At 33.2% G+C, this 82,800-nt stretch carries 68 protein-coding genes (1 of these 68 cut by a window edge); 17 read left to right on the top strand and 51 right to left on the bottom strand.

Going from position 1 to position 82,800, the window contains the following annotated elements:
• Positions 1-30 precede the first annotated feature (30 nt).
• The 4 genes from M4L39_RS10060 to putP all read right to left on the bottom strand — a co-directional run bounded on the left by M4L39_RS10060 (position 31) and on the right by putP (position 5,465).
• Positions 31-1,947, bottom strand: coding sequence for an FUSC family protein (locus tag M4L39_RS10060; RefSeq protein ID WP_277581894.1), 1,917 nt, complete (start codon positions 1,945-1,947; stop codon positions 31-33).
• A 476-nt stretch (positions 1,948-2,423) separates the two neighbouring features.
• On the bottom strand, positions 2,424-3,122 hold the full coding sequence (budA, locus tag M4L39_RS10055; protein WP_277581893.1) for an acetolactate decarboxylase: 699 nt from the start codon (positions 3,120-3,122) through the stop codon (positions 2,424-2,426).
• Positions 3,123-3,323: 201 nt separating this feature from the next.
• Positions 3,324-3,608, bottom strand: a complete 285-nt coding sequence (locus M4L39_RS10050; RefSeq protein ID WP_277581892.1) for a putative quinol monooxygenase — start codon at positions 3,606-3,608, stop codon at positions 3,324-3,326.
• A gap of 306 nt (positions 3,609-3,914) precedes the next feature.
• Positions 3,915-5,465 (bottom strand): sodium/proline symporter PutP, encoded by a 1,551-nt coding sequence (gene putP / locus M4L39_RS10045; protein WP_277581891.1) that lies wholly within the window; start codon positions 5,463-5,465, stop codon positions 3,915-3,917.
• A 517-nt stretch (positions 5,466-5,982) separates the two neighbouring features.
• Between putP and M4L39_RS10040 the strand changes: the two genes are divergently transcribed.
• Positions 5,983-7,935 carry a fructose-1,6-bisphosphatase gene (locus M4L39_RS10040; protein WP_277581890.1) on the top strand — a complete coding sequence of 651 codons (1,953 nt, stop codon included), beginning with the start codon at positions 5,983-5,985 and terminating at the stop codon, positions 7,933-7,935.
• Positions 7,936-8,001: 66 nt separating this feature from the next.
• On the opposite strand, the gene M4L39_RS10035 is transcribed toward M4L39_RS10040, so the two are convergent.
• Positions 8,002-9,801, bottom strand: coding sequence for a cation:proton antiporter (locus M4L39_RS10035; RefSeq protein WP_277581889.1), 1,800 nt, complete (start codon positions 9,799-9,801; stop codon positions 8,002-8,004).
• 324 nt (positions 9,802-10,125) lie between these two features.
• Here M4L39_RS10035 and M4L39_RS10030 point away from each other — a divergent pair, with 324 nt between their 5' ends.
• Positions 10,126-11,184, top strand: a complete 1,059-nt coding sequence (locus M4L39_RS10030) for a YkvI family membrane protein (protein WP_277581888.1) — start codon at positions 10,126-10,128, stop codon at positions 11,182-11,184.
• A gap of 460 nt (positions 11,185-11,644) precedes the next feature.
• Here M4L39_RS10030 and mhqD read toward each other — a convergent pair whose 3' ends face one another.
• The 4 genes from mhqD to M4L39_RS10010 all read right to left on the bottom strand — a co-directional run bounded on the left by mhqD (position 11,645) and on the right by M4L39_RS10010 (position 14,724).
• Positions 11,645-12,238 (bottom strand): methylhydroquinone degradation carboxylesterase MhqD, encoded by a 594-nt coding sequence (gene mhqD / locus M4L39_RS10025; RefSeq protein WP_277581887.1) that lies wholly within the window; start codon positions 12,236-12,238, stop codon positions 11,645-11,647.
• Positions 12,239-12,315: 77 nt separating this feature from the next.
• Positions 12,316-13,215 carry a VOC family protein gene (locus M4L39_RS10020; protein ID WP_277581886.1) on the bottom strand — a complete coding sequence of 300 codons (900 nt, stop codon included), beginning with the start codon at positions 13,213-13,215 and terminating at the stop codon, positions 12,316-12,318.
• 50 nt (positions 13,216-13,265) lie between these two features.
• Positions 13,266-14,222, bottom strand: coding sequence for a ring-cleaving dioxygenase MhqE (gene mhqE, locus M4L39_RS10015; RefSeq protein ID WP_277581885.1), 957 nt, complete (start codon positions 14,220-14,222; stop codon positions 13,266-13,268).
• 67 nt (positions 14,223-14,289) lie between these two features.
• The gene (locus M4L39_RS10010; protein ID WP_277581898.1) at positions 14,290-14,724 is read right to left on the bottom strand and encodes a MarR family winged helix-turn-helix transcriptional regulator; all 435 of its coding nucleotides are present in this window, start codon (positions 14,722-14,724) and stop codon (positions 14,290-14,292) included.
• A 242-nt stretch (positions 14,725-14,966) separates the two neighbouring features.
• Here M4L39_RS10010 and aldA point away from each other — a divergent pair, with 242 nt between their 5' ends.
• Positions 14,967-16,391, top strand: a complete 1,425-nt coding sequence (aldA, locus tag M4L39_RS10005; RefSeq protein WP_277581884.1) for an aldehyde dehydrogenase — start codon at positions 14,967-14,969, stop codon at positions 16,389-16,391.
• Positions 16,392-16,479: 88 nt separating this feature from the next.
• Here the strand turns inward: aldA and M4L39_RS10000 are convergent, their stop codons facing one another.
• On the bottom strand, positions 16,480-17,532 hold the full coding sequence (locus M4L39_RS10000) for a metal ABC transporter solute-binding protein, Zn/Mn family (RefSeq protein WP_277581883.1): 1,053 nt from the start codon (positions 17,530-17,532) through the stop codon (positions 16,480-16,482).
• 199 nt (positions 17,533-17,731) lie between these two features.
• Between M4L39_RS10000 and M4L39_RS09995 the strand changes: the two genes are divergently transcribed.
• Complete coding sequence (locus M4L39_RS09995) at positions 17,732-18,010, top strand: GNAT family N-acetyltransferase (protein ID WP_069817142.1); 279 nt, start codon at positions 17,732-17,734, stop codon at positions 18,008-18,010.
• Between the two features lie 198 nt (positions 18,011-18,208).
• Here M4L39_RS09995 and M4L39_RS09990 read toward each other — a convergent pair whose 3' ends face one another.
• The 3 genes from M4L39_RS09990 to M4L39_RS09980 form a co-directional block, all read right to left on the bottom strand.
• Entirely contained in the window at positions 18,209-19,972 is a 1,764-nt protein-coding gene (locus tag M4L39_RS09990; RefSeq protein ID WP_277581882.1) for an ABC transporter ATP-binding protein, read from the bottom strand.
• The gene (locus M4L39_RS09985) at positions 19,965-21,746 is read right to left on the bottom strand and encodes an ABC transporter ATP-binding protein (RefSeq protein WP_277581881.1); all 1,782 of its coding nucleotides are present in this window, start codon (positions 21,744-21,746) and stop codon (positions 19,965-19,967) included. The genes M4L39_RS09990 and M4L39_RS09985 overlap by 8 nt, the downstream gene beginning before the upstream one ends.
• Before the next feature lie 156 nt (positions 21,747-21,902).
• Positions 21,903-22,448: a tubby C-terminal domain-like protein gene (locus M4L39_RS09980; protein ID WP_277581880.1), complete on the bottom strand. Its 546-nt coding sequence runs from the start codon at positions 22,446-22,448 to the stop codon at positions 21,903-21,905.
• A gap of 188 nt (positions 22,449-22,636) precedes the next feature.
• Between M4L39_RS09980 and M4L39_RS09975 the strand changes: the two genes are divergently transcribed.
• From M4L39_RS09975 to M4L39_RS09955, 5 genes are all read left to right on the top strand, one after another.
• Positions 22,637-23,449: a VOC family protein gene (locus M4L39_RS09975; RefSeq protein ID WP_277581879.1), complete on the top strand. Its 813-nt coding sequence runs from the start codon at positions 22,637-22,639 to the stop codon at positions 23,447-23,449.
• Positions 23,450-23,624: 175 nt separating this feature from the next.
• Positions 23,625-24,449, top strand: coding sequence for a BglG family transcription antiterminator LicT (gene licT, locus M4L39_RS09970; protein WP_277581878.1), 825 nt, complete (start codon positions 23,625-23,627; stop codon positions 24,447-24,449).
• Positions 24,450-24,773: 324 nt separating this feature from the next.
• Positions 24,774-26,732, top strand: coding sequence for a beta-glucoside-specific PTS transporter subunit IIABC (locus M4L39_RS09965; RefSeq protein ID WP_277581877.1), 1,959 nt, complete (start codon positions 24,774-24,776; stop codon positions 26,730-26,732).
• Between the two features lie 17 nt (positions 26,733-26,749).
• Positions 26,750-28,180 (top strand): 6-phospho-beta-glucosidase, encoded by a 1,431-nt coding sequence (locus M4L39_RS09960; RefSeq protein WP_277581876.1) that lies wholly within the window; start codon positions 26,750-26,752, stop codon positions 28,178-28,180.
• A gap of 22 nt (positions 28,181-28,202) precedes the next feature.
• Positions 28,203-29,654 (top strand): glycoside hydrolase family 1 protein, encoded by a 1,452-nt coding sequence (locus tag M4L39_RS09955; protein WP_431197635.1) that lies wholly within the window; start codon positions 28,203-28,205, stop codon positions 29,652-29,654.
• Positions 29,655-29,865: 211 nt separating this feature from the next.
• Here the strand turns inward: M4L39_RS09955 and M4L39_RS09950 are convergent, their stop codons facing one another.
• The 4 genes from M4L39_RS09950 to M4L39_RS09935 form a co-directional block, all read right to left on the bottom strand.
• Entirely contained in the window at positions 29,866-30,522 is a 657-nt protein-coding gene (locus tag M4L39_RS09950) for an NAD(P)H-dependent oxidoreductase (RefSeq protein WP_277581875.1), read from the bottom strand.
• Positions 30,523-30,632: 110 nt separating this feature from the next.
• A complete protein-coding gene (locus M4L39_RS09945; RefSeq protein WP_277581874.1) occupies positions 30,633-31,439 on the bottom strand; it encodes a Cof-type HAD-IIB family hydrolase in 807 nt (268 codons plus the stop codon).
• Positions 31,440-31,766: 327 nt separating this feature from the next.
• Complete coding sequence (locus M4L39_RS09940) at positions 31,767-33,305, bottom strand: sodium:solute symporter (protein WP_277581873.1); 1,539 nt, start codon at positions 33,303-33,305, stop codon at positions 31,767-31,769.
• A gap of 25 nt (positions 33,306-33,330) precedes the next feature.
• On the bottom strand, positions 33,331-34,212 hold the full coding sequence (locus tag M4L39_RS09935; protein ID WP_277581872.1) for an N-acetylneuraminate lyase: 882 nt from the start codon (positions 34,210-34,212) through the stop codon (positions 33,331-33,333).
• 263 nt (positions 34,213-34,475) lie between these two features.
• Here M4L39_RS09935 and M4L39_RS09930 point away from each other — a divergent pair, with 263 nt between their 5' ends.
• Positions 34,476-35,348, top strand: coding sequence for an ROK family protein (locus M4L39_RS09930; RefSeq protein ID WP_277581871.1), 873 nt, complete (start codon positions 34,476-34,478; stop codon positions 35,346-35,348).
• A 106-nt stretch (positions 35,349-35,454) separates the two neighbouring features.
• Here M4L39_RS09930 and M4L39_RS09925 read toward each other — a convergent pair whose 3' ends face one another.
• On the bottom strand, positions 35,455-36,252 hold the full coding sequence (locus M4L39_RS09925) for a MurR/RpiR family transcriptional regulator (RefSeq protein ID WP_277581870.1): 798 nt from the start codon (positions 36,250-36,252) through the stop codon (positions 35,455-35,457).
• Between the two features lie 165 nt (positions 36,253-36,417).
• On the opposite strand from M4L39_RS09925, the gene M4L39_RS09920 reads away from it, so the two are divergent.
• On the top strand, positions 36,418-37,086 hold the full coding sequence (locus tag M4L39_RS09920; RefSeq protein WP_277581869.1) for an N-acetylmannosamine-6-phosphate 2-epimerase: 669 nt from the start codon (positions 36,418-36,420) through the stop codon (positions 37,084-37,086).
• A 123-nt stretch (positions 37,087-37,209) separates the two neighbouring features.
• Here the strand turns inward: M4L39_RS09920 and srtA are convergent, their stop codons facing one another.
• A complete protein-coding gene (srtA, locus tag M4L39_RS09915) occupies positions 37,210-37,809 on the bottom strand; it encodes a class A sortase SrtA (RefSeq protein ID WP_277581868.1) in 600 nt (199 codons plus the stop codon).
• A gap of 222 nt (positions 37,810-38,031) precedes the next feature.
• On the opposite strand from srtA, the gene M4L39_RS09910 reads away from it, so the two are divergent.
• Positions 38,032-38,535: a GNAT family N-acetyltransferase gene (locus M4L39_RS09910; protein WP_277581867.1), complete on the top strand. Its 504-nt coding sequence runs from the start codon at positions 38,032-38,034 to the stop codon at positions 38,533-38,535.
• Between the two features lie 310 nt (positions 38,536-38,845).
• Here the strand turns inward: M4L39_RS09910 and M4L39_RS09905 are convergent, their stop codons facing one another.
• Positions 38,846-39,520 (bottom strand): haloacid dehalogenase type II, encoded by a 675-nt coding sequence (locus M4L39_RS09905; protein ID WP_277581866.1) that lies wholly within the window; start codon positions 39,518-39,520, stop codon positions 38,846-38,848.
• Between the two features lie 1,472 nt (positions 39,521-40,992).
• On the opposite strand from M4L39_RS09905, the gene M4L39_RS09900 reads away from it, so the two are divergent.
• Entirely contained in the window at positions 40,993-42,963 is a 1,971-nt protein-coding gene (locus M4L39_RS09900; protein ID WP_277581865.1) for a helix-turn-helix domain-containing protein, read from the top strand.
• Between the two features lie 108 nt (positions 42,964-43,071).
• Here M4L39_RS09900 and M4L39_RS09895 read toward each other — a convergent pair whose 3' ends face one another.
• The 9 genes from M4L39_RS09895 to pgsB form a co-directional block, all read right to left on the bottom strand.
• Positions 43,072-44,796 carry a glycosyltransferase family 2 protein gene (locus M4L39_RS09895; RefSeq protein WP_277581864.1) on the bottom strand — a complete coding sequence of 575 codons (1,725 nt, stop codon included), beginning with the start codon at positions 44,794-44,796 and terminating at the stop codon, positions 43,072-43,074.
• Positions 44,797-44,947: 151 nt separating this feature from the next.
• A complete protein-coding gene (gene tarL / locus M4L39_RS09890) occupies positions 44,948-46,636 on the bottom strand; it encodes a teichoic acid ribitol-phosphate polymerase TarL (RefSeq protein WP_277581863.1) in 1,689 nt (562 codons plus the stop codon).
• A 136-nt stretch (positions 46,637-46,772) separates the two neighbouring features.
• On the bottom strand, positions 46,773-47,801 hold the full coding sequence (locus M4L39_RS09885; protein WP_277581862.1) for a ribitol-5-phosphate dehydrogenase: 1,029 nt from the start codon (positions 47,799-47,801) through the stop codon (positions 46,773-46,775).
• Positions 47,794-48,510: a D-ribitol-5-phosphate cytidylyltransferase gene (locus tag M4L39_RS09880; RefSeq protein WP_277581861.1), complete on the bottom strand. Its 717-nt coding sequence runs from the start codon at positions 48,508-48,510 to the stop codon at positions 47,794-47,796. Before M4L39_RS09880 ends, M4L39_RS09885 begins: the two co-directional genes overlap by 8 nt.
• Before the next feature lie 405 nt (positions 48,511-48,915).
• On the bottom strand, positions 48,916-50,565 hold the full coding sequence (locus tag M4L39_RS09875; RefSeq protein ID WP_277581860.1) for a gamma-glutamyltransferase: 1,650 nt from the start codon (positions 50,563-50,565) through the stop codon (positions 48,916-48,918).
• A gap of 2 nt (positions 50,566-50,567) precedes the next feature.
• Entirely contained in the window at positions 50,568-50,726 is a 159-nt protein-coding gene (locus M4L39_RS09870; RefSeq protein ID WP_172793174.1) for a hypothetical protein, read from the bottom strand.
• Positions 50,716-51,786 carry a CapA family protein gene (locus M4L39_RS09865; RefSeq protein ID WP_277581859.1) on the bottom strand — a complete coding sequence of 357 codons (1,071 nt, stop codon included), beginning with the start codon at positions 51,784-51,786 and terminating at the stop codon, positions 50,716-50,718. Before M4L39_RS09865 ends, M4L39_RS09870 begins: the two co-directional genes overlap by 11 nt.
• A gap of 14 nt (positions 51,787-51,800) precedes the next feature.
• Positions 51,801-52,253: a poly-gamma-glutamate biosynthesis protein PgsC gene (pgsC, locus tag M4L39_RS09860; RefSeq protein ID WP_277581858.1), complete on the bottom strand. Its 453-nt coding sequence runs from the start codon at positions 52,251-52,253 to the stop codon at positions 51,801-51,803.
• A 1-nt stretch (position 52,254) separates the two neighbouring features.
• Entirely contained in the window at positions 52,255-53,412 is a 1,158-nt protein-coding gene (pgsB, locus tag M4L39_RS09855) for a poly-gamma-glutamate synthase PgsB (protein WP_277581857.1), read from the bottom strand.
• Between the two features lie 440 nt (positions 53,413-53,852).
• Here pgsB and M4L39_RS09850 point away from each other — a divergent pair, with 440 nt between their 5' ends.
• Both M4L39_RS09850 and M4L39_RS09845 read left to right on the top strand, forming a co-directional pair.
• The gene (locus M4L39_RS09850) at positions 53,853-54,179 is read left to right on the top strand and encodes a hypothetical protein (RefSeq protein WP_277581856.1); all 327 of its coding nucleotides are present in this window, start codon (positions 53,853-53,855) and stop codon (positions 54,177-54,179) included.
• 171 nt (positions 54,180-54,350) lie between these two features.
• On the top strand, positions 54,351-55,505 hold the full coding sequence (locus tag M4L39_RS09845) for an ArgE/DapE family deacylase (protein ID WP_277581855.1): 1,155 nt from the start codon (positions 54,351-54,353) through the stop codon (positions 55,503-55,505).
• Between the two features lie 272 nt (positions 55,506-55,777).
• Here M4L39_RS09845 and M4L39_RS09840 read toward each other — a convergent pair whose 3' ends face one another.
• The 16 genes from M4L39_RS09840 to M4L39_RS09765 form a co-directional block, all read right to left on the bottom strand.
• Complete coding sequence (locus tag M4L39_RS09840) at positions 55,778-56,752, bottom strand: alpha/beta hydrolase fold domain-containing protein (protein WP_277581854.1); 975 nt, start codon at positions 56,750-56,752, stop codon at positions 55,778-55,780.
• 149 nt (positions 56,753-56,901) lie between these two features.
• Positions 56,902-57,420: a GNAT family N-acetyltransferase gene (locus M4L39_RS09835; RefSeq protein WP_277581853.1), complete on the bottom strand. Its 519-nt coding sequence runs from the start codon at positions 57,418-57,420 to the stop codon at positions 56,902-56,904.
• A 374-nt stretch (positions 57,421-57,794) separates the two neighbouring features.
• Positions 57,795-58,121 (bottom strand): thioredoxin family protein, encoded by a 327-nt coding sequence (locus tag M4L39_RS09830; protein ID WP_277581852.1) that lies wholly within the window; start codon positions 58,119-58,121, stop codon positions 57,795-57,797.
• A 173-nt stretch (positions 58,122-58,294) separates the two neighbouring features.
• Positions 58,295-59,269, bottom strand: a complete 975-nt coding sequence (locus tag M4L39_RS09825; RefSeq protein ID WP_277581851.1) for a D-cysteine desulfhydrase family protein — start codon at positions 59,267-59,269, stop codon at positions 58,295-58,297.
• A gap of 30 nt (positions 59,270-59,299) precedes the next feature.
• On the bottom strand, positions 59,300-59,821 hold the full coding sequence (locus M4L39_RS09820; RefSeq protein WP_277581850.1) for a VOC family protein: 522 nt from the start codon (positions 59,819-59,821) through the stop codon (positions 59,300-59,302).
• 56 nt (positions 59,822-59,877) lie between these two features.
• The gene (locus tag M4L39_RS09815) at positions 59,878-60,426 is read right to left on the bottom strand and encodes a GNAT family N-acetyltransferase (protein ID WP_277581849.1); all 549 of its coding nucleotides are present in this window, start codon (positions 60,424-60,426) and stop codon (positions 59,878-59,880) included.
• Positions 60,427-60,605: 179 nt separating this feature from the next.
• A complete protein-coding gene (ptsG, locus tag M4L39_RS09810; RefSeq protein ID WP_277581848.1) occupies positions 60,606-62,639 on the bottom strand; it encodes a glucose-specific PTS transporter subunit IIBC in 2,034 nt (677 codons plus the stop codon).
• A gap of 228 nt (positions 62,640-62,867) precedes the next feature.
• The gene (locus M4L39_RS09805; RefSeq protein WP_277581847.1) at positions 62,868-64,262 is read right to left on the bottom strand and encodes a YfcC family protein; all 1,395 of its coding nucleotides are present in this window, start codon (positions 64,260-64,262) and stop codon (positions 62,868-62,870) included.
• Between the two features lie 277 nt (positions 64,263-64,539).
• On the bottom strand, positions 64,540-66,282 hold the full coding sequence (locus M4L39_RS09800; RefSeq protein ID WP_277581846.1) for a pyruvate oxidase: 1,743 nt from the start codon (positions 66,280-66,282) through the stop codon (positions 64,540-64,542).
• 92 nt (positions 66,283-66,374) lie between these two features.
• Entirely contained in the window at positions 66,375-67,061 is a 687-nt protein-coding gene (locus M4L39_RS09795; RefSeq protein WP_277581845.1) for an LrgB family protein, read from the bottom strand.
• A complete protein-coding gene (locus tag M4L39_RS09790; RefSeq protein WP_277581896.1) occupies positions 67,062-67,448 on the bottom strand; it encodes a CidA/LrgA family protein in 387 nt (128 codons plus the stop codon).
• A 346-nt stretch (positions 67,449-67,794) separates the two neighbouring features.
• Positions 67,795-68,670 (bottom strand): cidABC operon transcriptional activator CidR, encoded by an 876-nt coding sequence (gene cidR, locus M4L39_RS09785; RefSeq protein WP_277581844.1) that lies wholly within the window; start codon positions 68,668-68,670, stop codon positions 67,795-67,797.
• Between the two features lie 347 nt (positions 68,671-69,017).
• Positions 69,018-70,487: a Na+/H+ antiporter NhaC gene (nhaC, locus tag M4L39_RS09780; RefSeq protein WP_277581843.1), complete on the bottom strand. Its 1,470-nt coding sequence runs from the start codon at positions 70,485-70,487 to the stop codon at positions 69,018-69,020.
• Positions 70,488-70,780: 293 nt separating this feature from the next.
• Positions 70,781-71,755: an SMP-30/gluconolactonase/LRE family protein gene (locus M4L39_RS09775; protein ID WP_277581842.1), complete on the bottom strand. Its 975-nt coding sequence runs from the start codon at positions 71,753-71,755 to the stop codon at positions 70,781-70,783.
• Between the two features lie 377 nt (positions 71,756-72,132).
• A complete protein-coding gene (locus tag M4L39_RS09770; protein ID WP_277581841.1) occupies positions 72,133-73,413 on the bottom strand; it encodes a hydroxymethylglutaryl-CoA reductase, degradative in 1,281 nt (426 codons plus the stop codon).
• The gene (locus M4L39_RS09765; RefSeq protein ID WP_277581840.1) at positions 73,413-74,567 is read right to left on the bottom strand and encodes a thiolase family protein; all 1,155 of its coding nucleotides are present in this window, start codon (positions 74,565-74,567) and stop codon (positions 73,413-73,415) included. Before M4L39_RS09765 ends, M4L39_RS09770 begins: the two co-directional genes overlap by 1 nt.
• A 107-nt stretch (positions 74,568-74,674) precedes the next feature.
• On the opposite strand from M4L39_RS09765, the gene M4L39_RS09760 reads away from it, so the two are divergent.
• Positions 74,675-75,844: a hydroxymethylglutaryl-CoA synthase gene (locus M4L39_RS09760; protein WP_277581839.1), complete on the top strand. Its 1,170-nt coding sequence runs from the start codon at positions 74,675-74,677 to the stop codon at positions 75,842-75,844.
• Positions 75,845-76,087: 243 nt separating this feature from the next.
• On the opposite strand, the gene M4L39_RS09755 is transcribed toward M4L39_RS09760, so the two are convergent.
• Complete coding sequence (locus M4L39_RS09755) at positions 76,088-77,668, bottom strand: BCCT family transporter (RefSeq protein ID WP_431197634.1); 1,581 nt, start codon at positions 77,666-77,668, stop codon at positions 76,088-76,090.
• A gap of 140 nt (positions 77,669-77,808) precedes the next feature.
• A complete protein-coding gene (locus M4L39_RS09750) occupies positions 77,809-78,342 on the bottom strand; it encodes a methylated-DNA--[protein]-cysteine S-methyltransferase (RefSeq protein WP_277581837.1) in 534 nt (177 codons plus the stop codon).
• Positions 78,343-78,458: 116 nt separating this feature from the next.
• Here M4L39_RS09750 and M4L39_RS09745 point away from each other — a divergent pair, with 116 nt between their 5' ends.
• Complete coding sequence (locus M4L39_RS09745) at positions 78,459-78,758, top strand: YrhK family protein (RefSeq protein WP_277581836.1); 300 nt, start codon at positions 78,459-78,461, stop codon at positions 78,756-78,758.
• 70 nt (positions 78,759-78,828) lie between these two features.
• On the opposite strand, the gene M4L39_RS09740 is transcribed toward M4L39_RS09745, so the two are convergent.
• The 4 genes from M4L39_RS09740 to M4L39_RS09725 all read right to left on the bottom strand — a co-directional run.
• On the bottom strand, positions 78,829-80,214 hold the full coding sequence (locus M4L39_RS09740; protein ID WP_277581835.1) for an MFS transporter: 1,386 nt from the start codon (positions 80,212-80,214) through the stop codon (positions 78,829-78,831).
• A 234-nt stretch (positions 80,215-80,448) separates the two neighbouring features.
• Positions 80,449-81,141, bottom strand: coding sequence for an alpha/beta hydrolase (locus M4L39_RS09735; RefSeq protein WP_277581834.1), 693 nt, complete (start codon positions 81,139-81,141; stop codon positions 80,449-80,451).
• Between the two features lie 45 nt (positions 81,142-81,186).
• Positions 81,187-81,651 carry a hypothetical protein gene (locus tag M4L39_RS09730; protein ID WP_277581833.1) on the bottom strand — a complete coding sequence of 155 codons (465 nt, stop codon included), beginning with the start codon at positions 81,649-81,651 and terminating at the stop codon, positions 81,187-81,189.
• 158 nt (positions 81,652-81,809) lie between these two features.
• Positions 81,810-82,800 carry the 3' portion of a M20 family metallopeptidase gene (locus tag M4L39_RS09725; RefSeq protein WP_277581832.1) on the bottom strand. Its footprint extends 185 nt past the window's final position, so 991 of the gene's 1,176 nt are visible here — the last part of the coding sequence; its start codon lies beyond the right edge, outside the window; its stop codon occupies positions 81,810-81,812.

Genomic DNA, 82,800 nt, shown 5'->3' with positions numbered 1-82,800 from the left:
ATTTCATTCATCGTAAGGTTGGCTTGCTTTTTAAACCTGTGCTAGACTCACTTTTTGTCTTGCGTTCATACAATTATTTTGAATACTCATCAATGATGTTTTAATATGCATATACTGCGGTAGTTCTGGTATTTCTTGTACTTTAATATGCGAACCTCTTTCAAAATGTTTTGCTATATTTTCAAAAATAAGTAAGTATTCGCCCATTGTTTCATCATCTATATGATACCTTTCTTCATTACTCAAAGCCCTCGTAAGCATAAAGCTAATCTCTTCTAAGGCATAAATACTCGGATAATAATACTGGATGACCATCTTATTACTAAACAGTTCACCATTTGCACTGTTATATACTTGCTTCATATTATTGAGTTTCACGCTTAACTGAAGCATTTCTTGTTTGTCTTGTTCTCTTGATGAATATTTACTACTTGCAAACAAGTAATGGAATAATATTGCCTCGTCCCTGGCAACGTCTGCAAGTGTTGCTGGTAACATGGATGAAGCTGTCTTTCTACCTATTACGAGTAAACAAATAACAGCAATTGCAATACCAACAATTACATCAATCACACGTGGCAAGGCAATTAAAATTGTTAAGTGGTTTGCTGCTATACCATTCAACAAGATCACTTGAATCGTTATGAAAATAACAGCGAAGGAATAGTTAGCACCCACAAATACCTCTGTCACACCTGCTGCTGCTGCTAACAAGAGAATCGCAATTGGCAATGGTGGCGTCGATAATAAAATAAGAGATAATACAAGCACACCTATAATTGTACCGACGCCTCTAGACCCAGCACGCTCAAAACTATGTAGCGTTGTTGAACCTAATAGTACTGTGTGTGTACTTAAAGGAATCCAATATGCTTTTTCAAAACCAAACATAAGCGCTATAAAGATTGAAATAGCCATAATAACTGTATAGCGTAATGTATTTCTAAACACAAATGAATCCAGTGTTAAATTAGTTATCATACGGTGTCCATATATAGGAACACGAATATCAATTTCATGTTCAACACGTTTACTATCCGCATTCATGATTGCATCTACTTTGAATATATTATCAACTAAATTTTGATATTGGTCATCAATTTCTACTGCTTTTGTCCATTGTTTTTTGAAATTACCTTCTGAGTATACAAGTTTAATTACAAAATCTGCCATTTCTTTAATCTCTTTAGGTAATGGACGTGTGTTCTTTTCATTCAACTCTAATAATTCTGAATGAATACCTTGCGCCGTATTATGAAGTAGCAGCAAACGTTGAAATTCTGGTGACTCTTTAGATTTGGCAGTACTGGAAGTAATCAATTGAGTATCTGAGTTTCTAAAAGCAGTCACTGCGAATTGTGACGCTTTAGCGAATGCTTTCGGATCATCAAAATTATAAATAAGTTGTTTAATGATATTATAGTCATTTTTAATGGCTTTTGACTCTGCAGATTCTTTAGAGGTTAGTATAACGATAGTAACAATTAACATCGCTAATAAACCACCAACAAACATAGCTAGTCCTCTATATAAAGCTTCTTCTGGAGCTACAGGTAAATTGAAAGGTAAACTGAAGGCAACAATAAAGAATGTCGACGAAGGTCCTGGTATATTTAATGAACTAAATATATAATATGGGACCACCGTAACAATAAGTAGTAATACACCAAAGATAAGTGGTTGGCTTACCGTGAGCGTACCTAATATCATCGCTATGGATAACCCTATCGATGAGAAAAATACTATACGTAGTTTGGATTTGGATGACCCACCAAATACATATATATGTGCTAAAGTACCGGTAGATATTAATAATCCTGTAGCAAGATGACCCATTAAATAACCAATCATGAGTGGAATAAACATTAATATACCTTGCCTTAAGCCTTTAGCAACATCGATTTTCATAGAATTGAATCGAACAAGTGACTTTAAATATTTAATCAATGTTGGTGTTCATCTCCTTTAATATTTTATTTTTCATTAGTTTAATACGTGTGCGCCTTACAAATTGAAGTGTTCAGAAAGCACATATAAAAATGGGAGAGGGACAGAAATCAAAAATGTGAAATTTGATTTCGTATTCCCACCCCCACAAGGCTGACTAGATATCTAAAAAACTTGATATAAGCGCATTTAGATATCAGACAGCTACTGTGTAATCTCAAATTTACATTTACGACATAGTATGTTGTATTTATATCCCAGTCTCATTAAGTCGTAAACACATGTAGCCTATTTATCTCAGCTTATTAACAATTCAATATTTTTTATAATCATAAAAATTACACATGTCCAACTTAAAACATCACTTTACTATTTTAACACTTTTTCAAAAATATTTTGGCGTATTTGATTGGACAATATCATAATCATTTCATTGTTTGTATGATCTCTAAATACTTTTTATAGCATCCAGTTATTTATTCTGCTTCTTTGATATCTTCATGAACGCTTGAATAATCGATATCTGTTTCTAAAAATTCATCATTATTCACAGGAAAGTGTTGTTCTAGCGTTGCTATATTACTCAGTTCTACTGAACCACTATTCAGTTCAAAGTCTAAGACATGACCGCCAAATGTTTTATTCTCATCAACAAAATGTAAATGAAATCCTCCTGCAGCTACGCCATGAAATAATTGTGGCGAATAAAATCCTACAATCGTACCGTGCACTTGTTCTTGTGTATATTCAGGTTGTCTGTTAGCTGATTCTATTAATTTTGTATAAGGTCTTTCTTGTTTCGGCATCATTCTGACATGAATCATTTCAAATTTACCGGTAATTTTAACAGCTATAAATATATTGTTACTTGCAGCTTGATGTTGAACTTCATTCAACACTGCTTCAGAGTCAGTGATATGTCGAACATCAAATCGCTTATCTACTTTGAATGGGGTAACAGTAGAAAACGGTGTCATTTCGTGGCCCTCTAATTGTTTAAACTCACCATGTTCATTGGCGTGATATGCAATACCATCTAATATAATAACTTCACCATCAGAGCCAGTTAGCGTTCCTATACCTAAATCACCATGTTCTAAAATTTCGTTAATTGTAGCAGTGCCTTCTAACAATCCTGCCATCAACGTACCTAGGGTTCCGTGTTGATACAACATTATTTCTTCTCTCCTTATTAAAATGTATTACGCACTTTTTAAAAATAGGGGTATTTTTATTATAGTTGCTTCCAATATGAAATTATACACCATTATATTACGCTACAACAGCTTACTGTTTTAATTAATCATATAAAAAGGAATAAAGAGTCTAAACTCACGAGATTATGTAAGTTTAGACCCTTATTGTGAAATGGTATTTTATTTAGTTTGAGAAACTTTAATATCTGGTTTTGTAATCAAATATTGACTAACTTCTTTGAAAAAGTGTTGAAAGTGCTCTGTACCGTTGTGCACTTCTAAAGCTTCTTCACTTTCATATTGTTCGATAAAAGCAAATGTATTAGGCTCATCTGTGCGTTCAAAATGTGCATAATACAAAGCGCCTTCTTCTTTGTTAGCTGCTAACACAAGCGGTTCAACTAGTGCTAAATACTTATCACGCTTTGACGGATCAATTTTCATTATCGCATTTACAGTAACCATCTTTTCATCCCCCTTGCTAATCATTATCTTTATTTAATACCTCAAACTAAAGAAAGCAAACATTGAATAATTTATATATAAACTATTCAAAAAGTACTGTGTAGTAACCTAGCAAAATTCATCCTATTTTGAAACCAAATTAATCCATAAAAAAAGACTAACTCCCCCTTTGAAGTTAGTCTTTATAATCTATAATTTCTCCCGCTTTAAGCTAAATGAGTGACTTTATAATCAATATAAAAACTTCATTTAGCTTACTTGTTTAATTTTGAATTCATAATTTAAACCCCTTATTTAAATTATGTATTATTTTTGCTTTTTAGCATCGTTAACAGTTTGACGTACATCTGCTAAATCCCCTTCAACATCAATGTCAGGTTTTTTAGTAAATTTACTTACTACAACCGTTACAATTAAACTTGTTAAGAAGCCTGGTACGATTTCATATAAATTAAAGAAATCATTGATTTCACCTAGTGGTTTAACAAACGCAATCCATATAATTACTACAACTGCCCCTGCTAACATACCACTTACTGCACCAGTACGACTTAAACCTTTCCAGTATAATGACAATAGTACAAGTGGTCCAAACGCTGCACCAAACCCTGCCCATGCATTACCTACAAGACCTAAAATCGTGTCGTTTGGTGTCCAAGCAATCCAAAGTGATATAAGTGCTACAACGATTACTGATAAGCGTCCCACCATAACAAATTCTTTTTGATGTTCTTTGGCTGCTTTCTCACCACGGAATAATTTATAAAAATCTTCTGTTAATGAACTTGATGTCACTAACAATTGTGAAGAAATTGTACTCATAATTGCGGCTAAAATAGCAGCAAGTAAGAAGCCACCAACGAGTGGATGGAATAAAATTTGTCCCATTAAAATGAATAGCGTTTCAGGATCTTGTATATCAGTACCACTTTGATTGATAAATGTGATACCTGTAAGGCCGACGCCTACTGCACCTAATAAACTGATTGCCATCCAACCGATACCAAAACGTCTTGCTGTCGGTAATTGTTTGATCGATTTAATAGACATGAAACGTACAATAATATGAGGTTGACCAAAGTAACCTAATCCCCAAGCAAAGAATGAAATAATACCTATCACTGTTGTCCCTTTAAAGAAATCTAAGTTTGTAGGTTTTAATTCTGCTGCTTGTGATATTGTATCAAATCCACTTAATTGCATCATAGCAACAATCGGTACCATTACCATAGCAATAATCATAACGACCCCTTGGAAAAAGTCTGTTAATGATACGGCTAAATAACCACCGAAGAATGTATATGCTATAACAATAATTGCTACTATTAGCATACCTACATGATAGTTCATGCCAAATGCACTTTCGAATAACACCCCACCTGAAACCATTCCAGAATGAGTATAAAGCGTAAAGAATACGACAATAATTGCTCCGGCAATTATTTTAATAGAGTTAGATTTATCATCTAATCTATTTTTAAAGAAATCTGGTAGCGTAATCGCATCCCCAGCTTTCTCTGTATATACACGGAGACGCGGTGCTACAACAATATAGTTTATGTATGCCCCTATAGTTAGGCCAATCGCTAACCACGCTGCTGATAGCCCAGTAGTATAAACTTCCCCAGGTAGCCCCATAATCATCCAACCACTCATGTCGGATGCCCCTGCGGATAGCGCTGTTACATATGGACCAATGTTTCTGCCGCCCAACATATATTCACTTACATTGCCTGTTGATTGTTTAAAGCCATAATAACCTATGCCTAATAAAACAATGAAATAAGCAATTAGCATAATATACGTTTGCCAGTTCGGGTCTACTTGACTCTGTAATGATGCTCCCAATGTAAACATTGAACAAACTCCCTTTTATTTTATGATTTTGTCACATGCATTCATTATACAAAAATCAGAGAGATTTTAAACCACTTATCAGAAACTTTTTTCTTCCATTTTTTGTTAAAAGGGCTTTATGGCACTTTGGACACTGATACATAAGCGTTTTTAACACTTAAAATTAAAAGTGTAATAGTTCTCTTTTGGTGCTTTTAATCTCGTTTTACAATTCACGAAAATGTATGTTTCCCACAACTTTTATATAAATATCGTTTTTACTGTATTTGAGTAACATGTTATTTTACATTGTTTTTTGTAATAATCGTACTTTTTTATTTATAAGCTCATGTATACATTTGCTATCATTCATACATTATTAAGCCGTTTTTTAGAATTTATGAACAGTTAATAATATAATAAGAAATGGACATAATAATTCAAATTAATGCTACAATAAAAACTATATAATGAAAGCGTTTTACATAGCTGTAATACAAAGCATTACGAAAATTATACAACTGGAGTGACATAAATCATGTGTAAAACAACGGATAAGAGCGTAAAAGACAGATATTTAGATTTACTTTCAGAACAATTCAACTCAAAAGAAGAATTGGCCACAGAAATCATTAATTTGGAATCTATTTTAGAACTTCCAAAAGGTACAGAACACTTTGTCAGTGATTTGCACGGTGAGTTCCACGCTTTCCAACACGTGCTACGCAATGGTTCAGGAAATGTCCTATCAAAGATTAATGATATTTTCCAAGATACTTTGACACGTAAAGAAATCAATGAATTTTCCTCTCTCGTATACTACCCAGAAGAAAAATTAAAATTAGTAAAAAATAATTTTTCTTCTAAAACTGAATTAGATGAGTGGTATGTAACGACAATTAATCGTTTAATTAAACTGATTACATATGCATCATCAAAGTATACACGTACAAAATTACGTAAATCACTACCTAAAAACTATGTCTTCATTATTGAAGAATTACTGTATAAAAGTAATAAATATAATAATAAACATTCATATTACGAAACATTAATCAATCAAATCATTGAGCTTGAACAATCTGATGATTTGATCATCGGCCTGTCATTTACTATCCAACATTTAGTAGTTAATCATTTACATGTTGTGGGCGATATTTATGATCGTGGGCCAGAACCTGATAAAATTTTAGAAACACTTATTGATTATCCTTCAGTAGATATTCAATGGGGAAATCATGATGTTTTATGGATTGGAGCATACGCTGGTTCTAAGGTTTGTTTAGCTAATTTACTACGCATTTGTGCACGTTACAATAACTTAGATATCATTGAAGATGCCTATGGTATTAATTTACGCCCTTTATTAACACTTGCTGAAAAGTACTATGATGGTAATAATACAGCGTTTCAACCTAAAAACCCTCAGGATTTAATGCAAGCAGAATTAGAACAAATAACGAGAATACATCAAGCTATCGCAATCATACAGTTTAAATTAGAAGCACCTATTATTAAACGTCGTCCAGCATTCGAAATGGAAGAGCGTTTAGTGTTAGAAAGTATCGACTATGCAAAAAATGAATCAACATTGTATGGCAAGACTTACACGTTAGAAAACACTTGTTTCCAAACAATCGATCCTGAAGACCCTAATAAATTGCTTGAAGAAGAAGAAGAAGTGATGAACAATTTATTATTATCTGTGCAACAATCAGAAAAATTAAAACGTCACATGACTTTCTTAATGCAAAAAGGAAAGCTTTATTTGCCATATAACGGTAATTTACTTATCCATGGTTGCATTCCTGTAGATGAAAATGGTGAAATGGAATCTATGACAATAGACGGTGAGAAACGTTACGGCCGTAATTTACTAGACTACTTTGAAACTCACGTCAGAAAAGCATTCGATAACAAGGAAATTGAAGATGACTTAGCAACTGACCTCGTTTGGTATTTATGGACTGGGAAATATTCTTCATTATTTGGTAAACGTGCAATGACTACTTTCGAACGTTATTTTATTAGTGATAAATCAGCACATAAAGAAGCTAAAAACCCATATTATTATTTGCGTGAAGATGTAGATATGTGTAAAAAAATGCTAAAAGACTTTGGATTAGATCCTGAACAAGGCCATATTATCAACGGACATACCCCTGTAAAAGAAATTGATGGTGAGAATCCGATTAAAGCAGAAGGTAAAATGATTGTAATCGACGGTGGCTTCTCAAAAGCTTATCAATCAACAACTGGCATCGCAGGTTATACCTTACTTTATAATTCATTCGGTATGCAGCTTGTGGCTCATAAACATTTTAATTCAAAAGAGCATGTTCTGCTTAACGGTGCTGATGAACTTTCGATCCGCCGTGTTGTAGATAAAGAACTACAACGTAAAAAAATACGCGACACGAATACAGGCCAAACAATTCAAGAAAAAATTGATATTTTGAAAGAGTTAATGCACGACCGCTTCGTAAATTAAAACAACTAAATAAACGCATAAAAAATCCATTTGCTAACAATAAATCATTGCGCAAATGGATTTTTTCTATATATTTTGATGTAAATAAGCATCTTTCAAATAACCAATCATCCCTTTTTCTGATTCTACAGGATTATTATTACCACGTTTAAATGTTACGACTTTATCATCACTAATATGATAAAGTATCATGTCATTTTCAGTTAACTCGTTTTTACAAGATACTGGCACTTCTATAATATTATGATCTTTAATAAAACGATTAAACCAACGTGATGTGAAATTCCAATCAAACAAAATATGATTTTTGATTGGCCCATCCACATTACTTCGTGCATGTTCATCACTAAACGACACGGGCATCATATCTACATTTTTCAAACCAAATTCTGGGACTAATTCATTAAATGCTAGACTGTTAAATACAAATGATTGCGTCATAAGTAAACATTTGTTGTAACGTGTCATATCTGCATAAATACGATCATTACTAGACAATAAATTGCCTTCAAAAATCTCAAAATCTAAATCATGTGACCGTTGGGACGTATTTTTAAATAAATTAAATGCCATAACTGGGATATTATGTTCTCTTAATTTTGCACCGAGATGAAAAGAAAATTCACTTTCCCCTACAATGATTACACCAGGTGGTTCTGTGCTTGAAAGGTTCATAACTTTACTCAGTGGTAAGAAACTAAAACCATAAATCACTACGGTAATAAACACCAATCCAAAAGTAACCGGCGTGATAAATTCAGCCATTGGTGTACCTTTCTCAACAAATAGGCCACCAAAAAACTGAGCAACCGTGAGAACTACAATACCACGTGGCGCCATCATAGATACCATTGCACGTTCAAGTTTTGAAATTTCTGTACTCATAGTAGCGAGTATTATTGAAATCGGTCTAATTAAAATAATCATAATTGCACAGAAAACAAATAATTTCCACGACATGACACTCTTTAATACTTCTAATGTTAAAGAGGACGTAATTAAAATAAAGACGGTTGAAATCATGATTGATGACGTATTTTCAATAAAATGATCAGATTCTTTGAATATTAAATCGTGACGTTTCATACGTGCCATCATTAAACCGAATATTGTAACTGCAAGTAAGCCAGATTCTGGTAAAATTTCGTCACAAATAGCAAATATTAATAAAATAAATACTAATTGAATCGGTGGCATGAGATTTTGAGGGATTAAATCACGTTTAATCAACCACATAAATAAGTATGATGCGCCAAAACCGATGACTACAGCTACTAAGAAGCGTAAGACGAAACTCAATATAATTTGCAATTCAAAGCCCTGTTCAAATATTTGAAACACATAAAATGCGCCGAGTGCTAACATAGGTCCAATAGGATCAAGTATGATACTTTCCCATCTTAATATTGAATCTACACTTTTTCGGACTTTAGCTTGTTTTAACAACGGCTGGATTACAGTAGGACCCGTTATTAAAAACAGACCGCCTAAGACGAGTGAAATTGCCCATGAGAAACCTAATACATAATGTAAGGCAATTGAACCTAAGACCCAAGCAATCGCAGCGCCTACAGTAATGATACGCATCACTGCCTTGGAAATACCTTTTAATTCACGAAAGTCTAAATTACTACTACCTTCGAATAAGATAATTGCTACAGCTAATGATACTAACGGACTAAATACTTCTTGTCCTAAACTTTCTTGAGGATTAATCAGACCAAATATCGGTCCTACAAGCAACCCAACGATTGCCATAACTACAATTGATGGCCATTTAATTCTAGTAGCAAACCATTGGCTAAAGATGCCAAGCGCTAAAAATATAACAATGAGCAACGTTAACGGTAAGTTTAGTAAAGTCACATAACTCCCTCTCTCTATATTTAATATCAACAACTTTTGTATTCATTCTTTCAAAAATTTATTAACAAAAAAACATACTATCAAAATTTTTAGTTTAACGCACTAAAATGACCTTCATTGTATACCCACACATATTTCACTTTAATCGTATCTCTATTCCAACCCCCCCTTGTCAAGTACATTCCTGATATACAAATGTCTACACCCAATAAACTTTCATGTTTATTTCTCTTCTTTTTTAAGGTAGAATTAATTATTGTGATGTTTTTTAACTAACATAACCTAATTCAGAAAATGAATTGTCATGAAAGGATTCAAAACAATATGAATAAATTAAAAGAAATTATTATTGTTGCTTTTGCCTTTGTTGGCGTCGTAGTAGGTGCTGGCTTTGCTACAGGGCAAGAAATTTTCCAATTTTTTACAAGTAACGGTAATTTTAGTGTTTACGGTGTTTTTATTACTGGCTTGATTATTACTGTTGGCGGTGTGTTTGTACTGAACACAGGTTATCGTCTCCGTTCACATAATCATACAGAACCAATTAAATTTTACTTACCTCGTACAATTGCTACGATATTTGATATCATATTAACATTATTTTTATTTGCATTAGCAATGATTATGACTGCAGGTGGCGTATCTACAATTAACGAAAGTTTTGATATTCCATATGGTCTTAGCTCATTTTTATTAGTTTTAGTTATTTTATTAACCTTATTTTTAAAATTTGATCGCTTAATTACTGTATTAGGTATGGTTACCCCATTCTTAGTCTTAATTGTAACGATTATTGCAATATATTATTTTTCAACTGGCCAATTTAATTTTGAGGCTGCTGACGATTATGCAAACAGTGAAGGACGTACAGACAAATGGTGGTGGTTCGACGCAATCAATTACGGAAGTTTACAAATTGCTGCTGCTTTTAGTTTTCTTTCAGTAATGGGCGGACGTTTAAAATTTGAGAAATCAACTATTTGGGGCGGTATTTTTGGTGGTATTATCATCACCTTCTTATTACTAATGCTCAATCTCGGAATGGTTACAGAGTTTGCTCAAATTACAGGTGTTGCACTCCCATCATTATTACTAGCAAATCATATTTCTCCTTTTGTTGGTGTGTTTATGGCTATCGTTATGATTTTAGTTATTTATAACACAGTCGTAGGATTAATGTATGCATTTGCCTCACGCTTTACTGAGCCTTATAGTAAATCGTATTACATTTTAATTATCATAATGGCAATCATTACTTTTGCTACAACTTTTATTGGCTTTATCGAATTGATAGGCAAAGTATTCCCTATCATGGGTATTTTCGGTTTCATTCTATTAATTCCGATATTTATTAAAGGGATACTAAAAAATAAACCTGAATAACAGAAAATCGAAGTCTATATTTCGAAAAAAATTACTTTATTTCAAAACGTAAACAAAGGGAGCGGGACAGAAATCTAATTTATCTAAAAAATTTCGTCGTCCCACCCCGGCAAAGCTGACTAAAAAATGGAATATAAGAGCCGAAGTTCTTTAAAAGCTTGATATAAGCGCATTTTCAATTCAGTCAGGCACTGCCAATATAATAAATGAGGCTAAGACATGTATTTATGTCCTAGCCTCATTGCTTTTTATATTTAAATAATGGCAGTGCTTTGTGCTGACTCCAGTGAGAATAGCACGAGTCGAAGACTATCGACACTCTATTTTTGAGAGTGAATTTCTTATATCTATAGATAAAAAGAAGTCATAAACTATCACATGCACCATATTACACACATGAAGTTTATGCCTTCTAATTCTTGCTGTCATTTTAATTTTGAATATCTTTTACTATTTTATATTATTGATTTAATACTGTTTGACCTGCTTGGATACCTGCTTGAGTCAATTCGTGACTGTTGACCCAAACTTGTGTTACATTTGCTCCACGACTTTCAAAAATATCAATTACATTTTTACTATCTTCTACAGTAACGATTGGATCGTTTTCTCCCATAGAAAGCAATACATCTACATCACTCAAATCTTTATTGTTCACTAAATCTACTGGATAAAGTGGTGCATATAACAATGCTTTTTTAAATGTAATATCATCATGTAACATCATGCTAATTGCAATATTTGAGCCATTTGAAAATCCTACTGGTACTGCCTCAGCTAAATCAAAGTTGTATTTATCAGCCGCTTCTTTTAAAAATGTAATTAAACGATCTGTTCTATATTCTAAATCTTCGATATCATATTTTCCTTCTCCAAGACGTTTAAAATAGCGATTCATCCCATTTTCAGAAACTTCTCCTCTAATACTTAGTACATTATAATTAGAATTCAAGACTTCCCCTAATGGTAACAAGTCTTTTTCATCCCCACCTGTACCATGTAATAAAATAAATGTAGGTGCGTTTGCTTCGCCTTCTTTAAAAATGTGTTCCATATATCGACATCTCCTTTAATTGTTGTATTATGTTCATTCAACCTGCAACTGTGTATAATTACTGTTATCATAAATCACTATATTCTAATTGGAGGTAAATGGCGTAAAAGTTCTTCTCTTTTATCTTCATACTGAGGTGGTAACATCAAATGTGTACCAAGTTCCTCAAATCGTTCATCAACGGTAAATCCTGGACCCTCTGTCGCAAATTCAAAAATGATACCACCGTGTTCTTTCATGTAAATTGCATTAAAATAATTACGGTCTTTAACATCTGTTACGTGGTAACCTTTTCCTGTCATTTTCACTTGCCAGCCACGATGATCTTTATCTGTAGGTACAGACCAAGCAATGTGATGTACAACGCTAACACCCCAACGTACATTTTCTTCCGGTGCGACTTTTTTAACCATGACGTGATGTTGCCAATCTCCAGCTGTTTCAATATGGATATAATCATCGTTTTCACTTACTTGTGACAATTCCATATCATTTGTTAAGGTACGTGCAGTCGCTGTTGGATCCATCGACAACATCGTCACACCATGAAAACCAATAATGTCTTTGTCATTATCTGTATTTGTTTCGCCTTCAACAAGTGCCAATGGCAGACCATGTATATCATCAAACTCTAACGTTTCCTTATCAAATAACTGTGTTCTTTCTACATTTATATCATTTTCTTGCAAATGTTGTTCCCAAGCTGCAATAGCATCTTTTGGAATTCTAAATGCAATTCTCTCTACTTGTCCTGCACCAATACGACCTTTGTGTGCATTTGGCCAATTGAAAAACGTTAATATCGTTCCATTATCGACGTTACCATTAGAAAAATATAAATGATACGTAGACGGGTCATCAAAATTCACTGTCTTTTTAATTAATTTTAAATTTAATATATCTCTATAAAACTCAATATTTTCTTCTGGATTACCTACAATAGCTGAAATATGGTGAATGTGTTGAATTGCTTCCATAATTTTTCCCCCTTCTTATTTACCTATACAATTTTTAAAATGCCAGTGCTTTAGCGTTTTGTGTTAAATGGTTTGACTTCTGATTCAATATATTCACGTTGTTCTTCTAAAAATGGTGGTAGTGCTAGACTTTCTCCAAGTGTTTCATATGGTTCGTCACCCATAAAACCTGGGCCATCTGTAGATACTTCAATTAATATATGACCAATACGTGCATATAAAGCTTCAAAATAAAATCTATCCACTAAGCCAGAATTACCTATGCCCATTTCTTTATATTTTTCCATCCATTGCTCAATTGCTTCATGATCTTTTAATCTAAATGACACGTGGTGCACTTCACCATAGCCTTGAAGTGATGCTGGCCCTTCTGCATCTTTTCTTAAGATTACTTGTCCACCATTGCCACCTTCTCCAACTTCTAGTATTGCAACGTTATCTTCTTCATGTTTAACTTTCATACCAAAGACTTGTTCTAATATTTTGATGAAATCTTCAAAGTAACTTACTGTAATTTCAATTGGTCCCAATCCATAAATAGCTTTGTCTATTGGGACTGGACCATTCTTCCATGGTGTACCCGGTGCCACACCAGTATTATGCTCATCTGAAACAAGTTGGTATCTTTGGCCATCCACTTCTTCAAACGGTAATACTTTTGTACCAAATAGCGTTTGTATACCATCATGTTTTATTTCAAAGTCATTAAATCGTTGTTCATAATATTCAAGCGCTGCATCATTTGGAACTCTGAATGATGAACGTGAAATTGAGTTTGTTCCACCTGTACCTTTAGGCACATTAGGAAAATCGAAAAATGTCATATCTGTTCCTGGTGAACCTACATCATCTGCAAAAAATGTGTGATACGTATAGATATCATCTTGATTTACTGTTTTCTTAACAAGTCTCATACCTAAAACTTCAGTGAAAAATTTATAATTTCTTTCTGCATCGTCTGTGATTGCAGTTACGTGGTGTATACCTAATAATTGATTGTTTGTCATAATAAAACTCCTTATTTATATATTATCTCGATTTCGTAGTATTTTAAAATAAAATTTAAAAGTGCTACTACACTACTGTGGATTGAGCACTTATTTTTTTCAAAGCTTGTTGTAACGTTGTCAATTCTTCATCGGTAAGTACCGAAAACGTTGATGTTAACGTTGCTGCATGTTTTGGAAATATATCGTCCATCAATGCATGTCCTTGATCGGTAAGCGAAGCATTGGTAACACGTTTATCTTGTTCATTACGTATTCTGATTACAAAACCTTTTTCTTCCAATTTATCTACAACATACGTGATGCTACTACTAGCAATTAACACTTTCTGTCCAATACGTTGTATCGGTTGATCACCTTTGTTATACAATAATTCCATTACTGCAAACTCTGTAACATTTAATCCGTAACGTTGAACGTCTGTTCTTACAATTTGTTCCAAACAGTCTACTGTTCTGTTTAAGCCAACGAATGCGTTTAATGATTCTTTTGTACGGTTCATTACATCACCAACTTCCAATTTGTTTCGAATTCGAGATAAATATAACACCTCTCAGTAACATAGTCAACAGATAAGTATAAAAAATATACCAAAATAAATAAAACATCTATTTTATGGCCTTATTTGAGACTAAAAGTAAATTAAAATATCTCATTAATTATTATACAAAATATTATTATTTCTCTCATTCTCGTTTTCAAAAAACATTCAGTGGTAGAAGGAAGTATATGGAGGTGTCATAATTGAACAAATTATTTATTAATAATGAATTTATCGAAAGTAAATCAACTGACACAGCAGACGTAATTAACCCTGCTACGGAAGAAATAATAGATACCATTTCATTTGCAACAGCATCAGAAGTTAATGATGCAGTAAAAAAATCGAAACACGCTCAGTTAGAATGGGAAAAAGTACCGGAACCCACGCGTGCTGACCACGTAAAATTATTAATTCCATTACTAGAACAGAATAAGGACACATTGGCAGAATTATATGTTAAAGAACAAGGTAAAACACTTGCATCAGCTAAGGGTGAAATTGATAAAGCGATTCAGTTCATCGATTATATGACTAGCTTAAGTATGAGTAACAAAGGTGAGGTTTTACAAAATAGTCGTGAAAACGAAACTATTTTACTTACGAAAAAACCCGTTGGTGTTACTGCTGGCATCGTTCCTTGGAACGCGCCAATCATGGTATTAATGAGAAAAGTCATACCTGCCATCGTTACTGGATGTTCCGTAGTGATTAAGCCTAGTGAAGCAACTTCTTTAATTACACTTAAACTTGCAGAACTTATTCGCGAATCTACAATACCTGCTGGCCTTGTACAAATCCTACCAGGTAAAGGCGAAACGGTTGGCACTCAATTGGCACAACATCCTGACATTCAATTAATCTCTCTCACTGGTAGTATGCGTGCGGGTAAATCTGTTTATGCTGAAAGTGCTAATACAGTTAAAAAGGTTAATTTAGAGCTTGGTGGTAATGCGCCTGCACTCGTCACTGCAAACGCTAATTTAGATAAAGCTGTTGACTATATCGTTACTGCAAGAGTCAACAATGCTGGTCAAGTGTGTACCTGTCCAGAACGTATTTTTGTACACGAAGCAATTCACGATACATTTATCAATAAATTAAAAGTTAAGATGGAACAACTTAAAGTTGGCGATCCATTCAAAGAGGACTCGGACTATGGTGCTATTATTAATCAGCAACAGCTTGACAGCATCGATGACAAAGTACAAGATGCTGTAAGAAATGGTGCTAACTTAATTACTGGTGGGCATAAAATTGATGGGGCTGGCTATTTTTATGAACCAACTATTTTAGATAAAGTTGATCCAGATGACAGTGCGTTTAAAGAAGAAATTTTCGGTCCTGTTATACCCATTGTGACATATAGTGAATTTGAAGACGCTATCGAACAAGCAAACGATACTAATGCTGGATTATCGTCATTTATCTTTTCTGAAGATTTAAAAGAAATTATGACAGCTACAGAGCGACTTAAATTTGGCGAAGTTTATGCTAACTGTGAAGCGGAAGAAGTCGTGAATGGTTTCCATGCAGGTTGGAGAGAATCTGGTATAGGTGGCGCTGATGGCATTCATGGCCTTGATGAATATTATAATACCACTGTATCTTATATAAGATATGACTAAATATATCATTCAACAATGTTAATATAAAAAAGCCACGAAGTAATGCGGTAAAACAGCATTATTTCGTGGCTTTTGAACTTTACTTATTTTAATCGTTTAAAGCTTTATCTAATGATTTTATGTTTTCTTTCATCAATGATTGATATGAAATATTTTCTTTATCCGCTTCAGATTTAGACAGCGTTGCCATATTATGGAAACCTAATGGTGTCGTATCAGATTCCTTCTGAATGACATCCGTTACTTTAGAAGAAATATTTTGTTCATATAAAACGTAGGGCTGTCCCGTAGCATTAATATTTTTAACAATATCCATCAAATCTCTTTGACTTGGTTCTTCATTATTCATACCACTGACGCCTACTTGTTCAAAACCATATCTGTTAGCTAAATAACCGATAGAATCATGTGAAATAACTACTTTATCGCGTTTCGTATCTTTAGTAATTGATTTCATTTTCTCATCAATATCTTCAATATCTTTAACCAATTTTCGATAATTTTTGTCATAATAGTCTTGGTGTTTAGGATCTTTTTTTGATAGATCATCTCTAATTTCTTTGGCAAACGTTTTGTCCATCTCTGGGTCAAGCCACACATGGGGGTCATTAGTACCATGGTCATGACCTTCGTGTTCGTCTGCTTTCTCTTCATGTTCATGGCCATGCCCTGCTTCTTCGTGTTCATGCGCTTTTTCTTCATGTTCATGGCCATGCCCTGCTTCCTCGTGTTCATGCGCTTTCTCTTCATGTTCATGATTAGCGTTAAAGTCATCTTCGCTCAAATTTTTTGCTAGGGGCAATTTTAAATTATCATTATTGATAGAACCCGTAATTGTTTTTGCGACTGGATCCATAGCTTCACTTGAATAAATAAACAAATCACCTTTAGCAATATTAATCATTTCTTTTTGTGTAGGTTCAAATGAGTGCATATCAGCACCGGGTGGATAAATAGATTCTGCTTCTACATACTTGCCACCAATTTGTTCGGTAAAACTTTTGAATGCAAATGCAGTCGTATATATTTTTAATTTATTTTTAGAACTGACGTCTTTTTTTTCTTCTTTATTAATATCCCCGCACGCACTGAGTAACACAGCGCATACACATGTCAGTATCAACAGTATACTTTTTTTCAAAAAAACGCTCCTCCAAATCGAAATTGTTCCGTTAAAACTATAAACTTATTTTACATATATTTCAATGGTTTTCGCTTAATCATTATATATTTCTATACTTAACTTTATCACTTCTATATTAATTCATTCTGTAAATTGTTTAACATTTGCCAAAACGTGATATTTAGTAAGTAATACATTTATAATAGGAGTGATAAAAATGGCTGATATTAAACAAGGTACCAATAAATTTTACATCGGTGATGACGAAAATAATCCACAAGCGCAAATTACTTTTAAACAACAAGGTGACAACCAAATTGATATCGATCACACTGGTGTGCCAGAAGAATTTGGCGGACAAGGCATTGGTTCAAAATTAGTTAAAGCAGTGGTAGATTATGCACGCGATAATAATTTAAAAGTGACTGCATCTTGTCCATTTGCTGAAGCAGTAATTGAAAAAAATTCAGATTATCAAGATGTTTATGTAGGTTAAGCATTTCAGATATAAATCAGATATTTCACAGTAGCTGTCTGGTATTTAAATATACTTGTTTCAAGCTTTTCAAGAACTACTTCTTCGTTTATGAAGGCTAGTAGTTCTTATACAAGCGCTTCAGTTCTTGTATTCTTGATTATCCTCATAGGGCGGTAATATAAAATCAAATTTTGATTTCATATTACCGCCCTTTTCTCATCCATTTTGTAGTAAATACATATTATGATATATACCATGTTGCGCAATCAATTGATCATGTGTACCACTTTCTACTATTTCTCCACGGTTTAATACAAGAATTTGGTCCGCATCTTGTATTGTAGATAATCTATGTGCAATAGCTAAAGTTGTTCGACCTTTACGCATTTCATTTAATGATTCTTGTATTTGTTCTTCTGTTTCTGAATCTATATTTGCAGTTGCTTCATCTAAAATTAATATTTTAGGGTTCGTAGCAATGGTTCTAGCGAATGCAATTAATTGTCTTTCACCACTAGAAAAGGCACTCCCTTTTTCTATCACTTTATGATTATATTGATCAGGCAGTTTTTCAATAAAATGATTAGCATGTACAAATTCTGCTGCAGCTTTTACTTGTTCAAATGTCATCTTAGGATGGTACAACTTAATATTAGATGTAATCGTACCGTAAAATATAAATGCATCTTGTAAGACTAAACCTATCTTCGCTTTTAATTCAGACTTAGGTATGCTCTTAAGTGAATTGCCGTCCACTTCTATGTCACCACGATTAAATTCATAAAAACGCATAAATAAATTAATGATAGAACTCTTTCCAGAGCCGGTATGGCCAACCAATGCTATCATCTCACCTGGATTGGCAGTGAAAGTAATATCTTTCAACACATCTGTTTCACCATCATAACTAAAGCTGACATGTTTAAATGCAATTTTCCCTTCTTCAATTTTGTGTGTATTGAGCTCATATTGTTGTGGTTCATATGTGTCATCATCAATAAGTGCAAATACTCTGCTAGCTGATACGAGTGCTTGTTGTAAGATATTTAAATTCTGGCTCACTTGATTAATAGGTTCAAAGAAGCGTTCCATATATTGTACAAACGCAAATACAACACCAGCAGTGGTACCAGTAGTAAAACTAATAACACCAAAATACCCAAGAATCATAACTACTGCAAAAACCGATATAGAACTGATCGCAGGACGTAATAATAAACTATCAAGTTTTACTGTTTTCAACATATAGTCATAATGTTCATCATTAATCTTGTTAAACTCTTTGTTTAATCGTTGCTCTTGATTAAATGCTTGAATAATTCTCATACCCTCAATAGTTTCTGCTAATTTAGAATTCAAATCAGATAACCTTTGTCTTGTTTTTGTAAAAAGGAAGGCAGAATATTTTCTATACGTCGCTAATATTATAAAAATAATAGGTAAAAACACAAGTGCAATTAATGCTAATTTTACGTCCAAAATAAACATCATAATGTAACTTGCAATCATCATAAAAAATGCCATGATAAAAGTTGAAAACACACCAATGATCATATCCACAATTGTTTCTGTATCATTCGTCAATCTTGATACAATACTGCCTCCAGGGACTTTATCGAAATACTTCATCCCTAATTTACCTAATTTGTTAAAAGCATCAATACGCAATTGTTGGATTACCTTAAAAGCTAAATATTGGAACATATACTGACTGAAATAAAGTGTGATAGCACCTATGATTTGTATACCTAGAAATATAACAACCAACCAAATCATAGTATCTTTTGGAAAATGGCGTGGCGTTAAATAATCATCGATAAATATCTTAACCATATATGGCGTCATCATACTTGCAACAGTAGATAATATAAGCATGATAAAGGCTAACGCAATCGTACTCTTATAGGGAAGCGTATATTTAAACAACCGAATTAATGCACTCCCTTGGTCCTTTGCAGTTAAGTTAGTACGTTCAGTCATTTTCATCGCCCCCTTTCGTAAGATCATCTAAATTACGTGATAACTTATCTTGTAAAGCTTGGGCTTGATACGTTTCATTATACCAACCCTTTTGCTCAATTAGTGAAGTGTGGGTGCCACTTTCAACGATTGTCCCTTCATCCAACACAATAATGAAGTCTGCATGTTTTACAGCGCTCATGCGATGTGCAGTAATGATATTTGTTTGACCGTTTCTAACGCTTTCTAAATTAGCCAAAATAGCTTCTTCTGTCTGCGCATCCACAGCTGATAATGAATCATCTAAGATAAGGATTTCTGGGTCTACTAATAACGCCCGTGCAATTGACACACGTTGCTTTTGACCGCCAGATAAAGAAACACCACGTTCACCAACTACAGTATGATAGCTATTGGGGAAATCCATAATATCGTCATGAATATAACTTAAGCGGCTTGCTTCATAAATGCTGTCATCATCAATTTCTTCATTACTAAATGCGATGTTGTTACGGATTGTAGTAGAGAATAAGAAGTGTTCTTGTGGCACATAGCCAAATTGAGCTCTTAAATGCTTCACATTATAGTCTCGTATTGGGTAGCCCCCATAACTGATATCTTGCGGTCTTTTAGTATCAAATTCTCTCAATAGTAACCGTATTAATGTACTTTTTCCAGAACCCGTACGTCCTACAATGCCGAGCGTCGATCCCTGTTTAACTACAAAATGAATATCATAAAGCCCTTGTTCATCATTACCTGGGAAATTAAACTGTTCTATATTAAATTCGATATCTCCAGTTGGAGGTCCATCAATTTTATAGGTGGCATCTATATCATTCGGAAGTTTTTCAATTTCATCAATACGTTCATATGAAGCTTTAGCTCTCTGCACAATATTAAAAAACAACCCTAGTGCTAATAACGGCCATACGAGCATACCTAAATAAGTAGTAAAGGTGATAAGTTGCCCTACCGTAATCTCATTTTGAAATACCATTTGTGCACCAAATGCAATTGCTAAAAAATAGCTTGTACCAATTACCAATGTTATCGTAGGATCAAATAAGGCGTCTATTTTCGATACTTTTAAATTTTTCGCTACAACATCATCACTGAGTGCTTGGAAATCTGCTTGGTCGCTTGTTTCATAACCAAATGTTTTAGTCACTTTAATACCTGCAACACTTTCCTGCGTTTTATCATTCAATTTACTAAATGCCGCTTGCGCTTTTTTAAACCCTTTACTCAAAAGTGACCCATAGTAACTTGTTAATAACACCATAAAAGGTAATGGAATGAGCGCAATTAAAGTCAATTTCCAACTTACTGTCGTAGCCATAGTAATCACAACAGTACCACCACTAATTAGTGAATCAGCAATCATTAGAATACCCGCACCTGCGGCATTTTGCACTGCTCTAATATCGTTAGTTGCATGTGCCATTAAATCACCCGTACGTCTATTCTGGAAAAATATCGCACTCATAGCTGTGTATTTCTCATACAAATAGGTTCTCAAGGTCTGTCCTAATTTTTGACTCGTTCCAAAAATAGATAATCTCCATACATATCTTAAAACATACGTTAATATCGCTACTGTAGTCAGGATAACCAGATATATTATTAGTAATTTAGGGGTTAACTTATTCGTTGTCATTTGATCTATTGTTTTACCTATGATTTGAGGCGGTACAATTTCAATTAATGCGATTAATAACAACGTAAATAAACCAACAATATAACTCGCTTTTTGTTGCTTAAAAAACCATCCTAATTTCCAAAATACTTTCAAATACTCACCCCCAAAATCACGTTAATTACACTATCTCTATAGTTTACCATAAGTTGATATATGTAAATATATAGATATTTTTACATTATTAAATACTCAAAAGACATATAAAAATACCGGCAATGAAAATCACTGTCGGTATAAATATAATAAGCTCTAATTCGAGTTTTTTCGCTGTTGTTCTTGAAATTCATAAAAGACTTGGAACAACATAATTAACATTGCTGGGTGATACGTTTCACCCTCAATATATACATCATGACGTGATGCTAATTTAAAGCGTTCAGATTTTGTTTGCATTAATTCATCATGTCCATCTGTCACTTTTACACTTCTAGAAAAAAGCCCTGATTGAAATTTTAATGTGTCGCCTTTATTCCCTTCAAAAAGCAATGTTGGTTTAAAGCCTATTTTCGAACGAAAGACACCTATTGTATTGTCGTTTTTTTCTACTTGCCATACTGTTTTAAATGGCGTTTTAAACGCCCCGCTTATGGTTTTTTCCTGAAGAATACGATACGTATCTTTGCCATCTGTAATCTCAAAGTTTTGCTTGTTATTGCCAAACATTGCAAAAGCCTCTTGGGTCGATGAAGTATAAAATAACTGTAACTTAAATACCGCTTCATCCTTATCATTAAACACATCAATTGTTGATTTTGAAGCACTGAAAAAATTTTCTTTAAAATAATAATGTGCCATTTTCAAAACTCCTATCCGTTAACTTTTTTCATTTAACCTTAATATAACCGAATACTGAAACTCAAACAATAAATCACTTTAAAATCCCCTTTATACATTCAAGCAAATTTTGTTGACTTATAAAGTAAGATACTCTAAACTCATACTTGTAACAATAATAAATACAAGTAATGTTAAGGAGCTTTTTTATGACTTTTCACGATAATACATCAATCCAAGTAACGAATATCACTTTAAATGTTGAAAATATATCGACAATGATTAAATTTTATAAACAAATTTTAGGCTTAACCGTTAACACTGAGACACAAGGCAACGTTATATTTAATATAGGCGACCAAGGCCACACTTTAACTTTACACGAAATCACTGATGGCCGTCGCCCTTCTATGAGGGAAGCCGGACTCTTCCATATTGCCCTTCTATTGCCATCTAGAATAGATTTAGCTAATTTCTTATATCACACATCAAGCTTAGGCATTCAAGTTGGCGGAGGCGACCACCTTGTCAGCGAGGCTTTATATCTTTCAGATCCTGAAGGCAACGGGATTGAAATCTACGATGACCGCTCAAAAGATGGATGGGTGTGGGATGGCAATAAAGTAAAAATGGATACGCTACAAGTTGATGTCAATGACCTTGTAGCACAACGCACTGAAACAGGTTGGCAAGGTATGCCTGATGATGCAAAAATAGGACATTTACATTTAAAAACTGCAGACTTAGAACAAGCGCGTCATTATTATATTGATCAATTAGGGTTAGAGCATATTTCCGATTACCCGCAAGCGCTATTCATGTCTACCAACCAATACCACCACCATATCGCAGCAAACGTATGGCAATCCAATACAATACGTCAAGATAACGACACAAGTTTCGGTTTATCACATGTAGATATATACAAACCTAATGCAACTTCTGAACAATTTATCGGACCAGAAGGTTTTGAAATTGCGATACACAGCGATGCTTTACTTGTAGCTGATAAAAATGAATAATCATATAATTTACAGACTTGAATTGCCTTCAAGTCCGTTTTAATCATTTAGTTTAAATACTATAATGTTATTTTAAATTTCATCTTTCTTTTGACTTATGATTACTACCTCCTCTATATTTAATATATAAATTTATTTTTATTAATTAGTTAATAAACAAGGGATGTTATTTACTATGAAAATCACTAAAATACTTAACAATAATGTTGTTATTTCTAATATCAATCATGTAGAACGTATTGTAATGGGCAAAGGCATTGCTTTTGGGAAACAAAATGGGCAAAACCTAGATAAAGATAAAATAGACAAAGTTTTTATACTTACGAGTAACGAACAAGAACGTATGCTTACATTGCTCAATGAAATTGATCAGGATGTATTAATGACTACTCAAGATATCATCGTAGAAGCTAATAATTTATATGAGAAACCCATTTCAGAATCAATATACCTTTCTCTTACGGATCATATTGATTATGCTATTAAACGTACACATGAGGGTCACAACATTAAAAACCCTTTACTATACGAAATTAATCGATTATATCCTCAAGAATTTAATTTAGGACTAAAAGCGATTGAAGATATCAACCAACGTTTTAATGTATGTCTTCCTAAAGATGAAGCTGGTTTTATAGCAATGCATATTGTAAATGCTAGTATGGATGAAAACATAGCTAATATTTATGAAATTACAAAAATCACTAAAAGTATTCTTGATATTGTACGCTATCATTTCAATTTGCATATGACCGAAGATGAACTTAATTATTCTAGATTTATGACACACCTTAAATTCTTTAGTCAAAGATTAATCAACCATGAAGCATTAAATGAAGTTACTGATGAATCGTTATTACATGTATTACAACAAAAGCATAGCAAATCAGATGCCTGTGTCGATAAAATTTCTGATTTTCTTCAAAAACATTACAACCACAAATTATCTAATGATGAGCGTGTATACCTTATATTGCATATAGCCAGATTATTAAAATAAAATGAAAGCGTTGACATTTAAATATGTAAGCGCTATACTATATCCAATCTTATATATTGTTACTTTAGACGTCATTATCGACGTTTGGGGTTGTAACTTTAAGTAGGCAAAACCCAGAGTAATACATTTCGAAACCTTAGGGTGACGTATGTGTATTATTCTGGGTTTTTTGTTTTTCTATTATTGTTAAGCGTTTTTAAAGTAATGTTACTAGATGCAACCATTTCTTTTGTGGCCACAAGAAATACAAAACATCTTTCACACACTTTTATGCTGCTCATTCTTAACTTAATAGATGATTATAAAAATTGAGGTGAATTTGTTATGAAATATGAAGGATTAGCTAAAGATATCGTTGATAAAGTTGGTGGCGTTGAAAATATCAATTCTTTAACACATTGTATTACCCGTCTTCGTTTTAAATTAAAAGATGAAGAACAAGCAGATACTGAATACTTAAAAAATAACGAAGAAATCGTGACAGTTATGCAATCTGGAGGACAGTATCAAGTAGTAATTGGAAATCATGTGTCAGATGTTTATGATGCAGTCAATAAAGTAGCAAATTTAAATGATGACGATACTGCTACATCGCATGAGAAAAGCACAGGTAGTTTATTAAATCGCTTTATTGATTTAATTTCTGGTATTTTCCAACCTATATTAGGAGTATTAGCTGCAGCTGGTATGATTAAAGGATTTGCTGCACTATTCTTAGCATTAGGATGGATTTCCGAACAGTCAGGTACTTATCAAATACTATTCGCTATCGGTGACGCGTTATTTTACTTCTTCCCATTATTCTTAGGCTTAACAGCAGCCAAAAAATTTGGCTCCAACCATTTTATAGGTATGGCTATCGGTGCTTCACTCGTCTATCCTACGCTTGTAGGCGCTATGGCAATGGGTGCTAAAGGGGCGACCACCCTTTTCGCTGGCACGATTTTTGAAGTTCAATCAAATTTAACATTCATAGGCGTCCCAGTCATTTCAATGACTTATACTTCTAGTGTGATACCTATTATTATCGCAGTTTACTTTGCAAGTATTCTTGAAAGAAAATTAAAAGTCATTATTCCAGATGTAATTAAAACATTCTTTGTACCATTTTTCACGCTATTAATTGTAGTGCCATTAACATTCTTAATTATAGGTCCTATCTCTTCTTGGATTGCCAATTGGATAGGCAGTGGCGCAATCGGCATTTATGGATTAAGTCCAATATTAGCAGGCCTATTATTAGGTGCATTCTGGCAAGTATTTGTAATTTTTGGCCTACATTGGGGTCTTGTAGCAATTATGATAAATAATATTTCAACTTCAGGCTACGACATTATTTATCCTCTTATTTTTGCAGCGTCATTTGCGCAAACAGGTATTGTCTTAGGTATATTCTTTAAAACTAAAAATACAAAGTTAAAATCTTTATCACTACCTGCTGCAATTTCTGGTATTTTCGGTGTAACCGAGCCTTCAATTTATGGTATAACATTACCGCGTAAAAAAATGTTTATTTATAGTTGTATTATTGGCGGTCTCTTTGGTGCATTCATAGGCCTAGCTGGTACAAAACTATTCTTTATGGGAGGATTAGGTATTTTTGGTTACACAGCTTTCATTGGTGATACAGGATTAAATTCAGCATTCTGGTTAGCAATATTAGCTACCATTTTAGCTACCATTGTAGGACTTATCGTTGGTTATATTTTCCATACAGACAAAAATGAAAAAGATGTTCAAACTACCGCTCCTGAATCAGAACAGACGAATAATAAAGATAATGATACTTTAGATACAAACAAAGCAATACAAACCGAAAATGTAAAAGAAGACGATTTTATCGTTGCACCTATATCTGGCGAAACATTGCTATTAGAACGTGTTGATGATCCTGTCTTTGCTTCTCTTGCTATGGGTAAAGGAGTTGCAATCAAACCCTCTTCCAATTCAGTAGTTGCACCATTTGATGCCAAAATAGAAAGTCTCTTCCCTACTGGACATGCGATTGGTTTAAAATCTTCTAATGGCACAGAAGTACTCATTCATATTGGCATCGATACAGTGAAATTAAACGGCAAAGGATTTAATCCTCTTGTAGCACAAGGTGACTCGGTTACAACAGGACAACCTTTAATCGAATTTGATTCAGAAGTTATTCGTGATGAATCATTTGATGACACAATTATGATAGTAGTAACAAATACTAACGAAACTAAAGATGTTGTCATAGAAGATAAAGACAGTATTATACAAAAAGATCCATTAATTTCAGTAATTTACTAATTTAAGGAGGTTTATTTATGTCAGTGTTAAATAAAAGTTTTTTATGGGGCGGCGCTATCGCAGCCAACCAAGCTGAAGGTGCTTATGACAAAGATGGTAAAGGATTAAGTTTAGTAGATCTCTTACCTGCAGGTGAGACACGCAAAGAACCATTATTCAATCCCTCAAAAGCTTTAAACCAGGACTTTGATTATTATCCTAGTCATCAATCAATCGACTTCTATCATCGTTACGAAGAAGATATAAAACTCTTTGCAGAAATGGGATTTAAAGCATTACGCTTTTCCATCTCTTGGCCTAGAATTTTTCCGAATGGAGACGAAACAGAACCTAACGAAGCAGGTCTAGCATTTTATGATGGTCTGTTTGATACATTAGAAAAGTACGGCATTGAACCTATCGTTACGATAAATCATTTCGACACACCTTATTATTTAGCAAAACATTATGGTGGCTGGTATAACCGTAAGACTATAGATTTCTTTATGAATTATGCAACAGTTCTTTTTGAAAGATATAGTCATCGCGTAAAATATTGGATTACACATAATGAAATCAATATGATTCTTCACATCCCATATATTGGTGGCGGTTTAATTATTGAAGATACTGATAATAAGAACCAAGTGATGTATCAAGCAGCACATCATCAACTTGTTGCTTCAAGTCTAGCAACCAAAGTCGCGAAAGAAATTGATAAAAATAATCAAATTGGTTGTATGTTGGCTGCTGGAGATGTCTATCCAAACACTTCTCATCCCAATGATGTGATGGCTGCTTTAGCAAAAAACAGAGAACAATATATATTTATCGACATTCAATCACGTGGAGAATATCCAAATTATAGTAAACGTATGTTCAAGGACTTGGGTGTGTCTATTAAAAAAGAACTTGGTGATGACGAAATATTAAAACAAAACACTGTAGATTATATTTCTTTTTCATACTATTCCAGTAGACTCGAAAGTGGCGATGACGCTATCAACAAAAACAAAGCGGCAGGCAATGCTTTTGCTTCACTTAAAAACCCTTACCTAGAAGCATCAAATTGGGGTTGGCAAATTGATCCTGTCGGCTTAAGAGTTACGATGAACCAAATCTATGATCGTTATCAAAAACCACTATTTATTGTAGAAAATGGTCTGGGTGAAATGGATGAGATCAATGAAGATGGTTCGATACACGATACGTATCGTATTAAATACTTAAGTGAACATCTCGAACAAATGACTGAAGCAGTCAAAGATGGTGTGCCATTAATTGGTTATACTTCATGGGGATGTATCGACATCGTTTCTGCAGGAAGTGGTGAAATGAAAAAACGTTATGGCTTTATATATGTTGATCGCGATAACAAAGGTAATGGTAGTTTAAATCGTAGTCGTAAAGATTCATTTTACTGGTACAAACAAGTAATTCAAAGTAATGGAGAAAAGTTAACTTATTAAATAAATTTTAGGAGGATGCATTATGACAATGTTACATGGATTTAAAGATTCATTTTTATGGGGCGGCGCAACTGCTGCCAATCAAATTGAAGGTGCGTATGATTATGATGGTAAAGGAATGTCGGCGGCTGATTTCGTTGAGTATGTACCTAAAGAACAACGAACAGGCGATAATAATATGGAGATGACTTCCGAAAAAATCAAAGCTATTTTATCTGGAGAATATGAAGGCCGTTTTCCAAAACGTGATGGTATAGACTTTTATCATACTTACAAAGAAGATATAAAACTATTTGCAGAAATGGGTTTTAAAGCATTTAGAATGTCTATACATTGGTCTCGCATATTTCCTAAAGGGTTTGAAGAAGAACCTAATGAAGCAGGTCTTGCTTTTTATGATGATGTATTTGATACTTTATTATCATATAATATTGAACCTGTAGTCACTTTGAGTCACTACGAAACCCCATTCGGTTTAACTGAAAAATATAACGGTTGGGTTGACAGAAACGTTATTGACCATTTTGTTCACTATGCAGAAACTGTATTCACACGTTACAAAGATAAAGTGAAATATTGGATGACTTTTAATGAAATTAATATTATTAACATTTCACCTTATACAGGTGGTGGTATTATTTCTGATAGAAAAGCAAACCCTTTAAAAGCTTCATACCAAGCATTACATCATCAATTCGTCGCTTCTTCATTAGCAACTAAAAAATTAAAACAAATTATACCAAATGCTCAAATGGGTTGTATGCTCGCACGTATGAAACATTATCCTTATACATGTAATCCAGAAGATGTATTGAAAGCACAACATGAAGATCAAATGAATTTAATGTATACAGATGTCCACGCACTAGGTGAATACCCTAATTTTTACAAAAAATTCCTAGCGGATAATGATATTACTTTGGACATTACAGATTCAGATTTAGCAATCATTAAGCAATATACTGTGGACTATATCTCGTTTAGTTACTATATGTCTCTATTATCTTCGACTTCTCCTGAAGGAGAAACAACACAAGGTAATTTAATGAATAGCCTTAAAAATCCATATCTTGAAGCTTCAGACTGGGGATGGCAAATTGACCCTATTGGATTAAGAATAGTCTTAAATGAATTATGGGACAGATATAAAAAACCCTTATTTATTGTTGAAAATGGTTTAGGCGCCAAAGACATCGTTGACAACGGGCAAATCCATGATAACTATCGTATTGATTACCTTGAAAAGCATATTGCAGAAGCAAAAAAAGCAGTTCAAGACGGCGTGGATTTAATGGGCTATCTTGCTTGGGGACCAATCGACTTAATTTCTATGTCTACAAGTGAAATGACAAAACGTTACGGTTTTATCTATGTTGATCAAGATGATTACGGTAAAGGTAGCAAAAAACGTATTAAAAAAGACTCATTTGAATGGTATAAACACTTAATTAATACAAATGGCCAAGAACTATAACTCGTTGCGTTAATTTCATTATAAGCTTTTAAATATATGTAGTAATTTGTGCTGACTCCTGCGAGAATAACACAAGCCGAAGACTACAGGCTGAGGTTGTGTTCGCGGAAAGCATGCACATATCACTACCAACTAGGTCCTGATAAATTAGACAGACTAAAGGGAGCATATCAATGATATGCTCCCTTTAGTCTTAAACTTAGTTAATTTATTATAACCACTCTACAACATCTGATTGAGGCTGACGTACTTTGTCTTTCGATTCTGTTTCTCTATAACCAAAAGCAGCCATTACGGAAGGTGCAAAGTGTTCTGTATCTGCAATACCTTCTTCATCTAAGAATTGAGTGACCGCATCCAAATCAAAACCTTCTATAGGACAAGAATCAATGTTTAACAATGCTGCACTCGTCATCATATTACCAAGTGCAATATATGTTTGTTTCTTAGCCCATTCTAACAATGTTTGTTCAGTGTCATTAATATGAAAACTCGTTTGGAAATTTTCAAATTTTTCTTCTGTTGCCGGAATACTTTCTTCACTATATTTTTTAATATCACGTATCATATGTTGAACGAATGGTGATTTAGCTGTTACATTTTTGCGTGCTAGGATTAATACAAAATGACTTGCTGTATCTAGCTGGCCTTTTGCTCCCCAACTGATTTCTTTCAATTTGTTTCTAATCTCACTGTTTTGAATCACAATGAATTTCCAAGGCTCTAATCCAAGTGAGCTTGGTGAAAGTCTACCCGCTTCTAAAATAGTATTAAAATCACCGTCTTCTATTTTTTTACTTGCGTCAAAACGTTTTGTTGCATGTCTAAAATTAAACGCATCTAAGATCGTTTGTTGCATTTGTGTCATAACCTGAGTGACCTACCTTTCAAATCAATTATATATCTCAGTATAGCTACTTTCTAACCCTTATTGAAATAATATGTTTATAACTATATTCTCGATTAAAAAAGGTATATTTAATTTAGTACTTTTAATACTTTTTCCTCAATTACAGTTAGCACGCCTTGTTCATCATTCGTAGGTGCAATGTGATTTGCTACTTCAAATAATGATTCATCTTCACTATTTTTCATAACATAACTATGTGTTGCAAGCTCTAACATATCTAAGTCATTATTAGCATCACCAAATGCCATCAGGCTATCAGGACTTAATTCCCATTTCTTTAATAAACGATGCAATGCCTGACCTTTAGTCATTCCAGGTATAATAAGATCGATACTGTCTCGACCACTTGATACAAGTTTTAAATCTTCCGTAAAGTTTTCACTTAAATCTTCATCTAGTGTCGGGTGTGAGCTTCTATCAATATTCAATGCTATTTTCACATATTCATCATCTGGCAAATCTTGAAATGACTCAATTTCTTCCAATTGTCGATAATAAAAATGCGCATCTTTTTTAAATGCTTCTGTATTATCTTTTAGTATATAGGCACTGCGCAATCCACAAACTATAAGATTATCAATGCCACGCTCAATATTTAAATAGTCAATTACTTTTTGATAAAAGCTTCTATCAAATGCTTCATAGTCATATAAAGTATCCCCTTCATATATAACCGCACCGTTTTCAGCTACAAACAACATATCACGTTGCCCGAAAATAGATTTTAATTTAGCATATTGGTTACCACTTGCTGCAATAAACTTAATGTCATGTGCTTTGAGCTGTTGAAAAATTTGTTCAAACCTTTTTTCATCATAAGCTTTTTGTGAATCTAAAAATGTTCCATCCATATCAACCGCAATTGCTTTTATCATAATGTCCCCTCAAATCTTCCTATTTATGTATATCTTTATATTATATCGACTATACAGTGTGATTCAAAGTAAATTCATCATTTATCGAGATTTAATTATTAATACTTAACTAACACTGTCTTATTAAAAAAATCAATTTTAAGTAATTCAATTTTATATTTTTCACATAGCTTAAACCGTGAAAAACGAATACAAAAATAGCCGGAGAAGTTTGATACTTTTCCGGCCGTTTTTGTACTTCCAATATTGCAACATTTGTTTTTATTTCAAAATACATTATGTCTTTGGTGCTTAGTTTAATTAAACTAAGCAGATGGATAACCATCCTTAATTTTTAGACTTTTTAACATGCACTTTAGAAACATAATTAGATTTTTCTTTAATATCATAAATTGTTAAACCTTTAATATCTTTCTTCTCACCTGGAACAATAATGCTCACTATATAAGAGAAGATAAATGCAACAGCAAATGAAATAATCGAAACGAAGAACGGTGAACTTCCTCCGCCTATACCGTTAAAGATATAAGCAAATATAATTCCCAAAATTAACCCTACAATTACGCCAAATGTGTTTGTACGTTTTGTAAAGATACCAACTGCAAACACGCCTGCTAATGGTACACCTACAAGACCCGTAACTAATAAGAATAAATCCCATAAATCATTGGAATCTGCTGCGATAAGATAGAGTGACATTCCAAAACCAAATAAACCTGATAAAATAATCATCCATCTTGCAAAAGTAACTTCTTTTTTCTCTTCACCTTTACCGAAAAATCTATGTTTAATATCAACTGATATACAAGCAGAAATTGAATTTAAGCTTGATGAAATTGTTGACTGTGCAGCTGCAAAAATAGCAGCGATTAATAATCCAGCAACAAACGGTGGCATTTCAGTAAGTATAAAGTAAGGTACGATGGATGATGTATTAAAGCCTTCTGGCAAGCTACTTTCATGGCTATAAAATGAATAGAGCATTGTTCCCATACCATAAAATAACGGTGCAGAAATTAGTGCTAAAGCACCATTCATCCACAATGATTTTTTCGTTTCTTTCATTGAATCTGACGCTTGATAACGTTGTACTACGTCTTGACTCGCCGTATATTGGTGCAAGTTATTAAATATATTCCCTAAGAAAATAATAGGAATTGCTGCAGCTGCTGAATTTAATTTCCAGTTATCTGCACTAATAATTTTCTTGTTCTCTATGGCATCAGATATAAGTGTGCCCATACCACCTTGTATATGCGTTACCCCTAAGATGATAATTGCTGCAGCGCCGCCTAATAAGATAACCCCTTGGATAAAGTCACTCCATACTACACCTTCAAAGCCCCCTAGGAAAGTATATAGGATACAAAGGATTCCAACGAGACTCGCCACTACATAAGGATTCATATCAGATACTGCTGTGATTGCCAATGTAGGTAAATAAATTACAATTGCAACTCTACCTATATGAAATAACACAAACAGTAATGACCCTATGACACGAACACTCGGACCAAATCGTGCTTCTAAATACTCATATGCCGATGTAACATTTAATTTTTTGAAAAACGGTACATAAAAATAAATTAACAGTGGAATAATTGCTACAATTGCAATATTTCCAGCAATATAAGACCAGTCAGTTAGAAATGCTTTTTCTGGCGTAGACATAAATGTGATCGCACTTAAAGTAGTCGCATAAATAGAAAAACCTACTGCCCAAGATGGCAAACGTCCGCTTGCCGTGAAGAAGCTATCTGTATTTTGACTTGCTCGTTTTGTAAAGTATGCCCCAACTAATAGCATAATCAATAAGTAAACGATAACTGCTACCCAATTCCATGCACCAAAACCTACCTGTTGCATTTACTTCATCCCCTTACGTGATGTTTTATAAATTATAGTTTTTGATTAATGTTTCCAATTCACTTCTATTACTTTCATCAAATGGTTTGAAAGGACGTTTAGGTTTGCCGCCATCAATACCACGTGTTGCTAAAATTTCTTTTAATGTTGAATAGATACCCATGGATAATACATTTTCAATAATGTCATTTGTATCGTGTTGAATTTGATAAGCTTCATCAATTTCACCATTTTGAGCTTTTTCAAAAATTTGTCTTGCGCGTTTGCCGTTCACATTATAAGTTGAACCAATTGCACCATCTACCCCAGATATTGCAGCTTGGACTAACATTTCATCAAAGCCAGAAAGAATTAATTTGTTTGGATACGCTTTGCGCAAACGTTCAAGCAAGAAGAAGTTTGGTGCAGTGTATTTCACACCGATTACTTTTTCGTGTTCGAAGAGCTCACCAAATTGCTCAATTGATATATTCACACCTGTTAAATCAGGGATAGCATATATAATGAGATTGTTTTGAGTTGCTTCAATTAATTCAAAGTAATAATCTTTAATTTCTTCGAATGAGAAAGGATAGTAAAATGGAGTAACTGCTGAAATGGCATCATATCCCAATTCTGTAGCATATTTCCCCAATTCAATCGCTTCATTCAAATCTAAAGAACCGACTTGTGCAATCATCTTCACGTCATCATTCACTGCTTCTTTAGCAACTTTGAAGATTTGTTTTTTCTGTTCTTTGTTTATTAAAAAGTTTTCTCCTGAGCTGCCATTAACATATAATCCGTCTAAACCTTCTGTTTCAATTGCATTTTTAGCAATCTGCTTTAATCCTTCTTCTTTCACTTGACCTTGTTCATCAAATGGTACTAACAACGCTGCATATAAGCCTTTTAAATTCTCTTCCATGTGATAACCCTCCATCTATTTTTCTTAAGTTATTATTATAAAAAATGTATATAACCTCTATATGATTTATATATCATCTTTCATAGATTTCTATTTACACTTCAAATTGTAAACGCTACCATAAATAGTAGCAATAGCTTTTTGAAAAATTTCATCATTTGTTACGATATTTTTTGAAAATAATTTTCAAATGTAATTATAACTACACATTTAAATACAAAGATGATACATATAATAAGAAGACGTTACAGGAGGCATGGCATATGGAAAATTATAAAGTCGCAATTGATATCGGAGGGACAGCAATTAAAGCTGCTGTTTTAGACGAAGATTTAAATTTTATAGATTATCACAAAGTTTCTACACCGGATAATATTAATCATCTTATCGTTGATACTGTATACACATTAGTAGAGGGCTTTCAAAAAGCACACAAACTTAGCCCCTTACAGGTAGGTATATCTAGTGCTGGCGTCATTGATGAAAAAAATGGCATCGTCGTCTATACTGGACCAACGATACCTAATTATAATGGAACAAATTTTCACCATTTACTTGCACCACTGAATGCACAAGTACAAGTCTTTAATGATGTGAATGCCGCCTTACTCGGTGAACTTTGTCTTCACCAATATGAAGCGGATAATATCTTTTGTCTTACACTAGGTACGGGAATTGGCGGTGCTTTTTATAACGATACGCTGCAGTTATACAATGGAGAACGTAACAGAGCGAATGAAATAGGTTATTTATTATATAACGCGGAAGACAATAAGACATTTGAACAACGCGCCTCAACTTCAGCACTTAAAGCTTTAATGTTATCTCATGCGTTTCCCTATGAAGATAATGTACCTAAACTATTTGAATTGGCTGAACAAGGAGACACACTGGCACTATCTATTCTTAATCAGTGGAGCCAAGCTGTTGCTGAAGGTATTGCACAAATTCAAATCATCTATGATCCTGGTTTAATTCTTATCGGTGGCGGTATATCTTCCCAAGATCAGCGATTACTTAAATATATCACACCGAAAATAGAAAGTTTCTTACCACCACAATATGGTCACGCAGTCATACAAACTACACGTACACAAAATCATGCTTCATTATTTGGTGCAATTTCTAAATTTTAAAAATAACCTGTGAAATCCTGCGTTTTTCTCTAATTTGGACGACTATATGCCGTTCAGTACATATGAGAAAAGTCACGCACCCAACTTCACAGGTTGTTTTTTTTAATCATTCATTTAAAATCACTTTTTTAGTTTGTTGATAAACATTATTCATATATTCATCATCCAGTAATAAATAACTGACAATATCTATTAGGAAAAGTGTCGCGATTTGTGTGTTAATAAATTGTGTATCGTTGATTCTAGATTGGTCCGTTGTGATTAATACTAAATCTGCGCATTGCGTTAAAGTACTTCCTTCATAATTCGTAATAACTACCACATAAGCACCTCGTTCATGGGCAATTTCTGCAGCAGCAATTAACTCTGTAGTCTCACCACTATTTGAAATAGCTACAAAAGTATCCGAAGCTGTTAATAATGACGCAAAAATTTTCATTTGATGCGCGTCTGTGGAGACGCTCCCTTTCAATCCCATTCGCATCATACGGTAATAAAATTCTGTTGCAGATAAACCTGAACTACCGAGCCCAGCATAAATAATCTGACGGCTACGATTAATTTGATTTACAAAACGCTGAATTTTTTCATCAGAAATAAACTCTCCAGTTTGTTGAATAATATCTTGATGATACTTATGAATACGTTGAATGAGCGGACTATTCTCAATAACTCTGTCCGTCATTTCCTGTTGTAAATTAAATTTCAAATCTTGAAAGTTGTCATAATTCAATTTATTACTAAAACGTGTAATGGTCGCTGGCGATGTTTTGATTGCGTAGGCTAACGAATTAATTGTAGAAAATGTATCATCAAAATCATTATTTTGAATGTAATCAACAATTTGTTTATCAGTTTTTGTAAATAGATGATGATAACGTTGAACACGATTTTCAAATTTCATAAAATTCACCCTTTTAAAATAAATAATAATTAAAGTATATATGAAAATGTTTTTCATAACAACGAAAACTATTGATTATTATTTTCTTGATGTTATATTAAAATTACTAAGTCGATACAAATTAATTTTTATATTAAATCTACTAAAGTTACGGAGTGTAAAATTATGTTACCACAAGGATTAATTGTTTCATGCCAAGCTTTATCTGATGAGCCATTACACTCATCATTTATCATGTCAAAAATGGCTCTAGCTGCATACGAAGGTGGCGCAGTTGGCATTAGAGCAAATTCTAAAGAAGATATTATTGCTATCAAAAAAGAAGTCCGCCTACCTATCATTGGTATCGTGAAACGTGATTACGATAATTCAGACGTTTTTATTACTGCAACAAGTCAAGAAATTGATGAATTAATTGACAGCAAATGTGAAGTAATTGCCTTAGATGCTACACAACAAAAACGTCCTAAAGAATCACTACAGGAACTTGTTTCCTATGTACGCCAAGCAGCACCAAATGTCGAAATTATGGCTGATATTTCAACGCTTGAAGAAGCACAATACGCGGACGAATTAGGTTTCGATTATGTAGGCACTACATTACGCGGCTATACGTCTTATACTAAAGGACATATTTTATATGAAAATAATTTCCAGTTTCTTAAAGATGTTTTAGCAAACGTTGATGCTAAAGTCATTGCTGAAGGTAATGTCATTACCCCTGATATGTTCAAAACAGTTACTGATCTTGGTGTGCATTGTACTGTCGTTGGCGGAGCAATTACACGTCCAAAAGAAATTACAAAACGTTTTTTAGACGTTATCGATAAATAATATAAAAGACCGTTATCAAGCGATTATTGCAAGCTCATGCTTGCCATTAAACTACACTCTTGTTAAATCACAGTAGTTTATTACAATCATCTCGATACGGTCTTTTTCAAATTCCAATATCCATTAAGTTGCTTCTGCTACAAATATTTTACGGTCTTCCCATTCACCGGTCTGGTCGTTATAGTTATCACAAGTTATTAAAGTTAATTGCTGTTTATTTGATTGTTGTTCTTCTAGAACTTCGACATCTTCAGGTTTCACATCAAATATTTTAGTGATTTTATATGCCTTTTGCTCATTACCAGTTTTAAAATAGACACTGCTTCCTTTTTTTGCTTTTGATAAGTTAGAAAACTGATAGGTCGATGAACCTGTATACGTATGACCAGCAATTGCAATGTTTTGATCTTCTAATGATTCATCTGTTTCAGCAAAACTCACGCCTCTTTCAAGTTGTGTTGGTGTCGCTGGTCCAGGGTAAACTGGCGTTTTTATATCTGCATCTGGTACAGTGATATAACCTGCCATTTTTGATTTGTCTTTTGGTATTTCAACATTAGTTTGTTGGTTCTTGTTGTGTTGTTTATCGAAAGTTTCAACCTTTTCATCCTTCTCTTTTTCAGTAAAATAATTATCAAGATGTGGCTTGGCAAAGATATAAATAGCCGCCAATATAAGCAACACTCCAACAAGTGAAATGAGTCGGCTCCCCCATTTTTTCATGCTTTGTAGCTCCTTTATTAACTTTAATTATTATAGAATGCTTCATAAGTATAGCACAACACATAATTAACTATATATTCCTACCCTAAGGTAATATCAAGATGTTAACTTTCATAACAATAAATTGCGTATTCATCATATTAGGTGTTAAATATAAATAAATAGTTTTCTAACTACACTAATGAATGGTTTTTGCAAAACCTCACTGAAAGGATGACATTTATGATACGCTACGCAGTTCAAACTGACTTACCTAATATATTAGACATCTATAACGACGCAATACTCAACACTACAGCAGTTTATACATATAGTCCTCAAACTTTAGAAGACCGAGAAGCTTGGTTCAAAAAAAAGAGAGACAATAATGAACCAGTACTCGTTTATGAAGAACAAGGAGAAGCAATTGGCTTTGCAACTTATGGTTCATTTCGAGATTGGCCAGCCTATCAATACTCAATAGAACATTCTATTTACGTCAACAAACAGCATAGAGGAAAAGGTATTGCTTCTCAATTACTCTCAGAAATCATTCAACAAGCACATAGCAATGGCTATAAAACGTTAGTCGCTGGTATTGATGCTACAAATGATTATAGTATTTATTTACATAAGAAATTTAACTTTACGCATTCAGGCACTATCCATAATGTAGGTTATAAATTTGATAAGTGGCTTGATCTAGCCTTTTATCAATTAGATTTAAGCACTATTCCGTTGAAATAATACTATACATTTCAAATATTTGAATTCGACAACTTCATAAACGAAATTTAAATATAATATGTTATCTACTTAGCATATTATATTGATTTTTATAAAATTATAAACACCACGACTACTCAATTTATATATTATTTTGTTTGAAAAATGGCAGTGATTTGGGCAGACTCCTGACTCATTAATAAAGTACTAGCCGAAGAGTACAAGTTGAGGCTGCATCTGCAGAAAGCGTGCACAAAAAATGCCCACAAAGTTGTAGGCTTTGTCGACACTCTGAACAGCCCTAAAATTTAGGGCTGTTTTATTATTATATTTATTTGTTCATTTCTAACCATTTTGCCATTTCATTTAAATTATTCACTGTAATGGTCGGTGACTGTCCATTATCATCATATTGTTCACCTTTGCGGTTTACCCATACGGTATCAAAACCAAAATTAGCTGCCCCTGTTACATCCCAAGAGTTTGAAGACACAAACAAAATATCTTCTCTAGTCATTTTATAATATTCTAATATGAGCGCATAACTTGCAGGGCTTGGCTTATATTGTTTAATCTCATCCACACTAATTACAGTGTTTATATAGTCACTGATTTTTGAATTGTCGACTAATGGCATTAACATACTATCATTACCATTGGATAGTATACCTATATCAAAACCCTTGCCATTTAAATTAGAAAGTACACGTGGTATTTCATTAAAATAATTTAAATCTAAAAAGGCATCAAATAATTGATTCACATCGTCCCTATTATACTGAATTTTATGTTCATCTAGCACATATCGTAAAGCATCTTTTGTTAAATCATCAAATGGGATATAGCGCTGCATAATTTGTCTTAAAAACATATGGTTTAATTGTGTCTTTCGCCATAGTTTTGAAATCGATGCTGCTAATGCATCATCAAATTGAGTCATATCATTTTCTAAAGATGACATATCAAAGATTGTTCCATACACATCAAAGATAATAGCTTTATACATATTGAACCTCCCCTTCTTGATAAAATTAAACTACTTACTCTTTAGCACAATAATGACATGTTAAACAGTTTTGCCCTAAGATTTAAACTTAATATATTAAATTCTCACTTTTTCTTATGCAACATTTATATTGTTCGCTATAACTCGACTGATTTTCGCTTTTCTAAAGTTTTGGTAAATTTATACATATTACAATTATTTATTGTTTAATCGGCTATAGAGAAATAAGAGAGGAGCTTGGTGACTATGGAAAAACTATTTTTGTCTGATATATTAAACCTTTTTGTCATAGCCTTAATATACATGGTCGTTATCACGTTAATACTGTTCTCACTTGATCTGTTTGAAATCAAGACAAGTGGCTCCATATTTTTAGAAAAACTTAGCACTATAACTATCTTTCAAATTTTCAGAAATACTTTATTTAATGGTTTATTCACTTTGTTTTTATTTATTACCTGTTCAATTTTACTTTTTAAATCTATAGACTTATATGCTAAGCAAAAATGATTCTACCAAAAATTTATTTCTCTCTCTTTATTTAGTGCTAACTTATTTTAATTTCAAAAAAGTCAAACCATTTTAATCAACCTACTTTGAATTGTGCAATTTTTTATTATTTATGTATTTTATATTGTAAGACTACATTGTTAGTTATATAATATTTATAGAGACTGTGTTTGCGTTTTATATAAAGGCCCATAATCGTGCCGTTTATCATCATAGTTATATTCTATTCCCAGAATTAAACTTTATGCACCCGTTTTAATAAAACGTGTAAACATGTTTCTCAGCAAATGAGCATATACTTTAATATGCCCCTTTGCAAAGAGATCTAAAACCACTTTCAGGCTGTGGTTTTAGATCTTCTTGTATTGTCACTCTCCTCTACTATCCACGTAAATAAATCATAAAGTTAATACGCCATCTTTATTTCTAATTACAACAAACTCATTTCTTTTTAATTATTTAATACTTCTCTCTACAATTTTTATCACACAATCAAATACTTTCTCTCATTTTCATTGAAAACAGAGGTACTTATATCATCTTTTTATGTTTATTTCATATATTGATCCTATGTTTAAATTTTATATAAAAACTCATTTCTTTTAACCAATACCACGTTTTCTCTTTCTAAACCAAATGTACTATTTATTTGTTCAGAACCTAATAAATTCAATAAATTTCAATTATCCTTTAAGAAATAGTTTATCTAAACGACGATTTATTACTTTGAGATATCCTTTTATTAATCTTGTTTAATATTCGAACATTTTTTTATGTCACAGTTGTACAATAGCGTTATTACTATAAAGCAATCGGTTTATATTTAGGCAAAGGTGATATTTGTGATAAGTTCTTTATCTATTAGAAGTCATTACACAACTGAATTAACACGCTGTATAAATAAAGTTATTATACTCCTTCCTTTAGGGAAGCCATGTAAAATTAATTTGAATGGGTCAATTATGACCATTGAAAATGGTATTATAATTAACAATGCTGATTTATATCAAATGATTGATGTTCAAGATCTCCTTGAATTAAATATCCCATTACCTCTATTTATTGAAAAAGGTGCATGCTTATCCCATTCATTTTTTGACTTTAATCAAATACGTTATGTAGAACAATTCAAAAATTTAATTTTACAAAAGCTCTATAATAATTCCCAAGACCAAAATGTAATGAATTACTATATTTCTAATATAATTGAGTTTTTACTAAAAGAAGCAAAAGTGACATTACAATATAATTATTTACCACCCCTACACACGAAGCACCCACTAGTTTATCGCCTAACACAATATATCCATAAAAATATCTATGACACTTTAACCACTAAGCAAGTGTCCAAAACATTTTTTATTTCACAATCCTATATCTCTATTTTATTCTCAAAAATATTAACTATGAATTTTAAACACTATATAAGTTCATTGAAAATTGCCTTATCCATCTTTGATTTGATACAAGATAATAAAACAATTAACGATGTAGCAACAAAATATAAGTTCATGAATGTGAGTACTTATTCAAAACACTTCAAACATTATATCGGTGTGCCTCCTAAAAGGTATATTTATCAATTTAGAAAAGGTTATTTCAACAATCCTTATCAAATAGCAATCAACGAACCTAATCTATCTAAATATTTTTCGGATATTTATAAATATTCTCGTAACCAAACAGATGCACCCTATACTTTAAATCTATCTGACTTATCCTTTAACCAACGCTTCGCAGATACTTTTACCGTTATTCGATTAGATAATTTACAAGACTTACTAAAATTTAATCACAATGCTATACATAATAATATTTATTCCAACTTCTCTAACGTAAATTTTTTAATTGAAAATACAGACTTTGTATACTTAAATGATTTAGATACTCAACAGTTATTCGCTACAATTAAATATTTAATTACTCAGGGTTATGATTTAACATTTAAAATTACTACTTTAAATTTAGTGCAAACATTTGATTATCATGTACTTAAAGTACTGAAAGAAACTCTTAATACTAAAAATTGTTTAGAGCAAATAACTTTATTATTTGAACTTGAAGCCAGTTCTATTAAAGATATGCCATTACTCACCAAAAGGTTAAATCACCAGCTTCCTTTGTTAAAAACAGGAATTGTTATAGATCCTTTGATTGAACATGGACATAACCTGACTCACATCATTAAGAAAATTAATGCATTACAAGTAGATTATTTTTACATTAATTATGATTTAATTACATTTGGAAACTTAATTTCAAAAAAATTAACTTATTCTAAATCAGAAAATACTTTAAAACAAAATATACGATTGTTCCTGCATCGAATGGGGGTAAAACATTCAAAAAAATTAATATTTACTAAAATAACGCATAACGCATTGCAAGTTTATTTCAATAATGAGACTGAAGCTACACATATATTATTGACTGAATTACTTATTGAATTGAACCAATATATCGGTGGTTTTGGCTATGCGTATTATACAGATGACAAAAAGCACTTTATGCTTATCAATCATCACCAAAGCGCAATGCCTATCGTTCATGTTTATAGTTTATTGAAGCCTTTTTTCAACAATCACGTTGCATTGCTTTCTTATGGCATCATAGCTAAAACAAAAAGCCATTATCATTTTTTACTATTTAATAATCAAAGCAATACGCCTTATAAATCCGTAGAAGTCAATATTAACCATAACTTCTCCAACGATTTCCCTGTATTTACGCGTATACTTAATCGTGACCATGGTATGGTTTCACATTTGATACCTCACAAGCTCAATCAAAAATTTATTAATCCTGCAATACTGAAACAAATAAATAATACCAACTATCCATTAGCAAAATTGAATATGAATTCTCATAAAGAACCTATGGTATTGACAGTTTCTAACTCTTCAATTTTATATTTTATGATTCCCATAAATTAATAAATGGTTAAACAAAAAACGACTGTTAGATTTCCGTAGAATTCTAACAGCCGTCTATTCAATTTCGAGTTTATACTTAAACGTATTTAAATTTAGACTAATATATAATTAATACTTTAAAACTAAGTGCGGCGTTTCAATTCTAAAGTTCTTTTTAAGCTCAGTTGATTTCACTTTCTCTTGAACAGTTAAATGATATGTCATCTTATCGTTTGTTATTAAACTGTTTAAATAACCATATGTGAAGCGTCTAGACAACATGAGTGCTGTCATGCCTTCCGATAATAAGTAATTGAATTTTAAGCTGCGTAACTGTATCGTTTTACTATCTTTAGAAGTAACTTCTAACATGTCATAAAGTTTATTGTCAGTTACATAGAATGACAGGTTATCAAAGTCTTTTGTGAAGTATGGCGTAAAGCGATAATATTTATTATTATTTTCTGCAATTGTACTTGTCTCTACTTCATAAGGATATTTTGCTCGTTTACTACCAATACGTTTTTCCACAATCATATTATCTACTCTCATCTCTAAAAAAACATCCCAAACTTTTTCTTTCACCAAGTATGGAATTATATCATTCATCGATGCACTAAATTTAAAACGCGATTGATCATTAATTGCTAATGGTACATAAATTAGCTCTTTTTTATTTCGCGATACAAGTTTTAATTGAATCATCGTCGCAACATGATTAGGATTAATAATTGATTTTAAGAATTCTAATTCAATTTCAAACCCTATATCATTAAATTTAAAACGTGACATTCTTATATCAGGTTTAATCAATTGTTTGAATTTGAAAAACGGCTCATTTTCGCCAAATTGTATCTCTAGCTCTCCTTGGTGTGCATTATAGTTATAAAAGCGACCATTTTTATAACTTTCTTCAACCGTTTGATAACGTTTCATATCTTTTAGTCGTGCATAATACAGCAATGGTTTCAACGCATCGTTTACTAATTCGTCGACTTCTGAAGGCACTTTTTGAATAAAGTCACCTAATGCATCCATCCAAGTTTCTTTTTTATCATCGGCTATTTTTAGAGAGAAATTATTAGTTCTTGAGAAAGAGAAATGACGATCTATAAAATAACCTAATACCATATGTTTATTGTCTAAAGGACTTTCTAATATTGCTTCTGTTATCAATGACATGACCTTGTAAAAATCTTCTGGTGAAACATAGGCTGAACTCATATGCTCACCTTCACGTTTTGTAGCATAATAATAAGGTTTATCAGCTAATACGGCTATTTTATCTGCATTAAGATAAGCTTTCATTGTAAATAGTTGATCTTCTGCGCTACGCAAATCTTCTGGGAAATCGATATTATTATTGCGCAACAATGAAGTTCTATAAAACTTAGTAGGACCTAGTGTATATATGATTCTAGAATTTTCCAGTGTCACAGAGTCGCTCGTTTCTTTAAACATAGACCTTGGAACCCCACGACCATTTACGCCTTCCATTCTCACTAATACTACATCTGCATTATTGTTATCTACAAATTTAGATACATCTTTTAATGTTTCATTATTAATATAATCATCAGAGTCTACAAAAAATACATATTCTCCTTGAGCAATTTGTAGTGCTGTATTCCTTGGCTTACCTGGTCCACCTGAATTTGCGTCAAGTTTTTTGACAATTAAATTCATTTTATCTTTATATGGTTCTACAATTTTCAGTGTGTCATCTGTTGAACAATCGTCAACAAGTATCACTTCAAAATCCTTTTTATCATATTTTTGGTTTTTCAAACTGTTTAATAACTCTTCAATATATTTCTCTGAGTTATAGCTTGGTACTATAATTGAAAATTTCACTTTATTTCACCTCATAAAAAAGTGAGTTAAGATACAATGCAATATACTTAGTTTAATAGCAAATAAATTACACGCTATATCTTACCATCAGCCTATTTATCATTGTACTTAACTCACTATATTCATCTTATTATTTTAGTTGTTCTTTAAGTTAACTTCCAAATATATTTCTTACTAAACGTTCACTTGATCGACCATCTTGATATTTAAAATGTTTATCTAAGAAAGGTGCTACCTTTTCTACTTCGTAATCGCTAGTATCTAATGCTGTAATTAAATCTTCAAATGATTCGATAATTTTACCAGGAACAAAAGTTTCATACGGTTCATAAAAGTCGCGTGAAGTAATGTAGTCTTCAAGATCAAATGCATAAAAGAGCATTGGACGTTTAAATACTGCGAATTCATATACAAGAGAAGAATAATCACTAATCAATATATCTGTAACAAATAGAATGTCATTAACTTCTCTAAAATCTGATACATCTACAAAATATTGTTCATACTCTCTAGGTATATTCAGCCTATTTTTCACGAATGGATGCATTTTGAACAGTACAACAGCATTATTTTCACGACAATAACGAGCAAATCTCGCAAAGTCTATTTTAAAGAATGGGTAATGTGCTGTGTGATGGCCACTGCCTCTAAACGTCGGTGCAAATAGAATAACTTTTTTACCTTTAATGATAGGTAAATCTTGCTCCATTTCAGCCACAATTTTCCTTTCATAATTTTCATCGAAAAGTATATCTGTTCTAGGCACACCTGTTGGTATAATATTCTGTTCTTTAATACCAAATGCTTCTCCATAAAAAGGAATGTCTGTTTCAGATGATACAAAGGCTTTTGTATAATTTCTGTGATTGACAGAATTAAAGAACGGGCCGCCTTTTTTACCAGTACGGCTATATCCAACTGTTTTAAATGCACCTACTGCATGCCAAACTTGTATAATTTCTTGGCTTTTTCTAAATTTCACTGTATAGAGTAATGGGTGAAAATCATCCACGAAAATATAATCTGCTTTACCTAATAAAAACGGAAACTTAAATTTATCAATGAAATTTCTTCTAGCAGAAATATTGGATTTAAACAGGGCATGGATTTTATACTTTTCATCTAAATTTTGACGTAGCATTTCGTTATATACGTACTCAAAGTTACCTGACATATATTCTCTTGAATCAGAAGTGAATAATACTGTATTCCCTTTTTTTAAGTGGAAAAATTTAGTTACTTTAAATATAGATTGAAATACAAAATTACGCATGTTAAAAGAGTATCTATTATATTTTAATCGCAAGTCCATCATTTTTTTCTTAACCGGGTTCACTTTCGGTTCCGGTGCTTTAAAATTAATATTCAACACAAACTCATTTACTTCGCTCGAAATCATTGGTTGAACAGTATATTCTGTTTTCTTTGAATTGCCACCCTTTTTAAATATCAACTCATAATGTTTCAAAAGATAATTATTTTTTCCATTTAGTGTTTCTTCTGCTTCGTATTCTTCTAGTTGGATATCATCTAATTCATAACTATTAGGATTCAGTAATGTTCCATTGATATGTGCAATATAATCAAAATGATCCTTGTAGACAATGAGATATTCACCAGATGGAAGATAGTTTCCATCATCTAAAATCGCCACATTAAAACGTGCTTTAAATTTGTTTCCTTCAATTTTCACATCATTTGCTGCTAATTCTTTAGTTTCAGTCAAATTTCGTAAAACAAAATTTTTCTTGTTAAGCTCAATATCATTAACGTGACCTTCAATAAATAATTGAATTCGCTCCCAATAAATGTCATCAATTATTATTTTAGATTTGCTCAATTTTAAAAACCCTCTCTCGTTCAATTAATTAGTTATAAAATTGCGCAATGTATATTAATAACTAATTTAGAATAGTTTAAAATAAGTATAAATTGAATTTTCAGTTATCTTGTTTGCATTTATATATTCATGTTATTTACATTGTCCATTTAAGAACAGTCTTGCCCCATGATGTTGATAAATCTGTTTCAAATGCTTTTACAGCATCATTAATTGTTTTAATATCAAATTCATTACCTTTTAGAAGTGCTAATTTTTCAACGACATCAGGATTGTCTTTATAAAATTGAGCAACGTCTCTGAAATCTTGCGCACCACTTCTACTACTACCAAACATCGTTATACCTTTTTCTAGTACAAGACGTGTATTTACTTCTATTGGATATTCACTTACGCCTAATAAGCTAATTGTCCCTTCTGGAGAAATCAAATCAATAATCTGATTCACCGCTGACTGGCTTCCTTTACCGCCTACACATTCGAAACCATGATCAAATGAGACATCTTCTGGCACCTCATGAATATGATATATATGTTCTACAAATGAAAAGTGACTTAATTTATAATCTGTTTTACCAAAAACATAAATTTTAGCGTCTGGGTATAGTTTGTGGAGTAAAATCGCTGTTATATAACCTAAATTCCCATCTCCCCATACGCCAAAACTATTTTTATGTGAAATTGATTTACGTTCAAAACGTTGAATTGCGTGCCAAGCTACGCTGACTAATTCAGAATAAGCAATTGTACTTAAATCTTCGATGCTCTCATCTATTTCAACGACTCTATCGTGATCCATAAATACATAATCTTGCATAAATCCGTCAAAACCACTAGATCTAAATTTACTGCTTGGCAAATAATTTTCAGCTATGACATCATCTTTTTCTACAGGTGTATTAGGTACCATGATGACTCTTGTACCAATCTCAAACATACCTTTATTGTCATAAACAACTTCACCAACACCTTCATGAATCAATGACATCGGTAACTTCTTTTTCAGTACTTTTTCATTTCTACTACCTGTGTAATATCTTTGATCTGCTGCGCAAATTGACAAATACAATGGTCTTACAATAACTTTATCACTTTTAATGTCTTCATTATTATATGTTACTTCAAATTGTCTTGGAGCAACGAGTTGATATACTTGATTAATCACTCGACATCCCACCTTTTATGATTGAGTTAGCAACTTTAAGATCATAAGGTGTCGTTATTTTGATATTGTATAATTCTCCCATAACTAGTCTTACAGATTTGTTTCCTACAACTAGTATTTTACAGGCATCTGTCATAATTTTCTTATCGTCGCTTGAGAGCTCATTATAACTATTTCTTAATAAATTAATATTAAATGATTGAGGCGTTTGACCTTGATACATTTCACTTCTAACTGGTATAGACTGTATGGACTCACCATCTTCTGATGTGATGATTGTGTCAGTCGCAGTTATTACAGTATCAACAGCACCATATTTCAAAACACTTGCTATATTTTCTTTAATAATACGATGTGTTAAAAACGGTCTAACTGCATCATGTGTAACGATAACATCTTCATCAGTAACACCGTTTTCAGCTTCTGCTGACTCTATAATACTCATAATTGTTTCATTACGGTCCTCACCGCCTTGTACAACTTTAATTCTGTCATCAGTAATATTATGTTTACGTAAAGTATCTTTCGTATGAGAAATCCATTTTTGAGGTGTAGCAATAAAGATTTTATCGAATTCACTTGTTAATAAAAATTTCTCTACTGTATGAATAAGGATAGGTTTCCCATCTAAATCTAAAAATTGTTTTGGTAATGGAACATTTCCCATTCTCGATCCAATACCTCCTGCCAAAATACCAGCATATATCATATTTTTCCCTCCTATGTAGTTGTTGCTTTTTTAACTTTTTATTGTATTCTAAATTTTTATAATTAAATAGTCTTCTATATAACTTTATTTTATAAGTTTATTTTTACACTGAACTCATAAAATACATTGTATAAGCATTATATTACCAAGTATTATAGTCTTTTTCTACTTATATCCATCCCCGTACAAGTTAATACAGTTTTTTTTCTAATTCCAAACCATATCTTTACTTTTATAATAAATATTACAGAACTTTATAAAATTTATTTTAAAGCATCATAATAAATTAATTTAAATCGATAAGGCAAAAAAGCAGATTTCCTTAAATAGGAAATCTACCTTTTCACTTTTCTTCATCAAATTTGTGTTTCTTGCTAGACTAATAAATTTAGATTGCATCTTGTATTATCTATTACCAACATCGTGTCCTATTTCTACAGTCTTATCATTTTTATTGTAAAGTGCTGCTTGAACACTACCAAAGTTAGGATCATTTCGTTTTTCCTCTACTTCAAAACCTAAACTTTTGAAAATAGCAACGTCTGCCTTACTCATAGCGTTTTCATAGAATACTTTACCGCCATCATTGTAAAAGCGTGGTTTATCTATGGATTCTTGAAGTGTGCCATTACCTTTTAAGTAATCTATCAGCACTTCATTGGTTGTGGTTGGAATCTTATTACCTCCAGGTGTCCCAATGCCCATATAAAAATCAGGACCCACGACTATACTTGGAGCTGTATAGGATCTAGGTGTTTTATGTTTCCCGCCATGGTTAGGACTTGTAGGATCAGAAGAAAAGTTTGTTAATGAGTTGTTCATATAAAAACCTTCCTTCATATAGTCACCTGAACCAAAGAAACTTGATAATGTATTGGTTGTACTTGTTACTTTGCCCTCTTTATCAACTACAACAAAGTGTGTTGTACTTGTATTATCGATATTATTTGTATTGAAGTTACTTTCAAAGTTAACTTCGTTTAGTTTACCTAGTAAATAATCTTGAGATAAGTATTCATCGTAATCTTCATCTTGGCCATTGACTATATCTCTATTTCGATACATAAGTGCTCTCGATTTTAAAATACCAGTAATATAATCTAAACGGTTATTAGGTGTAGTTTGGTGATTTGAATCTGTTTGGTCGTTTCCTGGCGTAGCCTGACTATTTTGTGGCACTTGATTATTTGTTGCTTCATCTATTTCTAAACCTTGAAGCATCAGCGTCCCACCTAATGGATTAGATGCAGAGTATATTTTAGTGTTTAAATAATCTGTACTGACAGGTTCTTTTTTCGTTGTTTTATAACTATTAAAATCTTTTTCAGTCACTTCTTCCTCTACTTGGTCAGAGACACTTTCGCCCACTTTATCATAAAAATAGTCTGGTCCATGATCCCTAATTCCTTTAATTGTTTCAGCTAATTCTGGTTGTTTAACTACTTCACCTTCTCTTTTTGTTTTATCACCCTCAAAGAATGGTGAGTCTCTATCAACATCAGAACCATATAATTTCAAGCTGCGTTCTAATTCCGAATCTACTTCAAAACCTTCTTCTGCTAAAGGAATCACATAATTTAAAATTTTCTCTTCATCCATTTTACCCGCTTCTTTATGTGCATCATGCAATCCTCGCACAAAACCTGGTGTACCAATTTCGTCTTTCTTATCATATTTAAATGATGAAATGTCTTTGTATTGCCATTGTTTTGGCGCAACATTCGGTTTTCCATCATAAGATAACATTGCGCCTCCGCCGCCTAAACCAGAGGAGTGAGGCTCGGTTATTGCTAATGCATATGAAACACCCATGGAAGCATCTACAGCATTACCTCCATCTTTAATAATTTTCTCCCCCACGCGGGTTGCTATTGGGTTATTAGAAGCAACACCGTAATTTTCATCTGATGGGTTCTGATCATGATCAGCAATCTTATTTTCATATAATTCATCTTTATTATAATTATCTTCTTTTGTTGCAATAAAAAAGATAAAAGAAATGATTATAGTAAGGAGTAAGATTACGATGAGCGTTTTTTTGTTATAAATACTCATACTTAAGCTCCTTTAGACAAATATTGGTGATGCGATGTTTTAAGTTCATTCTGTTCATATTGATCTAAACCTTCATTCGCACGAGCAAATACAATTAATAAAAAGATGACTAATACTATTGAAACTACTGTAATACCCACCCATTGTGTTTTAATGTTCATATACGTAACCTCCATTCTCTTTTTTAAGATCCACACTCTTACTTTCAATATTGTTCAATAATTTAATTTCTTCCACTTTGTTAGGATTGGATTCTGTTATTTTTCCACCTTGTGATTTAATTGGCGTTACCATAAATTCTGAATCTTTACCATTCCAATTTTGTTGAACAGCTAATCCTTGTTTATTCTTAGATAAAAAATCTTCAGAAGTTACGTTACCAAGGCTATAAAAAATACTAGTATCTTTGTATTTTTCAATCTTTTGAACAACTGAGTTATGGCCAACAATTACATCTGCACCAGCATCAACAAGGGAATGCGCATATTTCTTTTGTCTCGTTGTAACAGCACGTTCATCCGTTATTCCCCAGTCGACATTGGCCACAACGTAATCATTTTCTTCTTTTAACTTTTTAATTAAAGGAATATATATATTCGGTTCTAAACTCACCGACGTTGTATTTTTCAAGGTATCAGTGTAATCAGATTCAACATCTGTAAACGAAACGTTGGCAATTTTTTTACCTTTAACTGTTTGTTGTACTGTTTTACTATTAATAGGATTCGAACCATTTCCAGTTAAGTAATTATAACCAGCCTGGCCTTCTACCGCTCTATTAAACTCTCTCGCTGTTATATTATCGGTGACTTGGTTAATAATATTTAAACTTTTAATATTTAACCCCCTTAAAAACATGACGTTCTCTAAATTTTTATTAATATTTGTTTTTCTATCGTCTGAAAAATTGGTGAGTTTTAAGCTTGCTGTTGAATAATCACTTGCATTTAAAACACTTTCTATCGGATTAAAGGTGTCGTTAATATTATTTTTTCTTATATGCTTATTCATTTCTATATTACCTAAATAAGTCATCCTTATATCATCTTTGGCTTTCTTCATAGCTTGAACTGGTTCAACCTTTTGCGATGATATAGTGAATACTAAAAGTGCAATTGCCCCTATTAAAATAATGGCGGTGTATATAGAGTTACGTTTTTTGTGACGTTTCGTCCATTTTAATACCCGTTCCTCTATAGTAAATCGTTTAGATTGTTTCATATTTATGCTCCTTACTAATTGATAAAGCTATAAAAGAATAAGATAACGTAAGTAATACATGTTAATAACATACATGTAGATAAAGTAATAATGACACCTTGTTTTTGAATAGTATTAGCTATGATACCTGGAATAACAACGCCAATCCCGGACATTTCCACCATTTCAAATGGGGTTAAGGGATAAACGATGTCAAATACAAATTTTAATACCATACCAGTAAGTATCATTGCCGCAAATTTCCTACGGCCATATAAAATTACGATTCGACTTACACCATGATTAACAATGAAATATGTAATGCAACTAATAATGAGTACGGATAGTAACATTATCGGCTGATCAAAAATCAAAGCTAAATATCCTGGTACTACTAAACCAGCTGGACTAATACCAAATTTCTCGGCAAAGATTAGACTTAGTACAATACCCACAAATAATGAAAAATATAACTCTGAACCTATCATATTATTTGATCCCTTCTATATATTGCGCTATTTGTTTACCTGGTCCGTGAATGTTACCCACACAGAAAACCAAGGCATTTTGTGACTCTTTATATAATGCGCTCTCAACTTCTTTTATATCTTTACCTTCGAAGTTTAAATACTTCTTATTAGTCTGCCCTTTCATTACATCATTGACCATTTGAGTACTTTTACCTGTACAAATTAATGTATCAAATTCGACATCCTTTAAAAAATCTTCACAAAACTGTCTCGTTCTGTCGATTCTGTCGGAACGACAATTTAATATGAGTACAATTTTTTTATATGGATAATTATAAGTTTCAACTTTGTCTAATATTGCTTTTGACGATTTTGGCTCATTTGCAGCAAATGCATTAACATAAACGTTAGTTGAATGATTAGCGTTAAAGTATTTAACTTCAACAGCTCCAACATCAGGTGGTGCATTGAGCATGCCACGCAAGGCTGTATCTCGATCTATACCCAGCGCTTCGGCAACGCCCATAGCAATTGCAACATTATCTGGGAATACGATGTAACCGAACTTTCTTAGATAGGATTCAGGAACATCTTCTTTATCAACAACAATTAATTTTGTTTTACGTTTTTTAGCAACTTTAGCAAAAAATTTAGTGTAGTCATCTTTCATTACTACAAGATGACCTTTGTATGGAATGGTCGCTGTAAATGCCTCGGCAACCTCGTTTAATGTCGGCCCTAACACATCCATATGATCTTCCATCACATTAACAATCACACCTATATTTGCTTTCACTAAGTCTTTTTGAAATGTAATTTGATAATCTGGATTAACTGCCATACATTCATTTACTAAGGCATTGGCTTTTTGTTTTACAACTTTACGAATAATGTCACGTTGTTCGCCGATATTTGCTCCTTGAGGCTTCCTATAAACTGGATACTCTCTTGGCGTAAACCAATACAGCATACGTGCATCTGTTCCTGTTGTTTTACCTATTACTCGGTAGTCGTCCTCACGTAGTGTACTGTAAATCAACCTAGTTATAGTGGATTTACCTCTTATACCATTTATATTTATGCGTATTGGAACTTTTTCTAATCTGTAGGAATGTTGTTTTTTCTCAACAATACCTAGCCAAAGTATTAGACCTACACATATGATGATGAGTAGCAAATTTCATCCCTCTTTTCAGCAGCGTATTTAATTTTATGTAAATATCAAAGTAGGTTAAGCATGTTATTAATACATAGTGAAGATGTATCAACTAAAAATAGCATTCACAATGTTTTAACAATTCCTACCTATCAATACTGTTATGCTACCATGTAGTTATTGATTTAATATAAATTGTTTGAAGAATTGATTAATTATTCGTAAATTCAAATTTACATTAGATGTAATATTCATCTTTTATCTATATAAAGCCTTATATAATGGTATTTATATTTTTAGAAAAAATAAATACTTTTTATCGAAAAATTTAAATTTAATTTAGTATTGCTGTTTTTTACCATAAATAAATATATAATATTTACTACTTCTTAACATGTTATTAAAATTTAAATGTTATCTTATGTGTGTAGGAAACAATAAATCTATGTAGGAGGCAGTTTATGAGTAAATCTGTGAAATTAGTAGTTTCTATATATCTTGGTGTTGTATTTCTTATCACTTTTAGCTATCTCATTATGATTTTAATTGGTAGTATTCAAGGTAATGATATGAAGGGTGCAGTTTTAGATACTGCCAATCCTACAAACCTTGAAAATGTAGAATACAATAACGAATCTTCATCAGGTAAAACATCAACTGAAAGTAATAGCGTACCTGATGAATTACAATCTAATCTTACAAATACATTGAAAACAAAAGCCTTATCACACAATGTTAATTCTCATACATGGTCCCTAGATCACACTCAATCTAAGAGCCATGTATGATTTTTTTGTTAAACATACGATGTACGCTCAAAATATAAATAAAAACTCAAATGAAATTTTCTTTCAGTACTCATCTTCTTTTTCAGTACGTTAAAATTTAATTAGTCGGAATCTTCAGATATAATTAAATTGATAGATGGTTATTATTTAAAGAAAAGGAGTTTTATTAAGATGAGTAAATTTTCAGAAGCAGAAAAAGTTCAAGTACTAGAAGATTTAGTAAGTATTAAGTCTGTAAATGATCACGAAATTGAAGTATGTGAATATCTTAAAGATTTATTAACTAAACATGATATCGACTCCAAAATAATTAAAATCAACGATACACGTGCAAATTTAATAGCAGAAATTGGTGAAGACGGACCAGTTTTAGGTATTTCAGGACATATGGATGTCGTATCAGAAGGCGATAAAAATAAATGGACCTATGACCCATTCAAATTAACTGAAGTAGATAATAAATTTTATGGACGTGGCTCTGCAGATATGAAATCAGGACTTGCTGCTTTGGTTATCAGTTTGATTGATATCAAAGAACAGGGCTTATTAGAACATGGTAGAATTCGTTTACTCGCAACTGCAGGTGAAGAAATCGTAGGCGAAGGCGCAAAAGCTTTCCAAGAACAAGGCTACATGAAAGATGTAGAAGCGCTCGTTATTGCCGAACCATCACAAGATAGAATTGTTTATGCACATAAAGGTTCAATGGACATTCGTGTCACTTCAAAAGGTAAGGCTTCACACAGTTCCATGCCACATCTTGGTTTCAATGCAATTTCACCACTTGTGAAATTTGTTTATAAAGCGGATGAAGGATTTGAAAAATTCGATAAAAGTAATACCCTTTTAGGTAATGCCATTATGAATGCTACTATCTTTAATGGCGGTAACCAAGTGAACTCTATTCCAGAACACGCTGAGTCAGAATTTAATATCCGTACAATTCCAGAGCATGATAACGAACAATTTATTTCTTATTTTAATGAAATTTTAAAACAAGTTGAAACTGATCAGACAGATATTGAAATCGATACTTATATGTCTAGACCACCTGTTTATACAACTGGCCAAAATAAACTAGCAGAATTAGCACGCGAAATGGGCACAAAATATTTAAATGCTGATTTACCTTTGGAAGCTTCACCAGGTGTAACCGATGCCTCCGACCTACTTGTAGATAAGGACGAAGACTTCTCATTTATTATGTATGGTCCTGGTTTAGTCAGCCAAGCGCATCAAGTAGATGAATATGTAGAAAAAGATGTGTACTTAGCTTTTATTGACTTATACACAGAATTTTTACCAACTTATTTAAAAAATAAGTAATACTGCTAACCCATGTCGTTTCCTCAAATAACTCAAGAAACAATATTTTATATATAAATTTAGACAATAACAATGAATGTTTGATTATATTTTTTCGTTTAATAATGGCAGTGCTTTGGGCCGACTCCTGGCTAGTTATTAAAGCACGAGCCGAAAACTACAGGCTAAGGCTGTGCCCGTGGAAAACGTGCACAAAAAACTGCCAACAAAGTCGCCACTCTAAAAGGGCTTCCCAAAAAATTGGAAAGCCCTTTTATTTATGTAGCTTATTTTTAATATTTATTAATAATTTGCTTTAGTTGTTCTAAAAATTGTCGCCTTTCCGGAATTGGAAAGATCTGATGAATATGGAATAAATTATAACCTAAAAAGAAATCATGCTCTATATTTTTTTCATTTAATAAATTTGATAATTTCACTGCATCTGGATATAACGTTTCTTTTGTACCTATTGAAATTGTGATGTGTCCTAAGCCATCTAAAGTACCATATATTGGAGAAACGCGCCAATCAGTTAATGGTATATCGCCTGCCCATAATTTCATGAAATATAGTGTACCGTTAATACCTAACATAGGATCTATTTTTTCATACGCAGGTGCTTCAGGATTAGACAATGTCGCATCTAAAACCGGAGAAATCAATACAATGTTACTTGGCTGTGCTAAGCCTAATATTTTGATATATTGCGCAAATGATAATGCAATTTGACCGCCTGTCGAATCCCCCATAATAATCACTTGTTCTGGGTATTCTACTTGTGCAACTATCGTTTTATAAATTTCAGTAAGCAATTCAAACGTTTCTTTATAAGTTGCGTGTGGTATTTTTGGATAAACAGGCATAATAACTTTCGCATCCAATTCATCTACAAGTAAATCTATATACTCAAAGTGTGTTTTAATAGGGTCTTGAAACCACGCACCCCCATGTAAATACAATACTACCCGCTGCTGTCTATCTGATTTATCATCCACTATATAAGTGGTTACATTTTGTATTGTTGTAGTTTGAACATGGTTTCGAAAGTTATAATCCGTGTCTTTATGTGGCCCTTCTGTATCTTTCATCACAACTTCCAGCATTTTTCTCGCATGCTCTACACTTTCAAATGGCTTTTTCATTTGAGTAACTCTTATTGTTGCTTCATATAAAAAGCTTTTATAGCTACGTTTTTCTTTTACTTTAGCATAAAAGTAGGAAGTTATTACAGCAACACTCGTTAATGCTACAATTTTTTTCAACAAAATATATAACCTCCTTAAATTCGTCTGATATATATTTTACAATAAACTAGTCCATATTTTTAGTAAAAGCAATTACGCAAACTCAATATTTTAATTTTATGTATATACAGCTAATTTCTTACTTTTACCTTGTCGTTTTCACTAGACAGCTACAACCTACTTGTAAAATTAGGTATAAAGTCTTGATCCAATATCTTTGCCATATACAGTTCATCATAGTAATGTTCATCCATGTAAATCGATTCCCGTTTAATACCTTCGATTTTAAAACCTAATTTCTCATAAAAGTTTATAGCAGGTGTATTCGATGTAATCACGTTTAATTCTAAGCGTCTTAACCCCTTGCGCTTTGCCCACCTAATTGTTTCATCAAACATTTTTGTAGATAAACCCTGCTGCTGTTTATTGTTAACGAGCCCTGTCATAATATAACCAATATGTTTCACCTTAGATAATGTACTAATATGTGCAGAAAGATATCCTAAGATTTCATTATCATCTGTTTTTACACCAATATAAAAATTACGCTTAATATCATCAATAAATGCTTCTTTATCAAAACTGCGTTCATCTGGCAAATACAACATATATTGCGTTTCTTGATCGATTTTCTTCATACAAGCATATAATTCCTCTGCTTCATCAGGACAGATTCTTTCTATTCGCATATACATCCCCCTATTGCGCTATTAATATTCTTTATCATACATTATTTTTAGAAAATATGACACTTTTAATCTAATTACTCGCATTTTTATTTGGGGCAATTTAATTATTTTGTGTTACTACAAGTATTAATGACACAAAAAAGGGCAGGTCAGAAATCAAAATTTGATTTCATATTCCCGCCTCAATAGGGTTGCTAAATAGCTAATTTATTACATGCATGTTGTATTTATATCTCGACCACTTTATAATAAAATGGTTTTCTATGTTTAATTTTCCCACTCTGCACTGTGATGCTACGCTTTATGAAAAGTAGTACTGATTTATTAACCATTTTCGACTCAAAATAGACAAAAAAATCACACGCTACAATGTATTAACCTATACTTTGATACATCATATTCAACTGATGTTCAAACCGTTGCATATCAATAAAGCGACCTTGTCTATGCATTTCTTTTCCATCTAAATATATTAAGTCTACTGGCACAGTAAATATCGATAGTTCGCCAGCGATAGCTTCTAATTTGCTTTGGTTTATAACGCCTAGCGACACCTTAGGGTATTCACCTACAAGTCCTTCTATTTGTGGTAAAACTGCATGACAAACGCTACAATTGTCTCTCATTACATGGATAACCACCAATTTATGATTGCTAACAAACTCATAAAATGATTCTATCGTAGTCAATGTTCGCGTCATTTTAAACACCATCCTCGCCACACAAATTGTATCTCATTATGAAACATTTTCAGAAGACTAATCAACGTATTTGCTCCGAAAATACAATAACTCAATATTTGAAAACACACCCATAATCTTTTATTAATCGAACATATTATATTTTTAAATATAGCTTTTGAGTATTATAGTGACTAAGCATTTTCTAACAATAATTGTTGGATACGCGTTCTTATCTCTTGTGTATAGCCTTGTAAGCCGCCTGTATGAATAAATAAAATGGATTGCTGATCATCATAATGACCTTGTTTTATTTCCTCAACGAGTCCTCGAAAAGCTTTCCCCGTGTAAGTTGGGTCTAGAATAATACCTTCTTGTTGCGCGATATCAATATAAAATTGTAGTTCTTCATCCGTTGCTTGGCTATATCCTAAACCAATATATTCGTCGTTGATTAAAATGGTTTCAAATGAGGTCGTGTCATTGTCTAAATCTTTAATAATCTCAATAACTTTATTTTTAAAGGTTTCAGCATTTTTATTTACAGCATATCCAATAATTTGAGTTGCTAAATTATTACTCGTTTTGCCAAACCAAAGTCCAGCATATGTCCCACCAGAACCAACCGCAAAATTAATAGAATCAAACTGAATCTCCATCGCGATTTCTTGTTCTAATATTTCTTCATAAGCATCAATATAACCATGCGCGCCTATCCAGTCAGATCCACCAGCTGGTATTTTAAATGGTGTTTTGCCACCTTCTTCTAATTCTATATACAATGTATCCATCGCTTCCTCTCTTGAGGCAATGGGTTCTATAAGATGTACATGAGCGCCTGACATCGTAGCCAAAAACAAATTCCCTTCATATTCTGCCATTGTGCCCCTTAATATTAAATGACATTCTATATTGTATTGCGCACATACCGCAGCAGTTGCACGGGCATGATTAGATGTAATTGCTCCAGTTGTAATGATCGTATCATAGCCATGATCTAATACATACTGAATTGTGTATTCTAACTTTCTCACCTTATTTCCTGAAATTTCAGTGCCTGTATAGTCGTCTCTTTTGATATAGATGTCTTTACCTAACGACTGACTTAAGGATTCTAATTTATAAATAGGTGTCTTTAAATTCGCGATATTTAATTTTCGTTGTAGCATTATCAATTCCCCTTAGTTAAAGTTTAATTTTTATTTTTTAGGCTTAAACACTTTAGCTTCACTGTCATCCGGATAATAATAGCCGTTAGGGATGGTCTGTAATTCAATTAAACTTCCCCATGGCGTGTGTATATATACAGTTTTATTATTTGTTGTATCTTCGTATTTTGTATTACTGTGTGGTTCTGAAATTGCTTCGCCACCTGCTTGTTTCACTCGGTTTAAAGTAGTTTCAAAATCATCTACGTAAAATGAAATATGTGTAAAACCAATATCTTGTAACGATGCCGGACTTTGCTGAGTAGCATCTTTAAATTCAAACATTTCTATATTAGGTCCGTTATGAAACACCATCATGCGCTTTTTTATAATTTTTGCCCCTTGTTCTATATCTAAGACATGTTCTACAAATGCACCTGATCGAGAATCATCAACTTTGGTTTGACTATCATAGGCAATCTTTCCATTCAAAGCTTCTTTGAAAAATGTAGTTGCAGCTTCGATATCAGGTACTGTCAATCCAATATGATTTATGCCCCTTGTGATATCCATATACATCTCCTTTCAAGATATTATTTTTTAAACGTGGTGAAAGTGCTTAATTTATTTCATTGAAAATGTTCTTTTAATAATATATAACGGTTCATATCTCTAAATTCATTTCCATCGAACACATCTTGATAATCAGTAGCAACAAAAGAAAAGCCAACTTTTTCAGCAACTTTATTGCTTGGTATATTTCGAACATCAGCTAAAATAGTCAATTTATTTAAGCCTAATGTTTCAAAAGCATAATGGCACATACGCTTTACACATGTTGTTGTAATTTGCTTACCTGAATAACTTTCAGCAATCCAATAACCAATTTCTGCTTTACGATTCTTCGTATCTATTTTATGTAAATCTATGGTACCTATAAGATCATCTTCATAGTAAATAAGAAATAAGCGACCTGTATTGTCTGCATGTTGTTGAATCATCATTTTCAAATATGCACTTTCGTCTTGCACTGTGACATCTTCAGTAATAAATTCTAAAAATGGTTCTAAGTGTGAAAAATTTTCTTTAATTGTTTGATATAATGCTTTAGCCATATTTAACTCTGGTGGCATAAGTGTTACTTTAGGCATCACCTGCATTGATGGTCTATAGTTCATAATTTCACCCTCATTTTTAATATAATCATAATCCCTATGATATTTATAATTTCAGAATATTTCAACATTTTATCTTAAAAAATAAAAAACAGTTCGAATTTTTATCAATTCGAACTGTTTGAGATGCTATAAAACTAGGTTATTGTAATTTCATTTAAAGCTTGTATTTTTATGATTGTTTAGTCTTGTTTAACTGTCATAATCAATTGTTGTGATTTCACATCTTCTACGTCAGTTATTTCAAGTATTCGGTTTTCTAAGTTTGTTAATATCAATGGCGTCACAATGCTAGGTGCGTTAGCTTTAATATAGTCTAAATCAACTTGCATTAGCGTTTGTCCTTTTTTAATTGCGTCTCCTGTATTAACCATACTTTCAAAACCAGCCCCGTCTAATTTAACGGTATCAATACCAATATGGATAAGTAGTTCTATGCCTTCATCTGACTCTATACCCATGGCATGTTTTGTAGGGAATATTGTTTTCACAGTACCGTCAAACGGTGCCACAATTTCTCCATCTTCAGGAACAAATCCAACACCATCGCCCATCATTTTTTGAGCGAACACTTGGTCAGGTACTTCTGATAAAGGTATGATTTGACCTCTACCCGGTGAATAAATTTCCATTTCATCCAAATCATCCATATGTGTAACTTTATTATCATCCTCTACTGGCACTGTCGTTTCACTTGGTTTTGTAATTTCACCTTTCATAATCATAGCCATATCATGCTTGATTTGATCAGATTTAGGACCAAATATTGCTTGCATATTATTACCCACTTCTAACACGCCAGAAGCACCCAATGCTTTCAATCCAGCAACATCGACCTTACTCTTCTCTTTCACTTCAACACGTAGTCTTGTGATACAAGCGTCAAGATGTTTAATGTTTGTTTGCCCACCCATTGCATCTAATACTTCAAATGGCAATTCACTCGCTGATGTAATAGAAGCTTCAACTTGTTTGTCTTCACGACCAGGCGTTTTGTAGTTGAATTTTGTGATAAAGAATCGGAATACAAAGTAGTAAATCACTGCGTATACAAGTCCTACTGGAATCACTAGCCACCAATTTGTTTGGTTCGGTAACACTCCTAATAATATGAAGTCTATAAAACCACCCGAGAATGTATAACCTAAATGCACATCTAATAGATACATTGTTAAGAACGCTAAACCATCCAGTATTGCGTGAATAAAGAATAATACTGGCGCTACGAATAAGAATGAGAATTCTAATGGTTCCGTAATCCCCGTTAAGAACGAAGTTAAAGCTGCAGAACCCATCAAACCAGCCACAATTTTCTTACTTCCAGGTTTCGCTGTATGATAAATAGCCAAAGCTGCTGCAGGTAGACCAAACATCATTACTGGAAATTCACCCTGCATAAATTTACCTGCTGTTAAATGACTACCTTCACGTATTTGTTCTATAAAGATACGTTGGTCACCACGAATAATATCTCCTGCTGCGTTAGTCCATGAACCAAATTCGAACCAAAACGGTGCGTGGAAAATATGGTGTAAACCAAACGGTATTAATAAACGTTTGATAAATCCGAATAAGAATACAGATAATCCTGTATTGGAATCAAGTAATCCTTCACTAAATGCATTTAAACCCATTTGAATATGTGGCCAAATTAAAGCCATCGGAAATGCTAATACAAATGAAGTCAGTGCCATCATAATTGGCACAAATCGTTTACCAGCAAAGAATCCTAAATATGATGGTAATGAAATATTAAAGAATTTATTATAGCACCAAGCAGCAAGCGCCCCAATGATAATACCGCCAAACACCCCTGTTTGTAATGTTGGTATACCTAAGACACTCGCATAACCACTCGCAGCATCATTTACGTTATCTGGCGACACATGTAAAAATGCTCCCATTGTTTTATTCATAATAATATAGCCGACAAATGCAGCAATAGCTGCAACACCGTCACCACCAGCTAAACCGATAGCAACACCCATCGCAAATATAATTGGCAAATTATCAAATATAATACCACCTGCGCCAGCCATCATTTCACCGACGCTTTGAATTCCTCCATTTTGTATGAATGGAAGATATTGTTGTAGGGATTCCCCTTGAATTGCTGTACCGATTGCTAGTAATAAACCAGCGGCTGGTAAAATTGCGACTGGTAACATTAAAGCTTTACCAATTCGTTGCAATTGTCCAAAAAACTTCTTAAACATATACAAAAACATCCCTTCTTATATCTTTACCGTCAAAACGTACACAAAAAGGCATGAGCAAACAGACTATTCCCGATAGTCGCTTTGTTTGCTCATGCCTGCTTAACCAGTAACACGCAATATGACGATTTGTTTTAATTTAGTATATACTATTTTAAAATTTTATACAATATCAATTCGTATCCTATATTTCAAAATGCTATAACTTCTTTTCACTATGATGCGCAATTAGTAGCCGATTATTAATGCGATAGACATCCCGATACTACAAATTACTACCCATAACACAATTAACTTCCACGCAAATTTAAGCCATTGTGTGTAAGTTATTTTTCCAACTGCTAATGCGCCCATAAGTATTGCGGATGTTGGGAATAACACATTACTAATCGCATCGCCATATTGGAAGGCAAGCACAGTAACTTGTCTATTAATGTTTAATAAGTCAGATATAGGCACCATTAAGGGCATAGTTGTTAATGCTTGGCCTGAACCAGAGGGTATAAAGAAGTTCAAACAAAATTGTAGTATAAACATTGCTATGATAACCATTGAAGCAGGTATATCTGCTAATAAAGTTGTCATGCCATATACAATTGTATCGATAACTTGACCATTCTCTAAAATCACAATAATACCTTTAGCAAAGCCGACAATCATGGCACCAAAAAGTATATCTTTCATACCTTCAATCATTGCATCGAAAGTGCCATTCATCCCTAGTCCACCAATGAAACCTGCTAATAAACCAGCTAGTAAAAAATTGGCACTCATTTCATTAAATGACCAACCATAAGTAAAAATGCCATATACATTTAATACAATCGCTGCAACGATTAAACCTAAACCTATCGCTTGTCTTTTCGTAAAGCGTGGCGTGGACATTTGGCTTTCTACATCACCTTCTGCTTGTTCCAATTCATAAACGAGACTTTTAGTTTTATCCTTCTTAACTTTTCGTGCATAAAGCATTACTGTCATTATCGCTGCACTTAAAATAAATAGATAAATGATTGTTCGTAATCCCCAACCTGAAAACATTGGTAATTCAGCTACAGATTGGGCTACGCCGACTGTAAATGGGTTGAGCATACCGCCTATAAATCCACTGGCTGCACCAAGTATTACCATTGCAGCACCTGTAAGTGCATCATAACCTAATGTTCGAGCTATAATGATACCGATAGGCACGAAAATAATTGTTTCTTCTGCTAAGCCAATTGAAAAACCTAGTATAGAGAAGATAGTCATTGTTAAAGGAATCATAAGCCCTTTATAAGTTCCTAATGCTTGCATTGCTTTATTGACACCGTTTTCAAATGCGCCCGTCTTATGTACAATACCGAATGCGCCACCTACTAAAAAGATGTAAAATACAATTTCCCCACCGCTAATTAACCCTTCAGGTATTGCACGAAATATATCGAAAAACGATACACCATGTTGTTCTACTTCTTGGTATGATCCTGAAACAACTAGCGTTTGTCCATCTTTTTTCTCGCGTGCATACTCACCCGCTGGTATTAAGTATGTAAGTAAACTTGAAAAAACAATAATTATTAATAATAACGCATATGTATGTGGTGTTTTAAAACGATTTAATTTAAAAAATGATTTAAACATTAGGATCATCCTTTCTTCACTCAAACTAACGTTCGTCGCTGTTTGCTATTTATATACATATATAGCCTATTTTTTGTGAAATAAGCTTCCGTGTTAATTTTTATAAAATAAGTTTTCGCTTTATAATTTTAACATTTATTATGCATTAGCATACGAAACGCTACATAGGAAAATGAGTATGAAATAGCAATACTTATAATAATAAAATTTTTGCTCTAGATAATTAAAAAAGCTATCAAACAGAAAATTGTTTGATAGCCTAAGTTAATATATAAAATTAGAAGAAACGTTTTACCGCTGTTGACATTGGAGGTAATTCATCTAAGTCTAATTTTCCATCTTCAGTAATTGATCTAAATGCCCATTTACCATAATTCATTGCTTCATCCATCACAATCTTACCTGGTAATGGCGCAGCAGTTTCATCAACGTACACGTTGACAATTGTTGGACGGTCTTGTGACATTGCATCTTCAACTACTTCATCAATTCTATTTGGATCAGTTAATGTGTAACCAACGCCACCACAACTTTCAGCAAATTTTGCGTAATCAATATCTGTGAAATCAATTGCATATTCTAATTCACCAGCTGCTTGTTGTTCATATTTAATGAATGAAAGTTGTTGATTATTTAACACAAAGAATGTCATTGGTAAATCATATTGTACTGCTGTAGCAAAATCATGCATTACCATTTGGAATCCACCATCACCGGCAATACCGATAACTTGACGGTTAGGGTATGCAGTTTTAGCAGCAATTGCACCTGGTAATGCACAACCCATTGTACCTAACCAACTAGATACTATAAATTTATTGTTAACTGTTAAGTTTAAATAACGTGTTGACCATACTGTTGATGTACCTACATCAATAGAAAAGATTGCATCGTCTGTTCTTACTTCGTTTATCGCATCCATTAGACGTTCTGGTCTAATTGGCTTACTGTTATTTTCTCTATCTTTTGCCATCCATGCATCCCAAGTTGCTTTTCTTTCTAACGTTTTAGTTAAGAAGTCACGCTCTGATACATGTTTTACTGAATCTGTTAATTGTAGCAATGATAATTTACTGTCACCAACAATACCCACATTCACATCAAAACGATGGCCAATATTTTCAGCATTATTATCTATTTGAATTGCTTTAATATTTTTTTTAGGTAAATAATCCACGTAAGGATAGTTCGTACCAATCATGATTAATAAGTCAGCATCTTGGATTGTTTGGTAAGATGTTTTCGTACCGATTTTACCTAGATTACCAATATTATAAGGATGAGCATCTGCTAATAAACCTTTCGCAGGTAGCGTGATAATTGAAGGGATTTTCACCGCTTCAATAAATTGAAGCAGTTCATCTTTGGCATGTTTAGCACCCATACCGACAAGCACTACTGGACGTTTACTTTTATTGATAAGCTTAGTTGCTTTTTTAATACTACGTGGTTTTGGTGTTACACGCGCTGGTGGTGCAGTGTCCACTTTTGTATTTGTTGTATCTTTAACTTTATTTGTTAATAAGTTATTCGGCAAGATTAATACGGCTACACCTTTTTTCTCATATGCAGTACGAATCGCTTCATTGACAATACCAAATATATCTTTGTCATTTTCAGATATTTGACGGTTATAAACTGACACGTCATCAACTAATTTGCTAATATCTGTTTCTTGGAATGCTTTCGTACCTAAAGCTGTGCTATCTGTTTGACCTGCTAAAATAAGTTGAGGTACATTGTCCATTTTTGCATCATACATACCGTTAAGTAAATGAATTACACCAGGACCACCAATACTCAATGCTACCCCAATTTTACCAGTCACTTTCGTATAACTTGAAGCAGTTAGACTTGCTACTTCTTCGTGTCTAACGTTAACAAATTTAATATTATTTCTAACTGTTCTTAAACTATCTACGACTGCATCTATAGAATCTCCTGGAATACCATATAAATGATCAATATCCCATGCTTGCAACGCTTTTACTAATGCTTCATTTGCTTTTATTTTTGCCATTTTTAAAATAGCTCCTTTCAAATTTCAATCATTTTAAATCGTTGATTCTTTCGATGTTATTTGCAGTAAAATATCTAGTTCGTTTTTAAAACTTAATATAATAAGAGGACGAGTATCGGTAAGACAATGGAACTTAATACGGCTGTTAAAATCATGCCGATAGAACTAAAAGCACCCGACTCACCATCTATTTCGAATGCTTGTGCCGTACCAAATGCATGTGAAGCATTACCGTACGTTAAACCTTTTGCAATAGCGGTCTTAAATCTTCCCACTTTTAATAAATAAGAGCCTAATATACTACCAATTAATCCTGTTGCGACAATAAACATAACAGTAATCGTATCTACCCCGCCCAGTTGATTTGAAACTTCTATACCAACTGCGGCAGTCATGGATCGTGGTAACATCGTCATAATAACTTCTCTTGAATAACCTAGTATTTTCAATAAACAAAATATAAATACGAAGTTTAATATGACTGCTGAGAAGACACTACTGAATATGATATTGGCATGTTTTAATATTTTATGACGGTTCTGATATAAAGGAAAAGCTAAACAAACCACCGTACAATTTAATAGATAATTAATCCATTGACCGCCAACCATATAACCTTGATAATCTACATTAAATAGAAGCAAGATAGTAATAATACCAATAGAAGATATGAGTGCTGGATTTAAAAACGGGTTTTTATACTTTTGCTGTAATTTTTTAGCTCCAGCATACATAACAATTGTTAATACAATCATTAACAATGCATTTAAAAGTGTCATCTAATCTTTTCCATTCCCATATTCTGTAGTTCTAACCATTTTCTCCGCTATAAACCCTGAAATTAAAGCAACACAGCAAGTTCCTAAAATAATCATTGCGAAGAATAAAATGAAATTCAAATTAATTTCAGATACAACATCCATGACACCTACAACAGAAGGTACAAAGAAAAATACCATAGTTGTTAAGAAAAAATTCGAACCTTTACTAACCCATTGTGATGGGATTATTTTAAATTGTAGTAAGAGAAAAAATAAGATTAGGCCTACGATGCTTCCTGCAATTGGAATGTGCAGAACACTTTGCAAGACATTTCCAGCATACGTAATAGCCATAATCATTAATATTTGAAATAAAACTCTAACTACCTTTAGTGACATCTGCATTTTTATCATCCCTTTATCGTCATTTTTATTTGGTGTTTTATTGATTACATATACTAGTATAAGCCCGTACGTAATATAATAAAAATATTGATTATCGATGACACTTATTACTTTTTTTCATGTAAGCGATTAAGTGTATTATATTTCATTATACTAAAGCCTAAAATTAAACTTTACATATTCATCCTTTTCATTCAAAATTCTCTGCTATCACGACACTTACATGACTTTATATTTGATTATTTACGTTGTTGTAAACAAAACGAGGGCAGGAAGAAATCATAATTTGATTTCTTCCTGCCCTCTCAAGACTGACTAGAAAAACGATAAGCTATATAAGTACTTTTTATAATCGTTGTTTCATAAATTTAATCCACTTTTTAGTCGCATGGCTTAAATATTTATCCTTTTTCCATATAACGCCTAACTCCCAACGCATTGCTGAGTCATCAATTTTTATACTTTTAAAATTACCATCAAGTAAATTCACAATATTCTCTGGTAAGATACTCACACCAAGATGTGCACTTAATAAATTTTCAATAAAGTTCCACTGAGAAATTTTAGAAATTGTATTTGGCACAAATCCTGAATTTTTAGCCGCTTCAATAATTTTGTCATTCAAATAGAAATCTTCATTAAATAGTATAAAGTCCTCATCTTTTAACATACTCATGTCTACTTGTTCATAATTGGCCAATTTATGCTCTTTATTCAATACGAGTTTCAATTCTTCTTCGTATAACAACACAGAATGAAAAATGGACTGATCTACAGGGATTGTGGTGATACCAATATCAATCTCATCTTTAATTAACTGAGTCTCAATCATCTTCCCACCGTTTTCAACTAAATTATATGTTACATTTGGGTATTTTTGATGAAACTCACCAAGTATATGAATAAACTTATTCATGTTCATCACTGCAGATAAACCTATACTGATATGACCTGTTTCTAAACCAAGTAGACTATTAACCTCTCTAGGCAAATCATTATAGAGTGTTAAAATTTCTTTGCTTTTTTGATAAAACACTCTTCCTGCATCAGTCAATGCAAGTTGTCGTTTACTGCGATCGAAAAGTGTCATGTTCAATTCTTTTTCTAAATCTTTTATCGCTTTACTAATTGTTGGCTGAGCAATATATAAAGATTTGGAAGCATTTGTCATACTATTTTGGTTTACAACTTCAACAAAATACTTCATCTGTTTAATATCCATGCACGTTCTCCTCTACTTGAAACATAATTAATACTTTCAAGTATACGTTTAAATTTTAATATTTCAATATTAACTCATTACAAAAACGTTAACACACAGACTCTTATTTCTTTAAAATCCCTATCAAAAAGCAAACCAAATACACATAAAAAATGCACTCCCAAAAATTGAAATTGTATTCAACTTTGGAGTGCATGTCATTTTTCGATATATTCCGACAATTTTAATTAATCTGAAATATATGTCCAAACGCTTTGTTCATATTATATTATTTAGCTTGCTAGATTTATCTTAAATACCACTGCTACAAATCAACGTGTTTACTGATTTTAAATCACAATGCTGTATTATGTTAAGTTCGCTTCTTCTTCTTGTTTATTTTGTTCTATTTCTTCTTCGCTCAATCCTATTATTTTAAAACCTATATACCCAAATATAATAGATATGACTGGTACTGTATAATTTAAAATTGCATAAGGCGCATATTCTATAACAGACACACCTAATGTCGAAGCAATAAATACACCACAAGTATTCCATGGTACAAACACAGACGTTAATGTACCGCCATCTTCTAAAGCTCTGGATAAGTTTTTAGCATGTAAATTTTTCTTTTTAAATGCCCCTGCGTACATTCTGGATGGGACGATAATTGATATGTATTGTTCGGAACATGTAAAGTTTGTACCAATACATGACACTATAACAGATGCAATTAATGATCCTGTAGATTTAGCAAATTTTAAAATAACCGAAATTAATGCAGTTAACATGCCTGAATATTCAAGCACACCACCAAATGTCATTGCAACTAGTGTAAGTGAAATCGTATAGAACATCGATTCTAAACCACCACGGTTAAATAATTCATCAACCAGTTCATTGCCAGATTCAATCGTATAACCTGTTTGTAACGCTGTTAATCCATCTACAATCGAGTCGCCTTGTATAAACAGTTGCGCGAAAAATCCTAATATAATACCTACGCAAATCGCTGGTATTGCTGGTACTTTGACTACTACAAGTGCGATGACTGCTAATGGTACTATTAATAACCACGGTGTAATCACAAAACTATCTTGCATCGTACTCAGTATTTCATCTATATTTTTGGTATCAAAATTTTTATCACCAAAACGTATACCTATAAAGAAAAATGCAACTAGTGATATTACCAAAGCTGGTATCGTTGTAAAAAACATGTGTTGAATATGTTCAAATAAATTAACACCAGACAAACCAGAAGCTAAATTTGTCGTATCAGATAATGGGCTCATTTTATCTCCAAAGTAAGCTCCACAGATGACTGCGCCTGCAACCATACCTGGCGAAATACCCATGCTCAGGCCAATACCCATAGATGCTACCCCTACTGTCGCCATCGTAGACCAACTACTACCTATAGCCAATGCAACAACACCACATAGCACAATTACTACGACTAAAAAATATCTTGGATCAATTAATTGCAGCCCGTAATAAATCATAGTAGCTACTACACCACTACCTATCCACGACCCAATAACTAAACCTACGAGAATAATGATTACAATAGCAGGTAATGCATGTCGAATCCCCTTATACATCATTTCTTCTACTTCACTAAACGCGTATCCATGTAGCATGGTTATAATAATCGCAACTGCCGTGCCAATCATTAATGGTATATGAGGCTCTTTCTCAAGCACAGCTACCGTAAATAACATTGAAGTTATCATAATGATTAAAGTAATTAAAGCAGACGTAAGTCCTAATTCTTTCTTTGTCCTAATCTTTTCGCCATTATTTTTAGTTTTCTTATTAAAAATAGTAGGCACCTCCCCTTTGTTATTTTATATCATACTTAACTTTTTATTCGCTTTCAACAGCGTATTTATTATTTAAAGGTAGTTATTATCACATTTGTAGTTATTTTACACCATCCAAACCACTTTTTTTATACACATAGACCACTATTTTTTACAACTCGCTTTTTTATAAAATAATACGCCACATCATATTTCCCGTTTTTTTTAAAGGGAATTACTACGTACTAAGAACATTAATATAGAAAAAATGTAACTCCGAGTCGAAGTTACATTTTTTCTATATCTGCTTATTCAGTTGAAAATTAATGAAATTGATAACTATGATGGCCTTTAGCAAAACCTTTAGCAGTAAATAACCAAGAATCGCCACCCATTTCTATATCGTTCGCACTAATAATTAATTGATCTGTTCCAGGAATAAAGGCAGGATGAGTCGATCTCAACATGTGACCTTGATCACGTCCAGGTATCAAAATTTGACCAATCGGATAACCTTTTTTATTAAAAACAAGTACCCTTCCTTGTCCATACATTGCAACATAAAGGTTGTCATCACTATCAATGCAACAAGAGTCAGGACCTTCATGTCCTGTAAAGTGATAAGGAATAGAGGCGCCAAATGGAGCAATCGTAACACCATCATCCAATAAATCTATACGATGTAATCGATTTGCATTTGTCTCTGTAACCCACAATGTTTTTTCATCAGTGCTTAAGGCTACGCCATTAGCGACAGCAAGATTTTGAATGACAGGTGTAATCGTTTTATAGTCTGGTGACACATAGTATACGCCACCTTTAGGGTTTGTAGAATAACCACGGAAATCTGTAAAATAAAATCCACCCTTGCTATCAAACACTAAATCGTCAACGCAATATTCAGTCTCAATATCTGAAACAATTGGATCTTCTTGTTCACCTTTTGAATTTACTGCGAAGATGCCTCCTGAGCTTTCAAAATCCCCTAAATAACAAACAAAAAGTCTTCCATCTTTATGTATTTTAACTGCTGCTGGATTTTGTTTTTGTGATTGAAATAGTGTTGTGACTTTTTTCTCTGGCAAAGCTACATGAAAGACTGTGCCTCCAAATACTTCGCATAAAAGTAAATCCCCATCTTTATCAAAGCATAGCCCTTCAAGTTGTAAACCTTTGTCAGAAATTTTTAACCACTGCTCTGCCGTAACCGTTTGAATCTGTGCTTCATGTGCAAGTATAGGCACAGCAGTATTTGCATTCCCTTTATACGATAATGCTGGAATGTCGTTATTTTTCATTATTCATACCCCTTTTCTACTTTTCCTTATATAACAAGTATATGACAGTATTTTCTTAAAATAAAATCATAACTGTAGAATTGCATAATAGAAATAGCGATATAACAATTGAGTCTGACACATGTATTTATGGCCCAGACTCAACACTTTAAAAAATGGCAGTGATTTGGGTCGACTACTGACTTGTTAATAATGTACAAGCCCAAGGCTACAGGCTGAGACTATATCCTAGGCAAGTAAGGATGAAATATAAATTAAAGTCGAAATTACATTTGCGCAAGCATACACAAAAACACTGCCAACATAGTCCGCTTCATCATATTCAGTCATGATTCAATGGTCTCTTTGACATTGAAAGTACTTTATATAGACTACTGCTATTTGTTCTCTCTTAATTGGTCTAGCAATTGTTGTGCTGTAGCCGTATTAGCTCTTGGTTCATCTTTCAACATATCTGCGACTTGGGCGATTTCTTTGCCTTCTGCGCCCACGACAATAGCTAAGGATTTGTATTGTAAGCTCATATGTCCTTTTTGGATACCTTCTGATACTAATGCACGGCAAGCTGCAAAGTTTTGTGCCAAGCCAACAGCAGCAACTACATGTCCAAGTTGTTCAGCAGAGTCTACTTTCATTAAATCTAGTGCTGTTTTAGCGATTGGTAATACTTTTGTACCGCCACCGACTGTCGCTAATGTCATAGGAACTTCAATTGTACCAACTAATAACTGGCGTTGCTCATCATAATGCCATGTTGCTAAGCCCCGATACTGCCCATCTTTACTTGCATATGCATGTGCAGTTGCTTCAGCACCACGTGTATCATTACCTGTTGCTAAGACAACTGCATGGATGCCATTCATTACACCTTTATTATGCGTCGCTGCACGGTGAATGTCTACTTGAGCTAATATAGAAGCACGTTCCATACGTTTCGCTACCTCTTGTCCAGCACGGCCACCTTTGGATAAAGTGGAAACCTCTATTTCACCTTGTACTTTAACTACAGACGCTGTCGCATGGTTAGATAAAATACTCATTAAGATATCAATATTGTCTAATTCATTTTTCAAATACGCTGTAATACCTTCTAGAATCGTATTCAGCATGTTCGCACCCATAGCATCTTTTGTATCCACAAATACTTTTAATGACAATAAGCCTTCTGCTGAAAACGTATCTATTTCTATACGACGGTAGCCCCCGTCTCTTTCTATTATTGAAGGGTATACTTCGTCAGCAATTTGTTTAATTTGTGGTTCAAGCTGATTAATTTTTTGCGCAAGTGCCTGTGTGTCATTTACGCCATCAAATACGATTTGACCAATCATTAAACGCTCACTAGATACCACTTTGAAACCGCCTGTTTGATTGACAAGTTTAGCACCATAGCTTGCAGCCGCAACGACTGAAGGTTCTTCTACCATCATTGGCACGACGTATGCTTTTTGATTAACAATAATTTCTGGTAGCAATCCTACAGGTAATGAACCTTGACCAATTACATTTTCAATCAGGCTATTCGCAATCTCTTCTGGAATAAGTGGATTATTTAACAACACCGCTTTATTCTCATTGCTCAACCAACCTTTTTGAACAAGTTGCTCTAATTTCTCTTCACGAGATAAATGACGAAATGACTTATCTAACGCTTCCATTATTTATTCTCCTTTTCAATTTCTAGGGCTATACCTAAGCCGCCGCCAATACAAGCAGTAGCGATGCCACTTTGTTTGCCCTCTTGAGACAATACATTTACAAGTGTCGTTACTAAACGTGTACCAGTTGCACCGATTGGGTGCCCTAATGCAATCGCACCCCCATATAAATTGAGTTTCTCTTCAGCTATACCTAAATTATCTCGAACAGGAATACTTTGTGAAGCAAATGCTTCAGTCATTTCAACAACATCTACGTTATCAATATGTTTACCTGTCTTATCTAATAATTTTGTAACCGCGTGGTAAGGTGCATAACCCATATAATCAGGATCACAACCTATTTCAGCATGTTCTCCTAGAAGCGCTAAAATTTCAAAACCTTGTTCTTTTGCATAAGCTGCGTCCATTAAGATAATCGTTGAACCACCATCATTAATACTAGAAGCGTTGCCGCCAGTAACTGTGCCATTTTCTTTGAAAATTGTTTTTAAAGTTGCAAGCTTTTCTATACTCGTATTACCTCGTATACCTTCATCACTAGTCATCCATTCACCATCCACGTCTTTTAACGGTACAATTTCATTATCGAATTTTCCCGCTTCAGTTGCTTGATGTGCTTTTTGATGAGAATCATTTGCAAATTGGTCTTGTTGATCACGTGTCACATCGTATTTCTCAGCTATTTTTTCCGCTGTAATGCCCATTGGCACATTTGAAAAGGCATCTGTTAGACCGTCATGCATAAAGCTTTGTACAGGTGATTCTCCTTCTTTTAAAATAAGTTGTGGTGCGTTCGTCATACTTTCTACGCCACCAACTGCAACTACTTTCGCTTCTCCCAATTGGATCGCTTGTTTACCGAGAATTATTGATTTTAGTCCTGATCCACAAACTTCATTAATCGTCATAGCTGGCGTCGTATTCGGCACACCTGCGTTGATACTAATTTGACGCGCTGGGTTTTGTCCACTTCCACTTTGTAAGACATTGCCATAAATGACTTGATCTATTGTATTTGGATCTAATTTAATTGCTTCTATTGCTGCTTTTAATGTTTTCTTTCCGAGTTCAACTGCTGAATAATTACTTAATTTCCCTTTAAATCTTCCAATTGGTGTACGTTTTGCACTTACGATTGCTATTTTATTCATTTTCAATCTCCTTTATTTACAGTTAATTTTAAATCATTGTATTTTATAAGCGTGATTTGGTATGATACAGGTGCTTATTTATATATAGAAAGGTGTCGATACGCTTTATGACAATTGGTATTGATCAAATTAATTTTTACGTTCCAAGATTTTATGTAGACATGGCTAAACTTGCAGAATCACGCCAAGTTGACCCAAATAAATTTCTACTTGGCATTGGCCAATATGAAATGGCAGTTAGTCCAGTAAGCCAAGATATTGTTACAATGGGCGCAAATGCCGCAAAAGACATCATTACTGATGAAGATAAAAAACAAATCAGTATGGTTATCGTTGCAACAGAATCTGCAATTGATTCTGCCAAAGCTTCAGCAGTACAAATACATAACTTGCTTGGCATTCAACCATTTGCACGTTGTATTGAAATGAAAGAAGCTTGCTATGCTGCAACACCAGCAATTCAATTAGCTAAAGATTATTTAGCACAACGTCCAGATGAAAAAGTATTAGTTATCGCTAGTGATACTGCACGTTACGGTTTAAACTCTGGTGGCGAACCTACACAAGGTGCAGGAGCAGTTGCTATGATAATATCACAAAACCCACGTATTCTTGAACTAAATGATGACGCAGTCGCATTCACTGAAGATGTCTATGATTTTTGGCGTCCAAGTGGACAACCTTATCCTCTCGTTGATGGCGCATTATCAAAAGATGCTTACATTCACTCGTTCCAAGAAAGCTGGAATGAATATGCTCGTCGCTACAACAAAACATTAGATAATTTTAAATCATTATGTTTCCACGTGCCATTTACTAAAATGGGTAAAAAAGCACTTGATTCAATTTTAACAGATTCTGTTGATGAACAAACAAAAGCGCGCTTAACTTCTGGTTATGAAGATGCTACATATTATAATCGTTATGTAGGTAACATCTATACTGGCTCTCTATACTTGAGTTTGATTTCATTGTTAGAAACACATGACCTTTCTGCAGATGATGCAATCGGGCTATTCAGTTATGGCTCTGGTTCTGTGGGCGAATTCTTTAGCGGTAAAATTGTAAAAGGCTATCAAGATGCACTGGATATTCAAGGACATAAAGACCTTTTAAACAATCGTACTGAAGTTTCAGTTGAAACATATGAATCATTCTTCAAACGTTTTGATAATTTAGAATTCGATCACGAAACTGAATTAGCAGATGAGCAAAAGAATATTTTCTATCTTGAAAGTATTAATGATCATATCCGTAATTATAATACCTTAAATTAAATCTGAAATCACTTAATCGTATCATGGTTAAGATGCATAATTTAAATTACCATACTTAGCTTATGCATTTAAATCATGTGCTAGGAAGTCTTTACTGAATTTAATAAATTTATGTATATAAAAAGCACATTCGTGAAAATGAATGTGCTTTTCTTTTTACTCAACAAACTAAAACAGAGGAGATATTTGTCAATTTACGACTGTATCTCCTCTGTTTTATGTACTTATTATTTTATAACGTACTTATTTTTGTTGTTCTTGTTCAATCTTACGAGTGTATGCTTCGTATCGCTCTTTGTTAGGTTGTAACGTTAGCCCTAAATATTTCCGTTCTTTGTTTGCATCTTTATATAAAGCAATCATCATTAATATCACTACAAAACTAAACGGTAGTGCTGATATGATAGCAGCAGATTGTAAGGCGTCTAAACCAGTATCTCCGCCAGCTAATAATAAGACATATGCAATAGCTGCTAATGCTAAGCCCCAGACAATTTTAACAAAGCCTGAAGGATTTAACGTACCATGTGCGGTCTGCATACCTAATACATAAGTCGCTGAATCTGCCGAGGTAATAAAGAATGATGCAATGAGTGCTAACGCAATAATAGATAGGACAAATCCGAAGGGTAATTCATTAAAGATCCCAAACAGCTGTGTCTCAGGTGGTAATTTAAATAGTTCGCCGTGTTCTTGTCCTACTGTAATACCTGTCGTACCAAAGGCACTAAACCAAATGATACTAATCACTGTTGGTACACCTAACACTGCAACAACAAATTCTCTTATACTACGGCCTTTTGAAATCCTAGCGATAAATATACCGACGAATGGACTCCAGCTCATCCACCAACCCCAGTAATATATTGTCCACGTTTGCAACCAGTCTGACTTTTGTTCGCTTAATGGTGCAACGTCTAAAGTATTAAATAAAATCGAATTCAAATAGTCACCCGTGCCACTTGTCATCATATTTAAAATGAGTAGCGTTGGTCCTACTATAAAAACAATTACGAGTAGCAAGCCTGCTAATACCATATTTAAATTACTTAAATATTGAATACCTTTACTTAAACCACTCCATGCACTATATAAAAATAAAACAGTAACCACTGCTATAATAATACCTTGAACCAATGAGTTAGCTGGTATACCAAATAAATAATTAAGACCAGCATTAATTTGAATGGCACCTACGCCTAAAGAAACTGCAACGCCAATTACTGTTGCAAAGACTGCTAGCACATCAACAACCGTGCCAATAGGCCCATCTACTTTATCACCTAGGATAGGACGTAATGTTTTTGAAATCAAACCATTTTCGCCCTTACGAAACTGCGAATACGCTAGTGCCAAGGCAACAATACCGTACATCGCCCATGGATGAACACCATAGTTCAGAAATGATGATTGAAATGCTTCTGACATGGCTGCTTTTGTTTCAGCGTCTGCTGTTGGCGGTGCTAAATAATGTGAAATAGGTTCCGATGCTCCATAAAATACTAAACCTATCCCCATACCTGCACTAAATAACATCGCTAACCATGAAACAGTACGAAATTCTGGTTTATCAGAAGGCTTACCTAGCTTTAATTTACCGATTGGGCTAAATGCTAGAAACACGCAAAAGCCTAATATTACAGTATATAACAACATATAATACCAACCGAATGTATCTGAAACCCATGTAGACACACTTCCTGTAATACTCCCAAATTGTTGTGGGAAAATTGCGCCAACCAAAACAAGTAATCCTATGATGGCAGCTGAATATATAAATACACTTGAAAATTGTTTTTTCTCTTTTGGCAAAATTCTCACCATCCCTTAAATTTTTAGCAAAGACGTGTAATAGAATACCATACTGAGTTAAATTATCAACTTAGTTAGAGTTTTTTTACAACTTACAAGCGTATTTAAGTGATGTTTTGAAAAAATTTAATTCGTTGCTCAACCATACTATTTCAAGGCTTCGTACTATGCTTAGGTCTATAAAATGCGTCCATATCCATTTTTTCTAATTTAAGCAATTCTATTTTGGTATCAATGCCACCACCATATCCAGTTAAGCTACCATCTTTACCCACAACTCTATGACATGGAATGATAATTGAGATTGGATTGCTTCCTACTGCGCCACCGACTGCTTGTGATGACATTTGGGTTTTACCTCTTTTTTTTCCTACTATTCGTGCAATTTCTCCATACGTAACTGTTTTGCCGTAGGGTATTTCTAAAAGCGTTGCCCAGACTTGTTCACGAAATTCCGTTCCTGACGCTTTTAAAGGAAAATCAATTTCCGGAATATTTCCTGAGAAATATGCGTCTAACCAGCGTTCGACTTTATCAAAAATAAGTTGTTCTGTTTCAACTAACTTGTCATCATATTTTAATTCAAAATCAGTTTGATTGGGTAGCCACAAGCCAGTGATATGCTCTCCGTCAGATGTTATTGCAATGCGTCCGATAGGTGCTTGGTAATATCTTTTATAATGCATGATGCTCCCTCTTTTCTGTCTCTATGATTTTGTTTTATCATAAATCTTTCTTTGTTTTATGTAAACCATTAAGGGAATGAGTATGACAACTCAAGCTATGTATAGGAGGCCTTTTTATGTCTAAATTAAATCAACAAAACCCTATGAATAAAAGTGCTGATTTAAATTTTAATACACCACAAAAATCTGAACGTCTCACAATGATTTATAAAGCCCTTTACCAATTAAATGATATCGTGCTTGGAATAATATTCTTAATAGGTAGTTTTTTATTTTTCAGTGATACTACTGTCACTATAGGTACAGTATTGTTTGTCATCGGCAGTATACAGATGACGGTTAGACCGCTTATTGCATTTTCACACGATTTACACTTAGCACATAAATATAAAAAAATAGAAATGTATGACCAATAATATGTTTTATAATTCAACGTAATAAAGACCCCTGCAACGACAACGTTGCAGGGGTCTTTATTTGTTTATATTAGGCATTTATTTTACGTGTTGGTATGATTAATGCACTTGCAAGAACACCACAACCAACGATACAAGCGCCAACGATAAAGCCTGCTGTTGCTGCTGTATGTAAACTTTGTCCGCTTTGCACAATCGCTGTGTAAATAGAAGTCATAATCGCAATACCAAAGGCGCCACCAAGCGTTGAGCCCATTTTAAATATACCGGAAGCTACGCCCACTTTTTCTGGTGGTGTGGTGGAAACTGCTGTACTCAATGCAGGTGTTGCAAAGAGACCTGTACCACCACCAAAAAAGACTGATGCAATTAACGCTACAACGATATACCCTGACGTACCAAAGAACGTTAAACTAAATAATAATATACCTATTGCAGTAAATATTGGTCCGATAACCAACGCACGTTTCGCGCCAAATCTTTTAATACTCTTTTCACCTAAACGTACAACAATAAGTAGTGTAATTAAGTATGGTAAGGTAAGTAAACCTGCTTGGAAAGCGCTGAATTTCAACCCACCTTGCGCATACATATTAAATAATGCAATGACACCAACGCCTGTATTAAGTAAGAAGTTCGCAAGTACTGCGCCTATATAAGGTTTGTTTTTAAATAATTCCAAATCGATAAACGGCACTTTTTTCCCACGTTCTACTTTGAAGAACATGAACACACATATGATAAAAACAGCTAATAATATTAATGTCGGTGTACTCAGCCACCCCATTTTATATCCTTGCGTGATGACAAAGCTAATACTCGCGATCATAATCACAAATATTGTAAGACCTACATAATCAAAACGATTTGTTTTGTCTTTAATTAATTTACTTTCTGGTAAATGTTTTAATAGCATCATTGCTACAAGTGATAATATAATCGACAAAATAAAGATAGATTGCCACGATATAAATGTTGCCATTGCTCCTGCAAAGAAGGATGATAAACCTGTGCCACCAAACGCACCAATTGACCAAAAACTCAATGCTTTTTGTCTTTCGTCCCCTTCAAAAAAGTCATTGACGATGGAAATCGTCGCTGGCATGATAATTGCTGCTGATAAACCTTGCACAACTCTACCTAGAATCAGTAATACAACATTCCCTGAGACGATAAGCATAAGTGAGCCAATAATACTTAGTATAAGTGCAATACGTGTCATCTTCACTTTACCAAATTTATCTGAAATATTACCCGCTACCACCATAAACACACCAGTAACAAATGACGTTAAACTTATAGAAATATTGACTATACCTGGACTAGCTCCAAAAGTTGACTGGATTTGAGGCCCAATATTCAAAAATGATTGGGCAAATAACCAATAAGTTAATATTGATAATACAATACCCGTCAACAATTTACCCCCTGAAATTTGTTTCATTTTTTCTACCATAAAAGCATCCCCTATGTTTGTTAATAATATAAAGTTAGAATTTAAAAGACACTTCTCTCGCAAATTACAAATGAGAATATTACACAATTAAGTGTACGATTATTTCTTTTAAAAATTCTTACACTTTAAATATTATCATTAATTAAGCATAAAGGTCAGAATTTGCATGCTGATATTTGGAATTTTCTGATAACTAATGACTATAATTTGTCATTTTTTACGTGAGTATATTAACTAAAATAATTTCCTCACTGCCTTATTAAAATATTTTTTGAAATAAAATTTCTGGTGTAGTCCTTTATTATTTGTAACGAAGTGAAATGTCATTTGCTCAGAAATTAAGAGTTCGTTTAAAATATCTACTCCTTGTTCAGTTTGAGATAAGATATTGGTATTTATATCTGGATGTTGCTCATCTTCAAGCATGCCAATATACCAATAAACATGTTCTTCTTCTTTAATAATATGTTGTTGTTTCATAAATGTCAGAAACCCTGGATACCATATTGAAGGCGAAATCAGTATATACGTGCCAAAAGTTTCAGGTTTTTTAAATAAGGCATAGAGCGCAACTAATCCACCTAGTGACGCCCCAGCAATACTTATATCCATTCGTTGTTCAGATACATTGAAACATTTTTTTAAATAAGGCAGCAATTGATCAGAAATCCATGTGATATAATTATCCGCTGCGCTATAAAATGCTTCATCCTCAACTACATCTTGCCAAGGCGCATATATTTCATCATTATCATTCGGCATTACCCCAACAAATATGACATCTCTTTCAATGTTCTTAAACAAATCATCGCCATCTTGAACAACAACTAAAGGATATGGACTAGAATTACGCTTAAAATATCCCTTAGGTAATTTCACTTTAATATCATGGTGTTGAAAACGAATATTGAAATTTCTTATATTCATAGCAATCAACCCTCTTCCTATTTACCTCTATTATCTCAGATAATTTTATTGAAAATTATATAATTCAACATCATTTTCTTTCGCATATTCTAAAGCAAGTATTTCCAAAATATTAATTAGCGCTGGATTACCTTTAACTTTAATATATTGGAATTTCAAATTATGTTCTTCTGCTTTAATATTTTTTAATTCTGATTCATCTAAATTTTGTTGTGCTACGTAGGCTTTTCTAAATTTTGCTGTGCCAGCATCTGATTTCACGTTAAATTGTGCGAGCTTATCATTTAAATCTTTTTGGGTAAGTTTATATCCAGTCATAAACCCGCCTGCTTGTCCTACATATAATGGCTTTTTATTTTTAAAGATAACAAAAATGCCTTTTTGTTCTTGGACTGCACTTCTACTTTCTTTATCAAATGTAAGCGCCTTTGACTTATCATATTTGAAAAACTTTTTTAATGGCTTATTATACTCTTCAAGCAATTCACTTAGTTTTTTATCTGCATTCATTTCAATCATCCTTTTTTCATTGTTTTATTATTCTATATATACACTTTAATGTGCCTACATAAACTACATGTAAAATAAGAATAAAAAGATACGCATACAAAAATAAAGGTTGTGGCTCAGTGTAATAAGCTACAACCTTTATTTTACGTTTTAATTATTTATTTTAAATAATTGAATACGGTAACGCCTACTGCTTCAGCTGCTACGCGCAATGATTTTTCACTGATATCAAATTTGGGATGGTGATGTGGATGAATGTCACCATTCTCAGGTGCAGCACCCGCATAAATAAATGTGCTCGGTATAGCTTTAGCATAATATGCAAAATCTTCAGAAGGTGGTTGTGCTTCACATCTTTCTATACCTTTAATTGCATCTGTATCAGCATTTTTAATAGATTCTACTACAAATTTCGTAAACTCTGGATCATTGTACAATGCAGGGTAATCGTCATTATATTCTAGTTCGCATGTCACACCAAACATTGCTTCTAGGCCTTCAGTTAAACGTTCAACCTCTTTTTTAATCGTATGTTTGGTATCATCAGTCAAGGCACGTACATCGCCTTCTACTTCAATGCTATCTTTAATTACATTAAATTGTCCTTTACCGTCAAATGAACCAATTGTTACGACACCAGTTTCAAAAGGATTTAAACGTCTTGAAACAATCGTTTGTAAAGCATTAACAAAATATGCACCAGCTACAATACTATCATTTGCCGTATGTGGTGAAGAACCGTGTCCTCCTTGGCCATTCACTTTAAGTTTAAAGAAATCTCTACCTGTTTGTACATTACCTTCACGATAATATACATTACCAGATGGCATATGACTCATCACATGGACGCCTAATACATGGTCGACACCATCTAAGACACCATCTTTAATCATTGCTTGTGCACCGCCTGGAGGGACTTCCTCAGCAGGTTGATGAATAACCACAACTTTACCTTTGAATTGATCCTTCAGTTCGATAAGTGTTTCAGCGAGAATTAACATATATGCTGTATGTGCATCATGACCACAAGCATGCATCACGCCTTCATTTTTTGAAGCAAATGCTAATCCAGTATCTTCTTGAATTGGTAATGCATCAAAATCAGCACGTATTGCTATTGTCTTACCAGGTTTCCCACTATCGATTGTC

It is taken from the genome of Staphylococcus equorum, from assembly GCF_029531845.1.
GTDB lineage: Bacteria > Bacillota > Bacilli > Staphylococcales > Staphylococcaceae > Staphylococcus > Staphylococcus equorum_C.
This window is presented reverse-complemented; position numbering and strand designations above follow the sequence as displayed.

Excerpts from the sequence above, each read along its gene's own strand:
- M4L39_RS09790 (WP_277581896.1), bottom strand. The coding sequence starts at position 67,448 with ATGCAGATGTCACTAAAGGTAGTTAGAGTTTTATTTCAAATATTAATG.
- M4L39_RS09830 (WP_277581852.1), bottom strand. The coding sequence starts at position 58,121 with ATGACGCGAACATTGACTACGATAGAATCATTTTATGAGTTTGTTAGC.
- M4L39_RS10010 (WP_277581898.1), bottom strand. The coding sequence starts at position 14,724 with ATGAACCGTACAAAAGAATCATTAAACGCATTCGTTGGCTTAAACAGA.
- M4L39_RS09745 (WP_277581836.1), top strand. The coding sequence starts at position 78,459 with ATGTCTAAATTAAATCAACAAAACCCTATGAATAAAAGTGCTGATTTA.
- M4L39_RS09845 (WP_277581855.1), top strand. The coding sequence starts at position 54,351 with ATGAGTAAATTTTCAGAAGCAGAAAAAGTTCAAGTACTAGAAGATTTA.
- mhqD (WP_277581887.1), bottom strand. The coding sequence starts at position 12,238 with ATGGAACACATTTTTAAAGAAGGCGAAGCAAACGCACCTACATTTATT.
- M4L39_RS09740 (WP_277581835.1), bottom strand. The coding sequence starts at position 80,214 with ATGGTAGAAAAAATGAAACAAATTTCAGGGGGTAAATTGTTGACGGGT.
- ptsG (WP_277581848.1), bottom strand. The coding sequence starts at position 62,639 with ATGTTTAAGAAGTTTTTTGGACAATTGCAACGAATTGGTAAAGCTTTA.
- M4L39_RS09735 (WP_277581834.1), bottom strand. The coding sequence starts at position 81,141 with ATGAATATAAGAAATTTCAATATTCGTTTTCAACACCATGATATTAAA.
- M4L39_RS09825 (WP_277581851.1), bottom strand. The coding sequence starts at position 59,269 with ATGCTACAACGAAAATTAAATATCGCGAATTTAAAGACACCTATTTAT.
- M4L39_RS09900 (WP_277581865.1), top strand. The coding sequence starts at position 40,993 with ATGACCATTGAAAATGGTATTATAATTAACAATGCTGATTTATATCAA.
- M4L39_RS09805 (WP_277581847.1), bottom strand. The coding sequence starts at position 64,262 with ATGTTTAAATCATTTTTTAAATTAAATCGTTTTAAAACACCACATACA.
- M4L39_RS10050 (WP_277581892.1), bottom strand. The coding sequence starts at position 3,608 with ATGGTTACTGTAAATGCGATAATGAAAATTGATCCGTCAAAGCGTGAT.
- M4L39_RS09865 (WP_277581859.1), bottom strand. The coding sequence starts at position 51,786 with ATGAAACAATCTAAACGATTTACTATAGAGGAACGGGTATTAAAATGG.
- M4L39_RS09995 (WP_069817142.1), top strand. The coding sequence starts at position 17,732 with ATGGCTGATATTAAACAAGGTACCAATAAATTTTACATCGGTGATGAC.
- M4L39_RS09925 (WP_277581870.1), bottom strand. The coding sequence starts at position 36,252 with ATGAAATTTGAAAATCGTGTTCAACGTTATCATCATCTATTTACAAAA.
- M4L39_RS09760 (WP_277581839.1), top strand. The coding sequence starts at position 74,675 with ATGACAATTGGTATTGATCAAATTAATTTTTACGTTCCAAGATTTTAT.
- pgsC (WP_277581858.1), bottom strand. The coding sequence starts at position 52,253 with ATGATAGGTTCAGAGTTATATTTTTCATTATTTGTGGGTATTGTACTA.
- M4L39_RS09800 (WP_277581846.1), bottom strand. The coding sequence starts at position 66,282 with ATGGCAAAAATAAAAGCAAATGAAGCATTAGTAAAAGCGTTGCAAGCA.
- M4L39_RS10030 (WP_277581888.1), top strand. The coding sequence starts at position 10,126 with ATGAATAAATTAAAAGAAATTATTATTGTTGCTTTTGCCTTTGTTGGC.
- M4L39_RS09930 (WP_277581871.1), top strand. The coding sequence starts at position 34,476 with ATGGAAAATTATAAAGTCGCAATTGATATCGGAGGGACAGCAATTAAA.
- M4L39_RS09935 (WP_277581872.1), bottom strand. The coding sequence starts at position 34,212 with ATGGAAGAGAATTTAAAAGGCTTATATGCAGCGTTGTTAGTACCATTT.
- M4L39_RS09975 (WP_277581879.1), top strand. The coding sequence starts at position 22,637 with ATGACTTTTCACGATAATACATCAATCCAAGTAACGAATATCACTTTA.
- M4L39_RS09820 (WP_277581850.1), bottom strand. The coding sequence starts at position 59,821 with ATGGATATCACAAGGGGCATAAATCATATTGGATTGACAGTACCTGAT.
- M4L39_RS09940 (WP_277581873.1), bottom strand. The coding sequence starts at position 33,305 with ATGCAACAGGTAGGTTTTGGTGCATGGAATTGGGTAGCAGTTATCGTT.
- budA (WP_277581893.1), bottom strand. The coding sequence starts at position 3,122 with ATGTTGTATCAACACGGAACCCTAGGTACGTTGATGGCAGGATTGTTA.
- M4L39_RS09750 (WP_277581837.1), bottom strand. The coding sequence starts at position 78,342 with ATGCATTATAAAAGATATTACCAAGCACCTATCGGACGCATTGCAATA.
- srtA (WP_277581868.1), bottom strand. The coding sequence starts at position 37,809 with ATGAAAAAATGGGGGAGCCGACTCATTTCACTTGTTGGAGTGTTGCTT.
- M4L39_RS09835 (WP_277581853.1), bottom strand. The coding sequence starts at position 57,420 with ATGCGAATAGAAAGAATCTGTCCTGATGAAGCAGAGGAATTATATGCT.
- M4L39_RS09795 (WP_277581845.1), bottom strand. The coding sequence starts at position 67,061 with ATGACACTTTTAAATGCATTGTTAATGATTGTATTAACAATTGTTATG.
- M4L39_RS09980 (WP_277581880.1), bottom strand. The coding sequence starts at position 22,448 with ATGGCACATTATTATTTTAAAGAAAATTTTTTCAGTGCTTCAAAATCA.
- M4L39_RS09990 (WP_277581882.1), bottom strand. The coding sequence starts at position 19,972 with ATGACTGAACGTACTAACTTAACTGCAAAGGACCAAGGGAGTGCATTA.
- M4L39_RS09965 (WP_277581877.1), top strand. The coding sequence starts at position 24,774 with ATGAAATATGAAGGATTAGCTAAAGATATCGTTGATAAAGTTGGTGGC.
- M4L39_RS09815 (WP_277581849.1), bottom strand. The coding sequence starts at position 60,426 with ATGAACTATAGACCATCAATGCAGGTGATGCCTAAAGTAACACTTATG.
- M4L39_RS09910 (WP_277581867.1), top strand. The coding sequence starts at position 38,032 with ATGATACGCTACGCAGTTCAAACTGACTTACCTAATATATTAGACATC.
- M4L39_RS09870 (WP_172793174.1), bottom strand. The coding sequence starts at position 50,726 with ATGAACATTAAAACACAATGGGTGGGTATTACAGTAGTTTCAATAGTA.
- M4L39_RS09960 (WP_277581876.1), top strand. The coding sequence starts at position 26,750 with ATGTCAGTGTTAAATAAAAGTTTTTTATGGGGCGGCGCTATCGCAGCC.
- M4L39_RS09765 (WP_277581840.1), bottom strand. The coding sequence starts at position 74,567 with ATGAATAAAATAGCAATCGTAAGTGCAAAACGTACACCAATTGGAAGA.
- M4L39_RS09950 (WP_277581875.1), bottom strand. The coding sequence starts at position 30,522 with ATGACACAAATGCAACAAACGATCTTAGATGCGTTTAATTTTAGACAT.
- M4L39_RS09730 (WP_277581833.1), bottom strand. The coding sequence starts at position 81,651 with ATGAATGCAGATAAAAAACTAAGTGAATTGCTTGAAGAGTATAATAAG.
- M4L39_RS09955 (WP_431197635.1), top strand. The coding sequence starts at position 28,203 with ATGACAATGTTACATGGATTTAAAGATTCATTTTTATGGGGCGGCGCA.
- cidR (WP_277581844.1), bottom strand. The coding sequence starts at position 68,670 with ATGGATATTAAACAGATGAAGTATTTTGTTGAAGTTGTAAACCAAAAT.
- M4L39_RS09905 (WP_277581866.1), bottom strand. The coding sequence starts at position 39,520 with ATGTATAAAGCTATTATCTTTGATGTGTATGGAACAATCTTTGATATG.
- M4L39_RS09945 (WP_277581874.1), bottom strand. The coding sequence starts at position 31,439 with ATGATAAAAGCAATTGCGGTTGATATGGATGGAACATTTTTAGATTCA.
- M4L39_RS09920 (WP_277581869.1), top strand. The coding sequence starts at position 36,418 with ATGTTACCACAAGGATTAATTGTTTCATGCCAAGCTTTATCTGATGAG.
- licT (WP_277581878.1), top strand. The coding sequence starts at position 23,625 with ATGAAAATCACTAAAATACTTAACAATAATGTTGTTATTTCTAATATC.
- M4L39_RS09875 (WP_277581860.1), bottom strand. The coding sequence starts at position 50,565 with ATGAGTATTTATAACAAAAAAACGCTCATCGTAATCTTACTCCTTACT.
- M4L39_RS09770 (WP_277581841.1), bottom strand. The coding sequence starts at position 73,413 with ATGGAAGCGTTAGATAAGTCATTTCGTCATTTATCTCGTGAAGAGAAA.
- M4L39_RS09775 (WP_277581842.1), bottom strand. The coding sequence starts at position 71,755 with ATGAAAAATAACGACATTCCAGCATTATCGTATAAAGGGAATGCAAAT.
- putP (WP_277581891.1), bottom strand. The coding sequence starts at position 5,465 with ATGTTTACATTGGGAGCATCATTACAGAGTCAAGTAGACCCGAACTGG.
- M4L39_RS10020 (WP_277581886.1), bottom strand. The coding sequence starts at position 13,215 with ATGGAAGCAATTCAACACATTCACCATATTTCAGCTATTGTAGGTAAT.
- M4L39_RS10040 (WP_277581890.1), top strand. The coding sequence starts at position 5,983 with ATGTGTAAAACAACGGATAAGAGCGTAAAAGACAGATATTTAGATTTA.
- M4L39_RS09755 (WP_431197634.1), bottom strand. The coding sequence starts at position 77,668 with ATGGTGAGAATTTTGCCAAAAGAGAAAAAACAATTTTCAAGTGTATTT.
- M4L39_RS09880 (WP_277581861.1), bottom strand. The coding sequence starts at position 48,510 with ATGATATATGCTGGTATTTTGGCAGGAGGTATTGGATCGAGAATGGGA.
- mhqE (WP_277581885.1), bottom strand. The coding sequence starts at position 14,222 with ATGACAAACAATCAATTATTAGGTATACACCACGTAACTGCAATCACA.
- M4L39_RS09850 (WP_277581856.1), top strand. The coding sequence starts at position 53,853 with ATGAGTAAATCTGTGAAATTAGTAGTTTCTATATATCTTGGTGTTGTA.